Genomic DNA, 93,732 nt, shown 5'->3' on the forward strand with positions numbered 1-93,732 from the left:
TGAGTGTCTATAGTTTACCAAGTTAAAACCTCCTGTTTTCTCAGCACACATCAGGCTTTGTATTTAAACAGGCCTCAGATAATACAACTTTTGTGATTTCACCCATTGAATTGAGCTATTTAGCTGAAGACTCTGAGGTACAAACATTAAGTAAAAATATTGAATAAGTGATATAGGTTATTGATTCAAATTTGAGATCAATAACCTCATCTTAATTTTAGATAGATTAGTCAAACATACTTAACTGTGGTGTAGGTTTTATAATTTTTTCTTTTGGTACATGAGAGCATTCAAACTCTTCAACTGGAAAGCCTTCGATAAAGCTGGAAATATCTGGTGTTTCTAAACTTAACCATTCATCTAGTCGTTCATGTGGAATCACAATAACTGATCGTTTAACATCGCCTGGCTCATGAAAATCTTTCATCATCGGATGGTCTATAGCATCCATCGTCAACATGCTTGCAGAACGAATAATCGTTTCATTTATTTTGCAAATTTCATAGATTGCTGCGATGAAAAAAGCCTGCCCATCTTTACGGCGAACACCCCACCGCTCAGGTTTATCATTTATATACTTACTTTCATAAAATTCGGTCACTGGAATCACACCAAATTTACATTTAAGTGCAGCTTCTTGAAAGCTAGGTTTTTGAAAAATAGTCTCATGGCGGGCATTGTAGGTATGTTTTGCTATATTTGTATCTTCAGCCCATTTAGGAACCAATCCGAACATCACTTCACGCCACTCAAGCCCTTGTGGTGATTTAAATAATAGTGGCATTGTTCCTGCAGGATAAACCTCTTCGGCATAGCTAAAGCCGACCACAGGCAACTGAAGTTGCTGTAATTGGGCAAACGTTAAAGGTTTAAAATTAGCGCACATAACAAGAATAAAATACTCTACATTTATCTCTCTTATTTTATAAGCATTTACCACATAAACCAAATAAAAAGGCACTCGAAAGTGCCCTTAACGACATAACTTTACGCTCATGAAATGTGTTGAATCCCTTGAGGAATCGCCTTTAATAGTCGTTTAGTATAATCATGTTGAGGATGTGCATAGAGTTCATCTGAATTGGCTATTTCAATAACTTCTCCATGATTCATGACCATGACCTGATCAGAGATATATTTCACAACCGATAAGTCATGTGAAATAAAGATATAACTCAGCCCAAACTCATCTTGTAAATCTTGTAATAGGTTAAGTACTTGTGCCTGAACTGAAACATCTAGTGCAGAAACAGATTCATCACAAATCAAAATTTCAGGCTTCAGCGTTAAACAGCGTGCAATGGCAATACGTTGACGTTGTCCACCTGAAAACTCATGCGGATATCGGTAGTAAGCTTGTTCAGGTAAATTGACTCGCTCAAGCAGTCCAAGGGCAATTTGTTTACGCTCTGCATCATCTTTACCGATTTTATGAATTTGCATAGGCTCTAATAAAATCTGCCCAATGGTAAAGCGTGGATTAAGAGACGCATAGGGATTTTGAAAGATGATCTGGATTTTACGTTGATATTTAGCAAACTCTTTTTCAGTTAATGAAAGAATATCTTTACCTTCGATGAAAGCCTGCCCACCAGATGCCTGATGTAAACGCATGAGTAATAGCCCAACAGTCGTTTTACCTGATCCAGACTCTCCGACTAAACCCAAAGTTTTTCCCTTAGCCAGCTTAAAAGAAACTCCTTTTACGGCCTGAAACTCTTCTTTGCCAAATAGGCCTTTACGGCTATAAAAACTTTTTTTCAGGTCTTTTACTTCTAAGATGATTTGCTCATCACCATTTAAACCACGCTTGCGCTCAGGAATTTCTGAAACGTCAAAACTTTGTTCGACCAATACATCATCTTCTTGACGCATAAAATCGCTCGTCACGGGCAATCGATAAGGTCGTTGTGACATTTGCGGGCGGCAATATAACAAAGCTCTCGTATATACATCTTTAGGCTGTTCAAGAACCTGTTCCACAACACCTTGCTCTCTAATCTCGCCATGACGCATTACAATGACTTTATCTGCAATTTCACCAACCAAAGCCAAATCGTGAGTAATAAAAAGCATCGACATTTGACGGCTCTTACGCAATGACTCGAGCAAATCAATAATCTGTTTTTGAATAGTGACATCAAGTGCAGTGGTAGGCTCATCAGCAATCAGCAGTTTAGGTTCACACGCAATCGCCATAGCAATCATGACACGTTGCTGTTGACCACCCGAAAGTTGATTTGGATAAGCATCAATTTTAGTTTCAGGTGAAGGAATACCTACTTCTTTAAGCAACTCTAAAACACGTTGTCGAGCCTGTTTACGGCTCAAACCCATGTGTAAACACAACATTTCTGCAATTTGATTGCCAACCGTAAAAACAGGATTTAATGATGACATCGGCTCCTGAAAAATCATGGCTATGTCCTTACCACAGATTTGTCGCATCTCTTTACGGGATAAGCTCAGTAAATCTTTTCCTTCAAAAACAATCTTACTTTTTTCATCAATTTTACTTTGGCCTACAGGTAGTAAGCCCATAGTTGCCAAAGAAGTAACTGATTTGCCGCTACCCGACTCGCCAACTAAAGCAACAGTGGTATTTGCTGGAATATCAAAGGAGATTCCTTTTACAGTTTCGATATACTTTTTGTCTTCGCCTTTAAAACTTACACGTAAATTTTCAATGTGAAGTAATGGCACACTCTTATTTTCTTGTTCTGACATTAGGGTTTCCTCTTATTTTAGTTTTGGATCTAATGCATCACGAAGAGCATCAGTAAACATTGAGAATGCAGTAACTAAAACAGCCATTGCGACAGAGGCTGCTACAAGCTGCCACCATTTGCCTAAAAGAAGTTCACTTTGTGCCTCATTTAGCATGCTCCCCCAAGACACTACGCCTACCGGTACACCGAAGCCTAAGAAACTCAAAATGACTTCAGATTTAATAAAAGAAACCACCAAAATTGACATCTGGACTAAAGCAATATGGCTGACATTTGGAAAAATATGAATGAACATACGGCGGAAGTGACCAACACCAATTGCTTTGGCAGCAAGGACGTACTCACGTGCAGTGTGTTTCATATATTCCGCACGTATTAATCGATAAACACCTGTCCAGCCCGTTAAACCCAAAATCAGAACAATAGATAGAATGCCTTTTTGTTGAAGTACTGCAGCAATCGCGAGAACTAATAACAAATATGGAATTGAGGTAAAAATGTTATAAAACCAGTTGAGAATATCATCAACCCAACCACCGAAATATCCAGAAATTGCGCCTAAAAGTGTACCAATTCCTACTGCAAGTAAAGCCGATATCACCCCAACAATAATTGAAGTTTCAGCACCTTTAATAGTTTTCTTTAAAACGTCCTGTCCCCATTTATCAGCTCCAAACACAAGGGTACTTTTCAGTTCTGCTTGCTGATCTAGTAGATGTCCGCCCAGTTGCTGATCGATCGCTTTCATATCATCAGCTAATGGGTCAACTACACCATAATAATCAATTGCACTTCCAGAGCTCTTTTCTTGTTTAATTTCAGCCTTAAGCTTGTTAATTACATCTTTTAAAGGATCAACTGGATTTTCTGGTAATTCTTCCTCAATTGCTGCTGTATTTTGTCCAGCTTCTGTTGTCTTGTCTGCCCCTATAAATGTGGGTGGCGCATAACTCACAGCAACTTCTTTATTCCAGTCAGATGCAATCACGCCCGTCATTGATAGAACCAAGATAATAAAATAAAGCAATACAATCACTAATGATGACATCGCGATCTTGTCGGCCCGAAGACGTCGCATGGCAAGTTTCCACATGCCAGATGAATGAGCTTCGGCTTTTGTTTGTTGTTTTCTTTTTGATAAAACGCTCAGCATAGCCCACCTACTTCAACTGTACACGTGGATCAACCACTTTGTAGACCAAATCGGCAATCAGGTTAAAAATCATGGTTGCAGCTGCGATGTAAACTGTAATTGCTTTAATGACAGGAAAATCACTTCGCTCAACTGCAATAATCACCTCTCGACCAATCCCTGGAATACCAAAAAAACGTTCAATTAAAAATGCGCCTATGAGCAATGCAGGTAAAGTTGACATCACGTCGGTAATAATCGGAATTGAAGCATTACGCAGTACATGTACACCTAAGATTCGGCTTTCACCCACACCTTTAGCGCGTGCTGTTCGAACATAGTCCTGATTAATTTCATCAAGCACGAAACTACGATATAACCGTAAAGTCGGGGCAATACTCACCACCAACATGATTAGAATTGGTAGTAAGGCAAACTTAAATAAATTATCAGTAAAGGTGTCGCTCCAGCCTTGCACAGGAAACCAACTTAGCTGATACGCCAGAACATATTGAAAAACGATAATGTAAACTAAGATGCTGATCGACATGCCAATAGTGCATAGCATCATGACCATGCGGTCAGTTAGAGATCCACGTACCGCAGCAACAGCCAATGCCAAAATAATTGAAATAACCGTCTGTAAAATAGTCAGTGGAATTAGAAGCGTGAGTGAGGGTCCTAATCGGGTTAAAATAATTTGAGAAACAGGTTCGCCAGTACTCCAACTCGCACCATAATCAAAAGTCAGTATTTGTTTAATGAAAATCCAGAGCTGAACGTAATAAGGCTGATCGACACCTAACTGCTTACGAATGTTTTCGATCTGCTCAGGATTAGACATCTTGCCCGCTAAAATATAAGCAGGATCGCCACCTACCCAGTTAAAAAGAATAAAAATAAGTAAGACTACCCCCAACATAGTTGGAATCATCTGCCATAAACGCCGAATAACATATGCCAGCATAGTGATAATTCCTTATTTAACCCGTTGTCCGGTAATTTCGTTAAAGAATGCTTTATTGTCAGGATCACGACCGAGGAAATCTTTAACTAATTCAGCTGCTGGTTTTTGGCTACCTTGCGATAAGATCGTTTGACGGTAACGTTGCCCTACTTGCGGGTTATTAAGGTTGTCCCCATAAGCAGAAAGCATGTCTAAAGCTAAAACCTCAGACCACATATAGCCGTAATAACCAGCTTGATAACCGCCCATCAAATGCCCAAACTGCCCAGGAAACTCTGTTGTTGGTACATAACCCAAAGCTGTAGCAGCTTCCATTTTTTGCCAATTTTCTAAAGGTTTCACTTTTAAAGCATCAGCAGTATGCAATGACATATCGTACTGTGCATAAAGGGTCTGACGGGCATAACGCAAGCCACGACCATAATTATGTACAGCTTTTAAACGGGCAATTAACTCATCGTCAACACGTGGGCAGGCTGGATCACAATAATCAGCCACTTTAGATAAAGTCTCTTTACGGCGTGCCCACTCTTCATACATTTGAGATGGTGCTTCTACAAAATCACGCTCTACGGATGTTCCAGACTGACTGGTATAGCGGGTATTTGACAAAATGCCGTGTAGAGCATGACCAAACTCATGGACAAACGTTTCAAGCTCATCGCTATTTAGCCCTTTACGATTAAAGTTCGTAACTAGGGCTGAAACTGGTAAGCGGTTTGTTAATGTACTACCACCATATACTCCCCAAACAGCGGCATGGCCATACTTCCCTTCACGAGGGAATTTATCCATATATAAGCCACCAAGGAGTTTTCCTGTCTTCTTATCAACTACATCGTAATATTCAACTTCGTCCTGCCATGCTTTAACTTTGACAGGTTTAAAATCAATACCATAAAGGTCAGATGAAATGGCAAACAACCATTTTTGAGCAGCTAAGGTTGGAAAATAATCACGAAGTTTTTCCTGATCAATCTGATATTTACTCTTACGAAGTTTTTCACTCCAATAAGCTTCACTCCAACGCGTTATCTCGGTTTTTTCTAATGGCGTTTTTAAAGTTTGTGCTTTAAATGCTCGGAGTTCTTCTACTTCTTTGCGTTCTAGTGGTGCTACTGTTTTTTGTACTTCTGCCAAAAATTGATTTACAGCCTCAGGCGTTTTAGCCATACGGTCTTTTAAAACCCAATCTGCATAACTTGCTTTTCCAAATAACTGAGCAAGCTCATAACGCAAATCAATTGCCTGTTTAAGTAGTTTTAAATTTTGTTCAGTACCCCGTCGCGTAAAGGCAATTTGATATCTTTTTCGGGCATCATCATTATCTGCCAACTCCATAAAAGGACGATATTCCGGATATTCAAAACCTAATAAATAGTTGCCTTTAGCATTTTTCTTTAATGCTGAAATATAACTTTGAGGTAAGCCTTTCATCTCTTCAGGAGTAAACTCAAGTTTCTCTGGATTATCACGGACGTTACGGGCATATTCTTGTTCGAGTTTGGTCAACTCATCCAGAATAGCTTTCATTCGTGCACGTTTTACTGGCTCAAGTTGAACGCCTGTGTCTTCAAATTGATCTAAGATATCTTGACGATATTTTTGGTCTATCGGATCAGTAGCTTTTGTATTCTTAATGACGTTATATAATTTTGAATTTTGAAATATATCAGTATGAAACTGATTAATTTTGATTTCACAGTCTTCTGCTGCCTTACGTAACTTTGCATCTGGGTCTACGTTACTATATAGACTTATAGGACCTGAGAAATCTTCAAAATGCGCAAAAATTTTATCCCATTTTGCCAATATAGGTGCCGCTGCTGCATTATCTTTAACAGGTGTTTTTTCAAAATTTGAAATCTCTTTCTGAATCTTTTTTAAATTCGCATCACACCATGCTGGAAGTTGTTGTGCTTTAAGTAATGGCAAAATAGGACGTGTTGTCTCTGCCGTTGCAAACTGACTTACACCTATGGTCAACATACATAAGGTTGTCATTTTCAGTGCATTATTTTTCATTGTATCTCCAATTTTTTTCATTTAATGATTAGATTTAGTATTTGTATCAATATCGAAATACATCCACTCTGCATGTAAAATTGGATGCTTCTTATATCCAATGATTTTTGGTTGAGCCAGCATATTCCGGTAGCGTGCATATGAGATTTGAACAGGCATATAAACTTCTAACAACCGTGTCATTTTTCGATAAAGTGCATCTCTCTCAGGACCTGCTTGCATTTGTTGCGTTTGGCGATACAACTGATCAAACTCTGGTATAGAACCACAAGACCAGTTCGTCATATGTGTATTAGGTCCATAAAAATTCTGCATAAAATTATCCCCATCTGGATAATCGGCTATCCATGCAGAAGACCCGAACATCCCGTCACATTGTTTTTGCGCACGAATAAGATCTGCAAAGAGCATGGGTTTAAAGACCATACGGATATTCAAACTATCAAAATTTTTTTTCCACAGCTCAGCGCTTTGCTGGCCAATACTGTCACTACGAGCCATATATTCAATGACAAGTGGTTTTCCGTCTGGTTGCGTACGCCAACCTGAGGCATCTTTTTTATAGTGATATCGATCTAATAGTAAATTTGCTGCTTTCACAGAATAGGGCATACTGGTTCTGTATTGAGGGTCATTACCCACTACACCTGGTGGAATTGGAAAATGTAGACGCTGTGCATCATCATTTCTTACTAGTTTAATTTCTTGATCTATTGAACGAGACATCGCAATCGCACGGCGTAAAGCAATTTTCTCTTTACTCATTCCCCCAACAACTGGATTTTTAAGATTCCAATAAATATAACTAATTTCGGGGTCAACAATGCGAGATAACTGCACACCTTCTTTAGCAAGTTCAGGTCTTAATTTACCGTCTTTAACCGCTTTTGCGACCAGTTGGCCTTCAAGCTGAAATATATCAACCTCACCACGCTGAAATGCTAGCCACCGCGATTGGTTTTCTTCCATCACCTGAATATCAATTGTGCCGATTTGGGGCATTTTTTTACCTTTAAGTCGCTTCACAATTGCCTGATCTTCAGGGCTGCTGGCATTAAAGTTCCAAGTAAAGCCCCGATAATCAGGATTCGCTTTTAAAACAATACGCGATGCTGGTATCCACTTGCTCAGCACATAAGGACCTGTACCTACAGGATGGCCCATAACATAACCGGCTTTGTCTTTATACTTTTCGATGACTTCACGTGCCACTGCACCTGTCGGGTCATGGGCCAGTAATAAAGGAAAGTTATAGTCTGGCTTAACTAAACGAATCACCAAAGTGTATTTATCAGGTGTTTGTAAACCACTTACCTTTTGGTCATAGTTAAATTTTCCGGATTTATTAGCTGCTTTGACTAACGCATCCATACCTTCAATTTTGTTTTCTAATAACCAGCTATTTGGAGAGCGCAGATTCGGGTCCAATAAACGCTTAAAAGAGTACGCATAATCATTGGCTGTTAATTCTCTAGGTTTGCCTTTAAAAACAGGGTCTGGCGTAAAATAAATTCCCTTTTTAATGTGAATGGTATAGGTCAGACCATCGGCACTGACTTCTGGCATAGCAGTTGCTATTTGCGGAATAAGCTTTGCCGGCCTTGCTAAATAATCATAGGTATATAAAGTTTCAAATATCGATGTGGTTACATGCGCCGAATATAAATCATGGATATAAGCTGGGTCGAAACCTGTCTCAGCTGTTGGAAATACATAACGTAAAACTTTATTCGGATCGGCTGGGCTTTTCGCAAAAATACTTGTAGATCCCGTTAAGGCCATACTAGCGAATAGCAAGCTGATACTACAATGCTTGAGCTTTTGTTTTAAATTTTCAGTCATGATGATCTTTATCTAAATTTATTTTTTAATAGGGGTAATATCAAGATATTGCCAGTTTGTATTCATCATAGGATGGGGTTTAAAACCCTGAACTTGTGGGCGTATCAACCAATTACGAATTCGAGTTACATGAACAATCCATGGGTTATCAGCTTCAATCTGGCGATTAAGCTTTTCATAATATGGTAGACGTTGTTGCGGTGGTAAATGAATGGCCTGAGTGTAAAGAGCATCATATGTTTTAGACTGATAACAAGCATGGTTTCCCTGTCCAGCATTTGGTCCATAAAGCAACTGTGCAAAATTATCTCCTTCAGGATAGTCAGCAATCCATGCCCCGCTCCATATCATATATTTACATTGAGTTGCGGCTTTTAAGTTATCTGCAAAATTACTCACTTTAAAGTCAGCTCGAATGCCAATCGCATCCAGATTCTTTTTCCAAAGTTCTGAGTGAATAACTGAGGCCGAGCTATTTTCTGTATTGATTTTTAAAATTAAAGGTTTCCCGTTTGGCTGGGTTCTATAACCATCAGCACCTTTTTTATAACCATAATAATCAAGTAATTTATTTGCTAACAACGGGTTGTACGCTACGCTACTTTTATATTTCGGGTTATAGCCATTCACGCCTTCAGGTATAAACATTTCAGCGCGAACAGCTTGCCCTTTATAAGCCTGTTTTATACTTTCTTTTTGATTATATGCCAACGTAATTGCTCTACGAAGAGCGATCTTTTCTGGGCTAAAACCACCAATCACCGGATCACGCATGTTCATGATGGTATAGGTCATTTCTGGTTCCTTATATGGGAAGTGTTTAATTCCTCTCTTCTTAAAAGAAGCTTTAAGCTGATTTCCATCTAAAGCTTGAGGAACAGCATCTGCTGTAAGTTTGTCAAAATCTAATTGACCCGACTGAAAAGCTAACCATCTTGACTGTTGTTCTTCAATAATACTGACCACCACCTTTCCAATTTGTGGCATTTTCTTTCCAGACATTTCCTTAACAAGCTGGTTATCCCAAAGTGTTCCTGTCGACTTAAAGTTCCAGACAAAACCACGATAATCAGGATTAGCAATCAACTCGACCTTACTTCTTGGTACATATTTACTTAACATGTAAGGGCCTGTACCTACCGGATGCATACCAATACGGTCACCGTAATAATCAACAACCTCTTTAGCAACTCCGCCAAATGCAATATAGGCAAGAATATAAGGGAAATTATAGTCTTGGCGAGTTAAGGTAAATTGTAAAGTATATCGATCAAGTGCTTTGACTCCTGCAATTGGAGCAGCATAATCAAATTTTCCAGTTTTCTTTGCTTGGGCTACAACCGCATCGGCACCTAGTAACTTACCATCAATGAATGAAACAGACGGTGCTCTATTTTTAGGATCTAGAATACGTTTAATTGTATAGACGTAGTCTTCGGCTACTAGCTCACGGCGTTTACCTTTAAAAGCGGGATCATTAGTAAAATAGATACCTGGCTTAATTTTAAAAGTATACACTTTACCGTCTTGTTCCACTTTGGGCAGGCTCTCTACTGTATAGGGAGCTAACTGTAATGGGCGTGCCAGATAGTCATATTTAAGTAAAGGCTCAAAAATTGCCTCAGCAATATTAGCGCTATAGAAATTGGTGGTTTTGACCATATCAAAGCCATCATCTGGGGCTTCATAGGCAACATGCAAAATTTTGTTTGGTTGCGCTGGCGTAATTGCGTAAGCACAAGGAACTGATGTAATAGCCAGATTTAAAATGGCGAGCTTAAAAAATTTTAATTTCAAGTTCATACCCACGTAATTAGTTTTTTAAAAGATATTATCCTTTTGAGTAACATCTAAATCTGCATAAGAAAAGTTCTTTTTCAACAGATAAGCCTATTTAGGTTTAATTCTTTACTTTTCTATGAGCATTTTTATTTGAACAAATGGAAAAACAAAGTCAAAAACCCAATCTTTTGTAACTACTGAAAATAAAGCGAATTTCATGCCATTTATTAATATTCATCACAAAATAATTAATAATATTAGAAATTCATATTTTTATTAGGTACTTAAAATGGTTTGAACTATATAGATAAAAGTAACTTTTTGCCAAATATTATATTTGCATATGTTAATCATCTAATACCTTAAATGCACAAATAAAATACATTAAAAATTAATTATGTTCCACATTAGATCAAGCTCCCCCCACACATAACTACCATTCAATATATTGATTTATAATAAAAATACAACTCAAAGACATAGCAATAAATATTATAACATTACATATAAAAAGGTTCTAAAACGATACATTTTTATTTATTAAGCATGTGAAGAGTCCAGCAATGTATATTTTTTATACAAAAAAATTTGAAACTTTTGGCCAGCGATCAAAAATTTTCCAAACGGAAAATTTATTTTTGTTTAATAACAGATGAATCTTCGTACTGAATCATAATAAAATCAATATATATCAATATTTTGCATAAACTAAAAAAAGAAAAATATATAGTTGGCACTTGCTTTGCTTAAAAACTTTCCAGCAATATCGCTAACGACAACAAAAAGGGATCAAATCCACGATGAAAAAAAAATACAATGTTCGATCTCAGGCAACCCCCAAGATCAGCAAAACAATTCTTAAATTAAGCACCCTTAGTTTAAGTATGATGTGTCTTACCCTGGCACAGGCAGCAGAAACTGAACAATCAAGTAGTGATGAAAAACCAACAAAAGTCGTAAAAGTTGCCGTTACAGGTTCTTCAATCAAAGGAGTTGCAGCACAAAGTGCTTCACCTATTACCATTATTAAAGGCGAAGATCTCGCAAATGCTGGCGTTACTACAGTTGAAGAGGCATTAACCCGTGTAAGTTCAAATCAGGCAGGTTTTTCAACTGACCAGAATGTGGGTGCCAGTAATACCGATGGTTCTACCGCTAACCTTCGGGGTTTAGGTAGCGATAAAACACTCGTTTTACTTAATGGACGACGCCTCGCAGCGAACCCTTTTGGTACTTCCACCGTAAACCTAAATATTATTCCTTTAGCAATGATTGATCGTATTGAAGTTTTACGTGATGGTGCCTCAGCAGTTTATGGTGCCGATGCTGTTGCAGGGGTTATTAATTTCATTACAAAAAAAACATATCAAGGTGTGGGTATTAGCGCAGGCTTGTTACAACCAGAACACAAAGGTGGTGACAAACAAGATATTTCTATCTTTGGTGGCTATGGCGACTTAGATGAAGATGGTTTTAATATTTTCGGTGTTGTAGATTATCGTCGTACTAACGGCATTATGGCAAAAGACCGAAAAATTTCTGAACGTGGCGGAGTATTACCAGAACTCGGTCTTGATGGACGCTCTGCTAATGCGTTTACCTCAAATTTTTATGATCCTATATCTGGAGTTTCTGGAAATCCCTATGCTCAAAATGGTCAATGTTTGGGCCCCACAGAGTCAGCAGAAGAGGGATTCTGTTATGCAAATACTCAAGCTTTGATAGGTATCAAACCTGACGTAGAAAACGTTTCTGTTTTAGGACGTGGTACATTCAAAGTTAATGATAATTTAAATGCTATTGGTGAATATATTTATTCACGTAGTGAAGTTATCACTTCTGTTGCTCCAGATCCTTTTAGCCGTAGCAATCTTTCAACTCGCGTCACCCTTCCAAGTGATAGTCCATATTATCCAGGCAATGGTATTGTTCCTAGCGTTAATGGGTTAAGTGGTGCCCCCCTAGAACTCTATTTACGCTCACATGCTGGGAACCGTATAGCTAAATCAATTAATGAATCATATCGGCTTTTTGCTGGTCTGGAAGGTGACGTATGGGGATGGGATTTAAACACAGGTATTACCTATGCAAAAAGTGAAGCCTCAGATAATTTCGTTACTGGTCAATTAAATAAGACTAAATTACAAGATGCCTTAAATAACGGAACATTAAACCCATTTGGTGAAAGTAGTGATCCTAATATCTGGAACAGTTTATCAGTTAAAGGAAAATATAATGAAGCAACTTTAGAATCCACTACTGCTGACTTCAGTATTAGCCGTCCTATTTTTACTTTACCTGCTGGTGAGGTTGGTTTTGCTTTAGGAGGCAGCTTTACTAATCAAGATTGGAAACAACATATTAATGCAGATTTAGTCCGTCAAGCTCCTAGTAGTGGTACAGACCCTAGTAAACCTGATAATTCTGGCGACCGAGACATTACCTCTGCATTTGCAGAATTACAAATACCTATAACCAAAACGATCGAAGCACAACTTGCAGCTCGTTACGATGACTATAGTGACTTTGGCGATACTTTTAACCCTAAATTCGCGATCCGTTGGGAGCCATTAAAACAACTCATGTTCCGTACCTCATATAGCACAGGTTTCCGTGCACCAAGCCTATATGAGATTAATGCGGCTCAAAGCAAAACTTATACTGGTGCAAAATATAATGACCCACTTTACTGCCCAGGCGGTGAGGTCGTAGAAGGGAAAAATAAAAATGACTTTTGTAATACTCAATTTATGAAATTACAGGGAGGCTCAAAAGATTTACAACCTGAAGAATCAAAATCATTTACTGCTGGCTTTGTTTTCGAGCCAATTAAAAACCTTGTACTAACGGTTGACTATTTCAATATTAAAATTGACGACCTGATTGCTCAGGTGGGAGAAGCCACAATCTTTGGAGAACCTGAAAAATACTCTGCTCTTTTTGTAAGAAATGCTGATGGTACTATCGACTATATAAAAACCAACTTATTCAACTCTGGTGGTATGAAAACAGAAGGTTTTGATATTAGTCTGAATTATTTAACTCCAATGACATCCACTGGCCGTTTTGGCTTTGGAATTGATGGGACTTATGTATCCAAACTAGATTATCGCGACTCAAAAAGTGAGCCATGGACAGGACAGGTTGGCCTATATGAAGACCCTGCTGTTGTCCGATGGAAACACACAGCTAATATTAACTGGGCATATGAAAATTGGAGACTAGTTTTTGAACAACAGTTTGTACGTGGTTACGATGATCAAAATCAGATAGGTGAAGAACAATATGATCATCACAAAGTTAGTGATTATACCCTCTACAATATTTCTGGTACCTATAAAGGCTTTAAAAATCTTGAGCTAACAGCGGGTATTAAAAATATTTTCGATGAAGACCCATCTGCTTCAAACGTTTTAGATAATTTCCAATACGGATATGACCCTCGGTATGGTGACCCAACAGGACGTACATACTATTTACGTGGTACATACAAGTTCTAATTGGTTATTTTGCAAACACGACTTCAGACATCGTGTTTGCAGACCGAATACTCACCCTTAGTCAAACATTAATTTAAGAATTGTTTGTCTCAAGTTTCAGGAGTAACTATGGGCATGACTTTTACAGACATAGAAAATAAATCTGCCAAACGCCTAATTGGTATTGCTGCAGTTATTTTTCTGCATCTTCTTGTTGCCTATATTCTGATGTCAGGTTTAGCAAACAATATTCAAAAACCAGCAGAAAAACCTGTGGAATTACAAATTATTCAGGATATTAAGCCGCCTCCTCCACCAAAGCCGGAAGAGCCGAAACCAAAGGAAAAACCGCCTGAGCCACCAAAAATGGTAGAAAAAGTTGCCAAGGTTCCTGAGCCGCCTAAACAAGTAGAGAAAGTAGCAACACCGGTACAAAAAACGACACCAGTGGCTCAACCGACTAAAGCGGCTACCCCAGCTCCTGCGGCACCTAGTACCCCATCTCCAAGCCCTGTTGCCGCACCTGCTCCAGTGGCTGCTGCGCCGGCACCAAAACCAGCTGGTGTAAGTCGTGGTGTTTCAGAGGGTTCTGCTGGCTGTGAAAAACCAGAATATCCACGAGAAGCACTTATGAATGAAGAACAAGGGACAGTGCGAATACGTGTTTTGGTTGATACATCCGGCAAAGTTATTGATGCCAAAGTAAAAAAATCGAGTGGCAGCAAAATTTTAGATAAAGCGGCAACTAAAGCTTACAGCTTATGTACGTTCAAACCAGCAATGAAAGATGGTGTACCTCAGCAAGATTGGTATGAAATTGAATATCCATTTGTAATTGAATAAACAATTGAATTAGCAAGAAATTAAAAAATATTGGAGATATACGATGAAAAAATCAACTCAACCGTTAGTTCGTTTCGCTTCTGCAAGTCTAATCGCAGCTTGCTCGTTACTTCCATTAAGCTCAGTTTTCGCAGAAGAAACAAGCAATACTCCTGTGGCCACAGCAACTACTGAAACTACATCAAGTACAAATACTCCAACTCCACCACCGAAACCCGCAACGAGTGAAACTGTTAAAAACCCTTATGGCCTAGAAGCCCTTTGGCGCGAAGGTGATTTAGTTGCTAAGTCTACCTTATTTATATTAGTACTCATGTCGATTGGAACTTGGTACATCATCATCTCTAAACTATTGCAGCAAGGTAAAGTCAAACGCCAAGGCAAAGAAGCTGAAAAACATTTCTGGGAAGCGACTTCCCTTGATAATGCTGCAGAAGGTTTAGAACAAAGTAGCGCTTATCGCTTTATTGCAGAAAAAGGCATTAATTCAACTAAATCACATGGCGGTTCTTTACTTGAACGAATCGATTTTAATACATGGGTGAGCATTTCAATTCAACGCGCAATTGAGAAAATACAAAATCATTTAGGCGGTGGTTTAGCCTTTTTAGCAACAGTAGGTTCTACTGCACCATTTGTTGGTCTTTTTGGTACTGTATGGGGAATTTATCACGCATTAACAGCCATTGGTATCTCAGGTCAAGCATCTATCGATAAAGTTGCAGGCCCCGTTGGTGAAGCTCTGATTATGACAGCGATTGGTCTTGCAGTCGCAGTACCTGCTGTACTTGGTTATAACTGGCTTACACGCCGTAATAAAGCAGTTATGGAAAATGTCCGTTCATTTGGTTCAGATTTACACGCGGTTTTATTAAGTGGAGAAATTAATACCAATAATTCAGTTAATCGCAGTATTAAATAATCAGGAGCAAACATTATGGGTATGAGTGTTGGTTCTGAAGATGATGACGAAATGATTGGCACAATTAACACGACACCTCTGGTTGATGTCATGTTGGTTTTACTTATTATTTTTCTTATTACTATTCCGGTAGTCACACATACGGTTCCAGTGAAACTACCAGAAGAAAAAAATACTCCATATGCAACCACTCCTGAAAATATTCAACTCTCAGTAAATAAGAAAGGCGATATTTTCTGGAACGAAAGTTATGTGCCTAGTAAAGAGATATTACTGGCAAAACTTCAAGCAGTTGCACAAAAAAGACCTCAGCCAGAAGTTCATATTCGGGGTGATCAGCTTACCCATTTTGAAGCGATAGATCAGGTCATTAGTACGACCAAAGAAGCTGGTATTGGCAAAATTGCTTTTGTTACTACCCCTCCAGCCTCCCCGTAATTAACTTAAGGAGAATTTTATGGGTATGAATGTCGGTTCAAATAATGATGACGATGTGATGTTAGAAGTCAACATGACACCTCTTATTGATGTCATGTTGGTACTCATTATTATGTTTATTATTACCATACCTACACCAAACAACGCGATTAATATTAATTTGCCAAATGGCACACCGCCACCAACAAATGAAAAGCCACCTGAAGTCATTGATGTAAGAATTGATGCGGTAGGCAAAGTATTTTGGAATAACCAAGAGGTTTCTGACCGAAAGGCGCTAGAGACTTTATTTCAAGGTGTTGTTGCTAAAAAAGATCAAGACCAGATCAAACTCAAACCAGACCAGATGGCTGAATATAAGAATGTAGCGATGGTCATGGCTACAGCACAGCGTTTAGGTGTCACTAAAATTGGAATTGTGAGCAGTAACTAATATTGCTTTTCAATATATTTAACTCTATTAACTCCTGCGCTAACTTGAATCTTCAGTTAGCGTTTTTTTTTGAAGCGAAATATTCAACTCTAAAATAATATCTCCACACTCATCATATTCTCCAGTTTCTATAAAACCCATTTTTTTATAAAGTTTTCCAGCAATGTTATTAGAAGATTTATACATCGTTCGAATTCGTTTAGCTCCTTTTGCAGCTATTTCATCAATTGCCATTTGCAATGCCTTGGTACCATAACCTTTGGCTTGATGGTCTTTGCCAATCATAAAACGAAACAACCAAAATAATGTCTCATCAGGTGGGTCAACTTCGACACAGTACATTAAGAATCCAATGACTCTATCATTTGAACAAATCACTCGTGGACAGTAATGTTCTTCCACTTTAGACTCAGCAATAGAATATACATTTGGTGCAACATAGTCCTTTTGATATTCATCCAACGACAACTTTGCACATAGAATCCAATTCTCACGATTAAGATTTTTTAAGTTAATCAATCTCAAAACCTTTTAGCTATAAATTCCCTTCCTATAAGCACAAAATATACCGAAAATAAAAAAAGCCTCCGAAGAGGCTTTTCTCAAAACAGGATGAAATTAATCACCTGTATAACCTTTTAACTTCAAACGAGCAGCATGAAGTAACGGCTCAGTGTAACCAGAAGGCTGTTCACAACCTTTGAAGATAAGATCAGAAGCTGCTTGGAAAGCAATATTTGTTTCAAAGTTAGCTGCCATTGGTTTATACAATGGGTCATTTGCATTTTGCTCATCAACAATTTTTGCCATACGTTTAAGCACTTCTTCAACTTGTTCACGAGTTACAATACCGTGACGTAACCAGTTAGCAACGTGTTGAGAAGAAATACGTAATGTTGCACGGTCTTCCATTAAGCCCACGTTGTTAATATCAGGAACTTTCGAACAACCTACACCTAAGTCAACCCAACGAACAACATAACCTAAGATACCTTGGCAGTTATTTTCAAGTTCATTGTTAATCTCTTCCGCTGACCAATTTGTATCAGGTGCAAATGGTGGTGTTAACAGATCATCTAATGACAACATTTCTTCAGCTTTTAACTGATCTTGACGTGCTTTTACATTTACTTGATGGTAATGCATCGCGTGAAGAACAGCACCAGTTGGAGATGGAACCCAAGCACATGAAGCACCCGCATTTGGATGTGCAGCTTTAGTTGCTAACATATCTTTCATGCTATCTGGTTTTGGCCACATGCCTTTACCAATCTGTGCTTTACCTTGTAAACCACATTTCAAACCAATTGCAACGTTACGGTTTTCGTAAGCAGCAATCCATTTTTGTGTTTTAACAGCTTCTTTACGAACAACTGGCGCAGCTTCCATAGAAGTATGGATTTCGTCACCCGTACGGTCCATAAAGCCAGTATTAATAAAGATTGTACGGTCTTTAGCAGCAGCAATACAGTTTTTCAAGTTTACAGATGTACGGCGCTCTTCATCCATAATACCGATTTTTAACGATTTAGGAGGTAATCCAATCGCCTGTTCAGCACGTTCAAATAACTCTACAGCAAACGCAACCTCTTCAGGACCATGCATTTTTGGCTTAACAATATACATAGAACCTTTACGAGAGTTTTTATTTTCGTTTGTACTACGGATATCAGCAATTGATAACAATGGAGTTACCAATGCATCCATAATACCTTCGAAAATTTCTTCACCATCTACCAAAATAGCTGGGTTAGTCATTAAGTGACCTACGTTACGAAGTAACATAAGTGAACGACCATGAAGTTTTGTTGTACCACCAATTAAGTTTTTAATTTCGCGGTCTTTATTTAGATCACGAACAATAGTTTTACCATTCTTTTCAATAGATTCTTGAAGTGTACCCTTCATTAAACCTAACCAATTACGGTAACCTTCAACTTTTTCTTCTGCATCAACAGCCGCAACAGAGTCTTCCAAATCTTGAATTGTGGTTACTGCCGCTTCAAATGTTAAATCTTTAACACCCGCTGGATCAGTTTGTCCAATTGGGCTATTTGCATCAATTTCGATAATGACATGAAGACCATTACTTAAAAGTACAACTTCTGAAGGATTTGCTTCTTCACCATTGAAACCAACAAACTGAGCTTCATGAGCTAAACCTGTTTTTGAACCATCTTTCAAAGTTACAACAAGTTTATTTTGCTCAATTGCATAGTTTTTTGCATCTGCATGTGAACCTTGAGCAAGCGGGAAAACTTCATTTAAGAAATTCTTAGCGAACTCAATAACTTTTGCACCACGAACAGGATTATATCCTTTACCTTTTTCAGCTCCACCTTCTTCAGAAATTACATCGAAGCCGTAAAGTGCATCATATAAAGAACCCCAACGGGCATTTGCTGCATTTAAGCAATAACGTGCATTACGTACAGGTACAACTAACTGTGGTCCTGCCAACAAAGCAATTTCTTCGTCTACGTTTTCAGTAGTAATTTGAAAATCTTCAACTTCTGGCAATAAATAACCAATTTCAGTTAAGAACGCTTTATAAGCACCTAATTCAAATTTGTTGTTACGGTGCCATTCATCAATTTTTGCTTGTAATTCATCACGCTTAGCCAATAATGCTTTATTTTTTGGGCTAAGATCGACAACAACTTGCTCAAAGTTCTTCCAGTAAGTTTCACTATCTAAACCAGAACCTGGTAAAGCTTCATTTTCGATAAAATCGTAAAGTTCTTTAGCAATCGCTAACTTGCCTTTTTGAATACGTGCAGTCATTGTCTTTCCTGAAGTTGCTACTTTTTATACCAAGAGAATCCTAGTATACCGATTTAAATTAAGCTGAATACTAATATCACATTCCTAAATAGTAAGCATTTTCCCTTGCAAAACTATTGACAAAGATAAAATTTTCTATATAGGAAATATTAAAATTCTAACTAAGATTCCCATCAATTTATTCAATATTTAAAGATACTGAAACTAGACTTTTTGTTAACAGACAAAAAGTTTCACTATCTTGTTTTTCTAAAGCGTATTTAGTTATATCAAACTTTGCTGCGTGAAAAAGCACTATTTAATTAAATTTATCTATTTTTTGTTATAAAAAAGCGCTCAATCTAGAGCGCTTTTCATATCTACTTTACTTAAGAGGTTTTTGTAGCATCAATATGTCGGTGTTCAGAATGTAAATATTCATCAGACTGCATTTCTAGCAAACGTGAACGCGTACGTTCAATTTCAAATGCTAACTTTTCACCTTGATATATATCAATAATACTATCTTGAGACGTTAAAAGTAATTTCACACCTCGATCGTAAAACTCATCTACTAGATAAATAAAGCGACGAGTACCTTCTGACAAGAAATCTGTCAAATGAGGAACATTACTCACTAGAACCGTATTATAAATATTCGCAATTTCAATAAAATCTGCTGGGCTACGTGGTTTAAAGCAGAGTTCAGAAAACTCACACCACAACACATCTTCTGTATGTCCCAAAGTCTCGACAACACGATTATTAATCACAATCGGCTCTTGAGAATGAGCTTGTGTATGAGTTAAAGCACTAAAACGTTCAGCCATCCAGCTTTGAGCTTCATTCGTTAATGGCGATTTAAATAATTGAGCTTGTTTTAGTACACGCAAACGATAGTCCACACCTGCATCTACATTTAAAACAGCACAGTTCTTTTTAACCATTTCAATGGTTGGCAAGAAACGATCACGGTGAATACCGTTTTTATATAAGCCATCTGGTGCAATGTTTGATGTTGCGATTAATGTCACACCACGAACAAACAATTTTTGGAATAAATCGCTTAAGATCATTGCATCTGTTACGTTTGATACAAAGAACTCATCGAAACAGATAACGACAGCATCTTTATAGATTTGGTCAGCTACGATTTCAAGTGGATTACGTTGGCCTGAAAGCTTATTTAGCTCTTTATGAACATGTTGCATGAAATGATGAAAATGCATACGCGTTTTACGGCGAAATGGCACAGATTCATAAAATTGATCCATAAGCCAAGTTTTTCCACGGCCTACTCCGCCCCACATATATACACCTTTAGGTGAAGTTTGACGACGGAAACGACGGAAAGCTTTTTTTGAGGCTTTATAACGGTTTAAAAGTTCTTTCCATACGCGATCTAATTCTTGCACTGCCTGTGCTTGCGCTTCATCTGCCATAAATTGACCTGAAGCTAAAGCCTCAGCATAGCGTTCTGCTGGGGAAGAAGGTGTGAATGCAGTACTATGAGAAGATTTTAAATTTAACATATCGTTTTATTTCAATTTTAACTGATGAGAGTATAGCGAACATTTTGTTCAACCACATTAGCTTTTAGCATCAAGAGTTACGACGATGACTCTTTTGCATATTGCCGAGGACTCTGTCCAAACCATCGTTTAAATGCATGATTAAATGCCGCCGGTTCAGAATAGCCGAGTAATTCAGCAACAACTTCTATTGAGTATTCCCTATATTCCATAAGCTTCAATGCCTTATTCTTGATAATTTGTTCACGAATTTGCTTATAACTCGTATTTAGCTGTTGCAGTTGATGCCTTAATGTCCTTTCAGGCATTTTCAATGCAAAAGCTGTTTCCGCCATGCTCGGGATAATTCCTTGTTGCAGTTCAAGATAATCTTGCACACATTGTATGATATGTGGAGTTTGATGATCTTGTTGATTTAATCTTGTTATTTCTGCAATACATTTTGATTCATAAATACGATGTGTAATGATATCGGCAGAAGGAATCTTGATTTCAAGTACATCCTTACTTAGGCTAAATGCCGCATATTTACCATTAAAATGCACATCTTCGCCATAATATGCAAAATAGTTTGACAAAGTATCTATATCAGTAGGTTTTTCAAATGGAAGTTCTATACGCATCGTAGGCATTTGTAATCCCATCATCGTATAAATATCTTGAATAAATTTATAAGTTCCAGAGATTTCACATTGTGCCCGTAACTGGCCAATTTCCGTTTTTAAATCAACAGGCAAATAATTTAAAATCGTCCGCTCATCAGTTTCGTATAAAGCTAAGCTACCAAATAAATGCGTAAGCTTTTGATATTTTATACCCTTATTTAAAGCAGTTTGAATATCATTACTTGTGACAAGCAGCATAAGCAATGGGCCGTAACCCGCTAAAGCGTAATGCTGTCCAATAAATAAACCCTTTTCAGGCTCTACATTTTTACTAATTATTTGTTGAATGTCCCATTCAAGACGATCATGAATTGTGGAACTCGGGTCTAAAGCATCGACTTTAATACCTATATCGGCCAAACGTGAGTCGACATCAATGCCAGCATTGCGCATTCCTTGAATTAAATAGATTAAACCAAGTATCGACCGTTTCATTCTTCTATCAATTTCCCTAGACTGAAATGTTTTACTATAAAGAAGCAAGAAAATTAATTGCCGAATCTATCAATTTTCACGTCGATACAATCATGTTTAAACTGATTAAAAAACGTTAGTCTTGCGTGCAATCCTCTTTTCAGCTTATGCAGAGTTTCCAATGCTAAACGCAAAGCAAGATGCTATTCAAAAAACTAAAATCGCTATTATTGGTGCTGGCTTTGGTGGCCTAGCAATGGCAATCCGTTTACTCCAAAATCAACAGCAAGACTTTGTTATTTTAGAAAAATCAAACGATGTCGGTGGAACTTGGCGAGAAAATCGTTATCCAGGTGCAGCATGTGATGTTCAATCTCATATGTATTCATTGTCTTTTGCACCAAAAACAGATTGGACAAAACGCTATGCTGAGGGACCAGAGATCTTTAATTATATTCAAGACATTACACAAAAATATAAAATTAAAGATTACTGTAAATTTAACCATGACGTAACTCATGTCCAATATGATGAAACACGTCATGTGTGGACTCTAGATTTTAAGAACCAACTTTCTATAGAAGCTCAATTTGTAGTTTTTGCATCTGGTCCCCTACACATCCCACAAATTCCTCCTATCAAAGGGATTGAAAAATTTAAAGGAAAAGTATTTCATTCCTCAAAATGGGAACATGACTATGACTTAAACGGAAAGTCAGTCGCATCTATTGGTACAGGTGGTAGCGCAATTCAATATATTCCTGAAATAGCCAAAGATGTTAAACAGCTCTATGTATTTCAAAGAACAGCTGCATGGGTAATACCACGTGATGAGCGCAAATATTCAAGCTTAAGTAAAGCATTATTCAAATCTTCTAATATTTATCGCCAGATTCATCGTAGTCGTCTTTACTGGAGTAATGAATCTCGCGTTGTACCCATTGTTCAACCTCAAATCATGAAGTATGGCCAAAAATTGGCAGAAGCATTCATCCGTTTTCAAGTTAAAGATAAAGAGTTAGCAAAAAAACTCACACCTGACTTCGTTATGGGATGTAAACGTATTCTTATCTCAAATAAATACTTTCCTACCTTTAACCGAAAAAATGTTGAGCTAGTAACAGATAGCATTCAAGAGATCAAAGAAAACACTATTGTTACTAAAGATGGTCAAGAACGATCTATTGATTGTTTAATTTACGGTACAGGTTTTATTACTGACCCACGCATTTATTTAAAACATTTCACATGTATCGGACGTAATCAAATCGAGTTAAAACAAGCATGGAAAGATGGTGCTGAAAGCTATTACGGTATTATGACTAAAAACTTTCCCAATCTATTCCAACTGGTAGGCCCTAATACAGTTCTAGGTCATAATTCGATTATTTTTATGATTGAATCTCAAGTAAATTACATTTTACAGCTTATTCAGTTAGTAGAAGAATCTGGTCAAAAAGCAATTGAGATCAAGCCTGAAATTCAAGACGCTTTTAACGAACGTGTCCAAAAGCAGCTGCAAGGAACCGTATGGCAAGCTGGTGGGTGTAGTAGTTGGTATCAATCTGCCGATGGTAGAAACTTTTCACTATGGCCAACTTACACATGGAGGTATTGGTTAGAAACACGTAAAGTTAAGCCCAAAGACTACTTACTTTTAAATAAAAGCTCACAAAGCTATGCAGCTTAAAATGTTCAAGACATAATAGGTAGATTGATAACAATCTATCTATTATATGCAATCTTTTTATCTCATCATTCAAATTTTTTTAGCACTGGCTTTCGGTTATTTCCTAGCACCCAAACTATCTCTAAATATCCGACAATTTATATTTAAAATACTGCCCTATTTTTCTTATATTCTTTTAGCTAGTGTAGCTTTTGAATTAACCTTGGCCCTTGACCAAATCGAGAATCCTTCTGCCATACTCCCACCCGCTATTATCATTGCTCTTACCACGTCTTTTGGTTCGTTCTTTACGTGTTTATTTGCTTATACAATTTTTGATAAACAAAGTGTTAAAGGCAAAATTTCCCTACAACTTTTTGTAAATGCTTTAAAGAATATTGCGAAGGCTTTTCTTGCACTAGGTGTCGGTGTTTTATTCGGCGCTATCATTACTCAATTCACCTCACATATCGCATTTAATAGCTGGTATTTGTTATTACTTTTTATTTTTTTAATTGGTATCGAACTTGCCTTCACCCACTTTAACCGCACATGGTTAAGCTGGAAAATTTTAATTGTACCCTTAGCCGCTTTTATAGGGTCATGTATAGCAGGCTTTTTGAATTACTATTTGCTCCACAAGCATTTTACACTTAATGAAACTTTAGCTTTAGCACAAGGCTACGGCTGGTATTCGATGTCGGGGATTTTATTTACGCAATTACATTCGGCAGAGTTGGGTGGAATCGCCTTATTAACCGACTTATTTAGAGAAATTGTTGCTATTTTTCTAATGTATACCATGGGTTGGCGTTTTCCACGCCCTGCCATCTCAAGTGCTGGTGCAACCTCAATGGATGTTACCTTAGCAATGGTAAAACAATCATGTGGTACACATTATGTACCACATGCCATGATGAGCGGCTTATTACTAAGCCTACTTGCCCCGTTATTAATTAGCTTATTCCTAAATTTTTAGGTAATTGAAGCAAGAATAGACTTCAACATTTCTGTTGGGTTTTCTGCTTTAGTAATCGGTCGACCAATAACCAGATGTGTAGAACCATCAAGCATAGCTTGCTTTGGAGTCACAATACGTTTTTGGTCGTCTGCATTAGAACCTTCTGGACGAATTCCTGGTGTTACCAGAGAGAAGTCTTGCCCGATCAATTCACGAAGAATCTTAGCTTCTTGAGCAGAACAAACCACCCCATCCAAGCCACTTTCTTTCGTTAAATTAGCTAAGCGCTTCACATGCTCTACAGGTTCAATATCTAAACCAATATCTTTTAAATCTTCCCGACCCATTGATGTGAGTACTGTCACAGCAATAAGTTGGGTTTGATAGTTACCCGCTTTTAAACGTTCCACACAAGTTTCCATCATTTTACGGCCACCTGAAGCGTGAACATTTACCATCCATACGCCTAAATCAGCCGCTGCACATACTGCTTGAGCGGTAGTATTTGGAATATCATGAAATTTAAGATCAAGAAAAACTTCAAAATTTTGTTCTTGCAGTTTTTTTACAACAGATGGGCCTTCATGAGTAAAAAGCTCTTTACCTACTTTTACGCGGCATAAAGCAGGATCAAGCTGTTCAACAATTTTTAAAGCGTCATATTGGCTTTTTGCATCTAACGCAACAATGATACTCAAGAGACTTTCTTCCATCATATAAAATCAGCGTTATTATAATAGACAACTCATGAAGGAATAAAGGAATGTAGAGAGCTGCTTTCCAAAATTAAAGCGATAAGATCAAAAGCGTTTATATTTAGAAGAATAAAAGAAGAGATAAAATTTAGAGACATACTACTCTTTACTCATTAATAAAGAGTAGTACGGGGGGGATTATAGCGGAGTAGAATTTTTATCTTGCGGATAAATATCTACAACGGTTTTTTCATGTCTTACATTTGCAGCTGCTTCAGCCGCTGCTAATTGAGCACTTTGGATTTGTTCTTTTCTTAAATGGTCAATATCTTTACGCAGGCGTTTAATTTCCCAACCTTTTTGGAATACTCTGAAAACCTGTACACCAAGTAAAAGACCGACCACTGTTCCTAGTACTAATGTGAGTAGCAATAATAAGCCTAAACGCATAGCTGGAACTTGGGTAAATAACAAATCAACAGAAAGTTCTGTTGGATTCTGCAAAACAAGTGCTAAAGAATAGCCAAATACAACAATAAGCAATGCAATTAAAATATAACGCATAGACACCCCGACTTATAAATTTTATTTATTTCCCAGATTCGTTTACTGCGTCACGAAGGGCTTTTCCGGGTTTAAAATGTGGAACAGCTTTAGCTGCAACTTCAACTGATTTTCCTGTTTTAGGATTGCGACCAACTCTTGGATCACGGTGGTGTAAAGCAAAGCTACCAAAACCACGGATTTCAATTCGATTATCAGTTGATAGTGCTTCTATCATTTGATCAATCATAATTTTAACCGCCTCTTCCACCAAAGGTTCAGCTAAGTGTGGGTTTTTTAGCGCAATGCGTTCAATCAAATCAGACTTATTAAGAGCTTCAGTAGTCATCTACGACCTCGTTATTTATTGCTACTCTATGTCGTTCGATAATAACCTGTTTAAATACAAAACGGTAGCGCAGTATGTTGAATACTAGGCTACCGTTTACAGTAATTTGTATAAAAAGTACAATTCCGTTACATGAAACTGTACTTTGTTAACTTATTACTTCATTTGTGCTTTGATCAAGTCACCAATAGTCTTAGGACCATTGTCTTGACTTGTAGTTGCTGTACGCAAGCTAGCAACTGCTTCTTTCTCTTCAGCTTCGTCTTTCGCTTTGATAGACAAGTTGATAGAGCGAGATTTACGATCAACGTTGATGATCTTCGCTTCAACTTCTTGACCAACTTCTAAGAATTTAGTCGCATCTTCTACGCGGTCACGGTTGATTTCAGAAGCTTTAAGAGTTGCTTCAACTTCGTCAGCTAACTTAACAGTTGCACCACGAGCATCAACTGCAGTTACAGTACCTTTAACTAAAGCACCACGTTCGTTAGCAGCTAAGAAGTCATTGAACGGATCGCTGTTCAATTGCTTGATACCAAGGCTGATACGGTTACCTTCAGCGTCTACAGACAAGATAACAGCTTCAACAGTGTCACCTTTCTTGTAACGACGAATAGCTTCTTCACCTTGCTCGTTCCAAGAAATATCAGACAAGTGTACTAAACCGTCGATACCGCCGTTCAAGCCAATGAAGATACCAAAGTCAGTGATAGACTTGATAGTACCAGATACTTTTTCGCCTTTCTCATGAGCTTTAGCAAACTCTTCCCATGGGTTAGCACGAGTTTGTTTGATACCAAGGCTAATACGACGACGTTCTTCATCAACTTCAAGAACCATAACATCAACTTCATCACCAATCTGAACAACTTTAGATGGGTGGATATTTTTGTTAGTGTGGTCCATTTCAGAAACGTGAACTAAACCTTCAACGCCTTCAGCGATTTCAGCGAAACAACCGTAGTCAGTTAAGTTAGTTACGCGAGCTTTAACGATAGAACCTTTAGGGTAACGGCTCATGATCGCTAACCATGGATCTTCGCCTAATTGTTTAAGGCCTAAAGATACGCGGTTACGTTCACGGTCAAATTTAAGTACTTTAACAGTAACTTCTTGACCAACTTCAACAACTTCTGAAGGGTGCTTGATACGCTTCCAAGCCATATCTGTGATATGTAGAAGACCATCAATACCGCCAAGATCAACGAATGCACCGTAATCAGTAAGGTTTTTGATTGTACCTGTAACTGTTTGACCTTCTTCAAGTTGAGCAAGTAATGCTTCACGGTCAGCAGAAGATTCAGCTTCCATAACAGCACGACGAGATACAACAACGTTATTACGTTTAGCATCAAGTTTGATTACTTTAAACTCTAACTCTTTACCTTCAAGGTGAGTAGTGTCACGGATAGGACGAGTGTCAACTAATGAACCTGGTAAGAATGCACGAACAGGACCGATGTCAACAGTGAAACCGCCTTTAACTTTACCAGAGATAACACCAGTAACGATTTCGCCATCTTCAAAGATTTTTTCAAGTTTAGTCCAAGTTTCAGCACGCTTAGCTTTTTCACGTGATAAAACTGTTTGACCCATACCGTTGTCAAGAGCTTCAACAACTACGTCAACAGTATCACCAACCTGAACTTCAAGTTCACGTTGTTCATTTAAAAATTCAGCACGGTCAACAATGCCTTCAGACTTTAGGCCAGTGTCAACAGTTACCCAGTCGCTATCGATGTTTACAACAACACCTTGGATGACTGCACCCTTTTCAACGTTGAGGTTTAATTCACTTTCTTCAAAGAGGGCTGCAAAAGATTCGGTCATGATATACCTGATAAATTCAGCGGTCTTGGATCAGACAAGGCCGGTTTAGTTAAGTATCAACATAGTCTTTATAGACTGATCAAGCTATGCTTCAACTGATAATTCTATTTACTAAATAGTACGGCTATCGACATAATCAACCATTAACTTAAATACCTGATCGATCGTTAATTCCGAACTATCAATGATATAAGCATCTTTGGCTGGCTTGAGCGGAGCAACTTCTCGCTCCATATCTCTTTTGTCTCGTGCCTGTATATTAGCTAAAATGTCGTTTATTTTAGCATCTAGCCCCATACCCTGCAACTGTTTTACTCTTCGCTCAGCGCGTGACTCTGCCGAAGCTGTCAGATAAATTTTGGCATTGGCTTCTGGAAAGATAGATGTTGCCATATCACGACCATCTGCAACTAAACCAGGGCTTTGCGCAAAAGCTCTTTGTCTTTCAAATAGTGCCTGTCTAAGCTCTGGAACCACTGCAACTTTTGATGCGTACTCACCAACTCGTTCTGTACGAATTGTTTGAGATACATCTTCGCCATCCAAGAAGACCAAAATCCCTGAGGTAGACGTTTCAAATTTAATGTCCAGTTGACGTGCATATTGAATACATTCATCAAGCTGACTGTCTAATTTCTCTAATAACTCGTGTTTATGTAATGACAACCCTAATAAACGATATAAGGCACCCGAATCGAGTAAATGATATTGATAATGTGCTGCAAGTTTTGCGGCCAATGTTCCTTTACCCGAACCACTCGGACCATCAATAGTAATAATTTGAACTGTCATTGAACTCTCACTAAGAAGCAAATGCTTTAGCTAATCTCGAAAAGCCTAGTGTAATGGCTAGTTTTAACTGTGCAAGGATTAATTTACTGACCACTGGCGCTTTTGCCGTTAACTCGATGCGGTATGTAACTAAGGTAATGTATGGAGTAATCTCAGAAAACTCGATTCTACCTAAATGGTGTTTAATCAAAGGATTTTCTATTAATTTATACTCAATACTTTTATTTTCTTCCAACAATGTAATTTCTTCTTTAAGTGGCTTAATTGGACCAAATCCCATACGTCGAATTGAGCCTAAACCATCAGGTCTTTTAGAATCTGCGGAGTCTTTAACACGCACAACCTGTAAAGGTGCAAAAGCAGTATTGTAAGTTGAATGCTTAGAGAGCAAATTAAATACATCAGTAAGAGGAGCATTAAATTCTTTTTCTACGGTAATTACATTACGCATTGGATCGTCCTTATTAAATAGAATCATGACATTAAAACCGCGTTAATTTGCCATAAGAGTATGTTAATTTTTAATCATTTAAGGACGTTTTTTGTTGTTTCTCTTGTTTCTTTTGCTCACGTCTTTGTTTAAAAAAATGGCTAAGCTGTTGTGCACATTTTTCTTGTAGACAACCATTCTGAAATGTAAACCTATGATTATAATAACCTTGCTGTAATAACTGACGCGCACTCACCAAAGAGCCTGCTTTAGGTTCTGGCGTACCAAAAACCACATGCTTAATTCTTGCATGTACGAGCGCACCTACACACATAGTACATGGCTCAAGAGTGACATATAAAGTCGTATCTTCAGGTAATCGATAATTTTCTAAAGAGGAACACGCTGCACGGATAGCTTGAATTTCTGCATGTGCAGTTGGATCTAATAAAGTAATTGGAGCATTATAACCAGATCCAATTACTCGATTTTGGCTCACCAGAACCGCTCCAACAGGTATCTCACCCTGCTGGGCGGCTAATTCAGCTTGCTCGTAAGCAAGCTGCATCCAGTATTCATCACTATATTCAGTCATTTACTTTAGTTGATCACACCGTGTTGTCTAAGTAAGGCATTCCAGCTATCAATTGAAGTTACTGGTGGACAATCAGCCAATATACCTCTCAAGCTTAGATCATCACATGGTTTCCATTCAGGTGATAAATCTTTATCAACTAAGCGTGCGCGAACACCTTCCACAAAGTCAGGATGACGTATTTTCCACTCAGAAATCTGAGCCTCTAGATCAAAGACCTCATCCCATGAGTGAATTTGTTTGCCCCATTGCCACAGTAACCAAGTAATTGCCGCGGTACTAGGAGATCCTTTTTGCAAATTCTCACTCGCTTGACGTAACCAATCACTGCTCGCATCACGCAAGCTAACAATAGCTTGGTAGTCTTGTTCAAAATTAAAACCACGGCAAACGCTATGAATTACATCAAGTGAGTTTTGCAATGGACCCGCCGCAACAGGACGGTGCAAACTATTTAAAGTATCATCAATTGCTCGGAAATCCCCTGCAGGATAATGAGCCCAATTAATATTTAAAACTTTTTGCAAAACATTATCACGCTGTGCTTCACAAATATGTGTTGCCCAACCGATGCTATATGCTCCAGCAGCAGTCATGATTGAACCGGTTAACCCCGTAAACAAACCTATTGGACCACGATCTGCCAAGAAACGGCTCGCACCAACATCAGGATATAAACCAATATTAATTTCAGGCATTGCTAAACGTGAATATGGCGTCACTAGACGGAATGGTGCAGCCATAAACAAGCCTAAACCACCGCCCATTACATAACCTTCTCCCCAAACCACAACCGGTTTAGCATAATTATGTAAAAGTAAATCTAAAGCATATTCCTGCTGGAAGAACTTATTTGCGGTATCGACTTCTTGATTTATAACAAGTTGGCGTAATTTTCTAACATCACCACCTGCACAAAAAGCTTTTGGTGTAGTTGAGTCTAACCAAATTGCTTTAACCTGTTCATTGTCACGGAAATCTTCAAATACACGCAATAATGCCGTTACGATTGATTCGTCTAAAGCATGTAACGATTTAGGACGATTCAAACGTACTATACGCCAGCCGTTTTTTGCTTCTTCAACCACCAAGTCCGGGTGATAGTTATTTACATTGGGAGAGTTCATCATGCGTCCAATTGCCAGTCTATGGGCTCAATGCCATGTTGTTTCAAATATTGATTTGTTTTTGAAAACACTTTGCATCCAAAAAATCCCCCTCTATTTGCAGCAAGAGGTGATGGATGTGCGGCTGTTAAAACCAAGTGTTTATCTCTATTTATACGTTGTCCTTTGCGCTGTGCATAAGCACCCCACAAAATAAATACTATATGTTGTCTCTGTTCATTTAAAACATCAATAACTTCATCAGTAAATGCTTCCCAACCTTGCTTTTGATGTGAGGTTGGCTGTCCAGCTTCAACAGTAAGCACGCTGTTCAGTAAAAGTACGCCTTGCGTAGCCCATTTTGTTAAGTCACCATGGCGAGGAGCTGGAATACCCAAATCTGTATGTAATTCATGAAAAATATTGCGCAAAGATGGTGGTAATGCAATACCTTTTTGAACAGAGAAACTTAATCCATTCGCTTGGTTTGGCCCGTGATATGGGTCTTGCCCTAAAATCACAACTTTCACATCAGCCAGTGGTGTGATATTTAAAGCATTAAAGATCTGTTTACTAGGCGGATATATTATTTTCTGAGCTTGTTTCTGTTGAAATAAGAAATCGCGCAAACTATCCATCTGAGGACTTAATAGAAAAGGTGCTAAAGATCTTTTCCAACTTTCTTCTAATTGAACTTTACTGAGTTTATCTTGCTGTTGCTCAGTTAATTGCATTAATGTCATCCTAGATCAATTTTCAATTCTACAAATAAAATAAGTAATTCGATTTATACTTCGACTTGCAAATCAACTTGAGGATTATTAAATTTAATCCCTTTTTTCAAGTCTTCATACATTTGTGGATTTGCCCACTCTATCTGAATTTGTTCTGAAAAAACAATTCCATCAAGACTTAAAATACCCATTTGTTCGTTTTGAATATCTTCAATAAAACTCTGAGCATATCCAGTATCAGTCTCATGAACAATAACAGAATATACTTCAACATCACCTTCCCCATTTTGAGTGACTGTTGATTGTAAAACTTGCTGAGCTAGATAAAAGAAAATACGTGAAAACTGTTCAGCCGATGGTGAAACAGGTAAAGAAATCCAACGAGCACTAAAAGTCTGACATGCATCAATATATTGAGAATCATCTTTTTCCCAAAAACAAATTGCGTGATCAAAGCTATCGAATAAGTCTTTTATTACTCCTTTTAGGAGTCCAAAATCATAAACCATTTGCCCATGATCTAATTTCGAAGCTTTAAGCAATAACTCAACTTTATAGCTATGTCCATGAATTGATCGCTTACAACGATCCGATGTACAGTTACGTACAACATGTGCATTTTCAAACTTAAATAACTTACGAATTAACATGTGCCAAATCGATCATTCCTTCTAAGAACATTATTATAAAGCAAAAGACAAAAATTTCGCATCACTTTTCAATTAGAAGCAATTAGCAAAAAGTATGATAAGACTGATGAAGGAATATCGAATATACACATATAGACAGTTTATATTTACTTTAACGTTTAACTTGGAAAAATTTATAATTACAAACTTTAAAAAACATCTAAAGTAAATAAATCATAACTTTTCAATTAGTTAAAAGGCACTATATTTCTAGAATATACATAAACTTGCTTATCACTGCGCATTAAGGCACTTGTAAACTGTCTTTTTCTATTATTCAACACAACCTCAATTTGTGCTTGAAAAAAGTTCGACTTCACATCTAAAAGGCTATTAACTTCAGTTTTCTTTTGTGGATCAACTGTTGAAAAAGCATTCAATTGCCATAATTCATCAATATTTTGAAAGAACTTTAAATTCTGTTGACGTAATTGAAGTTCTTTTTCTATAGTCCCTAAATCTATTTTTTGATCAATACTCGCTAATACTAATGGCGATGCGGTATTAACATTCACTTTTGTATTTTCAGGTAATGCAGAAATGTATGGTGCGATTAAATCATATTTCTTGCCTTCAAAACCTCTTACCAATTTCAACTCTTCTATACGATGAAATTTAGCATTTGAAGCCAAATAGCCAGAGTCAAGTCCTTCATAATAGTTACTTTCTGCCCCCATAGGGCCGCTTGGTTCATCATCTGGATCTTGCCAATCAATAACTGCTTGACTTAACTCTGCTGGCAATCCTACACGCACAAGCAATCGCTCAAACCAATTTTTAGCAGCTTCGTTTACCTTGCCTTCATTGGTCGTTAAATTGTTTAGATTAAATTTTCCTGACTCATCTAGTAAGCGCCCCGATACGGCTCCATCTTCTATTGGGAAAGGTGGCATTGGCTGAGCCCAGCTTTCCTTTAAATGATCGATGCCACCAGCATTATTTGCATCTTGAATTAATAATTCAGAAAAAAAAGCTTCTGCACTTTTTGCATAGAGTAATGACTGATTTTGACGCATCAAATAACCCGTATTTTCCATAGTATTAGTTTGATGCTTTGCAATAGAGGCAGCTAAAATTGTAGCCAAAGCAACCATTATCAAAATTGTGAGTAACGCTACACCTTGCTGATTTTTTTTATAGAGTAACATTTATTGACCTCCCTGTTTGGAGAGCGATAAATCACCTTGGTTTAAGCTATAAATCCACTCATAACTTACACCTGCAACCGTGAGTTGCATTTTTATTCCTTTTGGCAACTTCCTAAATTCATCAGGTTTTGTAGGGTCAATATTAATTTCAGGCCACTTTGTTACTTCTTGAGGTGTCAAAACCATAATTTGAAATTGTTCAACTTGGCTCAACAGCGTACTTGATAAGGGTTGCTCTCTATTTGAAGTATTTAAGTTACTATATTTAAGGCGATAAAGCTTTTTTTGATCAGGATCATATCGATACTCGATACGCTCAAAAGGTGATAATCCTTGCTTTAATGGATCAGTAACACCCGCCTTACTAAAGCGGAGAACTTGATTATCAATCTCTAAAGCTGGACGTAATTGCCCGCCTTGATTGGCTGATAAAGGTATAATTTGCAATGTATCACGCAAAACTTGTTGATAAGCATCTTGTAATTCAAATAGCTGCACTTCATGTTGAGTATTACGATCACGGACTTTTAGTAAATAATCAAAAACCTTCCAACCCAACAAAGATAAAATAGCAAAAATTGCAATCGCAACTAAAAGCTCAACTAAAGTAAATCCTGAGCGAGGATTAACAAAGCGAAGCTTTGTCTGAGTGCAAGACGAAGAGCCTTGCTCGGAGTAACCCCTCATCATCTGCTCTGATCGTGCCGCAAGACGTGAAGCTGGGCCTGGAGAGCAAAAATATTTATTCTTTATCATTATTTTGCTTTCACGGGGTAATTAAAAAATACCAAGTGAGTAATACCATTTTGAACTTTCCCCTTATCAGAATCATATAAACTAACTTGTACATCTACTTTTTGAACATTTGGACTAATTGTAGATTGCGCAGATTTATCAATCTGCCAAGTCTCACCTTGAGAAGTCACTTGCTTGCTTTGTGTACCTTCGAGCCATTCCTGATTTATTTCCATTAAAGCAACTTCATTCATTGCGACAAACTGTGCTTTTGTTCTAAGAATTGCATTTGAGGTAGATTGAGTATATTGCATGGCTACTTTAGTTAACGCGACAGCCGCCACTGCAAAAATTGCTAAAGCAACCATTACTTCTAATAGAGTAAAGCCTTTAGATTTCATTTATTTTACCCAAATGATCAATTTGTATTTCTGAACCAATTGGTTTTTGTTCAAAGTAAAACTGTATTTTCACAGTTTTAGCTTCACCGTTACCGAACCAGATTAACTGAGGAGCCTGCCCTCCAATTAAATCGGTATTCGTAGCTTTTGAATAGTTTTGCTTATCTAAAGGTTGTATTGTAAACGATACATGTTTAGGCAGTTGCCGCGTAGTAAATTCTGAATATTTTTGCCAGCGATTTTTTAAATCTTGGACCTGTAATTTACTCTGGTCATGATACTCATACAATTCATAAGAAAATGGTGAAACATCTGTTTCACTGAGAGTAGATAAAGCTAAAACACGAGACTGATCAAGCGACTCTTTACCAATCTTATGCATATCAAGCAAAAATAACTCTCTTGCTTGCATCGCTTTCTTTTGGTCAACCCCACCTATGTTGAGTACAACTAGAGAGGTCATAATGGTCATAATAACAATCACCACCATCACTTCTATGAGAGTAAAACCTTTTTGAGATTTAAGTGGTGATTGAGATTTCATATCGACCTAAGCATATTGCTCAACAGCTTGTTTAGGCAAGGCTAAAGCCTGATCAATATAAGCCACTCTTAAAGTGTCTCTTGAACCTAAATATCGTTGATAAAAACTTGAATTGAGAATAGCTGCCGCACCATGAGTTAATGACCAAATAGAAGCAAGATAATCTCGTGTAGGCATACTGCTTTGAATAGATTCTAGGTAGTGGTCTGTCATACGAATGATAATTCGCAATCTCTGTTTACGCACTTGATAAAGTTCGTGAAAAAGATGATGTACGCCTTGAGCAGTGATTGAGAGTTTTTCCTCAATTTGATGGAATAAAACTGTTCGCTCAGGATGATGTAAATGATGCAACATGAAAAAAGCCAAATGCTCTGGAAAGGCTTTTTCAGTATCTTGAACCATTTCAAGTAACATACGCTCATTACGAATAATCAACAGCATGTACAACTCATCTTTACTTTGAAAGTGTTTGTACAAAGTTCCTTTTGCTAAATCAAGCTCAGCAGCCAAGACATCGAGTGTCATTCCGGCTTCGCCATTTTCTAGCAATAATTGTTCCGCAACCTGAAATATTAATACTTCTCTTGCTCGGAACTGAGCCTGACGATCCATCTTCACGCAATTACTCTCTTATATAGTTTCTATAACCTAAATCGCTTTTAGCAAGTTCTCAAAATTTTGTGAGGTGATCATTGCAATTTCCTCAACCGATTTATCATATACATCACTGAGCGCTTTGGCTACATAAGGCACGTATTTTGGTTCATTTGTTTTACCACGATATGGGACAGGTGCTAAATATGGGCTATCTGTTTCAATTAAAAGACGATCTAGTGGGACCTGTTTAGCTACATCGCGCAAATCCTGTGCATTCTTAAATGACACAATACCGGAAAAAGAAATGTAATAACCACAATCAAGCACAGCTTTAGCAGTTTCCCAATCTTCGGTAAAACAATGCAGGATCCCATGGGTTGATTGTTCAGCACGGATAATATCTACCGTATCATGCTTTGCTGATCGGGTATGAACGACAACTGGTTTTTTTAAAATTTTTGAAGCTTGGATATGTCTTGCAAAACACACCTTTTGCTCTTCAATAAAATCTGTACTGTGATAATAGTCCAGTCCAGTTTCACCTAAAGCCCATACTTTTTCTGATTGAGCCAATTCAATCAAATACTCAGTTGTTGCACGTGCCATTGTGTCCACATCCTCACAAGGGTGTACACCTACCGTATAACCAACATCTGCATGTTTATTTGCAATTTCAGCTAGTGCAATATGGTCATCGAGATCAACGGAAATTGCCATAAACTTAGACACTCCTTCTGCTCGCGCCGCTGCAAGCGCAAGGTCCAGATCACCGTTATAAGGCGTTAAATCTAACATCGTTAAATGGCAATGCGTATCAACAAACACTTTTCTTTCCTATTTAATTACATCGTATAACTTGGACGGTCTAGAGACATACTACCAGCCAAAACTCGTTCTGCCTCAGTTTTATAGTAAATTCCCTTATCTCCGCTTAACTGAATAGCAAAACCTTGAGGTTTAAATCCACTTTGCTTATGGGAGATCCAGATTACTTTGCCTGTTAGAGGAATTTTTTGAGACTGCTCAGGCAAAGTCGCTAAAATGAAAATTTCTTGTCCCATCTTTACCTTTTGTTTTGATGGTACGAATAGGCCTCCACCTTGCACATATCCCATATAGCTTGCTTGCAAAGTAGCTTTATCAGGAATATTTACCTGAATAATCCCCCCCATTTGCGGCTGCATAGTTTTCCCCTTAAATATTCATTAACGTTATAAATAATTGATCAATAATAAGTTGGCTTTGTACATTTTGTTCAACAAGCTTTTTTGCTTGCTGTAATTCACTATAAATATTAAATAAGCTTTCTAAATCATAATATGGGCTTAACTGATCAAAATCTAAATCAGTATTTTTCTGTGGTTGGTTTAGCTTGACACAAATTAAATCACCCAACAAGTATTCAAAAAGCATTATAAAATCATTAAAACTTAATTCTTTTTGCCATTTGCCTGAGAAAAATAAAGGCATATTTTTTTGAGCAACAATTTTAAGCCAATCATTTAAGAAAATTTGCCTTTTCGCAAACCAGTCACTTTGAGCAATTTCTATTGCTTGTAAAGGCATATCATTAGATAAGCCAAGCAGTAAATCAGGCTGCACTTCTGCAAGTTCAGATAAATACTCATTCAAATAAGAAGTAGCTTGCTCATATGAAATACGATCTAAAGCGAAATGTTGCAATCGGCTACGAATAGTGGCCGGTAGTTTAAGATAGTGATCAGCTAATAAAATTAAAACAACACGCTCGCCTGGTTCTTCTAAAGTCTTTAGCAAAGCATTTGAAGATGCCAAATTAAGTGCTTCTGCAGGCTCAATCACAATAACGCGCCAACCTTCTCCCGTTTGTTGTACGAAAGGTAGTAAGTCACGGATCTTTTCTATTTTAATTTTTGCATTCTGTTTTTTATTTTCTTCATCCGTTGTGATATGAACATAATTGGGATGAGTGTCTGATTTTAACCATTGGCAACTACTACATTCACCACAAGGGCCCTGCGGCTGCTTATTTAAACAAAGTACCCATGCCAAAAACTGCTTAGCAAAAGCATGTTTTCCACAACCTTGCTTGCCGTAAAATAAGAGACCATGTCCAATATTGGGAAACCTTGTTGTCAAGGTGTCCCATGTTGTTTGCTGCCAAGGATAAACCTTTGAAGTTACATTCGGATTCATTAAAAATTAACGCTTATTCAAAAGATTCAACAGGCATACTATTTAAGCGATCAAGATCAGCTTGAGTGTCCACACCTGGTGGTAAATTGGCTTCGGCTACAGCAATTGCAATTCGATGACCATTTTCCAAAACACGTAATTGTTCAAGGCTCTCCAACTTTTCAAGCTTCCCCATATCCCATGTTACGTATTCTTGTAATAAGTTCACTCGATAAGCATATAAACCTAAATGACGAAATGCTTGTGAATGTAAAGTCGGTTCATCATGCTTAGCCCCATCTCGATCATAAGGAATGGTAGCCCGGCTAAAATATAAAGCTTCATTTTGTTTAGACATGACTACTTTTACAATACTGTCACGCTGGAACTCATCTAAGGTATGAATCGGCTCACACAACGTAGACATTGAACAATTTGGTTTATCAACCAAAAGTTCTGCAACTTGCCGAACAAGTTGAGCTGGCAATAAAGGTTCATCACCTTGAACATTTACAATAATATCGTCTGCATCCCAACCCTTAATGCGAGCCACCTCACTTAAACGGTCTGTACCCGAAGGATGATCTGCACTGGTAAGAACTACATCAATTCCATCTGCACGGCAGATCTCAGCAATACGTTCGTCATCTGTTGCCACGCACAAATCATCAAAACCTTCGACTTTTTTTGCCTGATCCACTACACGTAAAATCATAGGACGGTTATGAATAAGCAACAATGGTTTACCTGGCAAACGCGAACTTGAGAAGCGTGCTGGAATGACGATGTGTTTCATTTTTTCTTCCTAAGATAATTGAATATCAAGTTCTTGCAATTGCATTTTTAAAACCTGATAACACTGTGTAGACAGCACAGCTGTAACAGGAACTACCCAAATAGATTGTTTAAATTCAGGATGTTTTTCAAGTAACGGTAATAGTTTAACTGCATCTTTTTCAGTTGTAATAAGTGGCAGCTCATCATTAAAAATTAAATCATTGATTGTGTAATCATGATGATCTTGAAAGGCATGCTCTTCGAATTGCTTCAACCCTAGATCTTTAAGGGTTTGATAAAACCGTTGAGGAAAGCCAATACCCACTACAGCATGATAATTATTCTCAAGATTAAAGCTTGGTTTAGAATTAGATAAAGGGTTAAGTAAATATGGCTGTCCTGTCTCGAGATACATGTTTAATTCTGTAGCAGGTTTATGAGTATGCTCAATCACTGTTCCAGTTTCTAAACGTTCAACAGGCTCTCGCAGATAACCTTCAGGTAATAGTTTTTTATTCCCTAAACCACGATTTTGATCCAGTACAATCCACTCGATCTGTCGATCTAATGCCCAATGCTGCAACCCATCATCACTAATAATCAAATCTATTTCTGATGACTCAAGCAATAACTCTATTGCGGCCTGCCTATTAGGACCTACTGCCATTGGTACACTTGTAGCCTGAACAATTAATGCTGGCTCATCCCCAGCTTGAGCTACTTGGCCGCCCGAGGTAACCAGCAGTGGAAAAGGACCATTACCCCCATATCCCCGACTAATTACCCCTACTTTTACATTATGCTGCTGTAGATAATTCACCAGTTGTATTAGCAAGGGAGTTTTTCCGCTTCCACCTACTGTGATATTACCTATAACCATCACAGGTACGGGCGCTTTATAAATTTGCTTAAAACCTGAATTATAAAGATTACGATTTAGTAAAAACCCAGCCCGATACAAGCAAGACAATGGACGTAAAGCAATCAACCAACTCGATTGTTTATTCCATGCATTCTGGATCAGCTGGACTAATGACATGCTTAGTTATCCTCGAAATTACGCTGATGTAATTGATAATAAGCACCATGTTTTGCGAGGAGTTCTTGATGAGTACCTTGTTCAACAATTTGTCCTTGATCCATCACTACAATACGGTCAGCATTTTCAATTGTTGATAAACGGTGAGCAATGACAATCGTAGTGCGGTCTTGCATCGCTTCATCAAATGCTTGCTGAATAAAATGTTCAGATTCATTATCAAGAGCACTTGTAGCTTCATCTAAAATTAATATTGGAGCATTCTTTAAAATTGCTCGAGCAATAGCAATTCGCTGACGCTGACCACCAGATAAGTTTAGGCCCTGTGCCCCTAAAACAGTATCATAACCATTTGGTAAATTCATAATGAAGTCATGTGCATATGCAGCTTTTGCAGCGGCATGAATTTCCTCATCTGACGCACCTTGCAACTGACCATACGCAATGTTTTCACGAACAGTACGATTAAATAATACAACTTGCTGATTTACCATTGCGATTTGGGTACGCAAACAAGAAAGATCAATATCATTAATTGGCAAACCATCTAAATAAATTTGCCCACTTGATACCTCTTGGAAACGTACCAACATATTAACTAATGAGCTTTTACCAGCACCTGAACGTCCAACTAATGCTACAGTTTGCCCAGGAAGAATATCTAAAGAGAAATCTTTAATAGCCTGTACGCCATCAGCATAATTTAATGCCACATGATCAAAACGAATTGCACCATTTAGTTTAGGTTTCAACTGACCGTTATTTTGCTCTTCAGGCAAATCTAATAGTTCAAAAACAGAATGAGCTGCTGCTAAACCGCGTTGTAACTTTTCATTAACATCAGTCAAGTTTTTAACTGGTTTTGCTAATAGACCAGCAGCTGTAAGGTAAGCCACGAACTCACCAGCACTAGTATTACCTAAAATCTGTGGTCGTAAAGCTAACCATACAATAAGGGCCATCGCACAAGCCATTACTACCTGAACCACAGGGCTATTCAGGTTTTGTACAATTACCATTTTTAAACCACGTTTTAAGTTTTCTTCTGATGACTTATAGAACCGTTCTTGTTCAGACTCTTCACCAGCAAAAGTTTTTACTACAGCATTACCATTGATACTCTCTTGAACAACGTGGTTCACATCACCCATTGTATCTTGAACCTGTAATGAGAGTTTTCGCATACGTTTTGAAGCTTTACGTACCAATACACCAATTACAGGTAAAAATACAAAAACACATAAAGTAAGACGCCAATTGGTATAAAACAGATAGCCTAATAATCCCAGTGTAATCATCCCATCCCTAACGATGACTCTTAATGACTCCGAAGAAGCTGCTGTTAGCTGCTCAACGTTATACATAATCTTGGCAGTAATATGGCCAGATGAATTATCTAGGTAATATTGTGCCGGTAGTCTTAAGAGTTTGGCATAAACTTCTTGGCGAATACTAAAAACCAAACTACGTGAAATCACCGCAGTATAGTAACCTCCCATAAAAAGGCCTAAACCACGGAAAAAAACCAATAAAATGATTAATAATGGGAACCAATCCAAATCACTTCTACTGCCACTTTGGATTGCATCAATAATAAATTTAATCAATTTAGCAACGGAGACTTCTGTTGCTGAGTTAATACCGAACCCGATAAGAACTAATAAGGCCACGCCCCAATAAGGTTTTAAATAGGCTATGAGACGCAAATAAACCTTAAAATCTTGATTCACTCAGAAAAACCTCTAGAAGGAACTTTGGTACTAATATTGATGTTAACAAAACCGAGTTGTCCTGCTACATCCATAACGCGAATTACATCCTGATGAGACGCTTTGGCATCCGCAGCAATGATGAACATAAAATCACGGCGCTCTTGAGCAACTTGCTTAATCGCAGTACTCAGATCAGCAACCTCTTTAGACGAAAGTGCCTGACCATTTACAGCATAATGACCAGAAGAGTCTACCACGACTTCAATTTTGTGATCGTACTGTTTTGGTGGAACACCTTGTGCATCTGGTAAAGTTAAATTGAGGCGACTTGGCTGATTAAAAGTAGTCGATAGTAATAAAAAAACTAAAATGAACAACAAACAGTCAATCATAGGCGTTAAATTGATATGAATGTCTTCAACCTTAGAACGTTTAAATTTCATCTGGCTATTCACCCATCACCCAACACGACGATGTTCTGCTATAGACGAGGAACGTTTATAGAACAATGAGGCATGAAATAAAGTCGATTGCTGTTCTAGGTCAGTAATATAATCTTGTACTAATCTTTGAAAATAGCGATAAGCAACTAAAGCAGGAATCGCAATTAACATTCCCACAGCTGTAGTAATAAGCGCTTTAGAAATACCCGGAATCATTAAACTTGGACTACCAGCCGATCCAAAATCAATCACAAGAAATGATTCAATAATTCCCACCACAGTGCCAAGCAATCCCAGTAACGGCGCTACAGCACTTAAAGTGCCCAAAAAATTAATATTTTTTTCTAAATAAGAAATTTCTTGAGAAGCTGCAACTTCCATCTGCGCACGTGCAAATTGCTCACCATGCTCACGATGATCAAAACCTGCTTTTAAAATGTGAGCCAATGCACTGTTTTGCACTTCTACATTTTGTTCCAAATTTTCCACAATATCTTCAGTTCTTAACGAACTATCATCAATTAATGCTTTGGGTAGAACTTGTGAACGTCTTAACCGAACAAAACGTTCAATGCTGATCGCAACAGTTAAAATTGAGCACAGAATTAAAGGCAGCATCAACCAGCCACCCGCTCTCACAAGTTCCCACATATCTTCTTCCCCAAGAATATAAAATTAGAAATATATGACCCAAATACAAATTAATTAGGCAAACAAATATTTAAAATGCCATCTAACTCATCTAAAGTATGGTAATGAATAACAAGCTTACCCTTACCTTTTTGATTATGATCAATTTTCACATTAGCGCCAAAACGCTCTGATAATTTTTGTGTCAATTGTTCAATATCAGGTGCTACAGGTGCTTTTTCCTTCTCCTGCTTAGGCTCACTTCTATCACGCACCAATTGCTCTGTTTGACGAACAGATAGTCCTTTTTCAATTACGATTTTAGCAACGTCTAATTGATCTTTACCCTTTAACGTCAAGATAGCTCGAGCATGCCCCATATCAAGCTGGCCTTGCTGCATGAAATCTTTAATTTCATCCGCCAAACTCAACAAACGAAGTAAATTACTTACGGTAGTACGTGCTTTCCCTACTGTGTCAGCAATTTCTTGATGGCTCAAACCGAATTCATCATGAAAACGCTGCAAGGCTATAGCCTGATCAATCGGATTTAAATCTTGACGCTGAATATTCTCAATAAGTGCTAATGCAATGGCAACCTGATCATTTAAATCACGAACAATTGCAGGAATTTCAGTTAAACCCGCAAGTTGCGCTGCACGCCAGCGTCGTTCACCAGCAATGATTTCGTATGGATGTGATTCATCATCAACTGGACGAATTACAATAGGCTGCATCACTCCATGTTTTTCAATAGAAGATGCTAACTCTTGCAAATCATGCTCATGAATAAAGCGACGTGGTTGATATTCACCACGTTTCAATAAATTTACATCAATTTGTTTCAACTGTCCGTGGTCAAGTGCCTGTGCTTCCAGCTGTAATTTTTCTTTTTGAATTGAACCAAGTAATGCATCTAAACCACGTCCTTTAGCCAATCCGCGTTTTTTGATGCTCATACTTTACTTCCTTTCTTTACTTTACTTTTCTTCAACATCTCAGCTGCAAGATTTAAGTATGCAACTGCACCTTTAGAACTTTTCTCAAAATATATAACAGGCAAACCATGCGCCGGCGCTTCTGCTAAGCGAACATTACGCGGAACGACAGTATCATAAAGTTTTTTTCCGAAATACTGTTCTAACTCAGCAGATACATCACGTGTTAAAGCATTTCGTGCATCGTACATTGTACGTAATACACCAATAATCTCTAAATCAGGATTTAATGCCTTTTGAATACGATCTATAGTCTGGGTTAAATCAGCTAAACCTTCTAGCGCATAATATTCGCATTGCATTGGAATGATTACACTATCTACAGCTGCCAAAGCATTGACAGTAATCAAACTCAAGCTTGGCGCACAATCCACAATGATAAAATCAAATGAGTTTCGGATTTCATTCAAAGCATTTTTTAGAATGAATTCACGGCCCTCTTGTTCTGCAATAGCAAGCTCAACACCGGAAAGTTCACGATTAGACCCTAAAACTTTATATCCAACTTCTGCTTTTTGAATGGCCGTTTCAATTGGTACTTCACCAAGTAGAACATCCGTAATGGAATACAAAAGATCGTTCTTTTGAATACCAGACCCCATCGTAGCATTACCTTGTGAATCCATATCTACAAGTAATACACGTTTCTTTAATACAGCTAGAGACGCTGCAAGATTTACTGCAGTCGTTGTTTTACCAACACCACCCTTTTGGTTTGCAATCGCAATAATTTGAGCCATGGTAACCCTAATACTTTTTATTTAAATACGTTGAAGTAAAAGTAAATGACGTTGTTCATCAAGTCTTGGTACGCGCAGCTCAATCACTTTACATGAAAAGTCCTGATTAAGTTGCTCAATTTCCTCAACTGGCACAACTCCTTTCATTGCTGCAATTATACTGCTCTGATGCAAGTATGGCTGAGCTGCATCCACAAAATCCGTTAAAGAAGCAAAAGCGCGACTTGTAATCACATCAAATTGACCAAGCTCATCAATTGTATCTTGATTTTCAACACGTGTTTGCACGGCTACTACGTTTTTTAACTTAAGGTCAGCAATAAACTGTTTCAAAAAACGAATTTTCTTACCATTCGAATCAAGCAATACACATGAGCGTTCCGGCTGACATAAAGCAATGATCATGCCCGGCATACCACCACCTGTACCTACATCAAGCAAACGGCCTGTTGGCAAATCTTTCAAAATACTTAGGCTATCTAACAAATGCTTCACTAACATTTCTTTCGGATCACGAATCGCTGTTAGATTATAAGCTTTGTTCCAAAGTACCAAAGCATCTTGATACTTCAACAATAATGTCAAAGCTTCATCGCTAAGCGATAAACCTAATTTTTGACTACCCTGTTGTAACTCTTGAAAAAACGGATGCATAAACAGATAACATCTAAGTAAAATTTAAAACAAAGTATACCCATTTATGCATCGTGGAACACTAGTTAACGATTAGGGATTACACACTTAATCGTAGAAGCCTTCACGAATTTGCAAATCTAGCTCCATTAAACGCTCAGGCGTTCCCACATCTACCCATGCACCTTTAAGCTTTTCACCAGATATTTTCTGATTATGCATCGCTTGCTTCAATAGTGGAGCTAAAGGACGCTTACCCGCTTCCAATCCGTCAAAAAGTTTAGGATGAATAACAGATAGACCACTAAAAGTGAGGTTTTCGCCCGTCACATCTTGATCGAATGTAAAAGCGCGCCCATCCAATAATGTAAAGTCGCCTTCAGGATGCTGTTTAGGATTATCAACCAACACAAGATGTGCCAAATCATCTTTTAGCTTAATATGGCGCAGACCTTCAAAATTCATTGTGGTCCATACATCTCCATTCACCAGAATAAAAGGATCTGTTCCAAGCAGTGGCAAAGCATTAATAATTCCACCAGCTGTTTCTAACCCTTCATCCTCTCGTGTCCAACGGATATCCACACCAAATTGAGAGCCATCACCTAAACTACTGATGAGCTTGTCGGCCAACCATGCAGAATTGATGACTATTTCAGTCACACCAATTTTCTTAAGTTTTTCAATATGCCACACAATCAGGGGTTTACCACCCACCTCGAGCAAAGGCTTTGGTGTATATAGCGTAAGTGGACGCATACGATTGCCCAAGCCAGCAGCAAGAATCATTGCTTTCATTATGCTGCTACCTCATAGCTACCATATTTCTCGATAAATTTAGGCATCACGATGTTATTCATAAATACCATAAACTCTTCAAGCTCAGGGTAACCACGGCTTTCTTCAAGCAAATACCACATGACACGTGGTAAATCCTTCAAATAACCTGACTTACCATCACGTTCAAACAAGCGAACAAAAATACCTAGAATTTTAATATGGCGCTGGATCGCCATTAAATCTGCATCACGTTTAAATTGATCAAAACTACGGTTTTGTTTAGTCGACGCTGGCAACAGATCATAAAACACTTTAAACCATTGATAAACACGATCAGCGTTCCATTGAACATATGCATCACGAGTAATCGAAATTAGATCATATGTATCAGCGCCAATAACAGCATCTTGGAAGTCGATTACCCCTAATTCTTGCTCATCGGTAATTTTCATCAAATTTCGACTATGAAAATCTCGATGTACAATAACTTGCGGTTGGGCTAATGCAGCGTGAGCCAAGAAGTCAAATGCATTATCAATCGTTTTTTTCTGTTCAGCAGTCGGCTGAATAGAAAGCGACGGCAACATCCAGTCTGTGAGTAGCTGCATTTCCGACATTAATTTTTCGTAAGAATAAGCTGGGAACTGATTAGTCCCGTCAATAGATTGCAATTGAATAAGTTGTTTAAAACTTTGTTCGTAGTATTTATCAACAGTTTCATTAGTTAATAATGTCGACAAAAGCACATCACCAAAGTCTTCTAACAATAGAAAACCTTGAGCCAGATCTTTCGCGATGATCTGAGGCACACGTACGCCATGGCTCGCAAAAAACTCGTCAATGGTCACAAACGGAACACAGTCTTCTTTTTCTGGAGGGGCATCCATGAGCATATACGTTTTATTTTGTAACTCGATACGCGCATAACGGCGGAAGCTTGCATCACCTGCTAAAAAAGCGATCTTAAATTGATCATTTTCAAGAACAGATGTAAGCCATGTATATATCAATTGTTCACGTTGTGTATTCATTTGCAATAAAATCTAAAACAAGCTGAGATTTTTGAAGGGTTAAGTGTAGCCACTTATAAACTTTTTCTCTATGATGCGACAATAATTAATTGTGAATTAGCATACTTGGTTAATGAGACAATGAAGCATCAGTTTAAATTTAATCCTTTAGCGACAGCTATTTTTACGCTCTTATGTGGCTCCATACAATCAAGTTATGCTGAGTCAACTGATGTTGTCTCCAATATAGACAATAATCAACTTAAAGCGAGCATCAAGGAAGCTTACCCAGGTCAAGAATTCTTTCAACAATATTATGTTGATAAATCTGCACCTGAAGCTCAGCTTCGTGACAATAAATATTTAAGCTCGGCATTTTGCCAAGGCACATGGGTTACACCGATTAACCCTGAGACCAAAGCTTTAGATGCCGACAAAGCGACTTCTGTCGTTACTGCTAACTACGGACATTACAACCCAGCGGGTGATTCTGTTTTAGAAGGTGATGTCGTTATTGATCAGGAAGGACGCACAGTTCGTGCTGACAAAGTAACGATTGATAAGACCCAAACCTTTGCGCATGCACAAGGTCGAGTACAGTTAGCTCAAGGCGGGTTACTTTCACAGAGTGATGAAATTAATTACAACCTAAAAACCCAAACCGGGAATTTAGACAATAGTTTTTATATTTCTGAACAGCAACATGCCCATGGTCATGCAGGAAAAATCGAAAGAACCTCACCAAACGTTATGGTTCTTAATGATGCAACCTATACGACTTGCCCACCAGGCCAAAAACCTAGTTGGAAAATCCAAGCCAATAAAATTGAGTTAAATCAGGAAACTGGACGCGGCGTAACTCGTGGAACAAAATTATATGTTAAGGACGTTCCTGTTCTAGCTGTTCCCTATTTTAACTTCCCGATTGATGACCGCCGTACTACAGGTATCCTCAACCCACAATTTGGTTTCTCAAACGATGGCGGTGTTGAGCTTTCTGTTCCGGTTTATCTAAACCTTGCACCTAACTATGATTTGACACTTACTCCGCGATATTTAGCAGACCGCGGTGCAATGCTAAAAGGTGAATTTAGATATTTAACTGATGGCTTTGGTGCTGGGGAAATGTGGGGTGGCATCTTGCCATCTGACAAAGGTTATGATGACAAAGATCGTAAAGATTTCCATTTTTTACATAATTGGGATATCAACGACCAGTGGTCTACTAACCTCGAATATAACTATGCATCAGATAAAGATTACTTCTCTGACTTAGATAGCAGTCCTAACTCTAAAACAGATCTTAACTTACGTAGAGCTTGGGAACTTAATTATCAACATGGTATTCCGGGTTTAAAAGCACAGCTTAAGGTCGAAGATTTTCAGACACTTGATCCTCTAGTTAAGGATGCAGACAAACCATATGCACGTTTACCACAATTCTTATTAAATTACGTCACTGGTAATCCACTAGGACTACAATACGAATTTAATAACGACACTGCTTACTTTAAGAAATCAATTAATGATGATTCTGCTCAAGAAAGTAGTGGTACACGTATTTATAACCAGTTCGCAACACGTTATAACTACCGTACACCCGCAGCTTTTGTGATTCCTGAAGTCTCTGTACGTTCTATTCAAACGTTCTATGATAAGGACAGTATCGCATCTCAAAATCTAGATGGTGGTTCCGAAAATAAATCAGTCGTTGTACCTCAATTCACGTTAGACACTGGACTGAACTTTGAACGTGATGGTAAGTACTTACAAACACTTACGCCACGTGCTTTCTACGCTTACGCTCCATACAAAAATCAAGATGGTTATCCTAACTTTGACTCAACCACCGCATCAGTAAGTTATGATCAATTATTTAACCCTTACCGTTTTTATGGTCATGACCGCCTTGAAGACAACAACTTTTTATCATTGGGTGTGAGTTATAGCCTCTTTGACACAGTAGGTTTAGAACGTTTACGTGCAAGCGTAGGCCAAAGTTACTATTTTGAAGATCGACGTGTCACTTTAAAACAAGGTCAAGACGAATTTGACACCGAGCGTAACACTGGTCCTGTTGTTAGCCTATCTAGCCAACTTAATCAAAACTTTACCATTGCTGCCAACTCAGCTTGGATGTCGAATGGTGACAATGCTCAACGTGACTTCCAGCTTTACTATACAGGTGATAAAGGAAATCTATATAACTTAGGCTATTTCTATCGTAAAGACATTCCTGGTCGTCAAGACACTTATGACCAAGTGGTTGCATCGTTTATACAACCAATTAAAGACAATTGGCGTATTATGGGCCACGTACAATATGACATGGACAATGATGTTGCCCGTGAACTCTTGTTAGGAGTTAACTATGAGTCATGTTGCTGGGGTATTTCTGTCTATGGCCGTTCATACTATAACGATCTAGACGATCCAAAATCTCCAGATGTTAGTGAAAAGCGCGCGATCATGGCCGAAATTACATTAAAAGGTTTAGGTGGTTTAAACAATAAACTCGCGTCTTTACTTGAAAATCGCGTTTTAGGTTTTAACAAAATTAATCAATCTTGGACACAACGTTAATGAAGACAAAGCATCTTAAACAGTTTTTTAAAGCAACTACACTTGCTGCCCTAATCTCTTCATCAATGCATAGTTTTGCCCAACCCGCTGATGAAGTTGTGGCAATTGTGGACAATAGCGTAATTTTAAAAAGCGATCTTCAACAAGGTATGGCTGAAGCAGCTCATGAACTGCAAGCTCAAAAGAAAGAAGTGCCACCTCAGCAATACTTACAGTTTCAAGTATTAGATCAACTCATCTTGCGTGAGGCACAACTTGAACAAGTTAAAAAATATGGCATCAAACCTGATGAAAAAAGCTTAAATGAAGCAGTCTTAAAAGTAGCAAGTCAATCTGGAAGTAAAAGTTTAGAAGCTTTCCAGCAAAAGTTGGATGCTATGGCACCCGGAACTTATGAAAGTTTACGTGGCCGAATCGCTGAGGATTTAGCGATTAGCCGTTTGCGCCAACAACAAGTGATGTCTCGCATTAAAATTAGTGATCAAGATGTAGAAAACTTCTTAAAATCACCTCAGGGACAAGCTGCGTTAGGTAACCAAGCACATGTAATTCATATGCGCATTTCTGGTGACAATGCACAAGAAGTTCAATCTGTAGCTCAAGAAGTTCGTTCAAAGCTTGCGCAAAGTAATGATATAAATGCTTTGAAAAAACTTTCAACTGCAAATGTAAAAGTTGAAGGTGCTGATATGGGTTTCCGCCCACTGTCTGATATTCCTGCTGAACTTGCAGCTCGTATTACTCCATTACAAGATGGTCAAACGACTGACTTAGTTTCAGTACGTGATGGTGTACATGTTTTAAAGCTTCTTGAACGTAAACAAAATGAGCAAAAAGCTTTAGTACCTCAATTTCAAACCCGCCACATTCTCATTCAACCATCTGAAGTAGTCACTCTTGAGAATGCTAAGCAAATTATTGATAACATCTATAAACGCTTAAAAGCTGGTCAAGATTTTGCAACACTTGCAGCAACCTATTCAAATGACACAGGCTCAGCACGTGATGGTGGAAGTTTGGGTTGGGTAACACCTGGAATGATGGTTCCTGAATTTGATAAAAAAATGCAGGAAATTCCTGTAGGTGAAATTAGCGAACCTTTCCAAACTCAATTCGGCTGGCATATCTTACAAGTAACAGATAAACGTGAAAAAGATATGACGCATGAATATCAAGAGCGTATGGCACGTCAAATTTTAGGTGAACGCCAATTTAACACTGAGATTGATAGCTGGTTACGTGAAGTACGTGCAAATGCATATGTAGAAATCAAAGATCCAAGTCTAGACAAAAAGAACTTACAAAAGTAAGTCTTTTTCTCTCCATCAAAACCTGTGTTTATCACAGGTTTTTTTATGAATGAAATGTATGTAATAAAAAACCGGTTATATAAATAACCGGTTTCTATAAATTAAACCCTGACGGGAATTATTTATAGCGATCAACCATTTTCTCTAAAGAAATCGGACGAATCTTGTCAGCATTTCCAGCTGTACCAAACGCTTCATAACGATCAATACAAATTTGCTTCATTGAATCTACAGTTTTAGCAAAGTATTTACGTGGATCGAATTCAGCTGGGTTTTCAGCCATAAACTGACGAATTGCACCAGTAGATGCTAAACGTAAGTCTGTATCGATATTGATCTTACGCACACCATGTTTAATTGCTTCTACAAGCTGCTCAACAGGTACACCATAAGTCTCTTTAATATCACCACCAAACTCATTGATTACTTTCAACCACTCTTGCGGCACAGAACTTGAACCATGCATAACAAGATGAGTATTTGGTAATGCCGCATGAATTTCTTTAATGCGGTCAATTGCTAAGATATCACCTGTAGGTGGACGAGTGAACTTGTAAGCACCATGTGAAGTACCTACAGCAATCGCCAATGCATCTACATTAGTGTCGGCAACAAACTGAGTCGCTTCTTCAACAGAAGTAAGAAGTTGTGAGTGGTCAAGTACACCTTCAGCACCAACACCGTCTTCTTCGCCAGCCATACCAGTTTCAAGGCTACCTAAACAGCCAATCTCACCTTCGACAGAAACACCACATGCATGTGCTAAAGCAACAACATTACGAGTTACATCAACGTTGTATTCGTAAGAAGTAGGTGTTTTACCATCTGTACCTAATGAACCGTCCATCATTACGGAACTAAAGCCAAGCTGAATTGAACGCTGACAGATATCAGGGCTTGTTCCATGGTCTTGATGCATTACCACTGGAATATGCGGCCATTCTTCAATTGCAGCCAAAATAAGATGGCGTAAGAATGGAGCGCCTGCATATTTGCGAGCTCCAGCTGATGCTTGAACAATTACAGGTGAATTGGTTGCATCCGCGGCAAGCATAATTGCACGCATTTGTTCTAAGTTATTTACGTTAAATGCTGGTACGCCGTAGTTATGTTCAGCAGCGTGATCCAAGAGCTGGCGCATTGAAATGAGTGCCATAATATCCTCCCAGGTAGTGCGGCTTATTCTACCCTGTCATTTATTTCAATTCAGCAACAAATCACAGTATTTCAAAAAAAATCCCTGCATTTGCAGGGATTTTTTAACAAAAAACAACAAATTAATGTGTTTCTGAAGCAGCAGCCTCACTTGGCGCACTACCTTCAACCACATCTGTATTCTTTTCATCTAGAACTGGCTTATCAATCGCATCAATTGCTGCTTGTTGCTCAGGCGTTACTTTTTCAGAAACAGCAGTAGATGCAGCTGATTCTTGCCCCGCTTGAGATGCTTCATCTTTCTTAGCACAAGCAGTCAACATCATCGGTACAATTAACACAGCAGCAAATGTAAGCTTTAAATTCATCACTATTTTCCACAGTTGGTGATTTAATGCTCGACATTTTATTGCAGATATATGACAGTTTAATGACTTATCAATGAAAAAGGGATTGGTTACCCAATCCCTTCTTATTTCTATATAACAGTATTAAGCACGTTCAAGCAAAGCAGCAACTGCTGGCAATGTTTTTCCTTCAACAAACTCAAGGAATGCGCCACCACCTGTAGAAATATAACCAATTTGATCAGCTACGTTATATTTATCAATCGCAGCTAATGTATCTCCACCACCAGCAATCGAGAATCCTTCCGATTGAGCAACCGCAAGAGAAAGTGCTTTGGTACCTTCACCAAATTGATCTACTTCAAATACGCCTACTGGACCATTCCAAAGGATCGTTTTTGATGTTGTTAAAATATCAGCAAATGCTTTAGCTGTTTCTGGACCAACGTCTAAAATCATATCATTTGCAGTCACATCTTCTACTTTCTTCACAACAGCTTGAGCTGCTGCTAAAGAACCTAAGAAATCTTCAAAATTAATTTGCGATGCATCAGCAACTACAACATCTGTAGGGAGTGGAACACTTACTTTAGCAGCAATTTGTTTAGCAGTTTCAACCAAGTCAGCTTCATATAATGATTTACCAACGTTAAAGCCAGCAGCTGCTAAGAATGTATTTGCAATACCGCCACCAACGATCAGTTGATCACAGATACTAGAAAGTGAGTTTAAAACATCGAGTTTAGTTGAAACTTTAGAACCAGCAACAATTGCAACCATTGGTTTTTCAGGAGTTTGCATTGCACGGCCTAGTGCATCTAACTCAGCAGCCAACAAAGGACCAGCAGCAGCAACTGGAGCGAAACGAGCTACACCTTCAGTAGATGCTTCTGCACGATGAGCAGTACCAAATGCATCCATAACAAATACGTCACATAGTGCAGCATATTTTTGAGCGAGCTCTGGATTATTTTTCTTTTCGCCATGGTTAAAGCGTACATTTTCAAGCAATACAACTTGACCAGCTTCAACTTCAACGCCTTCTAGATAATCTGTTAATAATTTAACTTCTTGGCCTAATACTTCTGTTAAATAAGCAGCGACTGGTGCAAGTGATTGTTCTGGCTTTGGTTCACCTTCAACAGGACGACCTAGATGTGAACATACCATCACTGCTGCGCCTTTATCTAAAGCAGCTTTAATAGTTGGTAATGCTGCACGTAAGCGAGCATCGCTAGTAATCACACCATTTTTGACAGGAACGTTTAAATCTTCACGAATAAGGACACGTTTGCCTGTTAAGTTAAGGTCAGTCATACGCTGAAAATTCATGTAAAGCTCTCTTTATGATTTTAAAAACGCGCCAATTTTAAATGATTACATCAAAAAAGGTTAGTTTTTTTGCATAAAAGCTGTAGAAAGCCCCAGTTTTGATTATGATAGAGGTAGTTATTTGATATTTCACCCATTATGTCTATTCATCCAGATCCACAAATCAATCGCTTAAATGTTTTAGGGGAACCTTTAGCAAGTTGTTGCTTTGACCCTATTACGGGCTATTTTAGAAATGGTTTCTGCCACACAGCAGTAACAGACCTTGGTCAGCACACCGTATGTGCACAAATGACCTCTGATTTCTTAAATTTTTCTCAAAAAATTGGTAATGATCTTATTACTCCTTTACCAGAAGTAGGCTTCCCTGGCTTAAAACCGGGTGATTTCTGGTGTATCTGCGTAACTCGCTGGGTAGAGGCTTATCAAGCTGGTGAAGCGCCTCCTATTAAAATACATGCATGTCATCAAGCTGTATTAAGCTATGTACCTTTACATGTATTAATGGAATTTGCAGTGTAATGGTTCAGCCACAAATTATTTTGGCTTCGAGTAGTCAAACTCGCAAAGACTTAATGGACCGTCTTGGAATTAATTATATTTGTATTAGTCCCGATATTGATGAAAGTCCTCGCGATGAAACCCATGCCGATGAACTTGCAAAAAGGCTCGCTTTCACAAAAGCTCAGGTGATTGCTGAACAGAACCCATCAGCCATCGTTATTGGTTCAGATCAAGTTGCTTGGCGAGAACATGCTCCGCATGACTTTATTGGCAAACCGATGACTAGTGAAAATGCTAAAGCACAACTAGCCGAAAATTCTGGTCGAACTGTTTTTTTTAGTACAGCGCTTAGCGTGCAATGGCTCGATAGAAACTTTGAACAAACGCTCGTTGAACATTATCAAGTTAAATTTCGAAACCTGTATCAAGCTGAAATTGAACGATACGTTTTATTAGATCAACCACTACATTGCGCAGGTAGCTTTAAGTGTGAAAGTTTAGGAATTAGCTTGTTTGAAAAAATGATAGGCCTAGATCAGACCACACTTATGGGTCTTCCTATGATTCAACTTTGCCATATTTTAAGGCAACTTGATCTACAAATTCCTTAATTCTAGATATTTTATAAATAGGTTATTTCCATGACAGAACCTTTAACAGTTTTAGGCGGTATTACTGCCGAGCAATTTTTAGCAGAGTATTGGCAGAAAAAACCTTTACTGGTGCGTAACGGATTACCAGAAATTATAGGTCTTTTACAACCTCAGGATGTGCAAGAACTTGCCTTGGAAGAACATGCAAGTGCCAGACTGATTCGCCAAAAAGATAAAAATCCAAATGAATGGCACGTAAAGTCTTCACCTTTAACCAAAGGTGATTTTCAAAAGCTACCAAAATTATGGTCAATTTTAGTACAGGCAGTAGATCACTACTCTTTTGATCTTTCTGAACTTTGGAAAAAATTTCCTTTTATTCCTCAATGGCGCCGCGATGACATTATGGTGTCTTATGCGCCTAAGGGTGGTTCAGTTGGGAAACATTTCGATTTCTATGATGTGTTTTTAGTTCAGGGTCATGGTCATCGTCGCTGGCAGCTAGGTCAAAGGTGCGATGCAAATACTGCATTTGTACCCAATCAACCATTAAAACTTTTGCCAGAAATAGATGTGCAATTTGATGAGGTTTTAGTACCAGGTGATTTACTCTATGTTCCTCCTGGAATGGCACATTATGGGGTTGCTGAAGATGACTGCTTAACTTTCTCATTTGGCTTTCGCATGCCAAACGTTGCAGGAATGATGGAACGTATTAGTGATCAATTTTCAGCCAATACTTTACTTCAAAATCCTGTTGTAGATATCGCACGCACACAAATGAGTCAAATTGGTGAAATTAGCTCAACTGAACTAAGTTATCTAAAAGAATTAGTTTTAGCTCAGTTGCAAGACTCTGCAGCACTTGATGCAGCAATCATGTCTTATATGAGCGAACCTAAATATCCAGATAATATTCCAGAACCTGATGAGATCGAAGCCGATGATCTTCAAGAGATCTTACATGAAGGTTATGAAGTTCTATTAGAACCTGCCTCTCGCCTACTTTATACAGAAAATAACGGAATTCTAAACTTCTGGGGAAATGGCGAAGCGCTATGTATAGCTGAAACTTTCGCACCAAAATTAAAAGCTATTGCTGATGGAGAAAGCTTAGCTTTCGATAGCGAATTTAATGAGCTTGAAATCCTTGAAAATGTTGCTTACTTACTCAATGAATCTATTTTGATGCTTTTGCCACCTTCAGAGTAAGAAACTTAATAAAAGTGGACTTTTCAAAGCAACGGGAAGTCCACTTTTAAATTGGCCGACAAACTCAAAAATAGATTTGTTTTTTGTTTATTAATTTCCTTTTTAAATTTTAAAGCGACTTATCGCAAAAATATTGAAGTTAAAAGATTTTGAAAAAGGAAGTATAATTATTTAAATATATAGCCTAGAACCCTTTACCTTTCCCTTAAAAGTAAAACTTCAGCGTTTAAAAAAATAATATCTTTTTTCTATCAATAACAAACAATACCTTGTAAAATTAAATTATCTAGATTCTCATTGATAAAGATCACCGTTCAAGCTAATAGCAATTCATTTGTGAGAGGCTAAAATATGTCGAAAAAAGATGACATTATTAACACCGCATTAAGACTTTTTAACTCGTATAGCTATAATTCAATAGGTGTAGATCGCATCATTAATGAATCTGGCGTTGCAAAAATGACTTTCTATAAGCATTTTCCATCAAAAGAAAAATTAATTGAAGAGTGTCTACTTCTTCGAAATACGCTTCTACAAAACTCTCTTACTTCTGCCTTATCAAAACATGATGAGTTAGACCCTCTTGCGAGAATTAAAGCAGTATTTTTATGGTATTCCGACTGGTTTAATAGTGAAGATTTTAATGGCTGCATGTTTCAAAAAGCCTTGGAAGAGGTTTTAAAACAATATCCTTCAACACATCAACCTGCCACTTTGTATAAAGCTTGGTTGACCCAACTCATGCAAAATCTTCTTAACCAGTATGATGTAAAAGAGCCAGTTCCCCTATCTTTACTACTCGTTAATATTTTGGAAGGTATGACCATACAGGCTCAAGTCGAACATGGTTCAATAAAAATTAATGATTACTGGACTCGAGTAGAAAAATTAATCGATTTCGAAAGAGCAGCATAAAAATAAAGCGTGATATTCTTCTTCTTATATTTAATGATTCTTCTTATGTATCACGCTGCGTCTGAAAGTCATTTTGGTTCACAATTAGACGTTTTTTTCGACCTTACTGAACCAAAATATACAGACCTGTCTGTACAAAACAGATTATATATTTAAAAAATAAAAACTCAATCCTTTTTTATGATTTGTCTCAAGATAAATTAGATTTAACTATTTATTGAAAGCAAATTGAAATTGTTTTAGGTTGACTTCGTTTCACTTATACTTAACAATTACACTTATAACACAAAGCAACATTTTAGACACAAAAGAAATACAAATAGTTGTTTTTAATTAGAAAGACTACTTATTTATCAATTCCTCTTATATTGCTTTTCAACAAAAACAATTGGATTGATTAGTTTTGCTACATTCATTTTCATAAGATCAATCTATACTATGCCCGCTATATTGATATAGGTATAAAGTATGAAAGATGGACTCCAAATCGAAGAAATGAAAAATGCGGCTGATTCAGTCGTTGGAATTCTTAAATCTTTGGCTAATACAGATCGTTTATTAATTTTATGTCACTTAGCTTATGAGGAGTTAAATGTTTCTCAAATTGAAGAGAAGACCCAAATTACCCAGCCCACTCTTTCACAACAACTTATGATGCTACGCAAAAGTGATGTTGTATCAACCCGTCGTGATGGTAAGCAAATTTTTTATTCAATTAAGGATGACAATATGCATTCAATTTTAAATACGCTTCATCAGCTGTACTGTGCAAGTAAATAATATTTTCTAAATTATAAATTTATAATAATAGTAGTAACTTCCTGAAATATGCGATTTTTCAGCTTGAAAGCTTAGAGTCCAATCCAAGCACAAAGTTTTGAAAATTCGCGTAGCTTTTCTAAAAAGCTCAACCATATTTAACTTTTTGCCACCCTATTTTCTTTAGCCTATTCCATGCTTTCACAGCTTTTTGATATACCTAGTTTTTTAATGAGCAATTAACAAGCAAAACCACCAACTATAAAATTAAAAATATTAAATTAAGACCAATAAAAACAATTATTTAATATTACCATTAAGTATAATTACTTATAGGTGCTATAAAAAAGCTTAAGATTCACATCACTTAAGTATAAAATACTCCGCTTGTTCAACCTTTAGCCATGATTAGGTTAATAAGGCCTTTATATGCTTGCATTCTTTTCTCGATTAAGCTTAGTCACTAAGATTATTATCGCCATTATTCTAGGGATAGGCGTTGCATTACTATTTCCGAACGTTACGCCTTACTTAAGTTTATTTGGTGAGCTTTTCATTAAAGCCTTAAAGTCGGTTGCCCCTATTTTAGTTTTTGTATTGGTGCTTTCTTCTATTGCCAACTTCCAAGTGGGTCATAGCGCCAATTTACGCCCAGTTTTGCTACTGTACGTTATAGGTATGTTGTTAGCTGCTTTTAGTGCTGTTATTGCAAGTTTATCTTTTCCAAGCACACTTTACCTCAACACGGTTTCTCATAATAATTTACAAGCGCCTGGTAGTCTCGCAGATATATTAAAAAATTTGCTTTTAAGCTTTATTGCGAACCCTGTTCAAGCAATTAGTGAAGCTAACTTTATTGGTATTTTAGCTTGGGCAATTGGCCTAGGTTTAGCTATGCGCCATAGTTCATATACCACAAAACAAGTGATGCAAGATGTTTCACATGCTGTAAGTGCTATTATTCATAAAGTAATTGCTTTTGCACCAGTCGGTATTTTTGGATTGGTTGCAGTGACCTTTGCTGATGCTGGTCTTGCGACGCTTGAGAGCTATGCACACTTATTAGTGGTGTTATTAGGAACAATGTTATTTGTTGCCCTCGTAGTGAACCCTATTTTAGTAGGTTTAACTATCCGTGGTAATCCATATCCATTAGTTTTTAAATGTTTAAAAGAAAGTGGGATCACTGCATTCTTCACACGAAGCTCAGCAGCAAACATTCCAGTTAACTTGGATTTAGCAGAGCGTTTAGGTGTTAACCCGTCTACAGCTAGTGTGTCTATTCCTTTAGGCGCAACAGTAAATATGGCAGGTGCGGCAGTAACGATTACTGTACTTACATTAGCAACCGTCCATACGCTTGGCATTCATGTTGATTTAGCTACAATGGTTATTTTATCAGTTGTTGCGACTGTATCAGCTTGTGGTGCTTCTGGTGTTGCTGGCGGTTCTTTACTTCTGATTCCAGTAGCTTGTAGTTTATTTGGTATTTCATCAGAAGTAGCAATGCAAGTTGTGGCCGTTGGTATGATTATCAGTGTATTGCAAGACTCTACAGAAACAGCCCTTAACTCATCTACAGATGTATTATTTACCGCAGCTGTAGATATTCGCTCTAAGCAAGCGTCTTAAACAAAATGCCATTTCAACGTCTACCAAACTGGTTCCAACTTGGAGCCTTTTTGCTGGCATTTAATGCCGGAATGATAAATGTATTAGGGTTAATTACTCTTTTGCATCAATCTATTTCACATATGACTGGCAACGTTAGTATGCTGGCTATGAGTTTGGTAGAGTGGCAACCAGAACATATCATTTTTTTACTTCTGGTGATTATTTGTTATGTTTGCGGTTCATTTTATAGTGGTTTTATTTTAGGTAGCAGTCATTTTCGACTAGGTCGTCGTTATGGCTTACCTTTGAGCCTTGTTGCCTTATTCATTTTCCTTTGCTGGCTATTGCTTCCTTATTTTCCACGCTATGGATTATTATGGGCTTGTACGGCAATGGGGTTACAAAATGCGATGGTAAGCCACTACAAAGGAACGATTATTCGCACTACTCATCTATCTGGTGTGCTGACTGATATTGGTTTAGCACTTGGATATAAAGCCAGAGGCTTAATTGTAGAAAATCGACGTATTGTTTTACATTTACTTATTCTTGCTGGCTTCCTGCTGGGTGGAATTCTTGCCGCTTCAGTACATCCATATTTGAAACTACAATCATTTTTATTGCCAGCAATTTTAAGCTTAGCCTTAAGTATTTCTTACTGGATAGTTTATCTCTATAGTACTTCAACTTCACAAAAGGACTAAGACATGGTTAAAAATGCCTTACAAGCACAGCTATTAAAAGCTGGTTTAGTTGATAATAAAAAAGCAAAAAAATTAACAAAGCAAGCTCATCACGAACAACGTCTTGGACTAAGTAATGAAGCTGAAATCAAAGCAAATATTGAAAAAGCTCAACAAGAAAAGTTAGCTAAAGATCAGGCTTTAAATTTAGAAAAACAGAAACAGCTTGAAGAAAAAGCACTTAAAGCATCAATCATTCAGATGATTAAGCAGCACAAGATTACTGATTTTGCTGGGGATGTGGCTTATCAATTTATTGATGAAAATAAAATCAAAAAAGTGTATCTATCTCAGCAAGTTTATAATGCACTTGTTGCAGGTAGCCTAGTTATTGCTAAAGATCAAGATCAATACGCCTATCTTCCAAAAGCTTTAGGTGAAAAAATTGATCAAAAAATGCAAGGCTTCATTTTAATTAATAATGCTGAGAAAAACGAACAAGCCACTGATGAGGAAGATCCATATGCAGCATATGTTATTCCAGACGACCTAATGTGGTAATACAATACTTAGGCCTTTAGGATATAGATCTAAAGGCCTTTTCTAATTAATGTGTAGCTGTAATAATTTAACACATGTTCAAAATACTAAGAAAAAATACTTAAAGAATAAATTCCTTCACCCTTTATCTATTAATCTCGATATAATAAATAATACTTTTAGTCCTCGCGACGTTCTTGAAGATTTCTTCGAGTCTCCATTTTTGCGTCATGTATTAATTTAAGACGTACAACATTATCAGTTCATGTGTATTTGCATATATTCACAAGATCGAAACCCTAAGTGATATTGATCTAACTGACTTTTTGCAAATTAAATTGCAAAGATTTAATTAAGTGGCTTTTGTCTCAAAGGTAGTAATTCATGCTGAAGTGGTTTGAAAAACTTGTAGATCCCTACCCAACTAAAGGTTTAGATGAACCTTTACCAACTCGTTTTTTCCCATTTGTGTGGCAAGCTACGGAAGGCCTACGCCCTTACTTATTCTTACTTATTCTTTTTACAGCAGGTGCTGCAAGCTTTGAAGCCTTACTTTTTTCAAAGATTGGACAACTCGTAGACTGGTTAAGTAAAAGTCATCCGGAAAGCTTTTTAAGTCAGCATGCTACTGATTTACTCATTTTGATTGCAGTCTTATTTACCAATATCTTTTTTGTAAATATTCAATCTATTATCAAACATCAGATTTTATATAGTACCTTCCCAATGCGTTTGCGCTGGCGTTTCCATAATCTTTTATTGAAACAAAGCTTAGACTTTTTCCATAATGACTTTGCAGGACGACTTTCTGCTAAGGTTATGCAAACAGCGTTAGCAATCCGTGAGTTCTGGATTATTTTGGGTGACATGTTGGCATACGTCAGCATTTACTTCATTACAGTCAGCATTGTTCTTGGCGCAATTTCACCAATTTTACTTATTCCACTTTTAGTTTGGTTAAGCCTATTTTTATTAAGCGCATGGTTCTTTATCCCCCGCTTAAGTAAAGTTTCTCAGCAACAAGCCGATGCTAGAGCGATCATGACTGGCCGTGTAACAGATGCATACACCAACATCCAAACAGTAAAACTATTTGCCCATGCTGGTCGTGAAAGCCAATACGCAAAAGCATCTATGAAAGAGTTTATGACTACAGTCTATGCTCAAATGCGTTTAGGCACCCTCTTTGAAGTCAGCATCAATATGTTGTCTGCTGTTTTGTTTGTAGGTGTAATTGGTACTTCTGTTTGGCTATGGACCCAAGGTTTAGCAGCATTAGGTGTAATCGCAGCAACTACTGCAATGATTTTAAAACTTAATAGTATGGCTGAATTTATGATGTGGCATATGTCAGCCTTATTTGAAAATGTTGGAACCATTCAAGATGGTATGCAAACATTAGGTAAAAAAATCAATATTCAAGACAAACCAGATGCGAAACCACTTGCAGTGACCAAAGGTGAAATTGTATTTAAAGATGTAAGCTTTGCTTATAACAATAAAAATGTGATTGATCACTTCAACTTGCATATTAGAGCAGGCGAAAAAATAGGAATCGTGGGCCGTTCTGGCGCAGGAAAGTCGACGCTGATCCAGTTGCTTTTACATTTTTACCATCTTAAGCAAGGTGCCATTTTAATTGATGGTCAAAACATCGAAGATGTAACTCAAGATAGTTTAAGAGCTAATATTGCTTTAGTTACTCAAGATACGTCTTTATTGCATCGCTCAGTTGCAGAAAATATTAAATATGGTCGCCCTGATGCATCTGATGCAGACATGGAGAATGCTGTAAATAAAGCCAAAGCTGCTGAATTTATTCCGCAATTGGTTGATTTAAAAGGACGTAGTGGTTATAACGCTCAAGTAGGTGAACGTGGTGTTAAACTTTCTGGTGGTCAAAGACAGCGTATTGCCATTGCACGTGTATTCTTAAAAGATGCTCCTATTCTTATTTTAGATGAAGCAACTAGTGCATTAGACTCGGAAGTTGAAGCAGCAATCCAGTCAAGTTTAAATGACCTGATGGTTGATAAAACCGTTATTGCAATTGCACACCGTTTATCTACTATTGCACAAATGGACCGTTTAATCGTTCTTGATGAAGGTCGAATTGCTGAGCAAGGAACTCATGAAGAGTTAATTGCGCAAAATGGTATATACGCACAGTTATGGAAACGTCAAACAGGTGGTTTCCTAATTGAACAAAAAGTATTACAGGGTCAAGATTAATGCTTTATTTAGAAGATTTGAAAATTGGTGATCGTTTCATTAGCCGTGAATATGAAATTACCTTAGATGAAATCAAAAAATTCGCAAGCTCCTATGACCCTCAACCCTTCCATATAGATGAAGAACAAGCTAAGCACGATCCAATTTTTCAAGGAATTGCTGCTAGCGGTTGGCATACTTCTGCAATTACTATGCGGTTATGGACAGAATGTATGCCGATTCATGGCGGCCTGATTGGTTCAGAGTCTAGCTTACGGTGGCCACGCCCTACTCGACCAGGTGATAAAATTCATGTTGAAGCAGAAATTTCAGCGATCACACCATCCAAAACAAAATTAGATCGTGGTATTGTAAGTTACGTTACGCAAGCCTTAAATCAAAATGGTGACGTATTACTTATTTCAACAACAAAAATTGTTGTCTTTAAAAAGAATGTTTAAAACATGGTTGATATGATTGTCTAACAGTTTTTATAAACTCAGATTATATTTCATGACAAGATGTGTAAGAAATGCATGTGACAAATTGATGAGAGCAATGGAACGCATATGAAAATTACCTCAGCTCGTCAAGATCAAGGTATTCCGGGTGTCTATGGCTTATTGCTATTAGATGTTGTTTCACGTTGGGGATATAACGATGAAACATTATTTGCTCCATTTCATCTTACTAGTGAGCAACTGGCCGATCCTGATTATCGTATTTCTACACCTGTAGCAAACGAACTGGTTAAACACGCGCTTAATTTAACTGGTGAAACCACGTTGGGTTACCATCTTGGTACTCAAATGCGTATTTCGATTCATGGCTTCATTGGCTATGCGATTATGACAGCCAAAGACATTACTGAAGCAATTGCCCTTGCAGCACGCTTTATTCAACTACGACTACCTTTTTTACAACTCTATTTTTCAACGTTTGGGCCAAAAGCTACCCTACAATTACAGTGCGACATCGAACTTGAACCTCTACGGACAGAAATCGTTTTAGGTTTGACCATTGGCATCATGAGTATGGCTAAAGCGATTACGGGTATCGAAGATTTAGCTGGTGATGTAGATTTGGACTTTCCTGAACCAGAAGGCTTTGAAAAGTATAGAAATAAACTAAGCAGCACAATTCGCTTCAACCAGCCACATCTGATTTCAAGTTTTGATAAAAAATACTTAGGAATTAAATTAGTTAATGCTGATCCTATCGCAAGTCAGGTTGCTATTAATCAGTGCGAAGCTGAACTTTCTGCTTTAGGTGAACGCCGTCGTTTAGCAATGCGTGTTCGTGATATTTTAAGTAATTCTGAACAACATTATTTAAGCATCGAAAATGTAGCTGAATGTCTACACATGTCAGACCGTACACTAAAGCGCCAATTAGCAGCGGAAGGAACATCATTTTCAACGTTAGTTGATGAAGTACGTTATCGACATGCAACATCTTTACTTTCACGTACAGATTACAGTCTTGAACAAATTGCTGATGAACTTGGCTATTCGGACGTTGCAAATTTTAGCCGCGCTTTTAAACGCTGGAGTGGTCGCAGTCCGAGCAACTGGCGTAAAGACCCATACTTATAATGTTTAAAACTATTGGACACAAGCTTAAGGAGTTACCATGAATCATCCTTCTGAACTGAAGTATGCACGTACACATGAGTGGGTAAAGATTGAGGGTGATCTTGTTATTACAGGGATTACCGATCATGCACAAGATGAACTTGGCGATTTGGTTTACGTTGAAACTCCGGAAGTTGGGAGTAAAGTTACTGCTGGCGAACAAGCTGGTGTGGTTGAATCAGTAAAAACTGCTTCTGACATCCATGCTCCTGTTTCAGGCACTGTAGTAGAAGTAAATACTGACCTTGAAGATGATCCTGATTTTGTAAATGACGATCCATATGGAAAAGGCTGGATTTATAAAATCAAACCAGACAATATTGCAGATGTTGAAAAACTTTTAACAAATGCAGAATATGAAGCTGGCTTATAAAAGATAGCTATAGCTTTTCATATTTAATAAAAACCAGTTTAGTCTTAAACTGGTTTTTTCTTTATCTATTCAAAATCTATTCAAATTTAGTTTTACGAATCGGTGACTTCTATGACAAAGCTTGTTGTATTCTCTGGCGCTGGCATGAGTGCTGAAAGTGGAATTAGCACTTTTCGTGACAGTAATGGTCTATGGGAAAATTACGACATCCAACAAGTTGCCACACCTGAAGCATGGCAAAAGAACCCTGCTCTAGTTCAACGCTTTTATAATGAGCGACGTAAAAATATTTTAGAGGCTGAACCTAACGAAGCTCATCACTATATTGCCAAACTACAAGACTACTTCGACGTACAAGTGATTACTCAAAATATTGATGATTTACATGAACGGGCTGGAAGTTCTAACGTTTTACATTTGCATGGAAATATTCGTTTAGCGAAAAGCTCTGGCCCGAATGCACAATTTACAACACAGTTTTACGATATTAATGGTTGGAAGCTAGATTTAGAACAAGACTTTTGCCCAGATGGCTATCCGCTACGTCCACATGTAGTCTGGTTCGGTGAAGCTGTACCTGCTTATGAAGAAGCAATTCAATTAGTACAGAGTGCAGATATTTTTATTGTGATCGGCTCGACATTAAGCGTATATCCAGTTGCAGCTTTAGTTCATGAAATTTCAAATCAATGTAAAGCCTACTATATAGATCCAAATGCTGATCATCTGCGTGTTCCCCACCAATATGAATTATTAAAGATGTCAGCGACTCAAGGAATGCATAGACTTTTTGAAAATTTAATCGGCTAATTGCTATTTATAGACACTAAATAAGCCCAACGTGAATAAAAAAAATTATTAATTGAACAAAAAATTGTCGATTTTTTTAACTTTATTCTAAATTTCTATACATTTTTTTTGACTAATAGCCTATTTATAACTCTATATCGATTTAATTTTTTTCAGAATGGCGTTTTTTTACTGAAAAAATTTTAAAAAATAAATATTAAAAAATTATAAGTTAATGATTAATATTATAATTTTATATTTATAAAATCAATTTATTTCAAGTTACACAATGATACAAAAGTACAATATAAAAATAACAGTGCAAAAAAAATCTTTTGTGGTTGAATCTCAACCTCTTGGATGCCGTACAAGAAAACAGCGACCTGGATTAGGTTACAATCACGGATTATGGATATAAGGACACACATCCATTATGAGTTATTTTGATCCCACCCTCATCATGTTTATGGTGTACATCGTAGCAATGGTTCTTATCGGCTTATTTGCCTACCGTGCTACAAGCGACTTCTCAGATTATATTCTCGGTGGTCGTAGTTTAGGCAGTTTCGTAACTGCATTATCCGCAGGCGCATCAGACATGAGTGGTTGGTTGCTCATGGGTTTACCAGGCGCGATTTATCTTTCTGGTTTATCTGAAGCGTGGATTGCAATTGGTCTTATTATCGGTGCTTGGCTTAACTGGCTACTGGTTGCTGGTCGATTACGCGTTCATACTGAAGTCCAAAATAATGCACTCACGTTGCCAGATTATTTTACAAGTCGTTTTGACGATCAGAAAAAAGTACTTCGTATTTTCTCTGCCGTTATCATCTTGGTTTTCTTCGCAATTTATTGTGCTTCAGGCATGGTAGCAGGCGCCCGTTTATTTGAAAATTTATTCGGAATGTCATACACCACTGCTATTTGGCTCAGCGCAATTGCAACCATCAGTTATGTTTGTATCGGTGGATTCTTAGCGATTAGCTGGACAGATACATTCCAAGCTGGCCTAATGATTTTTGCTTTGTTATTAACACCAATTGTAACTTATCTTGCAATTGGCGATACAACACAATTTGTGACACTCATTGAAACTGCTCGTCCACATGCATTTAATATTATTTCAGATTTAAGTGTAGTGGCAGTTTTATCTTCCATGGCATGGGGTTTGGGTTACTTTGGTCAACCACATATCCTTGTACGTTTCATGGCTGCTGACTCTGTAAAATCAATCCCTGCTGCTCGTCGTATTGGCATGACTTGGATGATCCTGTGTTTAGTTGGTGCTGTCGGTGCTGGTTTCTTCGGTATTGCCTACTTCCAGCAACACCCTGAATTAGCAGCAGTTGTAAGCAAAAACCCTGAAACTGTATTTATGGAATTGACTAAAATCTTATTCAATCCATGGATTGTAGGTATCATTCTGGCTGCGATTTTAGCTGCTGTGATGAGTACATTGAGCTGCCAGCTTTTGGTATGTTCAAGTGCGCTAACAGAAGATTTGTACAAAGGCTTCATTCGTAAAAATGCATCTCAAAAAGAGCTTGTATGGGTTGGCCGTGTCATGGTTCTTGCGATTGCTGTTCTTGCGATTGCTCTTGCTGGTAACCCAGACAGTAAAGTTCTTGGCCTTGTTGCTTATGCATGGGCTGGTTTCGGTGCTGCATTTGGTCCGCTTATCATCTTGTCATTGTTCTGGAAACGTATGAATTTACAAGGTGCACTAGCGGGTATGATCGTTGGTGCAGTTGTAGTGATTGGTTGGAAAAATCTTTTCGCAGACACTGGTGTTTACGAGATTATTCCAGGCTTTATCCTTGCATTTATCAGCATCATTGTAGTGAGTCTTTTAACTAAAGCGCCAAACACGACAGTAACCGGCCGCTTTGAAAAAGCAGATGAACTCTACAAAGAAAGCGTATAAGTTATTGAAATAAATCAAGGGGCTTCGGCCCCTTTATTTATTTTTAATTTTGATTTTAATTTTTGAAGTATCTTTTACAACTTGCATGACTGGATAACTACGAGTCTCTTTTACCCCCGGCAATTGCCACAGCACCTGTCCCGCAATCCGTCTAAATTCTTCCATACTGCCACTTCGTAATTTAATTAAAAAATCAAAGCCACCGCTCACCATATGACATTCAACAATTTCTGGATAGTGAACCACAGCATCAATAAACTCATCTAAAACATTGGGTGTTGTTTTATCTAATAGCACCTCTACGAACACCAAAAAATTTGCATTTAACTTGATTGGATTCAATTTCGCTTCATATCCCAAAATGAAATCATCCTTTGTCAACTTCTGCACTCGAGCCATAACAGCAGTTGGCGACAAGTTAACAAGTTCGGCTAATTTACTATTAGAAATTCGCCCATCTGTTTGAAGAATATCCAAAATTTTTAAATCAGTACGGTCAAGGCTTAATATTGGGCCATTCATCTGAATTTTCCTCTAAAAAATGGGCTAAATATAGTGAGTTATTCGGTGTTTCTTCTGTAATGATAAATTATCTAAACCTCTCTACTCAAGATGAGTTTACGAGAGCTGGTTGGCGGAAACAGATATGAACACAATGGATACTTTTCATCAAATGGATAAATCTCACCAAGGCTATATCACCGAATTCAACGATAAAAGTGAGTTTGAACAACGCATCAATACAGCTTGGCGACGTGCTGAACCAGAAGCTGTAGAAGAGCTATTACAAGCTGCCGCGGTATCTGATGATTTAGATCATAAAATTTATGATCTTGCTTTTAATCTTGCCAATAATTTACGTGAACGTAAGACCTCTTCGGGCAAAGCAGGTATTGTTCAAGGGCTATTACAAGAATTCTCTCTTTCTTCACAAGAAGGCGTGGCGCTCATGTGTCTAGCCGAAGCTTTGCTTCGTATTCCAGACTCAGCAACACGTGATTTGCTTATTCGAGATAAAATCAATCAAGGTAACTGGAAAGAACATGTTGGCCAAAGCAGCTTAATGTTTGTAAATGCTGCAGCATGGGGCCTCATGTTAACTGGTAAGCTCATGGAAACTCCTAAGCAAACCAGTCTTTCAAGTGTACTTACTGGCCTTTTAGCACGCAGTGGACGTGGCATCATTCGTAAAGCTGTTGACGTTGCAATGCGTATGATGGGTGAACAGTTTGTAACTGGTGAAACCATTGAAGAAGCTGTAGATCATGCGAAAGTACTCGAAGACAAAGGTTTCCGCTATTCTTACGATATGTTAGGTGAAGCAGCCTTAACCGAACATGATGCTGAACGCTACTTTAACGATTATACGCAAGCCATTCATGCAATTGGTAAAGCGTCTAATGGTAAAGGTGTTTATGATGGTCCGGGTATTTCAATTAAGCTTTCTGCTTTACACCCTCGCTATCAACGCGCGCAAATTGAACGTGTTCATCAAGAACTTTACGGCAAAGTATTTGAACTCGCTCGTTTGGCTAAAAAGTACAATATTGGCTTAAATATCGATGCTGAAGAATCAGAACGTTTAGAAATTTCTCTTGAGTTACTAGAACGTCTTTGCTTCGAGCCAGAACTTGCAAACTGGAAAGGTATTGGTTTCGTTATTCAAGCTTACCAAAAACGCTGTTTCTTCGTGGTTGATTATATTATTGACCTTGCTAAACGCAGCCAAAAGCGTCTCATGATTCGCCTTGTAAAAGGTGCATATTGGGATAGCGAAATTAAGAAAGCACAAATCGAAGGTATGGATGACTACCCTGTCTTTACTCGTAAAGTACATACCGATTTATCTTATATCGCATGTGCTAAAAAATTACTTGCAGCGCCAGAGTTCATCTATCCGCAATTTGCCACTCATAATGCTCAAACATTGGCAACGATCTATCATTTAGCGGATCCAAGCAAATATTATGCTGGACAATATGAATTCCAATGCTTACATGGCATGGGTGAACCTCTTTATGAACAAGTTGTTGGTTCACGCGAGCAAAATAAATTAGGCGTACCATGCCGTATTTATGCTCCTGTTGGTAACCACGAAACTTTGTTAGCTTATTTAGTTCGTCGTTTACTCGAAAATGGCGCGAATACTTCATTCGTTAACCGTATTGCCGATAAAACACTTAAAGTTGAAGATCTTATCCAGTCTCCAATTTATGATATTCGTCATGCAGCTAAGCTTGAAGGTTCAGTTGGTTTAAAACATCCATCAATTCCTCTACCTTTAGATATGTACGGAACACTTCGTAAAAACTCTAAAGGTTATGACTTAGCAAATGACACCCCACTTGCAGCTTTAGATAGCACAGCTCAAGAATTACGTAATCGTATTTGGCAAAGTCATCCATTATTGGAAAATAACGAGTCGTTAGAGCAAGGTCATTCTGTTGCAATTACAAACCCAGCACAAAATGATGAAATTGTTGGTTATGTGCAAGAAGCTGATCTTAAGCATGTTGAAATTGCGCTTAATGCAGCTGAACAAGCTCAATCAGAATGGTCAAATACGCCTAAAGAACACCGTGCTCAATACTTAAAACGTGCAGCTGACCTAATGGAAGGTCGCATTCAAGAATTGATGGTTTTGCTTTGCCGTGAAAGCGGAAAAACTTATGCCAATGCGATTGCAGAAGTTCGTGAAGCTGTAGATTTCCTACGTTATTACGCAACTCAAGTTGAGAATCTTCCTGCAAATACAGCTATTCAACCTTTAGGTACTGTACTTTGTATTAGCCCGTGGAACTTCCCTCTTGCAATTTTCTCTGGTCAAATTGCTGCAGCATTAGTCAGTGGTAACTGCGTTATTGCTAAACCTGCTGAACAAACCCCATTAATCGCAGCTCAAGCAGTTCAGATTTTATGGGAAGCTGGTATTCCACATGGTGCTGTACAGTTACTTCTTGGCCGCGGTGAGACAGTCGGTGCTCAGCTTAGCCAAGATAGCCGTATTGATGGCATCATGTTTACTGGTTCGACTGAAGTTGCAAAAATTTTACAGAAAACCGTTGCGAAACGTTTATCTGAAAATGGTCAATCGATTCCTCTCATTGCAGAGACTGGCGGTCAAAATGCAATGATTGTGGACTCATCAGCATTAACTGAACAAGTCGTACTTGATGTTGTAAGTTCTGCTTTTGATAGCGCGGGTCAACGTTGCTCTGCTTTACGTATTTTATGTGTGCAAGAAGACAGTGCTGTAACCGTGATTAAAATGCTTAAAGGCGCAATGCAACAGTTGATCGTAGGTAACCCTGCGATTTTAAAAACTGACATTGGTCCTGTTATTGATGACGAAGCAAAACAGACGATTGATCAACACATTCAAAAAATGAAGTCAAAAGGCTATCCAGTACATCAGTTGATGTTTGGTGCAACAAGTCAGAATGAACTAGATAAAGGAACCTTTGTTGTACCAACAGCAATTGAACTCCCTAACCTTGATGATTTGCAGCGCGAAGTTTTTGGTCCAGTTCTCCACATCATTTCCTATAAGTATGGTGAGCTTGAGCAGTTGATCTCACGTATTAATGCCAAAGGTTATGGTTTAACAATGGGTCTACATACCCGTATTGATGAAACCATTCAAACGGTCATTCAACATGCTGAAGTTGGTAACCTTTATATCAACCGTAATATTGTGGGTGCTGTCGTTGGTGTACAACCATTCGGTGGTGAAGGTTTATCTGGTACAGGCCCGAAAGCTGGTGGTCCGCTTTACATGTATCGCTTGATGCAGCATTGTTCAAACAAAGTATTAGCAACACCATTTGCTATGAAGACTGAGCAAACTGCTTTTGAAGGCTTTAACCGTGAGGTTTATAAGAGCTTACAAAATTGGGCAAAACAACATTTACCACAAGCAAATCGTGAAATTGAACCATTTGGTGTAGGCAAGTTTTATGAGTTACAAGGTCCTACTGGGGAAAGTAACCAATATATTATTTTGCCACGTCATCGTGTTCTTTCTATCGCTGATACAGAACAAAATCAGTTGCATCAGTTGCTCGCAATTTTTGCAGTGGGTAGCCAAGCGGCCGTAATGCCAAATAGTCCGTTATTGGCAAAATACAAACAAACATTGCCAAAAGATGTGCTTGCTGCAATTACTACAGTTAAAAATATCGCATCAGATGATTTTGATGCAGTTTTACATCATGGTAATCGCGAAGAGATCTTCTCATTACAGCAAGAAGTTGCTAAACGTTCTGGTGCAATTGTTAGTATTACACATGTTGAACCAAATGAGGCTATTCCACTTGAGCGTTTAGTGATTGAACGTGCAATTAGTGTGAATACAGCTGCAGCTGGTGGTAACGCAAGCTTAATGACAATGACTGATTAATCGATAATTTTCAAAAAAAAGCCCAAATCTCAGTATTTGGGCTTTTTTATTTAATAAAGTAATCTATTCCTAAATATATAAATTTTATCAATTCGAGATTCTAATAATGATTTTTTTAGAACCAGAACAATATCAACAAAGATGCGCTCAACTTTTTAATTCGTATAAAAAAGATATTTCCACACTTCTACCCTTTGCCAAAATTGAGCACATTGGTTCATCTGCAATACCGAATGCTATTTCAAAAGGTGATCTAGATATTTATGTTGAAGTTAAACCTGATCAATTTAAATTCGCAATTGAACGCTTAAAAACACTTAATTTTATCGAAAAACAAAATACATTAAGAACACATGAGCTTTGTATGCTCGAATCACTCAACAATGATGATGTAGCATTTCAAATTGTAGTCACGGATTCAGTATTCACATTTTTCTTAGCCTTTAAAAATAAGCTTATAAAATCACCCACGTTGGTTAATGAATATAATCAATTAAAATTACAGTGTAGCCATTTAGACCCCGATCAATATAGAACAATAAAATCAGATTTTATTAATCGTGTTTTAAATTAGCTCTAGTTTAGGTACCTGCTTTCTCTTATGAATATCTGGTTAAAATTGGCTCCTGTAAGTTCAATTTTTTTGATACCATTCACTATTTGATTCTGTCTAAATTTTCTTTGTCTATGACCTCTTCTTATCGTCAACAACTTCAAGCTAAAATTGAACGCATTACTACTCAATTTTCTGAATTTACACCACCTACATTAGAAGTGTTTGAATCACCTGAACAACATTTCCGTATGCGTGCTGAATTTCGTATCTGGCATACAGAAAATGATATGTTCTATGCCATGTTTGAGCGTAATAATGACGACAAGCAAAAAACCGTTGTACGCATTGATGAGTTTCCAATTGCAGATCAAAGCATCAATGATTTAATGCCAAAACTTTTGGAAAAACTCAAAGCTGAGCCTAAGCTCTCTAACCGTTTATTTGAAGCTGATTTCCTCGCAACACTTAGCGGAGAAATGTTAGTTACCCTCATTTATCACCGTAAACTGGATCAAGAATGGGAACAAGCCGCTAAAGCGCTTGCCGATAAATTAGATATTAAGATTATGGGCCGTAGTCGTGGCCAGAAAATTGTTATTGGCGATGATTTCGTCGTTGAAGAATTCGAACTTTTAAATCGTTCATTTAAATATAAACAAATCGAAAGCAGCTTTACTCAACCTAATGCACAAGTTTGCAAAAAAATGCTGCAATGGGCATGTGACGCAGCTGAAGGATCAAAGAAACACTTACTAGAACTTTATTGTGGTAATGGTAATTTTACGCTTCCGCTCTCTTTAAAGTTCGAACGAGTATTGGCTACCGAGCTTGCAAAATCCTCTGTTTATGCAGCTCAATGGAACATTGAACAAAACCAAATTGATAATATTCAAGTAGCACGCCTATCGGCTGAAGAGTTTACTCAAGCTTATCAAGGTGAGCGCGAATTCCGCCGCCTACAAGAAGCGAATATTGATATTCAGAGCTATGACTTTGACACCGTATTTGTAGATCCACCACGTGCAGGAATTGATGATGAGACTTTAAAACTTCTACAAGGTTTTGAACGTATTATCTACATTTCATGTAACCCTGACACGTTATATGAAAATTTAAAAACGCTCAGTCAAACTCATCGAGTGACTAAATTTGCCTTATTTGATCAGTTCCCTTATACACATCATGTAGAGTCTGGTGTTTTACTTGAGAAGATTTAAACAAAATCTTTCATTGTAAAGTTTTAAGTAAGGAGGTTATATACCTCCTTATTTTTTAACGCTTTATTAGTTAAGTATTTAAATTTTCAAAAAATATCAAGTCATCTATTCGTCATAATTTCGTTTAACTCAAGCATTCCCATCGAAAATTCTCGAGTTTAAGTGGTGGATTTATCACTTATAGAGTCTTGTATTTTATTTTAAATTGGCTATATTTCGAGCTATGTTAGGTTGTATATGAAGGCTCTATGAGTTTTTGGCAAAAGCTGTTCTTGGCAGATCAACAGCATAACGAGCATAAAAACCAAACTGCTTGTGTTGAAAATGACTGCTCATGTAAAACTAATGAACAACTTCTAAGTGCACTTGCACAAGTAACAGATGAAGATGTCATTAAGGGAATTAAAAAAGTTCTTATTTCCCGTGGTTATAGCCGAAAAGAGTTAAATGAACTCACTCAAAAACCGTCTATTCATTAATTAAAAAGCCAGTCTTGTACTGGCTTTTTTATATTTCACTTTAATGCACAATTAGACTCATCCACCCAACCGACCATTGGTCCCATTTGAAATTGCTGATCATTCCGATTGTTCTTTTGCATATATAAACTAGAAATAGAACCATCGAGATATAAAGCTTGCTCTACTTTAAGATTTCTTTGAAAAAACTCGGCAAAATTATAGAAATTCACCCTATTTTTCGATATTACAAAGTAGAGTTTATTATCTCGAATACCAACTCCATTACGAATTTTCTTTGATTGAGAGTTTGGTAAAAAAAGGGAATTTATCTTTCCTTCAATAACTAACATTGGCCCAGATTGGGTTGCATAATCAACTTTCAAATTTTGTAGGCTATATTGTTGCGTAGTTAAAACAAAGACCTGTTTTTTATTCCAAGCCAACACGCCATTCGGCTGTAAAAAGAAATTTCCCAATCCTTTATGCTCATTTAAGGGCTGAACTACCTTAGCTCGTTCAATATACAACCCTACTGGAGAAAATCCTAAATGAAACATCCCTGCATTCATTGCAAAGCTAAGCTGCTCACACTGCTTTAATTGTTCCTCAATATTGTTAAAGCTTTTATAGTATTGCTGATTATTAGGATTCTTTAAAAACAAGTGCAATGCTTTAAAATCGCTGATCGAAACCACATCGTATTGATCACCTTCCACCGTTTTAACCTGCTGATGTGCTATAGCATATGCAGACTGAAACAAAAGCCCATACAAAGCTAAGCACCCGACGACCCATTTCATTTAACGTCACCTGACATGACATTTTCCCTTCATATTAATTTCTTAAATTATATACAAGAAATATGAATAGATTGGATATGCATCAAATTCCTTCATTCGACGTAATCAATACACTGCAAATTGCTGATATTGGTTATAATGTTTAGCAGCTTTTCAATAAAAGCCATTTACACTTTATTGGATCAGCGTAAGCATGCAACAACTGAATAAACGCTACCCTTTAGGGGCTCACCTCATCGTAAAGCATCTCGGCTATAGCCATCATGGTATATATGCAGGGAGAGGTCGAGTTATCCATTATTCCGGCTTAGCTCATTTCATCAAAAAACGCCCGATTGAAATCACTTCAATAGATGCTTTCTCGCATGGCAAAAAAATACACGTCCGTTCTTATGACAAACCTCGTTATAAAGGAAAGATTGTTGTTCGCCGAATGCGTTCTCGTATGCATGAAAACCACTATCATTTGATTATTAATAACTGTGAACATCTATGTAGTTGGGCAATTACGGGTATTGAAAGTAGCACTCAAGTTGAACGTATGATGCATCGCTTAACGACTATTGGCTATGTAAGCTCAATCATGAGCTATATGAATGGTATGATGCTGACCGTTGCAACTACATGTTTTGCTCTGGTTCTTTATATTAAAAAGAAACTGCGCGATCAGGCAAAAAGAAAAGTCCCTACTTACCAGTTCTTAAGAGAAAAATCTCAGAAAAGAAATATCGATCCTTCAGCGCCTTTAGTATTTATAGACCCAGATAAAAAAGAGCCAGTCTAAATAAAAAAGCCCTCATATTTGAGGGCTTTTTAGAAAACTTATAACTTATTTTTTAGCTGCATTAGCAACAGTTGCTTCTGTCGTAATATTTACAGTGATCTTATCACCAACGTTCGGTACATAACTTCCTAAACCAAAGTCAGAACGCTTGAATGAAGTTGTAGCATTAAAACCAATCGCTGGAACTTTAGCCATTGGATGCTCGCCCTGCTTGTTTAAAACAGCGTCAAGTACAACTGGCTTAGTTACGCCTTTAACAGTTAAGTCACCAGTAATTTTAAAGTGCTTTTTGTCTTTGGTTTCAACTTTAGTACTTTTAAACGTAATATTTGGATATTTAGCAGCATTAAACCAAGCTTCTTCTTGGAACTCTTTATCTAAAGCAGGTACGTTTGTATTTACACTGCTTAAAGGAATAGTCACATTTACAGATGAGTTTGCTGGTTTAGCATTATCAACTTTAATTACACCTTGGATATCCGAGAAGTTAGCGCTTGGAGTAGAGAAACCAAAGTGATTCCATGAGAAAACAGTAGCTGTATGTGTTGGGTCAATTTTGTAGTCTACTGGTGCAGCTAAAGTAACTGAACTAGCCAATGCTACTGCCAAACCGAAGCTTAATGTTTTAAGATGCATTTTTCGTATCCTTTATTGATATAGTCATTAGTGTATACATCAAGTAATTTAATTCACTATTCTTTATAAAACGATATGTTTCATCCATGCAACAATAAAAGCGTTACAGTTGTTATTCAAAAACAATATTATAAAGTTTAGATATTCTTTTATTCGAAGCTTCAGATTTATTAATTTTTATTACGATTTTATTCATGAATAACAAGGTAAAACATGGTTAATACAGCCCAAGCACAAAGTACTTCTACCCCATATCGAGTAACTCTTACCGATCCTTCAGGTCATCAATGGTTTGCAGATGAACCAACTGATAAAGGTGGACAAGATACAGCTCCGAACCCGGTTCAGCTTTTATTAGCCGCTTTAGGAGCTTGCACTACAATTACATTAGAAATGTATGCGAATCTTAAAGGTATTAAGCTTGATCATGTTCAAGTGGATTTAGCATTAAACCCAAATGGCGAACCTGAAAAAGGCCAAAATAATATTGAGCGTAAAATTACGCTCAAAGGTGAATTTACTGAAGACCAGCATAAGCGATTACTAAAAGTTGCAGAGAATTGCCCTATTCATAAGTTATTAACCTCTCAGATTAATATCCAAACAGAACTAACTAGTTAACTTCTCAAATAAAAAAAGCGCTCTATCTAGAGCGCTTTTTTACACTACTTTAATATTTAAGCAGTTAATTCTTTTACCGCTGCAACAACAGCTTCAGTCGTAATACCAAAGAATTGGAACAAATCTTTTGCTGGCGCAGACTCACCATAAGTTGTCATACCAATTACTTTGCCATCAAGACCAACAAACTTCCACCAATAGTCAACATGAGCCGCTTCAACAGCAACACGCGCACGGATATGAGCTGGTAATACTGCTTCACGGTATGCAGCATCTTGCTTCATAAATTCTTCAGCACATGGCATAGAAACTACACGCACACCTTCAAGTTGTGCATAAGCTTCCATTGCTAAAGAAATTTCAGAACCAGTTGCAATAATAATTGCTTTTAATTCGCCTTTTTCTTGAGCAAGTACATAACCACCTTTTGCAGCGTTTTGAATTTGCTCTTCAGAACGTGTTTGGAATGGTAAGTTTTGACGAGAGAAAATAAGTGCTGTAGGACCATCTTTACGTTTTAAAGCAGATTTCCAAGCAATTGCAGTTTCTACAGTATCCGCTGGACGCCATGTATTTAAGTTAGGTGTACCACGCAATGAAGCAATTTGTTCAATCGGTTGGTGAGTTGGACCATCTTCACCCAGACCGATTGAGTCATGTGTATAAACATGAATTACACGTTGTTTCATTAATGCAGACATACGTACCGCATTACGTGCATATTCCATAAACATTAAGAATGTTGCAACGTAAGGAACAAAACCGCCATGTAATGCAACGCCATTTGCGATCGCAGTCATACCAAATTCACGTACGCCATAGTAGACATAGTTACCAGCTGGGTTTTCTTGAACACCTTGGCAACCTTTCCAAAGTGTTAAGTTAGAACCTGCTAAGTCAGCGGAACCACCTAACAATTCAGGTAATAAAGGACCAAATGCTTGTAATGTATTTTGGCTTGCTTTACGAGTTGCAATTGTCTCGCCTTTCGCATTTGTTTCACGAATGAAAGCATCTGCTTGCGCTGCAAATTCTGCTGGTAAATCACCACTGATACGACGAAGTAACTCAGCTGCTTCAGTTGGATATTTTGCTTGATATTGTGCAAATACCGCATTCCAAGCCGCTTCAGATTCACTACCTTTTGCTTTTGCATCCCATGCAGCATATACATCAGCAGGAATAACAAATGCTTCTTCGTTCCAGCCTAATGCTTCACGAGTTAAAGTAATTTCATCTTTACCTAATGGCGCACCATGACAGTCTTCTTTACCCTGCTTATTCGGTGAACCTAAACCAATAATCGTTTTACACATAATGATTGTTGGTTTCTGAGTTTCAGCTTTTGCTTCGATTGTCGCTTGACGAATCGCATCAGCATCATGACCATCTACACGAAGAACTTGCCAACCATAGGCTTTGAAACGCTCTTCTGTATCGTCGCTGAACCAGCCTTCTACTTCACCATCAATTGAAATGCCATTATCATCATAATAAGCAATCAATTTACCAAGTTGTAAGGTGCCAGCTAAAGAACATACTTCGTGAGAAATACCTTCCATTAAACAGCCATCACCTAAGAAACAGTAAGTGAAATGGTCAACAACTTTTAAATCATCTTTATTAAATTGAGCAGCCAATGTTTTTTCTGCTAAAGCAAAACCAACAGCATTAGCAATACCTTGACCTAAAGGACCAGTTGTCGTCTCTACACCCGGTGCATAGCCATATTCAGGATGACCAGGAGTTCTAGAATGCAATTGACGGAACTGTTTTAAATCTTCAATTGAAAGATCATAACCTGTTAAATGAAGCAAAGCGTATTGCAACATTGAGCCATGGCCATTTGATAAAACGAAACGGTCACGGTTTGCCCATTGTGGATTTGTTGGGTTGTGATTTAAAAACTCACGCCAGACGACGTCAGCAATATCTGCCATCCCCATTGGAGCACCTGGATGCCCTGAGTTTGCTTGTTGCACAGCATCCATTGCCAATACACGAATTGCATTTGCAATACGACGTTCGTTTAAAGGGGTCGTCATAGATCAGAATCCAATTTTAATAGATTGATGAAAAGAAGAAGATGAATAACCATTCAATGCCGCTATATTGTCTTAAAAAAAAGGCTTAGGGTAAACCCCAACACGGTATATTTCTTTATTTTTAACCGTTTCTTGGTTACACAAAAAACATTTGAATCTTTAAGTTATACAAAACAGTGTTCATTTTTCTGCACAACGCCTAAATGTAAGAACATTAATCTTGTTAGCTTTTGATATATAGATAAAATAGTTAGCCAATCCTGTATGCGTTGATCATGTTTCTTTACTTTAAAATTCAAATTCTGATATTTAAGATTTTTATTAAGTTATATGTTTAAAAAACACACTAGCAACAAGTTGTTAAAATATAAATACTTTAAATTAAAGCTTTCTATATCAATTTTGCTAATACACTTATCAATTAAAACACACTATAAATGAAATAAATTCATGCTTTTTAGTCAGTATGAACTGGTCCTCAAGCTCAAGTCGATGTAACATATTATGTCTTTTGAAATAACCAAGATAGGACTTTCATGCGCGAGTACGCTGTTTTTACCTCGGAATCTGTAAGCGAAGGTCATCCCGATAAAATGGCCGACCAAATTAGCGACGCTATTTTGGATGCAATCTTAAAAGAAGACCCATACGCACGTGTTGCTTGTGAAACACTGGTAAAAACAGGCGCTGTTGTACTTGCTGGTGAAGTAACAACGACTGCTAATATTGATGTTGAAGCTGTTGTTCGTAATACTGTTAACGGTATAGGTTATCACCACTCTGATCTTGGCTTTGATGGATCAACGTGTGCTGTAATCAATATGATTGGTAAACAATCTCCTGAAATTGCTCAAGGTGTAGACCGTCAAAAACCAGAAGATCAAGGTGCTGGTGACCAAGGCCTAATGTTCGGTTATGCAAGCCGTGAAACAGACGTGCTTATGCCTGCGCCGATTTCTTATGCTCACCGCTTAATGGAGCGTCAAGCTGAACTTCGTCGTTCAGGTGCCCTTCCATGGTTACGCCCAGATGCAAAAAGCCAAGTTACTTTTGCCTATGAAAATGGCAAGCCTGTACGTCTAGATGCTGTTGTTTTATCTACTCAGCACGATCCTGAAATTTCTCAAAGCCAGCTTAAAGAAGCAGTTATTGAAGAAATTATCAAACCGATCATCCCTGCTGAAATGTTCCATGCAGCTACTAAGTTCCACATTAACCCAACAGGTATGTTCGTTATTGGCGGCCCTGTAGGTGACTGTGGTTTAACGGGTCGTAAAATTATTGTTGATACATACGGCGGTATGGCTCGTCACGGCGGTGGTGCTTTCTCTGGTAAAGATCCATCTAAAGTTGACCGTTCTGCTGCTTATGCTGGTCGTTATGTTGCAAAAAATATCGTAGCTGCTGGTCTTGCTGACAAATGTGAAATTCAAGTGAGTTACGCAATTGGTGTAGCAGAACCTACTTCGATTTCAATTAATACCTTTGGTACAGCAAAAGTTTCTGATGAGTTGATTATTCAACTTGTACGTGATCATTTCGATTTAAGACCGTTTGGTATTACTCGTATGTTGGATCTTCTTCAACCAATGTACAAACAAACCGCGGCTTATGGTCATTTTGGTCGCGAAGGTTCAGATTCTGCATTTACTTGGGAAAAAACTGATAAAGTTGATGCCCTTAAAGATGCTGCTGGCCTCTAAAATAAAATCGTAAAAAAGCCCGCCATTGAGCGGGCTTTTTTATTTATAGTTCAAATTTTATGGTATGTAGGGTTTAATCTTCTAGCAATCATCCTTGACGCCATATCATTTGTAGCTGTAATCAAAATCTATTGTCTTGTCGTTTTATCATCCTGATTTAATACATCCAGTAAAGTTGACTGCGTTGGAGTATCTTGATGGTTCTGGATATAAATATGGACAACTTTAAATACAACGACAACAGCTAGACAAGCCATCACACAAAACATCCATAAGCCATACGGGCTTCGAATATGTTGTGAACCACAATATGGACATGATTTATCAGTCGATGCCACAACTTTGTCGCAACACGCACAATGGTATTGATATAGCATAGGTAACCCTCCTTCCCTCATTTCAACCGTTGTTGTTTTAATAGGTTTGCTACATTTTTTAATTTATACATCCTTTATATTTATCCTATGTGAAACGAATAGATAATTCAATCTGGATGAACAATTGAGTCAATTAAAAAATATTAATTAAAAACATATATATAAGTTAAATATTATTTTTATAGGACTATTTTTCTTATTTTGATATTTTGCCAAATTTGTTAAAATAAGCGAATAATCTCACATTTTAGGCAAATGCATGTCACATACAAAGCTCATTAATAAAGGTGGCTTTCGCGAACGAGCAAACCGAAGCCGAGGTTATCAACAATCTGAAAATAAGCAAACAGCCTTAGCTTCAAACAAATACCAACCTCAAACAAAACCACAAGAAAGCCCAACTGAAGTGGCTCAAACAGATTCTGTTGTGGCTGAACATCTAACTAAATAATTTATATCTTCTTAAAATAAAAAAGGCCTAAACTTTAGAGGTTTAGGCCTTTAAATAAGGTATTTATTAATCCTTATTTTTATGTTCAATTTTCTTGTGATCTGGAGTGACTTCTCGCGCTTCGCCATCAATAATACTTGAATCACGGTATTGACCTTGACTACCACCACCTTGTTGATTCTGCATATCTTGCATTTGGCGCATTAGATCGGCAAATGGATTTTGCCCCCCCATATTACCGCCCATACCACCCATCATTTTATCCATCATAGCTTGTTGGCGTTTTGCCAAAGTTCTCATGGCTATATTACGGAAAGCAGTTTGAACACCAGGGATCAAAATTAAAACCGCTAACACATCAGAAACAAGGCCTGGCAACATTAATAAGAAACCTGCAAAAGCATAAGCAAGTTTTTTAGTTACTGTTGGGTCATTACCGAGTTGGCCAGTCATCTGCATTTGCTGTAATTGAGGCATAATACCAGCAGTACTTCTGCGAATAAGCCCCAAACCAATAAAGAAAGCAAGAATGAACCAAAAGAACACATACCATCCACTGATGAACTGTGCTACGCCAATCCATACGGCAATTTCAACAATCGCGCCCAGAACTACAATAAGAAGTAAATTCATGTAAAACTTTATCTATCTCAAAAAGAAAATTCATTGCAGTTTATTTGCCCCAACCCTATCGAAACAGCCAGAGTCTGCAATACTAGAGTACATTTGATTTTAACTCGATAAAAACAAACATGCTTTATTATTAATGAGTGCTGTATCAAGTTTATCAAGTGCGACTTCAATTAGATTTTAATTTTTTACTCTAGTTAAACGGAAAGTCCTTCAAAAAAGCAGCTTTTTAGTCTAGTTGAAAACTTAGATTCTTAGAAAAATTGGATATATTTCTTTTATATAGTAGTTTTATAAAATTTTAAAAAGTAGTGCATAGATATAGAATTTCGTTAATAACTTACATTTTTTCTATCTAAAAGGACTTCTATTCAAGTTAAATTAAAGAATAACTCTTTTAAACCCACATAGACTCATGACTAAAAAAGCTCTTTTCTTTGCCATTGGTACGATGTTTTTATCGGCATGTTCTTTTAATACGGTAGAACAGCATCAAATACAGTCAATTTCTACCAATAAAAACTCAGAGAAAATTAAATCGTTGTTTGATCAAGCACAAACTGAAGGTGTTTTAGTTATAAAACGTGGACAAACAGAGGAAGTCTATGGCAATGATCTTAAAAGAGCATCAACCGAATATGTTCCCGCCTCTACCTTTAAAATGTTAAATGCTTTGATTGGACTTGAGCATCATAAAGCAATGCCAACTGAAGTGTTTAAATGGGATGGGCAAAAACGTTTATTTCCTGATTGGGAAAAGGACATGACTCTAGGCGATGCTATGAAAGCTTCTACTATTCCAGTTTATCAGGAACTAGCTCGACGAATTGGCCTTGATCTTATGTCTAAAGAGGTAAAACGCGTTGGTTTCGGTAATGCTGATATTGGTTCAAAAGTAGATAATTTTTGGCTTGTTGGCCCACTTAAAATTACACCTCAGCAGGAAGCACAGTTTGCTTATGAATTAGCCCATAAAACTCTTCCCTTTAGCAAAAATGTACAAGAACAAGTTCAATCTATGCTGTTCATAGAAGAAAAAAATGGACGGAAAATTTATGCCAAAAGTGGTTGGGGATGGGATGTTGACCCACAAGTTGGTTGGTTTACAGGCTGGGTAGTTCAACCACAAGGAGAAATTGTAGCTTTCTCACTTAATTTAGAAATGAAAAAAGGCATACCTAGTTCTATTCGAAAAGAAATTGCTTATAAAGGATTAGAGCAGCTAGGTATTTTATAATTTGAACTTTATAGCCCAGCTTATATTCATCCTTATAAACTGGGTTATTTTAAAACTTGAAATTTGAAAACCTTATTATTTATCCGTCAACTGGCGTATGGGGTGTATTTAAATTTAACTGATAGAAAGCAGCATCCAACCATTGACCAAACTTAAAACCGACTTGCTTAAAAGTACCTGCATGGATAAAGCCCATTTTTTCATGTAAACCGATACTTGCTTGGTTGGTTGCATCAATACAGCCTATCAATACATGTAAGTCTGCCTCTTGAGCACGCTTAATCAATTCTTGCATTAAAATTTTGCTTAATCCGCCGCCACGATGTTCATGATGAATATAAATACTATGTTCGACCGTATATTTATAGGCAGGAAAAGCTCTAAAAGTTCCCCAACTTGCAAAACCTAATAACTTGTTTGTCTCATCTACAATACCAATGACAGGAAAACCATTTTCTCTTTTAACTGCAAACCAGTTTTTCATCGACTCTTCAGAGCGCGGCAAATAGTCATACAAAGCAGTAGAATTGATAATTGCTTCATTCAAAATATCTAATATAGCCTTTGCATGTGTAGCTTCATGACAATCGATTAAACGTAAATTTGGATTAAGATTTTTAATCATGAAGATTCCTTAAGAATAGAGACGAGCTCATTACATACAACTAAAATATATCGAGCAGCTTTAGAAGAAGGATTGCTATATATGATCGGTTGATCTAATTGCATCGCCAAACAATCCCCCTCTTGTAAAGCATAAAAGTTTTCACCCAATTGAATATCAATTTGCCCCTCTATCACCCAAATTTGCTGTAATACAACTTTGGAATTCGCACTTGTTTCATAAGTAACTCGAGATTGAGCTGGAAATTCAATTTCAATGATCTGAAATGGAGATTTCCAATTTGGAGGCGAAACTTGACGACGAATATATCCTGTTTCTGGATCTTTCCATTCTGCTTGTTGAGTACGCCGTACCATAGGTTGAGGCGATTGAGTATTCTGCGGGGAATCAAATAGCTGAGTCAAAGGCACCCCTAAACCATTTGCTAGCTTTTCAAGAACAACAGCTGTAGGGCTCGCTTCTCCTCTTTCAATGAGTGAAATTGCTGAACGGCTTACCTGACATCGACTAGCAAGAACATCTAGGGTATATCCACGCGCTAGACGTATTTCACGCACTTGCTGCGCAATGCGGATATTAATATCTTCCATCTACCGATAAACTTTAATTCCAAAATTATAGATAAGTATTCCATTAAAATAGAATTACATCAAATGATTTTAAAGATATAAATTGATTCGATAAAAACCGAAAAATAACCATTCATCGCAGCATTCTTTAAATTACGCATGCAGAACCTTTTTGGCTATGTAACAATACACTCTAAACTATTTATATAAGTATTCACATGGCATTGATTATTGGTATTGATCCGGGTTCACGCTTAACAGGTTATGGAATCATTGAAAAAGATGGTAGTAAACTACGTTTTGTTGATGCCGGTACAATCCGAACAGAAACTCAAGAAATGCCAGAACGCTTAAAACGTATTTTTGCTGGCGTTGAGCGAATTGTGAAATTCCATGGTCCAACTGAAGCTGCGGTTGAGCAAGTCTTTATGGCTCAAAACCCAGACTCTGCCTTAAAATTAGGACAAGCCCGTGGTGCTGCCATAGCCGCATTAGTTAATTTAGATTTACAAGTTGCAGAATACACTGCCCGCCAAATTAAACAGTCTGTGGTTGGTTATGGCGCTGCCGATAAAGAACAAGTCCAAATGATGGTGATGCGATTACTTAATTTGACGATTAAACCTCAATCCGACGCAGCCGATGCCCTTGCTGCTGCTATCTGCCATGCACATGCATCGGGAAGCATGAGTAAACTTTCTGTTTTAAACGCCTTAGGTGGTATGGCACGTGGGCGAAGTCGTTCTAGCAGTCGTAGACGTTAAAACTTATTGATTTACGACCTGACTAATGGCTTGATTCATTTGGTAAGCCTGTAAACCACGCATACCTTGTTTTGCAAGTTCATCACCTGCTTGAGCATGCAGAGTCACTATCTCATGTAATGCAATACCTTTGTGGAACTGAGCTTTTAAGCTCGCAATCATTCCTGCTAACACATCTCCCATTCCACCTGTTCCCATACCAGCATTACCTTGCGTACAGATATACAAATTATCTTCTAAAATTAAGCTACCCGCTCCTTTAAGCACCCAATGGCCAGCATATTTTTGTTGTAAAGTATAAATTGCAGCAATTCGGTCATTTTCAATTTGCGCTGTAGAGCAACCAAGTAAAGTAGCAGCTTCTCCAGGATGAGGTGTGGCATAAATATGTGTATTTAACTTTTCAGGCTGTTTAGCCAGAAACCATAAAGCATCTGCATCTAAAACAACTTCTAGGCGTGTACTCTGATTTAACAAATTAAACCATTGTTGGTAAATCTGCTTTGCCCAATCGTCACGGCCTAATCCCATTCCAAAGCAGACTGCATCGACCTGAGATAGAATCTCTTTAATATTGTTTTCATCTAAAGCATTAATATCACGAAGCATAATATTAGGTGCCCGCGACAAAATGGCTTGATGATGGTTGCGATGACAAACCACTGTCACTTTGCCTGCACCCGCATGAAAAGCAGCTTCAGCAGCCATAATAACAGCCCCGCCCATTTGCTCATGTCCACCCACCACTAAAACATGCCCATAACTTCCCTTATGGCCAAATGCCATACGCTGAGGAAGTCTAATATTTGTGGGTGACAAATAAGCTAAGGGTATCAACTCGTGGTCTATAGGAATTAAATTAATTAAATGAACTTGTCCTGCGTACTCTTTACCTTGCCCTGTAAATAGTCCTGCTTTAAGACCTAAAACAGTAAAGGTATGATCAGTTCTTACTGAACAGGGTAAGACTTGTCCTGTATTTGCTTGTAAGCCACTCGGTATATCAATCGAAATTTTTAGGCCCACTTGTTCATTAAACTTTCGAATTACTTGTTGCCAACCTATATTTAATTCTCGGTTTAAACCTATGCCAAATAAAGCATCAATATGACAATCAAATGTTCTTTTAATATCAAAATTTGGATGAATTTGGGCTTTCATTTCTCTAGCAAATTGCGCTGCACAATGTAAATCGGTTGACTCACCCAATTGAGCTGCAAAGATTTCAACATTAAATCCAACTTGCTTCAGATAACTTGCTATAAAGTAACCATCACCTGCGTTATTGCCTTGCCCGCACCAAACAGCAATATTCTTGATAGGCCGATCTTTAAAAAGCTCAATAAGTTGCTGGGCAATTGACCAAGCCGCTTGTTGCATTAAACCTAATGAGGAGTTTTGCGCAGCAAACCAGCGCCGCTCCCATGCTCGAATATCATCGCTATGGTAAACTACCGCCTGCATATTATTATCCTCTTGCATTTTGGTTTATGACATCTTCCGACACATCACGCATTGCAGTGCAACAAATTGATCCACATGAATTAAAAGCATGGATCAAAGCTCAAGCATTAGACTTGGGTTTTGCTGATTGTGTCATCGCAAAACCAGATGCTCAAGAGCAAATGCCACGTTTTTTAGAGTATCTTGAACGTGGTTATCATGCAGATATGACTTATTTAGAAGAAAATCTAGAAAAACGAGCTGATCCAACACTATTAGTGCCTGGTACAAAAAGTATTATTTGTGTCCGCATGAATTATCTTGTGGAATCGCCAAAACCACGATATGTACCTTTAGAGCCTAATTCTGCCATTATCGCCCGCTATGCACGTGGCCGTGATTACCATAAAGTCATGCGTGGTAGATTGAAAACGCTAGCAACACGAATTCGTGAAAAAGTTGGTGACTTTGAATCTCGTCCTTTTGCAGATTCGGCGCCTATTTTTGAAAAATCATTAGCTGAAAGTGCTGGAATGGGTTGGACAGGTAAACACACTTTGCTCATTCATAAAAAGTCAGGTTCTTTTTTCGTATTAGGTGAGCTATTTACATCACTCGAGCTACCTTTCGACGAGCCTGCAACAGCACATTGTGGTTCTTGTAGCGCTTGTATTGATATTTGCCCGACGCAAGCAATTGTCGAGCCTTATATGTTAGATGCAAGACGTTGTATTGCCTATTTAACTATCGAATATAAAGGAATTATTGCTGAAGAATTACGTGCAGGTATTGGAAACCGAATATTTGGTTGTGATGACTGCCAGTTAATTTGTCCTTGGAATAGCTTTGCCAAAACAGCATCTATTTCTGATTTTAATCCTAGACATGGGTTAGATAATATTAGTCTGCTTGATATCTGGCAGTGGGATGAAGCCACTTTTTTAGCCAATACGGAAGGTAGCCCTATCCGTCGGACAGGTTATCAATCATTTAAACGTAATATTGCAATCGGATTAGGAAATGCTCCTTATTCAAAAGAAATTGTAGATCAACTACAAAATGGCAAAAATTTACATGACGAAATCGTCAAGGTGCATATTGATTGGGCAATTGAACAGCAACTTAATCAACTTCAGCTATCAAATTAAAAAAATGATGTTTTTTGCCCTATAGCTTTAATACGAATTCTGTATGATTATGTATAGTGAATTAATGCCATCATCATGGATATGACAATGACTCTACGTAATGATTGGAATCGTGAAGAAATCCAAGCTTTATATGAACAACCTTTTTTGGATTTAGTTTTCAAGGCTCAGCAAGTACATCGTGAGCACTTCACTGCCAATTCAATTCAGGTCAGTACCCTTTTATCTATTAAAACGGGTAAATGTCCTGAAGATTGCAAATACTGCTCACAATCGGCACATTACGAATCAAAATTAGAAGCAGAAAAACGTATTGCTGTTGAAAAAGTGATTAGTGAAGCGAAAGCTGCAAAAGATTCAGGTTCTTCACGTTTTTGTATGGGTGCTGCTTGGCGTAACCCACATGAGCGCGATATGCCTTATGTTTTAGAAATGGTACGTGAAGTTAAAGCATTAGGTATGGAAACCTGTATGACTTTAGGGATGCTTAACCAATCTCAAGCAGAACGCCTAAAGGTTGCTGGTTTAGATTACTATAACCACAATTTAGATACATCTCGTGAGTATTATTCTCACATCATTAGTACTCGTACTTTTGATGACCGTTTAAATACCCTTGATTATGTTCGTCAAGCTGGTATGAAAGTTTGTAGTGGCGGTATTGTGGGTTTAGGCGAAACTCGTGAAGACCGAATTGGTTTATTACATGAACTAGCTACCCTACCAATTCACCCTGAATCTGTGCCAATCAATATGCTTGTTCCTATTGAAGGAACACCTTTAGCTGATGTTGAAAAGCTTGATGTAATTGAGTGGATTCGTACTATTGCTGTGGCGCGTATTATCATGCCTCATAGTTATATCCGTCTCTCTGCGGGCCGCGAATCATTAAGTGATTCAGACCAAGCATTAGCATTTATGGCAGGTGCAAACTCATTATTCTCTGGTGATAAACTACTAACCACACCAAATGCCGGTGAAGGTAAAGACCAAGCTTTATTTAATAAACTAGGTTTAACGGCTGAAAAACCAAAGCCAACAGTTGCTGATTTATCAGTAGATGCAATGAGTGCTTAACTCAAATTAGAAAATTTAAAAGCCCTGATCATTCAGGGCTTTTTTCATTTATATAGAAGTTACTAATATTCCGTAAGTAGCATTTAGAAAGGTTCCGACTCGAATAATATCCTTTCCTGCCGCATGCGTTACTGTGAATTCTTGGCTCAACACATCAAAATTGAAAGAATCAAAAACATCTTGATGGTGTAAAAGCCAAGTCACTGTATCTGCTACATTTTCATCCGCAATATAAGTTAAGGCCTTGAAGTCTTTACTCATAAATAACTCTTAAAAATAAATTTTATGAATTTTATATGAGTTCACTCTACCTTAAAAGAAAATCTAAGCTGCTTTAGGATTTACTAACGAATGACCTGACAATAGACTTGCCAAGGCTTGAGGTGTAAATTCTAAAGAAAGTACATGATTTTTGAGATTGACTGAATGCTTGCTAATTAATGGAAGTAAGCCATCTTCTGTTTCAAAGACATATTCATCTGCAATATTTAAGATACCTTCAAGGTTTGTCGTACTTGAAGCAAGATCATGGCTAAAGATGTCATAAATCGTTTGCAAGTTAAACGTTGTTTGCTGCTCCGTCGGATGCTTGATGAGATAATCCTTTAAAAATAAAACTAATTTATGAGCAAAGAAAAAGTAATTAGGTTTATAGCTATACTTCATAGTATTCATGGAACTGAACTCCAGATTATCTTTTATTGAATTACAACTAAAACAGTAGGAATTGAACCTTAAAAAATTCTTAAAAAATTAAATATATTTATAAGATATACACAAAACAATTTTATCATTAAAAAACAATAGCTTAATCAAAAATATTAGATATATATTATCTTAAATATTTTAAAATTTCATTAATTCAATAAAATACAATTACTTAGATATTACTAATTTTTAAATTCTATTTTAAATAAAAACTAATTAATTATTTTACCAAATGATAAAAAATAAATTTTTTAATTTTTGTTAATAAAAACAATTGATCAAAATATATATAAATATAATGTTTTTCTTGTTTTTTGATTGAAAAGTGATATATTTCCCTCGCCTTACTTAATCAGAATAAACTTACTGAAAAGTAATGGATTTTATTTTAAAAAGCTATTCTGGGGATTTTATGAAAAAATTTATTTTTGTGGCGGCAGTTTCTTTCTTAAATATAGCAAATGCACAAGCAGCAGATGGCACAATTACTATTAATGGTCTTGTCACGGATAATACTTGTACTATTGATACTGGAGATAAAAATTTAACAATCAATTTGCCTACTGTTTCATCTCAAACCTTAAAAAATGCTGGTGATGTAGCTGGTCGTACACCTTTTCAAATTAATTTAACGAACTGTACCGCTGCAGGTAAAGTCGCAACTTATTTTGAACCAGGCGCAACCGTTGACTTTAATACGGGTCGTTTGTTAAACCAAGCAACTTCTGGTGCAGCAACAAATGTAAATATTCAATTACTTGGCAGTAATAATGCTGTGATTCCTGTACTTGCTACAAGCACAAATGAAACTCAAATGAATTCACAATGGGTAAATGTTTCAGCAGGCGGTAGTGCTGATCTTAACTATTATGCTGAATATTATGCTACAGGTGCTTCTACTGCTGGTACGGTAACATCGCAAGTAAAATACACGATCATTTATCAATAAACTTAAAATTGAAGCTTCTATTCATGAATAGAAGCTATCTCCTTCCTATTATTTGTTATTGAGAATATGACTGATGCTTTTTCGTGGTCGTAAATTTTTTTGGGGATTAGTTTGTCTGCAAGTAGCGCTCACTACTACAGGCCATACTGAAATTGTTTTACATGGTACTCGTGTCATTTATCCTTCAAATGCCCGGGAGATCACATTACAACTGAGTAATAACGGCACGGCCCCGTCTCTTGTTCAAGCATGGATCGATGATGGAAATGCAAAGTCAACACCAGATGAAACAAATGTACCTTTCATTATTACTCCACCAATTTCACGAGTAGAAGCAACTAAGGGGCAAACCTTAAGAATTACAGCGCTGCCTACTACATCTCAACTAAGCCAACAACAAGAATCTATTTTTTGGCTTAATGTTTTAGATATCCCTCCTAAACCTGAAGGGAGCACTCAACAAGGGCAAACCACAACAACCTCTAACAATTTTTTGCAACTCGCTGTTCGTTCGCGAATTAAATTTTTTTACCGCCCTATAGATCTAAAAGAAAATATTGATCAACTAAGTGACAAAGTCGTGTGGGAAATAAATGATCAATATCTAATGATAAAAAATCCGACACCTTTTTTTCTTACTATCACCTCCATTTTTCAAGGAAGTGAAGGCCATAAAACAGACTTATTGCAACAAGGCTTAATGATTGCCCCTTATTCAGAGGATAAAATTAAACTAAAAAATAAAAACTTAGCAGATATGAGCTTTGTGTATATCAATGATTACGGTGGACGAGTTGAGCACCCAATAAAATTCTAACCTCATTGTATTTCTTAAGAAAATTTAAAACCTATCATGAGTAGGCTCTAGAACTATGTCTAAATGGTTTATACCTTATATATGTTTAAAAAGCCCCTTTACTTGGTATGTCGTCTCAAGTATTACGCTATTCATGTCTATGGCTATATATGCTGAAAATACTACTGATGTTCCACATTTTACAAAGGCTGAATTTGATAGCAATTTCTTAGTAGGTAATGCACAAAAAATTGATATAGCTCGCTTCAAATACGGAAACCCGATCTTGCCTGGTGAATATAGCTTAGATGTTTATATTAATGGTCAATGGCTGGGTAAACGGCGTATGCGATTTACTGCCTCAGCCCCTAACATAAATGCTGAAACATGTTTTACAGAGGCCATGTTGCTTGAATATGGGGTAAAAGCTAATGTTCTAAGTCAACATGACTCTAATTCATCTCTTTCATGTAAAGCACTCGCTTCATGGATAGATAGTGCTTTTTATGTATTTGATAGTTCCCGTTTAAGAATTGATATTTCGATCCCGCAAGTCATCTTAGAAAAAAATCCGCAAGGCTATATCGATCCACATTTGTGGGATCGTGGTATTAATGCAGCTTTTTTAAGCTATAACGCCACAGCATATCGAATAGTCAATGAACAACATGCAAATAGTTATGCTTTTATGGGAACCAATCTTGGAGCAAATTTAGCAAGTTGGCAGTTTCGCCATAATGGACAATGGAAATGGCAAAGCCAATCTAATTCTCAATCTAATAATTCTTCTTATACCTCGACAAATACATATGTACAAAAGGCATTTCCAGATATCCATGGTGTTGTGACTTTAGGAGAATATTTTACTAATAGCGATTTTATTAACTCTTTGCCCTATCGTGGAATGAATATTTCAAGTGATGACCGAATGCTTCCAAATAGTATGCTCAGTTATGCTCCAAGAGTTCGAGGTTATGCCAAAACCAATGCAAAAGTCGAAGTTAGACAACAAGGTAATTTAATTTACCAAACCACAGTCCCACCAGGAAACTTTGAAATTAATGATCTCTATCCCACAGGATTTGGAGGTGAGTTACAAGTTTCGGTACTTGAATCTAATGGAGTAGTTCAAAAATATTCTATTCCATATGCTTCTGTAATTGAAATGCTACGTCCTCAAATGAGTCGATATTCATTCACCTTAGGACAATTTCGAGACCCAAACATTAAGTTAACTCCATGGCTAATACAGGGTAAATATCAACGCGGAATCAATAATTACCTTACAACTTATAGCGCAATTCAAGGAACACAGCAGTATTTCTCTGTATTGTTAGGTACAGCTTTTTCAATGCCTATTGGCGCTATTTCTTTTGATGCAACACATTCAAATGCCAATTTTTCTTATCAACCTAAAATGACAGGGCAAAGTTATCGTTTAAGTTACAATAAGTTATTTTCTCCAACGCATACTAACTTAACACTAGCAACTTATCGTTATTCAACACAAAACTATCTCAAACTACGTGATGCAATTTTGATTCGGGACTTACAAGAGCAAAACATTGATAGTTTTTCGGTAGGTAAGCAAAAAAGTGAATTCCAGCTTAATTTAAAATCAAGCTCTTCCAAACCAATGGGGAAATTTCTATTTAGTAGGTTCGTGGACAAACTATTGGAACCAGTCTACTACTAATAAGCAATTGCAATTAGGTTATAGCAACCAATTTAAAGATTTAACTTATAGTTTCTCTGCAATTAATAGTGAAACTATTGAAGCTAGCGGGCGAGCTAACCAAGATACTCAATATCTCATTTCTCTATCCTTTCCCTTAGATTTTAAGAAAAGCTCTTTAAATTTTAATAGTCTTATAAGTGAAGATAGCCAAATTCTGAGTTTTAGCGGTTTTACAGGAAACCGGTTGAATTACGGCGCATCAATTTCCAGTCAAAACCATGGGCAAACGAATCTCAATATCAATGGCAACTATAAGACAAACTACACAACATTAGGTGCTTCTTTTAGTTACGCTGACTCATATCAACAAGAAATGCTTAACTTGAGTGGCAATATCGTTACTCACTCCCAAGGAATTCTGTTTGGTCCAGATCAAGCTCAAACAATGGTTTTAGTTTATGCACCAGATGCAACAGGAGCACAAGTCGGTAATACACCAGGCCTCAGCATAAACAAAAAGGGATATGCGGTTATCCCATATGTTACGCCTTACCATATGAATGACATTAGCCTTGACCCACAAAACATGTCTACACAGGTTGAGCTAGCTGAAAGTAGCTTACGTATTGCTCCCTATGCAGGCTCAATCACTAAAGTTCAATTCACAACAAAAAAAGGTTACGCACTTTTTATCAGCCCGACCACTTTAGATGGCTCACATTTACCTTTTGCCGCACAGGTATATAACCAGAATAACGAAGTAATAGGTATTGTTGTGCAAGGCAGCCGTATTTATTTACGAACCCCCTTAACCCATGACCTTGATATGTGCTGAATTAGCAGGAGACTTTCACTTGGGATATGCTAGGCAGCTAAC

The 93,732-nt window shown here is 37.5% G+C and carries 90 protein-coding genes and 3 pseudogenes; 40 read left to right on the forward strand and 53 right to left on the reverse strand.

Annotated features, from left to right (window positions below):
- Positions 1–53: 53 nt before the first annotated feature.
- A pseudogene (locus ACTJJG_RS13755) lies at positions 54–167 on the forward strand (hypothetical protein); the annotation flags it as partial.
- Positions 168–226: 59 nt separating this feature from the next.
- On the opposite strand, the gene ACTJJG_RS13760 reads toward ACTJJG_RS13755, so the two are convergent.
- From ACTJJG_RS13760 to ACTJJG_RS13790, 7 genes are all read right to left on the reverse strand, one after another.
- The gene (locus ACTJJG_RS13760; protein WP_031945788.1) at positions 227–886 is read right to left on the reverse strand and encodes an SOS response-associated peptidase family protein; all 660 of its coding nucleotides are present in this window, start codon (positions 884–886) and stop codon (positions 227–229) included.
- A gap of 107 nt (positions 887–993) precedes the next feature.
- Positions 994–2,727: an ABC transporter ATP-binding protein gene (locus ACTJJG_RS13765; protein ID WP_440608966.1), complete on the reverse strand. Its 1,734-nt coding sequence runs from the start codon at positions 2,725–2,727 to the stop codon at positions 994–996.
- A 12-nt stretch (positions 2,728–2,739) separates the two neighbouring features.
- Positions 2,740–3,882: an ABC transporter permease gene (locus ACTJJG_RS13770; RefSeq protein WP_032057000.1), complete on the reverse strand. Its 1,143-nt coding sequence runs from the start codon at positions 3,880–3,882 to the stop codon at positions 2,740–2,742.
- 7 nt (positions 3,883–3,889) lie between these two features.
- The gene (locus tag ACTJJG_RS13775; protein WP_000881922.1) at positions 3,890–4,828 is read right to left on the reverse strand and encodes an ABC transporter permease; all 939 of its coding nucleotides are present in this window, start codon (positions 4,826–4,828) and stop codon (positions 3,890–3,892) included.
- A gap of 12 nt (positions 4,829–4,840) precedes the next feature.
- The gene (locus tag ACTJJG_RS13780; RefSeq protein ID WP_080776876.1) at positions 4,841–6,874 is read right to left on the reverse strand and encodes a M3 family metallopeptidase; all 2,034 of its coding nucleotides are present in this window, start codon (positions 6,872–6,874) and stop codon (positions 4,841–4,843) included.
- A complete protein-coding gene (locus tag ACTJJG_RS13785; RefSeq protein WP_440608969.1) occupies positions 6,875–8,698 on the reverse strand; it encodes an ABC transporter substrate-binding protein in 1,824 nt (607 codons plus the stop codon).
- 15 nt (positions 8,699–8,713) lie between these two features.
- Positions 8,714–10,504: an ABC transporter substrate-binding protein gene (locus tag ACTJJG_RS13790; protein WP_372552522.1), complete on the reverse strand. Its 1,791-nt coding sequence runs from the start codon at positions 10,502–10,504 to the stop codon at positions 8,714–8,716.
- 131 nt (positions 10,505–10,635) lie between these two features.
- On the opposite strand from ACTJJG_RS13790, the pseudogene ACTJJG_RS13795 reads away from it, so the two are divergent.
- The 6 genes and pseudogenes from ACTJJG_RS13795 (at position 10,636) to ACTJJG_RS13820 (ending at position 16,592) form a co-directional block, all read left to right on the forward strand.
- A pseudogene (locus ACTJJG_RS13795) lies at positions 10,636–10,757 on the forward strand (hypothetical protein).
- Positions 10,758–11,277: 520 nt separating this feature from the next.
- Positions 11,278–13,977, forward strand: coding sequence for a TonB-dependent receptor (locus tag ACTJJG_RS13800; protein ID WP_032057007.1), 2,700 nt, complete (start codon positions 11,278–11,280; stop codon positions 13,975–13,977).
- Positions 13,978–14,085: 108 nt separating this feature from the next.
- Positions 14,086–14,799: an energy transducer TonB gene (locus ACTJJG_RS13805; RefSeq protein ID WP_005069504.1), complete on the forward strand. Its 714-nt coding sequence runs from the start codon at positions 14,086–14,088 to the stop codon at positions 14,797–14,799.
- A 43-nt stretch (positions 14,800–14,842) separates the two neighbouring features.
- Complete coding sequence (locus ACTJJG_RS13810) at positions 14,843–15,721, forward strand: MotA/TolQ/ExbB proton channel family protein (RefSeq protein ID WP_005069505.1); 879 nt, start codon at positions 14,843–14,845, stop codon at positions 15,719–15,721.
- A gap of 15 nt (positions 15,722–15,736) precedes the next feature.
- Positions 15,737–16,159: an ExbD/TolR family protein gene (locus ACTJJG_RS13815; protein WP_002118000.1), complete on the forward strand. Its 423-nt coding sequence runs from the start codon at positions 15,737–15,739 to the stop codon at positions 16,157–16,159.
- 19 nt (positions 16,160–16,178) lie between these two features.
- On the forward strand, positions 16,179–16,592 hold the full coding sequence (locus ACTJJG_RS13820; RefSeq protein WP_032057008.1) for an ExbD/TolR family protein: 414 nt from the start codon (positions 16,179–16,181) through the stop codon (positions 16,590–16,592).
- Positions 16,593–16,631: 39 nt separating this feature from the next.
- Here ACTJJG_RS13820 and ACTJJG_RS13825 read toward each other — a convergent pair whose 3' ends face one another.
- From ACTJJG_RS13825 to ACTJJG_RS13840, 4 genes are all read right to left on the reverse strand, one after another.
- Positions 16,632–17,111 (reverse strand): GNAT family N-acetyltransferase, encoded by a 480-nt coding sequence (locus ACTJJG_RS13825; RefSeq protein ID WP_032057009.1) that lies wholly within the window; start codon positions 17,109–17,111, stop codon positions 16,632–16,634.
- 99 nt (positions 17,112–17,210) lie between these two features.
- Complete coding sequence (locus ACTJJG_RS13830; RefSeq protein ID WP_032057011.1) at positions 17,211–19,376, reverse strand: malate synthase G; 2,166 nt, start codon at positions 19,374–19,376, stop codon at positions 17,211–17,213.
- 368 nt (positions 19,377–19,744) lie between these two features.
- Entirely contained in the window at positions 19,745–20,887 is a 1,143-nt protein-coding gene (gene zapE / locus ACTJJG_RS13835) for a cell division protein ZapE (RefSeq protein ID WP_002117902.1), read from the reverse strand.
- 77 nt (positions 20,888–20,964) lie between these two features.
- A complete protein-coding gene (locus ACTJJG_RS13840; RefSeq protein ID WP_032057012.1) occupies positions 20,965–21,987 on the reverse strand; it encodes an AraC family transcriptional regulator in 1,023 nt (340 codons plus the stop codon).
- Between the two features lie 121 nt (positions 21,988–22,108).
- On the opposite strand from ACTJJG_RS13840, the gene ACTJJG_RS13845 reads away from it, so the two are divergent.
- Together ACTJJG_RS13845 and ACTJJG_RS13850 are read left to right on the forward strand one after the other, a co-directional pair.
- Complete coding sequence (locus ACTJJG_RS13845; RefSeq protein WP_080776870.1) at positions 22,109–23,656, forward strand: flavin-containing monooxygenase; 1,548 nt, start codon at positions 22,109–22,111, stop codon at positions 23,654–23,656.
- Between the two features lie 46 nt (positions 23,657–23,702).
- Positions 23,703–24,614, forward strand: coding sequence for a lysine exporter LysO family protein (locus ACTJJG_RS13850; RefSeq protein ID WP_032057014.1), 912 nt, complete (start codon positions 23,703–23,705; stop codon positions 24,612–24,614).
- Here ACTJJG_RS13850 and pyrF read toward each other — a convergent pair.
- From pyrF to ACTJJG_RS13990, 28 genes are all read right to left on the reverse strand, one after another.
- The gene (gene pyrF, locus ACTJJG_RS13855) at positions 24,611–25,309 is read right to left on the reverse strand and encodes an orotidine-5'-phosphate decarboxylase (protein WP_045126426.1); all 699 of its coding nucleotides are present in this window, start codon (positions 25,307–25,309) and stop codon (positions 24,611–24,613) included. The genes ACTJJG_RS13850 and pyrF overlap by 4 nt on opposite strands.
- Positions 25,310–25,489: 180 nt before the next feature.
- Entirely contained in the window at positions 25,490–25,855 is a 366-nt protein-coding gene (locus ACTJJG_RS13860; protein WP_002121360.1) for a lipopolysaccharide assembly protein LapA domain-containing protein, read from the reverse strand.
- Between the two features lie 25 nt (positions 25,856–25,880).
- Positions 25,881–26,183, reverse strand: a complete 303-nt coding sequence (locus tag ACTJJG_RS13865; RefSeq protein WP_002121337.1) for an integration host factor subunit beta — start codon at positions 26,181–26,183, stop codon at positions 25,881–25,883.
- Between the two features lie 156 nt (positions 26,184–26,339).
- The gene (gene rpsA, locus ACTJJG_RS13870) at positions 26,340–28,013 is read right to left on the reverse strand and encodes a 30S ribosomal protein S1 (protein ID WP_002121348.1); all 1,674 of its coding nucleotides are present in this window, start codon (positions 28,011–28,013) and stop codon (positions 26,340–26,342) included.
- Between the two features lie 111 nt (positions 28,014–28,124).
- On the reverse strand, positions 28,125–28,805 hold the full coding sequence (gene cmk / locus ACTJJG_RS13875) for a (d)CMP kinase (protein ID WP_002121478.1): 681 nt from the start codon (positions 28,803–28,805) through the stop codon (positions 28,125–28,127).
- 10 nt (positions 28,806–28,815) lie between these two features.
- Positions 28,816–29,256, reverse strand: a complete 441-nt coding sequence (locus tag ACTJJG_RS13880; RefSeq protein WP_002121449.1) for an SRPBCC family protein — start codon at positions 29,254–29,256, stop codon at positions 28,816–28,818.
- Positions 29,257–29,326: 70 nt separating this feature from the next.
- Positions 29,327–29,830 (reverse strand): tRNA adenosine(34) deaminase TadA, encoded by a 504-nt coding sequence (gene tadA / locus ACTJJG_RS13885; RefSeq protein WP_002121378.1) that lies wholly within the window; start codon positions 29,828–29,830, stop codon positions 29,327–29,329.
- A 5-nt stretch (positions 29,831–29,835) separates the two neighbouring features.
- Entirely contained in the window at positions 29,836–30,960 is a 1,125-nt protein-coding gene (locus ACTJJG_RS13890) for an enoyl-CoA hydratase/isomerase family protein (protein WP_016803061.1), read from the reverse strand.
- The gene (gene ung / locus ACTJJG_RS13895; RefSeq protein ID WP_069119298.1) at positions 30,957–31,670 is read right to left on the reverse strand and encodes a uracil-DNA glycosylase; all 714 of its coding nucleotides are present in this window, start codon (positions 31,668–31,670) and stop codon (positions 30,957–30,959) included. The genes ACTJJG_RS13890 and ung overlap by 4 nt, the downstream gene beginning before the upstream one ends.
- Before the next feature lie 53 nt (positions 31,671–31,723).
- A complete protein-coding gene (locus ACTJJG_RS13900; RefSeq protein WP_002121363.1) occupies positions 31,724–32,320 on the reverse strand; it encodes a 6-pyruvoyl trahydropterin synthase family protein in 597 nt (198 codons plus the stop codon).
- A gap of 227 nt (positions 32,321–32,547) precedes the next feature.
- On the reverse strand, positions 32,548–33,507 hold the full coding sequence (gene gspK / locus ACTJJG_RS13905) for a type II secretion system minor pseudopilin GspK (RefSeq protein ID WP_005076277.1): 960 nt from the start codon (positions 33,505–33,507) through the stop codon (positions 32,548–32,550).
- A complete protein-coding gene (gene gspJ, locus ACTJJG_RS13910) occupies positions 33,508–34,263 on the reverse strand; it encodes a type II secretion system minor pseudopilin GspJ (RefSeq protein WP_032057017.1) in 756 nt (251 codons plus the stop codon). It abuts the gene before it with no gap.
- The gene (gene gspI, locus ACTJJG_RS13915; RefSeq protein ID WP_032057019.1) at positions 34,263–34,643 is read right to left on the reverse strand and encodes a type II secretion system minor pseudopilin GspI; all 381 of its coding nucleotides are present in this window, start codon (positions 34,641–34,643) and stop codon (positions 34,263–34,265) included. Before gspI ends, gspJ begins: the two co-directional genes overlap by 1 nt.
- Positions 34,633–35,187 carry a type II secretion system protein gene (locus ACTJJG_RS13920; RefSeq protein ID WP_005069534.1) on the reverse strand — a complete coding sequence of 185 codons (555 nt, stop codon included), beginning with the start codon at positions 35,185–35,187 and terminating at the stop codon, positions 34,633–34,635. The genes gspI and ACTJJG_RS13920 overlap by 11 nt, the downstream gene beginning before the upstream one ends.
- Before the next feature lie 6 nt (positions 35,188–35,193).
- Positions 35,194–35,802: a TetR/AcrR family transcriptional regulator gene (locus tag ACTJJG_RS13925; protein WP_005069536.1), complete on the reverse strand. Its 609-nt coding sequence runs from the start codon at positions 35,800–35,802 to the stop codon at positions 35,194–35,196.
- Between the two features lie 36 nt (positions 35,803–35,838).
- On the reverse strand, positions 35,839–36,612 hold the full coding sequence (locus tag ACTJJG_RS13930; RefSeq protein ID WP_017399499.1) for a TatD family hydrolase: 774 nt from the start codon (positions 36,610–36,612) through the stop codon (positions 35,839–35,841).
- Positions 36,613–36,629: 17 nt separating this feature from the next.
- On the reverse strand, positions 36,630–36,971 hold the full coding sequence (locus ACTJJG_RS13935) for a PilZ domain-containing protein (RefSeq protein WP_002121335.1): 342 nt from the start codon (positions 36,969–36,971) through the stop codon (positions 36,630–36,632).
- 10 nt (positions 36,972–36,981) lie between these two features.
- Positions 36,982–37,962, reverse strand: a complete 981-nt coding sequence (locus ACTJJG_RS13940; RefSeq protein WP_032057020.1) for a DNA polymerase III subunit delta' — start codon at positions 37,960–37,962, stop codon at positions 36,982–36,984.
- 13 nt (positions 37,963–37,975) lie between these two features.
- A complete protein-coding gene (gene kdsB, locus ACTJJG_RS13945; protein ID WP_002121419.1) occupies positions 37,976–38,737 on the reverse strand; it encodes a 3-deoxy-manno-octulosonate cytidylyltransferase in 762 nt (253 codons plus the stop codon).
- A gap of 9 nt (positions 38,738–38,746) precedes the next feature.
- Positions 38,747–39,757 (reverse strand): tetraacyldisaccharide 4'-kinase, encoded by a 1,011-nt coding sequence (gene lpxK / locus ACTJJG_RS13950; protein ID WP_002121338.1) that lies wholly within the window; start codon positions 39,755–39,757, stop codon positions 38,747–38,749.
- Between the two features lie 2 nt (positions 39,758–39,759).
- Positions 39,760–41,487, reverse strand: coding sequence for a lipid A export permease/ATP-binding protein MsbA (gene msbA, locus ACTJJG_RS13955; protein ID WP_002121388.1), 1,728 nt, complete (start codon positions 41,485–41,487; stop codon positions 39,760–39,762).
- On the reverse strand, positions 41,484–41,912 hold the full coding sequence (locus ACTJJG_RS13960; RefSeq protein ID WP_002121347.1) for an ExbD/TolR family protein: 429 nt from the start codon (positions 41,910–41,912) through the stop codon (positions 41,484–41,486). The genes msbA and ACTJJG_RS13960 overlap by 4 nt, the downstream gene beginning before the upstream one ends.
- A 15-nt stretch (positions 41,913–41,927) precedes the next feature.
- The gene (locus tag ACTJJG_RS13965; RefSeq protein WP_002121473.1) at positions 41,928–42,563 is read right to left on the reverse strand and encodes a MotA/TolQ/ExbB proton channel family protein; all 636 of its coding nucleotides are present in this window, start codon (positions 42,561–42,563) and stop codon (positions 41,928–41,930) included.
- A gap of 50 nt (positions 42,564–42,613) precedes the next feature.
- Positions 42,614–43,501: a ParB/RepB/Spo0J family partition protein gene (locus ACTJJG_RS13970; protein WP_002121476.1), complete on the reverse strand. Its 888-nt coding sequence runs from the start codon at positions 43,499–43,501 to the stop codon at positions 42,614–42,616.
- Positions 43,498–44,280 (reverse strand): ParA family protein, encoded by a 783-nt coding sequence (locus tag ACTJJG_RS13975; RefSeq protein ID WP_002121458.1) that lies wholly within the window; start codon positions 44,278–44,280, stop codon positions 43,498–43,500. Before ACTJJG_RS13975 ends, ACTJJG_RS13970 begins: the two co-directional genes overlap by 4 nt.
- Before the next feature lie 21 nt (positions 44,281–44,301).
- Positions 44,302–44,934, reverse strand: coding sequence for a 16S rRNA (guanine(527)-N(7))-methyltransferase RsmG (rsmG, locus tag ACTJJG_RS13980; RefSeq protein ID WP_032057021.1), 633 nt, complete (start codon positions 44,932–44,934; stop codon positions 44,302–44,304).
- 87 nt (positions 44,935–45,021) lie between these two features.
- Complete coding sequence (gene murU / locus ACTJJG_RS13985; protein WP_032057022.1) at positions 45,022–45,711, reverse strand: N-acetylmuramate alpha-1-phosphate uridylyltransferase MurU; 690 nt, start codon at positions 45,709–45,711, stop codon at positions 45,022–45,024.
- Positions 45,711–46,724, reverse strand: a complete 1,014-nt coding sequence (locus tag ACTJJG_RS13990) for an aminoglycoside phosphotransferase family protein (protein WP_032057023.1) — start codon at positions 46,722–46,724, stop codon at positions 45,711–45,713. Before ACTJJG_RS13990 ends, murU begins: the two co-directional genes overlap by 1 nt.
- A gap of 120 nt (positions 46,725–46,844) precedes the next feature.
- Here ACTJJG_RS13990 and ACTJJG_RS13995 point away from each other — a divergent pair, with 120 nt between their 5' ends.
- Both ACTJJG_RS13995 and ACTJJG_RS14000 read left to right on the forward strand, forming a co-directional pair.
- A complete protein-coding gene (locus ACTJJG_RS13995; RefSeq protein ID WP_032057025.1) occupies positions 46,845–49,286 on the forward strand; it encodes an LPS-assembly protein LptD in 2,442 nt (813 codons plus the stop codon).
- Complete coding sequence (locus ACTJJG_RS14000; RefSeq protein WP_005069560.1) at positions 49,286–50,596, forward strand: peptidylprolyl isomerase; 1,311 nt, start codon at positions 49,286–49,288, stop codon at positions 50,594–50,596. Before ACTJJG_RS13995 ends, ACTJJG_RS14000 begins: the two co-directional genes overlap by 1 nt.
- Positions 50,597–50,714: 118 nt before the next feature.
- Here ACTJJG_RS14000 and fba read toward each other — a convergent pair whose 3' ends face one another.
- The 3 genes from fba to ACTJJG_RS14015 all read right to left on the reverse strand — a co-directional run bounded on the left by fba (position 50,715) and on the right by ACTJJG_RS14015 (position 53,430).
- Positions 50,715–51,752, reverse strand: a complete 1,038-nt coding sequence (gene fba / locus ACTJJG_RS14005) for a class II fructose-bisphosphate aldolase (RefSeq protein WP_002121428.1) — start codon at positions 51,750–51,752, stop codon at positions 50,715–50,717.
- A 121-nt stretch (positions 51,753–51,873) separates the two neighbouring features.
- Positions 51,874–52,119, reverse strand: a complete 246-nt coding sequence (locus ACTJJG_RS14010) for a hypothetical protein (RefSeq protein WP_004642615.1) — start codon at positions 52,117–52,119, stop codon at positions 51,874–51,876.
- Positions 52,120–52,242: 123 nt separating this feature from the next.
- On the reverse strand, positions 52,243–53,430 hold the full coding sequence (locus ACTJJG_RS14015) for a phosphoglycerate kinase (RefSeq protein ID WP_017386816.1): 1,188 nt from the start codon (positions 53,428–53,430) through the stop codon (positions 52,243–52,245).
- Positions 53,431–53,568: 138 nt separating this feature from the next.
- Here ACTJJG_RS14015 and ACTJJG_RS14020 point away from each other — a divergent pair, with 138 nt between their 5' ends.
- The 14 genes from ACTJJG_RS14020 (at position 53,569) to putP (ending at position 67,181) form a co-directional block, all read left to right on the forward strand.
- Positions 53,569–53,952, forward strand: a complete 384-nt coding sequence (locus ACTJJG_RS14020; RefSeq protein ID WP_032057029.1) for a DUF2237 family protein — start codon at positions 53,569–53,571, stop codon at positions 53,950–53,952.
- Positions 53,952–54,545, forward strand: a complete 594-nt coding sequence (locus ACTJJG_RS14025) for a Maf family protein (protein ID WP_032057030.1) — start codon at positions 53,952–53,954, stop codon at positions 54,543–54,545. Before ACTJJG_RS14020 ends, ACTJJG_RS14025 begins: the two co-directional genes overlap by 1 nt.
- Before the next feature lie 30 nt (positions 54,546–54,575).
- Entirely contained in the window at positions 54,576–55,739 is a 1,164-nt protein-coding gene (locus ACTJJG_RS14030; protein WP_032057031.1) for a ribosomal protein uL16 3-hydroxylase, read from the forward strand.
- A 351-nt stretch (positions 55,740–56,090) separates the two neighbouring features.
- The gene (locus tag ACTJJG_RS14035) at positions 56,091–56,654 is read left to right on the forward strand and encodes a TetR/AcrR family transcriptional regulator (protein WP_002121343.1); all 564 of its coding nucleotides are present in this window, start codon (positions 56,091–56,093) and stop codon (positions 56,652–56,654) included.
- Between the two features lie 468 nt (positions 56,655–57,122).
- Complete coding sequence (locus ACTJJG_RS14040) at positions 57,123–57,434, forward strand: ArsR/SmtB family transcription factor (protein WP_002121379.1); 312 nt, start codon at positions 57,123–57,125, stop codon at positions 57,432–57,434.
- 408 nt (positions 57,435–57,842) lie between these two features.
- Positions 57,843–59,045, forward strand: coding sequence for a serine/threonine transporter SstT (gene sstT / locus ACTJJG_RS14045; protein WP_032062368.1), 1,203 nt, complete (start codon positions 57,843–57,845; stop codon positions 59,043–59,045).
- 5 nt (positions 59,046–59,050) lie between these two features.
- Entirely contained in the window at positions 59,051–59,731 is a 681-nt protein-coding gene (locus ACTJJG_RS14050) for a YoaK family protein (protein ID WP_002121399.1), read from the forward strand.
- Positions 59,732–59,734: 3 nt separating this feature from the next.
- On the forward strand, positions 59,735–60,271 hold the full coding sequence (locus ACTJJG_RS14055; RefSeq protein WP_002121466.1) for a DUF2058 domain-containing protein: 537 nt from the start codon (positions 59,735–59,737) through the stop codon (positions 60,269–60,271).
- A 363-nt stretch (positions 60,272–60,634) separates the two neighbouring features.
- A complete protein-coding gene (locus tag ACTJJG_RS14060) occupies positions 60,635–62,482 on the forward strand; it encodes an ABC transporter ATP-binding protein (protein ID WP_014206581.1) in 1,848 nt (615 codons plus the stop codon).
- Positions 62,482–62,922 carry a MaoC family dehydratase gene (locus ACTJJG_RS14065; RefSeq protein ID WP_002121358.1) on the forward strand — a complete coding sequence of 147 codons (441 nt, stop codon included), beginning with the start codon at positions 62,482–62,484 and terminating at the stop codon, positions 62,920–62,922. Before ACTJJG_RS14060 ends, ACTJJG_RS14065 begins: the two co-directional genes overlap by 1 nt.
- Positions 62,923–63,030: 108 nt before the next feature.
- Positions 63,031–64,056: an AraC family transcriptional regulator gene (locus ACTJJG_RS14070; protein ID WP_002121430.1), complete on the forward strand. Its 1,026-nt coding sequence runs from the start codon at positions 63,031–63,033 to the stop codon at positions 64,054–64,056.
- Between the two features lie 37 nt (positions 64,057–64,093).
- Positions 64,094–64,468, forward strand: coding sequence for a glycine cleavage system protein GcvH (gene gcvH, locus ACTJJG_RS14075; RefSeq protein ID WP_005069578.1), 375 nt, complete (start codon positions 64,094–64,096; stop codon positions 64,466–64,468).
- 102 nt (positions 64,469–64,570) lie between these two features.
- Entirely contained in the window at positions 64,571–65,278 is a 708-nt protein-coding gene (locus tag ACTJJG_RS14080) for an SIR2 family NAD-dependent protein deacylase (RefSeq protein ID WP_078210393.1), read from the forward strand.
- Between the two features lie 412 nt (positions 65,279–65,690).
- Positions 65,691–67,181, forward strand: a complete 1,491-nt coding sequence (gene putP, locus ACTJJG_RS14085; RefSeq protein WP_002121403.1) for a sodium/proline symporter PutP — start codon at positions 65,691–65,693, stop codon at positions 67,179–67,181.
- 33 nt (positions 67,182–67,214) lie between these two features.
- Here putP and ACTJJG_RS14090 read toward each other — a convergent pair whose 3' ends face one another.
- Complete coding sequence (locus ACTJJG_RS14090; protein WP_002121376.1) at positions 67,215–67,703, reverse strand: Lrp/AsnC ligand binding domain-containing protein; 489 nt, start codon at positions 67,701–67,703, stop codon at positions 67,215–67,217.
- A 124-nt stretch (positions 67,704–67,827) separates the two neighbouring features.
- Here ACTJJG_RS14090 and putA point away from each other — a divergent pair, with 124 nt between their 5' ends.
- From putA to ACTJJG_RS14110, 4 genes are all read left to right on the forward strand, one after another.
- Positions 67,828–71,580 carry a trifunctional transcriptional regulator/proline dehydrogenase/L-glutamate gamma-semialdehyde dehydrogenase gene (gene putA, locus ACTJJG_RS14095; protein ID WP_440608967.1) on the forward strand — a complete coding sequence of 1,251 codons (3,753 nt, stop codon included), beginning with the start codon at positions 67,828–67,830 and terminating at the stop codon, positions 71,578–71,580.
- 106 nt (positions 71,581–71,686) lie between these two features.
- Complete coding sequence (locus tag ACTJJG_RS14100; RefSeq protein ID WP_017403197.1) at positions 71,687–72,154, forward strand: GrpB family protein; 468 nt, start codon at positions 71,687–71,689, stop codon at positions 72,152–72,154.
- 113 nt (positions 72,155–72,267) lie between these two features.
- Positions 72,268–73,353 carry a tRNA (uridine(54)-C5)-methyltransferase TrmA gene (gene trmA / locus ACTJJG_RS14105; RefSeq protein WP_017386806.1) on the forward strand — a complete coding sequence of 362 codons (1,086 nt, stop codon included), beginning with the start codon at positions 72,268–72,270 and terminating at the stop codon, positions 73,351–73,353.
- A 248-nt stretch (positions 73,354–73,601) separates the two neighbouring features.
- On the forward strand, positions 73,602–73,832 hold the full coding sequence (locus ACTJJG_RS14110) for a hypothetical protein (protein ID WP_017386805.1): 231 nt from the start codon (positions 73,602–73,604) through the stop codon (positions 73,830–73,832).
- 35 nt (positions 73,833–73,867) lie between these two features.
- Here the strand turns inward: ACTJJG_RS14110 and ACTJJG_RS14115 are convergent, their stop codons facing one another.
- Complete coding sequence (locus ACTJJG_RS14115; RefSeq protein ID WP_017386804.1) at positions 73,868–74,614, reverse strand: phosphodiester glycosidase family protein; 747 nt, start codon at positions 74,612–74,614, stop codon at positions 73,868–73,870.
- A 193-nt stretch (positions 74,615–74,807) separates the two neighbouring features.
- Here ACTJJG_RS14115 and ACTJJG_RS14120 point away from each other — a divergent pair, with 193 nt between their 5' ends.
- A complete protein-coding gene (locus ACTJJG_RS14120; protein WP_017386803.1) occupies positions 74,808–75,398 on the forward strand; it encodes a lecithin retinol acyltransferase family protein in 591 nt (196 codons plus the stop codon).
- A gap of 45 nt (positions 75,399–75,443) precedes the next feature.
- On the opposite strand, the gene ACTJJG_RS14125 is transcribed toward ACTJJG_RS14120, so the two are convergent.
- Positions 75,444–76,034, reverse strand: coding sequence for a YceI family protein (locus ACTJJG_RS14125; protein ID WP_017386802.1), 591 nt, complete (start codon positions 76,032–76,034; stop codon positions 75,444–75,446).
- Positions 76,035–76,247: 213 nt separating this feature from the next.
- On the opposite strand from ACTJJG_RS14125, the gene ACTJJG_RS14130 reads away from it, so the two are divergent.
- Positions 76,248–76,655 carry an OsmC family protein gene (locus ACTJJG_RS14130; RefSeq protein WP_372552526.1) on the forward strand — a complete coding sequence of 136 codons (408 nt, stop codon included), beginning with the start codon at positions 76,248–76,250 and terminating at the stop codon, positions 76,653–76,655.
- 56 nt (positions 76,656–76,711) lie between these two features.
- On the opposite strand, the gene tkt is transcribed toward ACTJJG_RS14130, so the two are convergent.
- Positions 76,712–78,700, reverse strand: a complete 1,989-nt coding sequence (gene tkt, locus ACTJJG_RS14135) for a transketolase (RefSeq protein ID WP_372552527.1) — start codon at positions 78,698–78,700, stop codon at positions 76,712–76,714.
- A gap of 536 nt (positions 78,701–79,236) precedes the next feature.
- Between tkt and metK the strand changes: the two genes are divergently transcribed.
- On the forward strand, positions 79,237–80,403 hold the full coding sequence (gene metK / locus ACTJJG_RS14140; RefSeq protein WP_005069601.1) for a methionine adenosyltransferase: 1,167 nt from the start codon (positions 79,237–79,239) through the stop codon (positions 80,401–80,403).
- 128 nt (positions 80,404–80,531) lie between these two features.
- Here the strand turns inward: metK and ACTJJG_RS14145 are convergent, their stop codons facing one another.
- A complete protein-coding gene (locus tag ACTJJG_RS14145) occupies positions 80,532–80,780 on the reverse strand; it encodes a hypothetical protein (RefSeq protein ID WP_002121448.1) in 249 nt (82 codons plus the stop codon).
- Positions 80,781–81,039: 259 nt separating this feature from the next.
- Between ACTJJG_RS14145 and ACTJJG_RS14150 the strand changes: the two genes are divergently transcribed.
- Entirely contained in the window at positions 81,040–81,231 is a 192-nt protein-coding gene (locus tag ACTJJG_RS14150) for a hypothetical protein (RefSeq protein WP_069119277.1), read from the forward strand.
- A 66-nt stretch (positions 81,232–81,297) separates the two neighbouring features.
- On the opposite strand, the gene ACTJJG_RS14155 is transcribed toward ACTJJG_RS14150, so the two are convergent.
- Positions 81,298–81,864 carry an FxsA family protein gene (locus ACTJJG_RS14155; protein WP_002121432.1) on the reverse strand — a complete coding sequence of 189 codons (567 nt, stop codon included), beginning with the start codon at positions 81,862–81,864 and terminating at the stop codon, positions 81,298–81,300.
- A 412-nt stretch (positions 81,865–82,276) separates the two neighbouring features.
- On the opposite strand from ACTJJG_RS14155, the gene ACTJJG_RS14160 reads away from it, so the two are divergent.
- Positions 82,277–83,098, forward strand: a complete 822-nt coding sequence (locus ACTJJG_RS14160; protein WP_046811527.1) for an OXA-213 family carbapenem-hydrolyzing class D beta-lactamase OXA-1045 — start codon at positions 82,277–82,279, stop codon at positions 83,096–83,098.
- Between the two features lie 79 nt (positions 83,099–83,177).
- Here ACTJJG_RS14160 and ACTJJG_RS14165 read toward each other — a convergent pair whose 3' ends face one another.
- Positions 83,178–83,723, reverse strand: coding sequence for a GNAT family N-acetyltransferase (locus ACTJJG_RS14165; RefSeq protein ID WP_017482297.1), 546 nt, complete (start codon positions 83,721–83,723; stop codon positions 83,178–83,180).
- Positions 83,720–84,313, reverse strand: a complete 594-nt coding sequence (locus ACTJJG_RS14170) for a helix-turn-helix domain-containing protein (RefSeq protein WP_069119275.1) — start codon at positions 84,311–84,313, stop codon at positions 83,720–83,722. Before ACTJJG_RS14170 ends, ACTJJG_RS14165 begins: the two co-directional genes overlap by 4 nt.
- A gap of 197 nt (positions 84,314–84,510) precedes the next feature.
- Here ACTJJG_RS14170 and ruvC point away from each other — a divergent pair, with 197 nt between their 5' ends.
- Positions 84,511–85,056, forward strand: coding sequence for a crossover junction endodeoxyribonuclease RuvC (gene ruvC, locus ACTJJG_RS14175; protein ID WP_002121356.1), 546 nt, complete (start codon positions 84,511–84,513; stop codon positions 85,054–85,056).
- Positions 85,057–85,059: 3 nt separating this feature from the next.
- On the opposite strand, the gene ACTJJG_RS14180 is transcribed toward ruvC, so the two are convergent.
- A complete protein-coding gene (locus tag ACTJJG_RS14180; protein ID WP_069119273.1) occupies positions 85,060–86,520 on the reverse strand; it encodes a bifunctional ADP-dependent NAD(P)H-hydrate dehydratase/NAD(P)H-hydrate epimerase in 1,461 nt (486 codons plus the stop codon).
- Between the two features lie 26 nt (positions 86,521–86,546).
- On the opposite strand from ACTJJG_RS14180, the gene queG reads away from it, so the two are divergent.
- A complete protein-coding gene (queG, locus tag ACTJJG_RS14185; RefSeq protein WP_069037019.1) occupies positions 86,547–87,647 on the forward strand; it encodes a tRNA epoxyqueuosine(34) reductase QueG in 1,101 nt (366 codons plus the stop codon).
- Between the two features lie 87 nt (positions 87,648–87,734).
- Positions 87,735–88,724, forward strand: a complete 990-nt coding sequence (bioB, locus tag ACTJJG_RS14190; RefSeq protein WP_017386794.1) for a biotin synthase BioB — start codon at positions 87,735–87,737, stop codon at positions 88,722–88,724.
- A 48-nt stretch (positions 88,725–88,772) separates the two neighbouring features.
- Here bioB and ACTJJG_RS14195 read toward each other — a convergent pair whose 3' ends face one another.
- A complete protein-coding gene (locus ACTJJG_RS14195; protein ID WP_002121471.1) occupies positions 88,773–88,985 on the reverse strand; it encodes a hypothetical protein in 213 nt (70 codons plus the stop codon).
- A 63-nt stretch (positions 88,986–89,048) separates the two neighbouring features.
- Positions 89,049–89,399: a hypothetical protein gene (locus ACTJJG_RS14200; RefSeq protein WP_017386793.1), complete on the reverse strand. Its 351-nt coding sequence runs from the start codon at positions 89,397–89,399 to the stop codon at positions 89,049–89,051.
- Between the two features lie 445 nt (positions 89,400–89,844).
- On the opposite strand from ACTJJG_RS14200, the gene ACTJJG_RS14205 reads away from it, so the two are divergent.
- From ACTJJG_RS14205 to ACTJJG_RS14215, 3 genes and pseudogenes are all read left to right on the forward strand, one after another.
- On the forward strand, positions 89,845–90,381 hold the full coding sequence (locus ACTJJG_RS14205; RefSeq protein WP_440608968.1) for a fimbrial protein: 537 nt from the start codon (positions 89,845–89,847) through the stop codon (positions 90,379–90,381).
- A gap of 73 nt (positions 90,382–90,454) precedes the next feature.
- A complete protein-coding gene (locus ACTJJG_RS14210; protein ID WP_233752320.1) occupies positions 90,455–91,198 on the forward strand; it encodes a fimbrial biogenesis chaperone in 744 nt (247 codons plus the stop codon).
- 139 nt (positions 91,199–91,337) lie between these two features.
- A pseudogene (locus ACTJJG_RS14215) lies at positions 91,338–93,675 on the forward strand (fimbria/pilus outer membrane usher protein); the annotation flags it as partial.
- Between the last annotated feature and the right edge of the window lie 57 nt (positions 93,676–93,732).

Origin of the sequence: Acinetobacter sp. 22512, assembly GCF_052044755.1 — a bacterium.
Classification (GTDB): Bacteria; Pseudomonadota; Gammaproteobacteria; order Pseudomonadales; family Moraxellaceae; genus Acinetobacter; species Acinetobacter pittii.

Excerpts from the sequence above, each read along its gene's own strand:
- ACTJJG_RS13760 (WP_031945788.1), bottom strand. The coding sequence starts at position 886 with ATGTGCGCTAATTTTAAACCTTTAACGTTTGCCCAATTACAGCAACTT.
- ACTJJG_RS13765 (WP_440608966.1), bottom strand. The coding sequence starts at position 2,727 with ATGTCAGAACAAGAAAATAAGAGTGTGCCATTACTTCACATTGAAAAT.
- ACTJJG_RS13770 (WP_032057000.1), bottom strand. The coding sequence starts at position 3,882 with ATGCTGAGCGTTTTATCAAAAAGAAAACAACAAACAAAAGCCGAAGCT.
- ACTJJG_RS13775 (WP_000881922.1), bottom strand. The coding sequence starts at position 4,828 with ATGCTGGCATATGTTATTCGGCGTTTATGGCAGATGATTCCAACTATG.
- ACTJJG_RS13780 (WP_080776876.1), bottom strand. The coding sequence starts at position 6,874 with ATGAAAAAAATTGGAGATACAATGAAAAATAATGCACTGAAAATGACA.
- ACTJJG_RS13800 (WP_032057007.1), top strand. The coding sequence starts at position 11,278 with ATGAAAAAAAAATACAATGTTCGATCTCAGGCAACCCCCAAGATCAGC.
- ACTJJG_RS13805 (WP_005069504.1), top strand. The coding sequence starts at position 14,086 with ATGGGCATGACTTTTACAGACATAGAAAATAAATCTGCCAAACGCCTA.
- ACTJJG_RS13810 (WP_005069505.1), top strand. The coding sequence starts at position 14,843 with ATGAAAAAATCAACTCAACCGTTAGTTCGTTTCGCTTCTGCAAGTCTA.
- ACTJJG_RS13815 (WP_002118000.1), top strand. The coding sequence starts at position 15,737 with ATGGGTATGAGTGTTGGTTCTGAAGATGATGACGAAATGATTGGCACA.
- ACTJJG_RS13820 (WP_032057008.1), top strand. The coding sequence starts at position 16,179 with ATGGGTATGAATGTCGGTTCAAATAATGATGACGATGTGATGTTAGAA.
- ACTJJG_RS13830 (WP_032057011.1), bottom strand. The coding sequence starts at position 19,376 with ATGACTGCACGTATTCAAAAAGGCAAGTTAGCGATTGCTAAAGAACTT.
- zapE (WP_002117902.1), bottom strand. The coding sequence starts at position 20,887 with ATGTTAAATTTAAAATCTTCTCATAGTACTGCATTCACACCTTCTTCC.
- ACTJJG_RS13840 (WP_032057012.1), bottom strand. The coding sequence starts at position 21,987 with ATGAAACGGTCGATACTTGGTTTAATCTATTTAATTCAAGGAATGCGC.
- ACTJJG_RS13850 (WP_032057014.1), top strand. The coding sequence starts at position 23,703 with ATGCAATCTTTTTATCTCATCATTCAAATTTTTTTAGCACTGGCTTTC.
- pyrF (WP_045126426.1), bottom strand. The coding sequence starts at position 25,309 with ATGGAAGAAAGTCTCTTGAGTATCATTGTTGCGTTAGATGCAAAAAGC.
- ACTJJG_RS13860 (WP_002121360.1), bottom strand. The coding sequence starts at position 25,855 with ATGCGTTATATTTTAATTGCATTGCTTATTGTTGTATTTGGCTATTCT.
- ACTJJG_RS13865 (WP_002121337.1), bottom strand. The coding sequence starts at position 26,183 with ATGACTACTGAAGCTCTTAATAAGTCTGATTTGATTGAACGCATTGCG.
- rpsA (WP_002121348.1), bottom strand. The coding sequence starts at position 28,013 with ATGACCGAATCTTTTGCAGCCCTCTTTGAAGAAAGTGAATTAAACCTC.
- cmk (WP_002121478.1), bottom strand. The coding sequence starts at position 28,805 with ATGACAGTTCAAATTATTACTATTGATGGTCCGAGTGGTTCGGGTAAA.
- ACTJJG_RS13880 (WP_002121449.1), bottom strand. The coding sequence starts at position 29,256 with ATGCGTAATGTAATTACCGTAGAAAAAGAATTTAATGCTCCTCTTACT.
- tadA (WP_002121378.1), bottom strand. The coding sequence starts at position 29,830 with ATGACTGAATATAGTGATGAATACTGGATGCAGCTTGCTTACGAGCAA.
- ACTJJG_RS13890 (WP_016803061.1), bottom strand. The coding sequence starts at position 30,960 with ATGATGAACTCTCCCAATGTAAATAACTATCACCCGGACTTGGTGGTT.
- ung (WP_069119298.1), bottom strand. The coding sequence starts at position 31,670 with ATGCAATTAACTGAGCAACAGCAAGATAAACTCAGTAAAGTTCAATTA.
- ACTJJG_RS13900 (WP_002121363.1), bottom strand. The coding sequence starts at position 32,320 with ATGTTAATTCGTAAGTTATTTAAGTTTGAAAATGCACATGTTGTACGT.
- gspK (WP_005076277.1), bottom strand. The coding sequence starts at position 33,507 with ATGTTACTCTATAAAAAAAATCAGCAAGGTGTAGCGTTACTCACAATT.
- gspJ (WP_032057017.1), bottom strand. The coding sequence starts at position 34,263 with ATGATAAAGAATAAATATTTTTGCTCTCCAGGCCCAGCTTCACGTCTT.
- gspI (WP_032057019.1), bottom strand. The coding sequence starts at position 34,643 with ATGAAATCTAAAGGCTTTACTCTATTAGAAGTAATGGTTGCTTTAGCA.
- ACTJJG_RS13920 (WP_005069534.1), bottom strand. The coding sequence starts at position 35,187 with ATGAAATCTCAATCACCACTTAAATCTCAAAAAGGTTTTACTCTCATA.
- ACTJJG_RS13925 (WP_005069536.1), bottom strand. The coding sequence starts at position 35,802 with ATGGATCGTCAGGCTCAGTTCCGAGCAAGAGAAGTATTAATATTTCAG.
- ACTJJG_RS13935 (WP_002121335.1), bottom strand. The coding sequence starts at position 36,971 with ATGCAGCCGCAAATGGGGGGGATTATTCAGGTAAATATTCCTGATAAA.
- ACTJJG_RS13940 (WP_032057020.1), bottom strand. The coding sequence starts at position 37,962 with ATGAATCCGAATGTAACTTCAAAGGTTTATCCTTGGCAGCAAACAACA.
- kdsB (WP_002121419.1), bottom strand. The coding sequence starts at position 38,737 with ATGAAACACATCGTCATTCCAGCACGCTTCTCAAGTTCGCGTTTGCCA.
- lpxK (WP_002121338.1), bottom strand. The coding sequence starts at position 39,757 with ATGTCATTAGTCCAGCTGATCCAGAATGCATGGAATAAACAATCGAGT.
- ACTJJG_RS13960 (WP_002121347.1), bottom strand. The coding sequence starts at position 41,912 with ATGAAATTTAAACGTTCTAAGGTTGAAGACATTCATATCAATTTAACG.
- ACTJJG_RS13965 (WP_002121473.1), bottom strand. The coding sequence starts at position 42,563 with ATGTGGGAACTTGTGAGAGCGGGTGGCTGGTTGATGCTGCCTTTAATT.
- ACTJJG_RS13970 (WP_002121476.1), bottom strand. The coding sequence starts at position 43,501 with ATGAGCATCAAAAAACGCGGATTGGCTAAAGGACGTGGTTTAGATGCA.
- ACTJJG_RS13975 (WP_002121458.1), bottom strand. The coding sequence starts at position 44,280 with ATGGCTCAAATTATTGCGATTGCAAACCAAAAGGGTGGTGTTGGTAAA.
- rsmG (WP_032057021.1), bottom strand. The coding sequence starts at position 44,934 with ATGCATCCGTTTTTTCAAGAGTTACAACAGGGTAGTCAAAAATTAGGT.
- murU (WP_032057022.1), bottom strand. The coding sequence starts at position 45,711 with ATGAAAGCAATGATTCTTGCTGCTGGCTTGGGCAATCGTATGCGTCCA.
- ACTJJG_RS13990 (WP_032057023.1), bottom strand. The coding sequence starts at position 46,724 with ATGAATACACAACGTGAACAATTGATATATACATGGCTTACATCTGTT.
- ACTJJG_RS13995 (WP_032057025.1), top strand. The coding sequence starts at position 46,845 with ATGAAGCATCAGTTTAAATTTAATCCTTTAGCGACAGCTATTTTTACG.
- ACTJJG_RS14000 (WP_005069560.1), top strand. The coding sequence starts at position 49,286 with ATGAAGACAAAGCATCTTAAACAGTTTTTTAAAGCAACTACACTTGCT.
- fba (WP_002121428.1), bottom strand. The coding sequence starts at position 51,752 with ATGGCACTCATTTCAATGCGCCAGCTCTTGGATCACGCTGCTGAACAT.
- ACTJJG_RS14010 (WP_004642615.1), bottom strand. The coding sequence starts at position 52,119 with ATGAATTTAAAGCTTACATTTGCTGCTGTGTTAATTGTACCGATGATG.
- ACTJJG_RS14015 (WP_017386816.1), bottom strand. The coding sequence starts at position 53,430 with ATGAATTTTCAGCGTATGACTGACCTTAACTTAACAGGCAAACGTGTC.
- ACTJJG_RS14020 (WP_032057029.1), top strand. The coding sequence starts at position 53,569 with ATGTCTATTCATCCAGATCCACAAATCAATCGCTTAAATGTTTTAGGG.
- ACTJJG_RS14025 (WP_032057030.1), top strand. The coding sequence starts at position 53,952 with ATGGTTCAGCCACAAATTATTTTGGCTTCGAGTAGTCAAACTCGCAAA.
- ACTJJG_RS14030 (WP_032057031.1), top strand. The coding sequence starts at position 54,576 with ATGACAGAACCTTTAACAGTTTTAGGCGGTATTACTGCCGAGCAATTT.
- ACTJJG_RS14035 (WP_002121343.1), top strand. The coding sequence starts at position 56,091 with ATGTCGAAAAAAGATGACATTATTAACACCGCATTAAGACTTTTTAAC.
- ACTJJG_RS14040 (WP_002121379.1), top strand. The coding sequence starts at position 57,123 with ATGAAAGATGGACTCCAAATCGAAGAAATGAAAAATGCGGCTGATTCA.
- sstT (WP_032062368.1), top strand. The coding sequence starts at position 57,843 with ATGCTTGCATTCTTTTCTCGATTAAGCTTAGTCACTAAGATTATTATC.
- ACTJJG_RS14050 (WP_002121399.1), top strand. The coding sequence starts at position 59,051 with ATGCCATTTCAACGTCTACCAAACTGGTTCCAACTTGGAGCCTTTTTG.
- ACTJJG_RS14055 (WP_002121466.1), top strand. The coding sequence starts at position 59,735 with ATGGTTAAAAATGCCTTACAAGCACAGCTATTAAAAGCTGGTTTAGTT.
- ACTJJG_RS14060 (WP_014206581.1), top strand. The coding sequence starts at position 60,635 with ATGCTGAAGTGGTTTGAAAAACTTGTAGATCCCTACCCAACTAAAGGT.
- ACTJJG_RS14065 (WP_002121358.1), top strand. The coding sequence starts at position 62,482 with ATGCTTTATTTAGAAGATTTGAAAATTGGTGATCGTTTCATTAGCCGT.
- ACTJJG_RS14070 (WP_002121430.1), top strand. The coding sequence starts at position 63,031 with ATGAAAATTACCTCAGCTCGTCAAGATCAAGGTATTCCGGGTGTCTAT.
- gcvH (WP_005069578.1), top strand. The coding sequence starts at position 64,094 with ATGAATCATCCTTCTGAACTGAAGTATGCACGTACACATGAGTGGGTA.
- putP (WP_002121403.1), top strand. The coding sequence starts at position 65,691 with ATGAGTTATTTTGATCCCACCCTCATCATGTTTATGGTGTACATCGTA.
- ACTJJG_RS14090 (WP_002121376.1), bottom strand. The coding sequence starts at position 67,703 with ATGAATGGCCCAATATTAAGCCTTGACCGTACTGATTTAAAAATTTTG.
- putA (WP_440608967.1), top strand. The coding sequence starts at position 67,828 with ATGAACACAATGGATACTTTTCATCAAATGGATAAATCTCACCAAGGC.
- ACTJJG_RS14100 (WP_017403197.1), top strand. The coding sequence starts at position 71,687 with ATGATTTTTTTAGAACCAGAACAATATCAACAAAGATGCGCTCAACTT.
- trmA (WP_017386806.1), top strand. The coding sequence starts at position 72,268 with ATGACCTCTTCTTATCGTCAACAACTTCAAGCTAAAATTGAACGCATT.
- ACTJJG_RS14110 (WP_017386805.1), top strand. The coding sequence starts at position 73,602 with ATGAGTTTTTGGCAAAAGCTGTTCTTGGCAGATCAACAGCATAACGAG.
- ACTJJG_RS14115 (WP_017386804.1), bottom strand. The coding sequence starts at position 74,614 with ATGAAATGGGTCGTCGGGTGCTTAGCTTTGTATGGGCTTTTGTTTCAG.
- ACTJJG_RS14120 (WP_017386803.1), top strand. The coding sequence starts at position 74,808 with ATGCAACAACTGAATAAACGCTACCCTTTAGGGGCTCACCTCATCGTA.
- ACTJJG_RS14125 (WP_017386802.1), bottom strand. The coding sequence starts at position 76,034 with ATGCATCTTAAAACATTAAGCTTCGGTTTGGCAGTAGCATTGGCTAGT.
- ACTJJG_RS14130 (WP_372552526.1), top strand. The coding sequence starts at position 76,248 with ATGGTTAATACAGCCCAAGCACAAAGTACTTCTACCCCATATCGAGTA.
- tkt (WP_372552527.1), bottom strand. The coding sequence starts at position 78,700 with ATGACGACCCCTTTAAACGAACGTCGTATTGCAAATGCAATTCGTGTA.
- metK (WP_005069601.1), top strand. The coding sequence starts at position 79,237 with ATGCGCGAGTACGCTGTTTTTACCTCGGAATCTGTAAGCGAAGGTCAT.
- ACTJJG_RS14145 (WP_002121448.1), bottom strand. The coding sequence starts at position 80,780 with ATGCTATATCAATACCATTGTGCGTGTTGCGACAAAGTTGTGGCATCG.
- ACTJJG_RS14150 (WP_069119277.1), top strand. The coding sequence starts at position 81,040 with ATGTCACATACAAAGCTCATTAATAAAGGTGGCTTTCGCGAACGAGCA.
- ACTJJG_RS14155 (WP_002121432.1), bottom strand. The coding sequence starts at position 81,864 with ATGAATTTACTTCTTATTGTAGTTCTGGGCGCGATTGTTGAAATTGCC.
- ACTJJG_RS14160 (WP_046811527.1), top strand. The coding sequence starts at position 82,277 with ATGACTAAAAAAGCTCTTTTCTTTGCCATTGGTACGATGTTTTTATCG.
- ACTJJG_RS14165 (WP_017482297.1), bottom strand. The coding sequence starts at position 83,723 with ATGATTAAAAATCTTAATCCAAATTTACGTTTAATCGATTGTCATGAA.
- ACTJJG_RS14170 (WP_069119275.1), bottom strand. The coding sequence starts at position 84,313 with ATGGAAGATATTAATATCCGCATTGCGCAGCAAGTGCGTGAAATACGT.
- ruvC (WP_002121356.1), top strand. The coding sequence starts at position 84,511 with ATGGCATTGATTATTGGTATTGATCCGGGTTCACGCTTAACAGGTTAT.
- ACTJJG_RS14180 (WP_069119273.1), bottom strand. The coding sequence starts at position 86,520 with ATGCAGGCGGTAGTTTACCATAGCGATGATATTCGAGCATGGGAGCGG.
- queG (WP_069037019.1), top strand. The coding sequence starts at position 86,547 with ATGACATCTTCCGACACATCACGCATTGCAGTGCAACAAATTGATCCA.
- bioB (WP_017386794.1), top strand. The coding sequence starts at position 87,735 with ATGACTCTACGTAATGATTGGAATCGTGAAGAAATCCAAGCTTTATAT.
- ACTJJG_RS14195 (WP_002121471.1), bottom strand. The coding sequence starts at position 88,985 with ATGAGTAAAGACTTCAAGGCCTTAACTTATATTGCGGATGAAAATGTA.
- ACTJJG_RS14200 (WP_017386793.1), bottom strand. The coding sequence starts at position 89,399 with ATGAATACTATGAAGTATAGCTATAAACCTAATTACTTTTTCTTTGCT.
- ACTJJG_RS14205 (WP_440608968.1), top strand. The coding sequence starts at position 89,845 with ATGAAAAAATTTATTTTTGTGGCGGCAGTTTCTTTCTTAAATATAGCA.
- ACTJJG_RS14210 (WP_233752320.1), top strand. The coding sequence starts at position 90,455 with ATGCTTTTTCGTGGTCGTAAATTTTTTTGGGGATTAGTTTGTCTGCAA.